The sequence below is a fragment of the Pseudomonas sp. 10B238 genome (assembly GCF_000970615.1).
Taxonomy (GTDB): domain Bacteria; phylum Pseudomonadota; class Gammaproteobacteria; order Pseudomonadales; family Pseudomonadaceae; genus Stutzerimonas.
Map to the genome: position 1 here is coordinate 1 of NZ_KQ033932.1, position 115,041 is coordinate 115,041.

A 115,041-nucleotide genomic window follows, 5' to 3' on the forward strand; every position below is an offset into this window, starting at 1 on the left:
GCGGACGCTCTGGCAGCGTACTGACGGTGAGGAGCGTGGTCAGGTATGGCGTTTCGTGCACGTGATCGGCGGTAAGCGTGGAGTGGTAGTGATCCACGCATTCGGCACAGACCGAAATACCCGTGCTGTGGGAATGCGCATGAGCACGGTCCTCGCCGTTCCACGCACCTTGGCTCACCCCAGGGCCAAGCGCGGCGCTATGTCCGGCCCATGCCATTAGCATGACGAGAGCAAGGACAAACGTTAACTGAGCGCTGACCTGTTTACTGAGCATGATGTGTCTTCGATTACAGATTCGGCTGGCCGCCCGACGACAACGACAGGTTTGCCATATCCCCCCCAGGGGGATAGGATCAGAGCGTAAGTCATCGAGGCATGGGACTCAAGGCATGAGCGATCAAGAACACGCCCATCAGCACCAAAGTCATAGCGATATCATCAAAAGGTTGAAGCGTGCCGAAGGTCATCTGCGCAGCATCGTGGGCATGATCGAGGCCGGTCGCCCCTGTGTGGACCTTGCCCAGCAGCTACACGCGGTAGAAAAAGCGGTTTGCCAGGCCAAGCGCACCTTGATCCAAGACCACATCGATCACTGTCTGGAGCATGCGCTCGCGGCCACCGAGCAGGGTGACACCACCGCGCTGAGCGACTTCAAGCAGATCACCAAGTACCTCTGAGCTTCTTTCGCCGCCCAGCGGAGCACGCCATGACCTGGATAGTGACCAAGTACCTGATCACTGCACTGATGGTGGTTCTGGTATCCGAAGCAGCCAAGCATGGCGACCGTATTGGCGGGGTAATCGCCGCCCTGCCCATAGTCACGGTGCTGACCTTGATCTGGCTGCACATCGAGCATCAGCCGGAACAAAAGATCGCCAATCATGCCTGGTACACCTTCTGGTATGTGATCCCCACGCTACCGGCGCTGTTGATGTTCCCGCTCCTAATGTCTCGCTTCGGCTTCTGGCTGGCACTGGCGGGTTACGCATTGGCCACGTGCCTATGTTTCGCCCTGTTTGCTCTAGCAATGCGCCGCTTCGGCATCGAACTGCTGTGATGGGCGACTGAGGTCAGCTGTGAAGCAGTAGCAGCACTGTTCTAGGTACGATTCTGCCAATCGCGCGCGGCTAGTTTGGGACAGTACAAAACCAACCCGACAGCTCGCGGCTCAAGCAACCTTGAACCGTCCCACCAGCTGTTGCTGTTGTTCAGCCAGGCGGGCGAGCTCCAGGCTGGTCGTGGCCGTCTGTTCTGCGCCAGCGCTCACCTGAATCGCAACATCGTTGATTTCGACGATGTTGCGGTTGATGTCTTCGGCCACTGCACTCTGCTGCTCTGCCGCCGTTGCGATTTGCAGGTTGCGATCACTGATCGCCGAAACACCTTCAGCTATCTCTGCGAGCAACTCACCCGCCCGGCCAATGTTGCTGGAGCCGCTCTGCGCTTTGACCAATGTTTCCTGCATCGAGCGAGCCGCCCGGTCAGCCCCGCCCTGGAGGTTGGCGATCATGCTTTGGATATTTCCGGTGGACTCCTGGGTCTTCTGGGCAAGCGTCCGTACCTCAGACGCGACGACCGCAAACCCACGCCCATGCTCCCCTGCTCGGGCAGCTTCGATGGCCGCGTTGAGCGCCAGCAGGTTCGTCTGGTCAGCAATCCCACGGATCACATCCAGCACAGACGAGATGGAATCGCTCTCGCGCTTCAGGTCCGCGATGATGCTAGCCGTTTGCTCAGCTTGGTCAGAAAGCTCACGAATGAGGCCGATGGTGCTTTCGACCTCGGCTCGCCCTTGAGCGGTATTGGCGTTGAGCTGCTGCGACAGTTCGGCGGCATCGTTTGTGCTTCTGGCCACATCGCGCACGGTCGCGCTCATTTCGTTGATGGCGGTCACCACCAGCTCGGTTCCCTGACGCTGCCGATCGATGCTCTCGCTCGTTTGTACGGTGACTGCGGATGACTCCTCGGCGGCGGTCGCCACCTGCGCCGTTGCGGTACTGATCTCTTGAACGACCTGCTGCAGCTCCATCGCCATGAGGTTGAGGTTGCGTGAGATTTCGCCGAACTCGTCCTTGCCCTCGTAGCGCGACTTGGCCGTCAGATCCCGCGCCGACAGTGCCAGCAGCGCCTGATTGACCTCCCGAACGGCCAGTTTGATGTTGCGAATGATCAGCAAGGACAGGCCAACCACCACCAACAGCGCGATGACCACTGCGGAGACGGTCATCCACAAGGCGCTCTGTGCCTCGTCGCGCGCTTGAGCGGCCAAGGTCCCGACGTCCTGAGCCAGTGTCTGCTCCAGCTCACCCATAAGATCGATTCGGTTGGTGGCTGTCTCGAACCACTTTTCACTGTCAACGCCCAGGCTTTGGCCAATCGGCACCTCAAAAGCCAAGCGTTGCAGCCGCGCCACTTCGAGCGCGCTCGGCTGCTGCAGTTTTTCGTCCAGCGCACGGGTAAAACCCTCCGCCGCCGCACGACGAAAGCCTTCCATATAGGCAGAGAATTCACCGAGGTTTCGGCTGAAAGAGGCAAGCAAAGGCGCGTCGAAGCGATCCTGAGCGAAGACAACACCCAGCATTGCGCGCTCGCGGCCTGCACGCTCCTTCATTTCGATGAACTGATTGAGGCCGCCTAGCGCTCGTGCGAGCGTGGCGTCCTGCACCCCGCGTTCCACCGCATGTGTGAAACCGATCAGGGATCTGATGTGTCCGGTGAAGCGCGCACCCGACTCCACATTGGTGATCGCAAACGTGTCGACCTGTGAACGTGTTGCCGGAAGTTCATCAAGGCCCTTTAGAACACTGCCTATGTGCGAGCTATCACGTGCGGCAAGTTCCCTCACGGCGCTCAACGCTTCATTGGTAGCTTGACGCATGCCTGGCAGGCGATTCGCCATGGTGCGTCCCTGGCTCCCCAGGTAGACGCCACTGGCGCCACGCTCACGCTGCAATGCGGTGATCAGACGGCTGACGGTCTGCGCGGCCACGCTGGCCTCTACAGTGTCCTCCATCTGTTTCAGCGTGCTGTAGCTGTTAGCGATGTACAGGCTGGCGAGCCAAAGGAAACCGAGTACCGGGCACGCAAGAATGAGAACGAGCTTCGCGCTCAGGGGAATATTTTTCAGCATAGGAACCTCATGCTCCGTTTTCACGGAGCGGCGCAGGCATGGGCATTTCTCGCTCCGCTGCACCGGGATGCAGTGCATCCGATGCGTGAGAGCGGTTTTTATGTCTGTTTGGGCGGTCGAAGCTTTTAGTAGATGCTCAGAAGCTTTTCGTGGATGCCCAATACAGAGGCCGACGCATGCCGAACAGGCTGCGTGGAATCCGTTTTTGACGGGGGGTATTTTTTCGGTTTGAGCCTCAGCCATCCCTGACGCAAGTCAATTTAGTAACGTCAATATCTTGCCGCTCGTCGGGACGTGCGTCACTCAGTAGACCTATCCCGATCGAGGGTGGGCGGCGGCTGCGCCGCCATGGGTTGGGCTGGCGAAATTCTTTCGATTACAACCAGATCAACGACAGCGTCGGGTCGGACGGCAGTCGTAAAAGGGAACGACGGCCGTCACGCTCCGGCCATCACCGAAATTGCCGGTACACGATAGGCATGATGCGAACCGCATCTTTGGCGTAGCGCTTTGCCAGGCGTCGCGGTTCGGTGCACATACGGTGCAACCATTCGAGCGACATGCGCTGCATCCATCTCGGCGCTCGCTTAACCTTGCCGGAGAGGAAGTCGATTGACGCCCCGACGCAAAGTCCAACCCCTCGTGCTCGACCATCTGCTCGAATCAGTCGCCCCAGAACTTCCTGACGTGGGCAACCTACGGCAAGCACCACGAGCTCGGCAGGATGACCGATGACGAAGTCCATGCACGTCTGAACGTCCTGCGGGTTGTCGTCGAACCCCATGGGCGGGTTGTGATGGAAAAAGGTCACATTCGGGTATAGCCGACGCATCGTTCGTATGTCCGATGCGTCGCTGCCAACCACCGTTACCCGCCACCTTTTCGCCTCGGCGACATACATCAGTTCCGCGGTCAGGTCGCTGCCAGGGATAACGTCCGGGACAGGGATGCGCAGCAGTGTCATCAAGCCTTTCAACACCTGGCTATCGCAAATCCTGTGACTGGCGTTTGCATAGGCGCGGCGCAGTTCGGGATCGTCTTCGAGCCGGACCACATGGTTGACGTTAGGGGTGACGATATAGCTGAACTCGCGGTTGCTCGCCTCGATGATGTGGGCGATGAGCTCAGCATTCGATCCGTCATAGAACTCGATATCGAACCCTCTTACTGTGCTTTGTCTGTTGCAACTGGACGGTCGCTCGTCTGCATGGGGCTCCTTGGGTCCCAAAAGCTTTTGCAAAACGTTGTCTCCTCGTCAGACATAGGGCATCGCATACGGGTGCGTTCAAGCTCAGCCAGCATTAAACGCCGCTGAAGCTTGCATGGTTCTTAAACTGAACCCGATCGAACGCAGAGGTTCGAGCCAAGCGGCGAGGAACCGGACGGCGAACAGCTGGCTTTGACGCGTCCGTGGCGATCAACCTGCAGCGCTGCCGTCTGACACGCATTTGCGGTCGCTTCGGCAGCTGTCGGATCACTGAGGATGGGGACAGTGCTCGGCCAGCTCGCAACGCAACGCCGTGTGGAATCGAGCACCTGGGCAATGCCCTTGGCGTGGGGGAGAGTTGGTCGCAAAGAAACAACCGCATCAGGTCGTCACGGGATCCTATGCGATGCCGCAGCGCATCAGCAGCGATGCGCGGCAGGCAAGACCCATCCATATGGCTATATAGAGAGCTGCCCAATCCGTCCCGCCGATGGTCAGGCGGTTGGGTCACAACGGGCACACCAATCGGTTCAATCGCTTACGCGATCAGCCAACGCTTCGATGCTGAAAACCATAGCGGGCTCTGCTTGGCACACGCGGTTGCGACCGCTTTCCTTAGCCTCGTACAACGCCCCGTCGGCGCGCGCTAGTGCGGACTCGATGCTCTCTTGGGTGGTATCGATCTCTGCGACACCGATACTTACGGTGACCTGAATGTTCTCGCCTATGTTGGACGTAACTTCCAGCGCCTGCACGGCGCAACGGATTCGCTCGGCAAATTGGCCAGCCTCCATGAGGTTAGCCGCTGGCAGCAGAACGACAAACTCCTCGCCGCCCAAACGAGCAACCAGGTCAATAGTGCGACTTTCTTCTTTCAGCGTTTTCGCCAAGTGCCTGATGACCTGGTCGCCACTGGCGTGGCCGTGGGAGTCGTTAATGCGTTTGAAATGATCAATATCGAGCGTCACGATCGATATCGAAGTGCGGGAGCTTCTGGCCAGATTGAGTAAGTAATCTGATTCTGGAAAGAAGTACCGTCGGTTATACAGCTTGGTCAGAGGGTCAGTGTCCGCCTGCTTTTTCAAATCCTCTTGAGAGGCACGCATATCCTCTAGCAGCTTGATCCGGTGCGAGATGATGAATGCCAGCGTCAGCGCTTCGAGCACGATACCGATGCCAACCCCATGACTGCTTACATAGGTCGGTGAAAGGATGCCTTTATAAGTAAGCACGGCAAGAATATTGAATAGCACGAAGAAGCTGTGGCCAACCAGGAAATACTTTACGAGCGGATGACCTTTGCGATACAGCGAGATGCTGACCGAAAAGGTGACCAGCATCATCAGCGCTGCCAGACTGCTTGCCGGTTTGAGCGCAGCAGAAATATCAAAAAGGGACCATATGAAGGTGACCGCCAGGAGCGCAATCAGCGCTTGCAGAAAGCGGTGCTCGGTGGGGTAGAACAACTTCGTCTCGAAGATTGACATCATGAACAGCAGCAAGAAGATGGGCATCGTAATCAGCGACATGTTCAGCTGGAAAACTGCGTCGCCATACCCATCAAACACGCTGGCAATCAGGCCGTAGGAGAGCGCGATCCAGACCAGCCCAGAGATAAGATAAAGCGAATAGTAGATGTTCTCTCTGTTACTGGTGGCGAAATACAGCAGCGCATTGTAGAACACTAGAGCGAGCAGCATGCCGACCATAAGAGCGATGTCGGTATTAACACTTACCAATGCCAGACGCGACGCTCTTTCGTTATAAATATCGATCGCGAACCATTGGTGAGAATAAGATACGCTGCGCAAGTAAAGCGTGGTGGACTGCTGCGCGGGAAGCGCCAGCGGGAAAACTAAAGTTCCGCGAAACATCAAGTCGGAATCAGCAGCTTGGTTCATATTAAGCTGTTCGCGTTGCCGCAGCTTGCCGTCCCGTTCTTCATAAATTTCAACTGAGCGTAGATGGTATGCATGCGGAAGGTGAATAAACAGCTTCTGATCCGTATCCGATGCGTTGCGCAGAATAAGCCGGTACCAGGCTACCCTTGCATCAGCGCCAAGAGAGGTCCGGTTGCCAGTTTCGTTAAATGGCTGGGCTCTGGCCTGGTCAAACGTCAGGTTGTGCGAGGCATCGACAAAATAGCCCATCCGAAAATCGGTCTGTTTGATTGGGTGCTCGCCAATTACTACCTCTGGTGCTGCCCGTGCCTGCGCCGCTGCCAGCAGCACAATAAACGCGAACAACACCTGCTTATATAGATCCATCTGCCAAAGCCTGTTTTATGTTCGCGTGTGCACGGGTCATACGTAGCGCTGCGGTTCTTTAATGGAATATACGCATAACGGACCATCACTCCCATTGTGAAATCATGAACAGAGGGAGCGCGCCTGACAGATGCTAGGGGCCAGTGGCAGGGAAGACTATTCGAGCATACTTTCCCCTCGCGGAAGGCTCGACGTAAGTCCCGTTGCGCTCGGTTGTGGAACCGTTTCCTGAAGGCTATTTAGTTCAGGATCAGTCGAACCGCGTTACCTCAAGCTGCCGCGCCACCAGCAATTAGAAACGACACACCCTATGTAGCTGAAAATCAGCAGTCCCTGCCCTCCCTACTTCATCGCCTGCTTCTACCAGGGCAACGCTTCACCGTTATAGGCGTAAAACCCTCCGCTCGCCTCAGGTCCCAACCCGTCGATAACGCGCAGCAGATCATGCGCTGCATCGGCGGCAGGCCGGCCAATCTCGGCGCCGCGGAAGGGCTGGGATAGATTCGAGCTGACCGTGCCTGGATGCAACGCCAGCAGTACGGCATTCGGCTGGCTGCGCTTGATTTCGATGGAGGCGGTCTTGATCAGCATATTCAGCGCGGCCTTGGAGGCGCGATAGCTGTACCAGCCACCGAGGCGGTTGTCGCCGATGCTGCCGACCTTGGCGGAGAGCATCGCCAGCACGCCCCGCTGACGGTCGAGCAATCCGGAGAAATACCGCAGCAGCAGCGCCGGGCCGAAGGTGTTGACCTGAAAGGTTTCGAGTAGCTGTTGATGGTCGAGGTCAGCGAGGCGTTTTTCCGGTATGAAAGCATCGCTGTGCAGCACGCCGGCGGCGTTGATGATCAGGTGGAAAGGCCCATGTCCGGCTAGCTCCGCCGCGGCCTGCTCGATGCTGACCGGATCAGACAAGTCCAGCGGCGGCGAAGTCGAGCGCCCCAGTTCCGTTACTGATGCGCAGCGTGGGTCCGTGCGCAACGCGTCTACCAGCGCAGCCCCGATGCCACCGGAGGCACCAATGACCAGCGCGCGATAGCCCTCGGGAAACGATTCCATCTGCATCATGGTTGCCTCTGGCCGAGATCCGGCCTGGTTGGGTGGGTCGGGCTCAGTTCAGATCGAGCGCTCAGCCCGGTTTGTTGGTTTGCAGGCCGGCGCGCCATTGCTCGATATGGTTTGCGAGCAGGTCAGCCACCGGCAGGCGAGCGCCGAGTCGGTAGAGGTTCCAGTAATGCCCCTCTAGCGTGCGGTTGACCAGCAGCGTACCGGACGCCGGCTGCAGACTGCCGAGCGCCGACATCAACAGCGGCGAAAGCTCGATCAGTTGCTGATGCAGCGATGCGCCGCGAAAATCCCATTGCGCACCCGGTTGCAGCAACGGGTGCAGCAGCAGATGGATGCGGCGATACAGACTATGCGGCGGCGCGCTGCCGGGCTGGCGACCGCCGAGTGCCTGGAAGCCCGGCTCCAGCGCCTCGCTGGAGGGGCCGCGCAGGGCATCGAAGATCTGCACATAAGCGCGTAGCAAACGCTCCGGCAGTGGCACGACACTGCCGAAATCGTAGACCACCAGCTCCCCCGTCTCGGTCCAGGCCAGGTTGCCCGGGTGCGGATCGGCGTGCAGCTGCCCGAGGCCGAACGCCTGCTCGGCAAGCCAATCGCACAGCGCTTCGGCCAGGCGCTGGCGAATTTCGGCGGACGCCTGTTCAACCTCGTTCATTGAGCGCCCCGGCCGCTCCTCCAGCACCAGCACACCTGGGCGGCACAGCTCCGTTGCGGCAAAGGGAATATGCACACCTGGCCAATCCGCAAAGTGCTGCCGGAAGCACTCCAGGTTTTGGCGCTCGGCGTCGTAGTCGAGTTCCTGGTCGATGCCGCGTTGCAACTCACGGTAGACGGACTCGAGGCGCGCCGAGGGCGTGCCGAACAATCGCCCCAGCGGCATCAGCCGGCGCAGCTGACGCAGGTCGGCGTCGCAGATGGCGCGGATGCCCGGGTACTGGATTTTCATGATCAACGCCCGCCCCTGCTGGTCACGCGCCCGGTGCACCTGCCCCAGGGACGCCGCCGCGGCGGGTTGCGCTTCGATGGTGTCGAACAGTTCGTACAAGCGCCCGTCATAGCGACGCTGGAGATGTGATTCGAGCGAGGCGAACGGCAGCGATGGCACCTGATTCTGCAGACGAGACAACGCCGCGCTGACCGGTGGGGGCAGGACGTCCTGCCATTGCGAGGCTTGCTGGCCGAGCTTGAGCACCGGGCCTTTCATCTGCCCCAGCGTATCCCCCAGCAAGGCCCCGATCGGCGCCCAGTCGATACGTGCCTTGCCGGGGGTGATGCGCTGCACCAGCAGGTTCCCGGCGATTCGTGCGCCGGTGCCGCCGAGATTCAGAAAGCGCCCCAGTGCAGACGCCGATGGGCGAGAGAAACGAGACATGCAGGTTACCCGCGGCAGGCAAAGCCTGATCATGGGGCAGCTGACCAGATGAACCAAGGGTCAATGGTTGCAACCTGTTGCGTCGTCATCTCGTCAGTAGCCTGTTCGACACAGCAAGCGAAACGTCTGCAAGCCCGGTCTGGCGGGCTATCAAGCCCGCAATAGAACCGGCTGAGCGCGCCTGGTAAACAGGCTGACACGGAACGGGCCAGGGGAAAACGGGTCGGATTATCTGACTGCGCCCCTCGGCTATCGTCCGCCGCACGCCTGCAACACGCTCGCTCGGTATGCCCCTGGCGATTGCTCGAGAGGGTTTTAGCCCGACCCGCCGATTAGGCACTTTACGGGCGTGTTCCGCATGGCCCTTGCCCTGAATTCATGGACTCGGCCGGCAGGAACAACAAACGCGGCTTCATTCATACAAAAGCCTGCGTAAGGAGTACGGAATGACCGATCACATTGATCCTTCCTTCAACCCGGACGAAGACTTCCCTCGTATTTCCACAGGCAGCGAAGGCCTGGACGACATCCTCGGCGGCGGCCTGGACCCGAACCGGATGTACCTCTACGAAGGCAGCCCGGGCGCCGGTAAAACCACCATCGCCATGCAATTCCTGCTGGAGGGAGTTCGTCAGGGCGAACAGGTCCTTTATGTGACCCTGTCGGAAACCAAGCAAGAACTGGAACTGGTCGCCAAGCGGCACGGCTGGTCGCTCGAAGGCATCGACGTGTTCGAGCTGGTAACCCCTGAGGCCAGCCTCGACCCTGAGCTCGAACTGACCGTCCTGCATCCGGCAGAGATGGAGCTGAGCGAAACCACTCAGCAAGTCTTCGACCGCGTGACACAAACCAACCCGACCCGGGTGATCTTCGACAGCCTCTCGGAAATGCGATTGCTGGCGCAAAGCCCGCTGCGCTATCGGCGTCAGGTTTTGGCACTCAAGCACTTCTTCACCACCCGCCGCTGCACCGTGATCCTGCTGGACGACCAGACCTCGGAACTGGGCGACCTGCAGCTTCACTCGATCTCCCACGGCGTGGTCATGCTGGAGCAGCTGGCCATCGACTACGGCGCCGAGCGCCGGCGTTTGCGCGTGGTGAAGATGCGCGGCATCCAGTTTCGCGGCGGCTATCACGACTTCGTCATCCGCAAAGGCGGGTTGCAGATCTTCCCTCGTCTGATCGCGGCCGAGCATCACTCCCGCTACATTGGCGAGGCGGCCTCATCCGGCAATGCCGCACTGGACACCATGCTCGGCGGCGGTCTGGAGCGTGGCACCAACGCGCTGTTCGTCGGGGCAGCAGGCGTTGGCAAGTCGTCCTTGGCATTGAGTTTTGCGGTCGCCGCATGCAAGCGCGGCGAGCAGGTCTCCTTCTTCGTCTTCGACGAAAACATCGGCACGCTGCTGGCGCGTGGACGGTCGCTAGGGCTTGCCATGGAGCCCTGGATCGAACAGGGCCTGCTGCATCTGCAACAGGTTGACCCGGCTGAGTTGTCGCCCGGTGAATTCACCGCAGCCGTGCGTCGCAGCGTTGAAGAGCAAGGCTCGAAGTTGGTAATCCTGGACAGCCTCAACGGCTATCTGCATGCGATGCCGGATGGCCGCTTCCTGATCCTGCAGATGCACGAGCTGCTGAGCTACCTGGGACAAAAAGGCGTCATCAGCATCATGGTGCTGGCCCAGCATGGGCTGGTGGGACCAATGGATACGCCAATCGATATCAGCTACCTCAGCGATGCGGTTATCATGCTGCGCTACTTCGAGCACGCCGGTATCGTCCGCAGGGCCTTGTCCGTGGTCAAGAAGCGCAGCGGGCGGCACGAGAACACCGTTCGCGAATACCGGCTCAGCACTACCGGCGTCGAGGTCGGGCCACCGCTGAGTCACTTCAGCGGGATTCTATCGGGCACACCGGAATACACCGGTGATGCGACTCAGCTACTGACAGACGAGCATGACGACGCCCACTAAACCAGAGCATCCGCTGATCGTCGTCTACGCCCCCATCGGCCGGGATGGCCCGGCCACAGCCGAACTGCTGCGCCGCAGCGGCATGGATGCGGTGGTCTGTCACGGCGTCGATGAAGTGCTGCGACGCGCCGAAACCGATGCCTCGGCGGTGTTCATCGCCGAAGAAGGCCTTTTTGGCCATGATCTACAGGCCTTGTCCGACTGGGTCGATCAGCAACCGCCCTGGTCGGACTTTCCGTTTGTGGTCCTCACCAGCAAGCACCAACAGCCCGCCGTTGCCGCCTGGCGTCAGCGCATGGTGGCGGCGCTGCGCAACGTCTCGTTGCTGGAGCGGCCCGTGCAGAGCATCACCCTGACCAGCGCCATTCAGGCCGCCGTACGGGGTCGTCTGCGCCAGTACGAAGTGCGCGCACTGATCGATGCGCGCGAACGGGCCTCACAAGAGCTCGAAGCACTGGTGGTAGAGCGCACCAGCGAACTGGAACGCACCAACCTCGAATTGCGCACGCAGATGGCCGAGCGTGCGCACATCGAAGAAACCCTGCGGCAAACGCAGAAGATCGAAGCCATCGGCCAGCTCACCGGTGGCATCGCCCACGACTTCAACAACCTGCTAATGGTGATCTCTGGCGGGCTCGACATGCTTGATCGCCGCGCCGATCCAGAGCGCCGCAAGCGCCTCATGGACGGCATGCGACAAGCCGCCCAGCGCGGCTCGGCACTGACCCGACAGCTGCTCGCGTTTTCCCGGAGGCAGTCATTGGCGCCGGAAGCCGTCGACCTGGCTCAGCGGATCAGCCAGATGCGCGAACTGCTCGACCGCAGCTTGCGCGGCGATGTGCACGTGAAAGAAGAATTTGCAGCAGACCTGTGGCCCGTCGAGGTGGATCCAGGCGAACTCGAGCTGGTCATCCTCAACCTCGCCGTCAATGCGCGCGATGCCATGCCTGAAGGTGGTTCGATTCTTCTGCAGGCCTGCAACGCACCCAACGAAAAAGTGCTGGGTCGCCGGGGCGATTTTGTTCGCCTGGCGGTCATCGATTCCGGCGTCGGCATCCCAGCTGACGTTCGCAATCGGGTTTTCGATCCCTTCTTCACGACCAAGGAGATCGGCAAGGGATCGGGGCTCGGCCTCGCTCAGGTGTACGGCTTCGCGCGGCAATCCGGCGGCACGGTGTGGATCGATACCGAATGCGGCCAGGGCACCAGCGTGGTGATGTTGCTGCCGCGCTCGGTCAACTTGCCGAGCCCGGCGAAAGACCAACCGCTGGTGAACGAGCCGGCCCGGCGCTCGGTTGGCAACGTATTGCTGGTTGATGACGATGACGAAGTGGCCGCACTGGTGGGCGAGATGCTCGAACACCTCGGCTATGAGGTGACCTATGCCGCCAGCGCCGCGGCAGCGCTGGGTGCGCTCGCCAATGAGCGGGAAGTCGATGTCGTGTTCTCCGACGTGATGATGCCCGGCGGCATGAACGGCCTGGAGCTGGCACGGGAAATCCGGGCACGCCAGTTTGGTGTGCCGGTTCTGCTCACCAGTGGCTACGCCGAGGCAATCAAGCAAACGGCCGAAGCCGAAGGCGTACAGGTGCTGGCCAAACCCTACCGGCTGGAAGAGTTGGCAGCGGCCCTCAAGGGCGTGGTCGAAACCATCTTGGCCCCCCACAGCCTTGCCGCTCGCGATGTGCATCGCCTTGATGGCTAGGGCCCGTCGCGCACTCCACCAGAACTAAGCGCATCCCAGGCCGTCGAAACGCCTGCCCTACGCTTGCGGTACGCCGCATCCGGCCGCCTCCCCTTGCATCGCGCTCGTCTGCGCCTCAATCACAAGGAACCGATCGATGCTCACTGCTGACAACCAGTCCCGCCGAACCTTCCTGGCCCCTCGCACCCCGATTGCTTATGCCTTCAGCGGCCTGCTGTTATCAGGCGCCGCACTGCTCGCCCATGCCGATGAACAGGCTATCGCGGCGCGCGACGCGCAGAACAAGCGCTGGAGCCAACAGATGATCGAGCAGCCCAAGCATCAGCCGCCGGCGCTCGACGCGAAGTACAACCACATCATCACCTTCGGCCAGTCGCTGGCCTCCGCTGCCGAGGGCTGGCCTGCACTGTCGAAAAAACCGGGCTACGACAACCTGATGTTGGGCGACGCGACGCGCTCGGCGACCTTCAGTGGTGATCGTTTCGTGCCGGTCGGTGGTGCCGCGTTCAAGCCGCTGCAGGCGGTGGTGCAGCTCAAGCGCGACCCCAAGGTTCTGCTCGATGCCGAGGCCGTCGCGCAGTTGGAAGCACAGGCGCAGGAAGAAGGCGAGTCGGTCGAGGTGGGCGCATTGAACATGGCCCGACGGCTCTATCTCGACAGCAAAGGCATCGAGGCCGACCCAGAGCATTTGCTCGTCGCCAGCAACGCCGCCACCTCCGGCCGTTCCATCGCACAACTATCCAAAGTCGGCGGCACCCACGAATACAAGCGCGTGCTCCAGGCTGTGGATCAGGCCCGGCAGGTCGCGCAAGCCGATGACGCCAGCTACACCCTCAGCGCGCTGTTCTGGTTGCAGGGCGAATACGACTATGCCGAAGTCCAGGGCGGCATCAACGACAAGGCCACCTACAAGAAGATGCTGCGTCAGTTACGCAACGACCTGAACGAGGACACCGCCAAGGCCATCGGCCAGAAGCGGATGCCTGCATTCATCAGCTACCAGACCGACGCCAAGACGTCGGTCGTCGATGGCAGCCTGGACATCGGCCTTGCGCAGTGGGAACTGGCGCAGGAAGAACCCAACTGGTACCTCGCCGGCCCGGTCTATCCTTACGTCGACAAAGGCACGCATCTATCCGCCAATGGCTATCGCTGGTTCGGCCAGATGCTCGGCAAGGTGTTTCATCAAGTGGTGGTCGAGCAACGTGGTTGGCAACCGCTATCACCGCTGCACGCGACGGTCGAAGGACGTGAAATCCTGATGGACTTCCACGTGCCACATCCCCCGCTGGCGTTCAGCGAGCCCTATCTCGGGCACAAGGCGCAGATGATCGAGAACTATGGTTTCGTCATCACCGATGACAAGGGCAAGGTGCCGGTGGAAAACATCGAAGCCGCTGCTGATACCGTGTTGCGGCTGGTCGTCGGCCGCGATCTGGCGGGCATCCCGACCATCCGCTACGCCAGCCATGCAACAGGCGGCGCCGGTGAGCTGCATGACAGTGACCCGACCGTCGCGGACGCCCACTACGAATACCTGCCCGACGAAGGCATGCCGGAAGAGGCAAACATCGAGGCGCTGGTCGGCAAGCCCTACCCGCTCTACAACTGGTCCATTGCCTTCGAACTCAAGCCCAGCCAAGGGCATGATTCGGCGCGCTGACTTTAGGCGACGCCAAAGAGCAGCCATCCCCACCCACCGAGGCGCGACGATCAGCGCGACATTGATGAATCCCGCATCGCGGCTTCGGTAGTAGAACGAGCCGCGCTAGCGAACCGCAGGTTCCGTTGCTGAGCCGGCACACTCGTCAGCTTGGGGGTTTACCGCATCACGCAGCGCCTCTATCGCCTGGAGGAGTTCCGCTGGTATTGCGTGTCGCTGACCTTTTCGAGCCATTCGACGTTCTGGCCTTGCTCGTCAGTCCCGGTCACGGCGATGTGTGTCATAGCGGTCTCGGGCGCAGCGCCATGCCAGTGCTTAACGCCCGGCGGGCACCAGACCACGTCGCCCGGCTTGATCACCTGAATAGGTTCGCCCCACTGCTGGACGCGACCCACGCCAGCGGTGACGATCAGGTATTGGCCCTTGGGATGGGTGTGCCAGGCCGAGCGGGCGCCAGGCTCGAAAGTGACGTAGGCGCCAGAGGCATTCATGTGTTTGGTCGCGCTGTAGAGCGGGTCAATGCGGGTGCGCCCGGTAAACCATGCATCGGGGCCGGCAATGGATGCCTGGCTGCCGGCGGCGGCAATGCGTTGGTCTTCGGCGTTGCCTTCATCGGCGAATGCCATCGGCACCAGGGTCGAGATAAACAGGGTCAACAGTAGCGTGCGCATGGGTCTCTCCGCGTTAAATGGTTGGGTCGGGCGCCGTTTCATGGCCGAATGGAATAGCGGGGCCGGCCACGGCTTGCCGGATTACTCGCTCAGGTTGTTCCTGAAGAAAGCAGCGAGCTTGTCGAAGGGGATCAGGTCGACGCGGTCATAGAGATCGACGTGCCCGGCACCTTTGATCCACAGCAGCTCCTTCGGCTCGCCCGCCTGACGGTAGGCCGCTTCGCTGAACTCCTTCGAGTGCGCCTCGTCGCCGGAAATGAACAGCATCGGGCGCGGGGAAATCGTCTCGATGTCATTGAACGGATAGAAGTTCATGAACTTCACGTTGCTGGTCAGTGTTGGGTGCGTGGTCAGATCAGGCGTTGAGCTGGCCGGCGTGAACTCGCCGCGGGCCGTACGGTAGAAGTCGAAGAACTCGCGTTGGATGGGGTGAGTGTCCTCGTCCAACTGGTGCACCGTGCCGCCGGTGTAGCGAGTCTCGCCGCCGGTGAATTCGGCGTAGCGCTGCTCCGCGGCCTCGGCGAGGATCTGCTTACGCTGCTCGAGCGTCTGCGACTTGTTCAGGGCGTCGCGGTTGGCCGCGCCCATGTCGTACATGCTAACCGTCGCGATGGCCTTCATGCGGGGGTCGATCTTGGCCGCGCTGATGACAAAGCTGCCGCTGCCGCAGATCCCCAATACGCCGATCCGCTCCCGGTCCACGAACGGCCGCGTGCCGAGGTAATCCACCGCGGCGCTGAACGCCTCTGCATAAACGTCCGGCGCCACCACATTGCGCGGCTGGCCTTCGCTCTCGCCCCAGAACGACTGGTCGATGGCGAGCGTGACGAAGCCCTGCTCGGCGAGCTTCTGTGCGTAGAGATTCGAACTCTGCTCCTTCACTGCGCCCATGGGGTGGCCCACGATGATCGCGGGGTAGCGCGTGTTCCGGTCAGCATCTTTAGGCATGAACAGGTTGCCCACGACCTCCATGTTGTATTGGTTATCGAACCGGACCTTTTCCAGGCTCAAACTATCGCTCGTGTAGAAATTATTGGCACCGTCAGACATGTCTTGTCCCATTGCGTTGAATGCGTAGGCGCTGGTTATTAGTCCTACCGCCAGAAGCAGCTTTTTCATCGGTCTATCCTTCTTCATGCAGTGATCGGGAATGGGCGGCCAGCTGGCCTGGTGGCTGTTCAGCACCCGGCGTAGTCACCACCCTTTGTCCGGTATGTGAGCGCGATGTCAGGAAAGTCAGAAATGCCGCAATTAGTAGCAGGGCCATGCCGCTGAGAAAGGTGCTGCGGTAGCCGCTGGTGTCGAACAGCAACCCGCCCAGCATCGAGCCCACGGCGATCGACAGTTGAATCACCGCCACCATTAGTCCGCCACCGGCCTCGGCGTTTTGTGGAAAGGTCCTCGGCACCCAGCTCCACCAGCCGACCGGAGCGGCAGTGGCAATGAGTCCCCAGGCCCCAAGAAGCACGACGACAACGCCCATCGCGTGACCGAATTGGGTCAGCGACAGTGCGATGACGGCCATCAGCACGGGGATGCCGATCAGCGTCGGATAGAGGCCGCGTTTGAGGACCGAACTGATCAGCAGCGTGCCGATAAAGCCCATCACCCCGATCACGAGCAGCATCAGCGAGAGCGTGGACACGTCGACCCCTGTCACCGTCTCGAGAAATGGCCGCAAGTAGGTAAACAGCGTGAACTGGCCCATGAAGAACGCCCCGACAGCCAGCATGCCCAAGGCCACCACCCGGTGTTTGAGCAGGCTGAAGACATGAAACGGTTGGGCCTTGCGAGCCTCGGTCGGCATCGAAGGCAGGCTGATCCACTGCCAAATGAGCGCGGCGAGGGCCACCGGGACCAGGCACAGGAAGGCGCCGCGCCAGCCGATGATTGAGCCCAGATAACTGCCCAGAGGAGCCGCGACGACCGTGGCCAGCGCATTGCCGCCGTTGAACACTGCCAGTGCCCGCGGGACCTGATCTTCCGGAACCAGGCGCATGGCCGTCGCCGCGGACATCGACCAGAATCCACCAACCACCACGCCGATTAGCGCGCGGCCAAGCATGTAGGTGACGTAGTTCGGCGCCAGCGCAACGACCGCGCCAGACAACCCCATGACTCCCGTCAGCAGCAGCAACAGCGCCTTGCGGTTCATGTGCCCAGCGAGCGAGGAAATGAACAGGCTGGTCACCACGGCGAAGGCGCCGGAAATCGCAATGCCCTGACCGACGCTCCCCTCGCTGATGTTGAGGTCAGCGGCGATGGGCGTGAGCAGACTGACAGGCATAAACTCGGAGGCGATCAGCGCAAATACGCACATCGACATGGCGAACACCCCGCCCCAATGGGCAGTCTCGTGGTTGTCTAATGTGGCATCGGTTGTGTAGCTGGTCATGAGTGGCGATACCCCTGAAGCGGCCTCACTGACCGCAATGCTTGGCCGGCGCGGCGAGCTGCACACCCAAGAATCGGTTGCGAGCGACAGCGCCGCGTCTTTTCGTATCGAGCATTCTCCTGGGGTATGGCTTTCCTGATTAGCTAATGAATGCTTAAAGCCGCTATAAGCGCCGCTAATCAGTTATCTATGCCAAGCTAGGCCCATGGTCAGACGCAACCTCAACGATCTCCTCTCATTCGTCACCGTCGCACGTGAAGGCAGCTTCACCCGCGCAGCGGCGCAACTGGGCGTTTCGCAATCGGCGCTAAGCCAGGCGGTCAGCGGGTTGGAGAAGCGCCTCGAAATCCGCTTGCTCACTCGGACGACACGCAGCGTCTCGCCCACCCCGGCCGGTGAAAGGCTGCTGCGCGCCATCGGACACCGCTTCGATGAAATTGAGGCCGAGCTGGACGTGCTGACGGACCTGCGCGAGAAACCGGCGGGCACGGTGCGCATCACCTGTGGCGACCACGTGCTGCGAACCCTGTTGCTGCCAAAAATCACGCCACTGCTCAAAGCCTTCCCCGACATCAACGTCGAGTTCGACGTCAACTACGGCTTTCGCGACATCGTGGCCGATCGCTTCGATGCCGGTGTGCGCCTGGGCGATACCATCGACAAAGACATGATTGCCATGCCGATCGGCCCGGCGCTGCGGATGGCCGCGGTGGCATCGCCGACATACTTTGCGCAGCACACCAAGCCGACCACACCGCAGGACCTGACCGGACACCGCTGCATCAACATGCGCTTTCCGACCCATGGTGGGCTATACGCCTGGGAGTTCGAACAAGGCGAGCAGGCTCTTAACGTGCGCGTTGAGGGCCAGGTCGTGCTGAACAGCACGCCGCATATCGTGCTTGCGGCTCTGGACGGGCTGGGCATCGCCTTCCTGCCGGAAGACGAGTTCGCCCCGCATATTGAGGAAGGCCGCTTGGTGCGGGTGCTGGACGACTGGTGCGCGCCGTTCGATGGCTACTACCTGTACTACCCGAGCCGCAAGCAACCCTCGCCCGCATTCACCCTGGTGCTCGACGCGCTGCGTCTCGCAGCGACTCAGAACCACGGCTGACGGCAGGCGACCCCACCGGCGCTATACAGGCACTGCATCGGTCCCCTGAGCGAGATCAGGCCATGCTGCGCAGGCGGGCCAGGTCCTTGACCGGGGAGGCGCCGAACAAGCGGCTGTATTCCCGGCTGAATTGCGAGGGGCTTTCATAGCCCACCCGGTAACCCGCCGCCGACACTTCCAACCCTTCGGCCACCAACAACCGGCGGGCTTCCTGCAGGCGAAGCTGCTTCTGATACTGCAACGGACTCATGGCCGTCAGTGCCTTGAATCGATGATGCAGGCTGGAGCTGCTGAGATTGACCCGTCGCGCTAACTCATCGATGCGCAGCGGCTCGACGTAGTTGCGATTGAGCCACTCGATCGCATCGTTGACCCGGTGCGACTGACTGCCTTGCAGCGCCACCGCCTGAAGGTGGTGTCCCTGCGGCCCGCAGAGCAGTCGGTAGAAAATCTCCCGCACTGCCAATGGTGCGAGGACCGGGATGTCCTTTGGGTTGTTTAGCAGGCGCACCAGCCGCAGGGTGGCGTCCAGCAGCGGCGCGTCGATACGGTCCAGATAGAGGCCACGCCCCGCGGTATCTTCCGGCGCTGGCGCCGGGTTGGCGTCGGCAACCAGCCCGGCAATCAGTGATGGGTCGATGTCCAGCCGAATGCAGATGTAAGGCTCATCGCTGGACGCCCGGATCACGCAGCCGGCAACAGGCAGCGTCACCGACACCACCAAATAATGTAGCGGGTCGTAGCGATACAGCTCATCAGCCAGGCGCACTTCTTTGCCGCCCTGAACGATGACGCACAACGCCGGCTTGTGCAGGCCATAAGTCATCTCGCCAGGCGTTGCGCAGCGGATCAGATGCAGCGGCTCGATGGCGGTCGGGTGCATGCCGTCGCCGCTGACGGCGCCTTCGACCAGCCGCGCCAGCTCGGCGCGCTGTGCGCTGGTCTCGTCACTCGATGGGGAGATGAAGGAATTCATGAGCAGCGGGTTCCGGAAAACGGATGAAACAGCTTAGCAGTTCGTTTGATTTTGCCTGAGTGATGGGACCTTTGTGTGCAGAACCGTTCGAGTGCCGGCGATTCGCGGCGAAGCACCCGCAGCCAGCCAATGTGCGCCTCGAATGCTGTCATCGCTATGACATAACGTGATGATACTTTGCCATCACTACGCATTGAGTGCCCCGCCGTGATTCGACGGTTCCTGTCCTCCCCCACGTTTCCTCAGGCGCTGTTGCTATCGCTCTGTATCGCCACGCTGGCATTCCTGTGGGGATCGTATTGGCACCACGGACAGACGTCGCGAAGGGCGGCGTTGCAAGCCAAGGCCGCCGAGCATCTCAGCCTGGCCCGTAGTGCCGTGGAGAACCTGCAACAACGCGTCGACCGGGTGCGGGTCATCGGTCACCTGATGTTGAGCGACGGCTTCAGCTCCGACGATCAAAGCCTCGCTCGCATGCTTGCCGAGGACCCTACCCTCAAACGCTTGAGCCTCTACGATCTGGACGGGCGACTGCTCAAGGCCACCACGCCTGACACTCAGCCACTGCCAGAACAATGGCTCGCGGAATTCCACGCCCATATTGCGCAACAGGGTAACAAGCCCTTCCTGCCACGACCCATGGCGTCGCTGCAGGCCGCAGAGCCTGCAAGCTGGCAGTTACCTTTTCTGATACCGCTGACCAGCCCCGACTCGATTGAGTTGAAGCGCATCCTGTTGGTTCAGCTGGACGTCAGCCCACTCACCGTTCTGCTCAATCACGCCGACCTGGGCGCTACCGGGCTGGTGCGATTGCTGGACAGGGCTGACGAGGGACGGCTCCACTTCACAAACGGTGGGATGACTGCCGCAGGCAAACGCCTCAGACCCGGTCTGCCAACGGCTGCGGATGCCGGCATGACCACCCAATACAGCACCGATCAGGAATATCAGAGCCTTTACAGCCGCGCTCGCGACAGCGGCTTCAGCGTGGTCGTCAGCCAGCAGGTTGGCGAAATCCTCGCGGCCCACCAGCGCAGTTTCAGCCGTCAGTTGTGGATGAATCTGGGCATGACGTTGCTCATCCTCGGCGGAATGATCTGGGCGATGCGGCTGTTGCAGAGGCGCCACGAGGCATTCTGCGCGCTGGAGCAGGCCCATCGGATCGACCAAGAGCGGATCAGTCGTCTGGAGGACGAACATCGGCGCAGCACCCATGCAGCCGCTACCGACCACCTGAGCGGCCTGCACAATCGCCGGCAGTTCCTGGATACCTGCGCCGAAACCCTGGCTCGCCAGCGCAACCTGCGTCGTTTGATGGCAATACTCTTCATCGACATGGATCGCTTCAAATCGATCAACGATTCGCTGGGGCACAAGGTCGGGGATTTGCTACTGCAGGCCGTGGCGGGACGGATCAGCCGCGCGCTGGAACCCGGCGATCAAGCGGCGCGCTTCGGCGGTGATGAATTCGTCGTGCTGCTTGCGGGCGACCGAAGTGAAGAGCAGATCGACACCTGGGTCCGCGATCTGGTGAACAAGCTCACCGCCGTCTATGCCCTCGATGAACATGAGGTCAACACCAGCCCGAGCATCGGTGTCAGCATCTGTCCCCGTGATGGTCAGGAGGTCGACGGTTTGATTCGCTGCGCTGACGCGGCAATGTATTCGGCCAAGCAGTCCGGTCGCGGCCAGTATCGGTTCTTCGACCCCTCCCTGAACCTCACGGATATCAATGAATTCTCGCTGGAGCAGTCGCTGGTTGCCGCGTTGAGCGAGCGGCAATTCATCCTGCACTACCAGCCACAAATCCGGTTGGATTCGATGCAGGTCTCTGGTTATGAAGCACTGGTGCGCTGGGAGCACCCGCAATTCGGCCTGCTCTACCCGGATCGCTTCATTTCGCTGGCAGAGCGCAGTGGGTTCATCGTCGCGCTCGGCTGGGAAGTGATACGTCTCGCGCTGGAGGAACTGAAAGGTTGGAGCGCTCAAGGCCGATCCTCGCGACTCGCCGTCAACGTATCGGCCATACAGCTGCGTCAAGCCGATTTCAGCGAACGTTTGCTCAGCGAGCTGGCGCAGCGCGGCATCGAAGCCTGGCAGTTCGAGCTGGAGATTACCGAAACGGTCGTACTCGATGATGAAGGCATGGCCGTCGAGCATCTCGAACGGCTGCGTGTGGCAGGGCTGAACATCAGTCTCGATGACTTCGGCAGAGGCTATGCGGGCTTCGCCCACCTGCACTCGATGCCGCTCAATACGCTGAAGATAGACCGGGCGTTGATCGCCCCACTGTCGAACAGCTATGACGACAACCCCATCGTCTCGTCCACCATCACGCTGGCGAAGCGCCTGGGTTTGACGGTGGTGGCCGAGGGCGTGGAAACGCGGGATCAGCTCGTCTACCTGAAGCTGGCGGGCTGCGACATCGCGCAGGGCTATCATTTCAGCCGCCCCATGTCAGCCGAACAGCTCTATCAATACGCTCCGTTCACCAGAACGGCGGAACCCGTCTGTGGATGACGCAGCAGCCCGCATCACGGGTCCAGCATTGACAAAAAAACGCCGGCCCTGAGGCCGGCGTTTTCGCAACATCGATCGATCAGCTACGGGCGCGCTCGGCGTCGCGCAGTGCCTTGACCTCATCATGGTTGCGCTGCACGCCCTGCAGCTGACGCTCGACTACTGAACGGACATCCATTGGCAGGTCCTTCTCGAGCGCTTTGCGGTAGCTCTTGAGGGCAACGTCTTCGCCACGCTCGCACTCGTTGAGGATGGACTCGTCATCCTTGCCGGTGACCTTGGTCTTCAGGTCGACCCAGCGACGGTGCATATCACCGGCAGTGCTGGTGGAGGTTTCCGGATCGCCACCCATGGTGCGTACTAATTGCTGCAGCTCAGCGGCTGCCGTGGCGCAATCCTGGGCACGTTGATTCATGGTGGTCTTCAGCTGCGGATTCTTCAGGTCATCAGCGCATTCGCGGAAGCCCTTCTCACCGTCTTTGCTGGTTTCGATGAGATCGTTGAGTACGGAAATGGTGTCTTTGTTATCCATTGAGAAAGTCTCCTACGGGCTTGGATGAACGGCCGGAAAGAACACGGCCAACCTGTTAAGTCGACTGTGCCGTTTCGATAAAGGTTCAGCTCGTCTGCCCGGTGGGACCGCAACGTTCAGCGAGGAAAGGACAGGCTGAAGCAGGTAACCGATGCGTCACTGGTCACCCGCACTTCACCGCCATGCAGCTGCATGATCGAGCGCACGATTGCCAGCCCCAGCCCGCCAGAGTCGCCCGGTTGGGCACGTGACGGATCGCAGCGATAGAAGCGGTCGAACAGCCGCGGCAGGTGTTCGGCTGCAATCGGCTCGCCGCTGTTTTCGACAGTGATCACCACGTTGTCAGCGGTATGCTCGCAGCCCACGCGGACCTCCGTTCCCGTCGCGCCATAGCGCAGCGCATTGGCGATGAGGTTAGCCAGCGCCCTGCGCAGCAGATCCGGATCGGCGTGCAGGCTGCCGCTCGCCTCGTTCACTACCCGCATCTGGTGCTCTTCGGCAACGCCCTCGAAATAATCACCGAGCTGTTCCACCGTTTCGGTCAGGTCGATGTCCTGCCGGTGAATTGCAGCGTCGACCTGCTCGGTGCGGGCTAAAAACAACATGTTGTTGATCATTCTGGCCAGACGCTCGTATTCCTCCTGATTGGAAGCCAGCAGGCTCTGGTAATCCTCCAGCGAACGCACCCGCCGCAAGGTTTGCTGGGTCTGGCCCATCAGGTTGCTGAGCGGAGTGCGCATCTCGTGCGCCAGGTCTTCGGAAAACCGCGACAGCTGGGCAAAACCGGCCTCCAGTCGCGCGAGCATCTGGTTCAGTGCCTCGCTCAAGGCCCGCAACTCGCTCAGCTCGGCACTGTCCTCGATGCGCAGATGCAGATGCTGGACGTCGATCGCCAGCGCACGGCGGGTCAGCTGACGAACCGGCCGCAGTCCTCGTTCGCTCACCAGCCAGCCCAGCAGAAACGCCAGTAGCGCACCGGTGGCCAGGGCCAGCCAGAGTTTCAGACGGTACGCGGCAAGCATCTGCTCACGCTCGCCCAACAATTTGCCGGCGATCAGCGTCAGGCCGCCACGTGGTCGTTCGATCTGTATCCAGGCCAACCGCGCCTGATCACCCAGATCCTCCAGCCGCGGGTTATCCGCCGGCGGCAATTGCGGGATCGCAAACTGAACGGGATTGATCTCGATCAGCGGCGCCCCACTCTCCCCCAGCACCCAAAGCAGACTGTCGCGATTGCCGAGCATGTTGGCGTAGAGCTGAGGTCGCTCGCGCAGCACCTCGATGCTGTCACTGTCATCGAGCAAGGCCGCCATGCGCTCCAGCCGCCCGAGCAGCGCCTGGTCGTCGCGCCAGGCGATCTCGCGCTCCAGTGATTGATAGAGATAGAAGCCAATCGCACCCAGCAGCGCCGTGCTGACCAGCGCAAACATCAGGGCCAGACGCAGGCTCAGCGAGCGTGGCAGCAGCTTCATTCCGGCACTTCCAACAGGTAGCCCATGCCGCGCACGGTGTGAATCAGCTTGGGCTGATACGGGTCGTCCACCTTCGCCCGCAGCCGGCGTATCGCGACGTCGACGACATTGGTGTCGCTGTCGAAATTCATCTGCCAGACCTGCGAGGCGATCTGCGCCCGCGACAGCACTTCGCCTTCACGGCTCAGCAGCAGATGCAGCAGGGCGAATTCCTTGTTGGTCAGCGTCAGCCGCTCCCCCTGACGCGTCACCCGACGGCGCAGCAGGTCCAGCTCCAGATCGGCGACCTTGAACTGCTCGACTTCGCGCGGCGGCCCGCGGCGCAGCAAGGTGCGAACCCGCGCCAGCAGCTCGGCGTAGGAAAACGGCTTGACCAGATAATCGTCAGCGCCCAGCTCAAGGCCTTTGACCCGGTCCTCCACCGCATCACGCGCGGTAAGAAAAAGCACCGGCGTCTGCGCCTTGCGCCGCACGATCTGCAGCAGCTGCCAGCCGTCGATGCCCGGCAACATAACGTCAAGGATGATCAGGTCGAACTCGCTTTCCTGAATCAGGTGCTGGCCGTCCAGGCCGTTGACCGCGACCTCCACCAGATAGCCCGACTCGCTCAACCCCTTGCGCAGGTAATCGGCCGTCTTGAATTCGTCTTCCACTACCAGTATGCGCATCTGCTTCCTCCGGGCGAGGCGCATAGGCTAGGCGCCCGCGAGCGTTTATCCCATTACAAATACGTAATGCGCAGGCAATGGGTTTGACGGGGCCACCAGCACAGGATGGCCCCACCTGCTCCACGGAGCCCATTGAGGAGATACCGATGCGCATTGTTCCCCTGTCGCTGCTCGGCCTGGCGCTTGCCGGTGCCCAGGCCATGGCCGCCACGCCGCAACCTGTCAGCCAGCAGAACGTCTCGCTGCAACTGGCCAACGCCCTGCTCGACTCGGCCATGGCTGCCTGCCATGCCGAGGGCCGTACCGCCGCGATGGCAGTGGTCGATCGCGGCGGCAACCTGATCGCACTGCAGCGTGACGACAACGTCGGCCCGCACAACACCATCGCTGCACAGCGCAAGGCCTACACCGCGTTGTCCAGCAAGACGCCGACCCGCCTGTTCGGCGAGCGCGCCCGCAGCAACCCGGACGCAGCCAACCTCAACACCCTCGATGAATTGTTGCTGCTCGGCGGCGGCGTTCCGCTACGGGTCGGCGACGAGGTAATCGGCGCCATTGGCGTGGCCGGTGCCGGCGGCGCCGAGACCGACGAGGCCTGCGCCACTCAGGCAATCGCAAAACTGCTTCCTTCCAACCGTTAACCGGAGATCAATCCATGACCAACCTGAAAACCCTTTGCGCCAGCCTTGTCTTTGCCAGCCTTTCCAGCCTTGCCATGGCCGCCGACAACCCGCTCAGCGTGCACGTGCTGAACCTCAACGATGGCCTGCCCTCGCCTGATGTGAAAGTCACCCTGGAAAAGCAGAACGGTAAGCAGTGGACTGCCTTGAACGACGGCGTGACCAACCAGCAAGGCCGCATCACCGCGCTGTATCCGCAAGACAAGGCACTGGAAAAAGGCACCTACCGCGTCACCTTCAAGACCGGCGACTGGTTCGAGGCGCACGACACGGCGAGTTTCTTCCCGGAGGTTCCGGTGATTTTCGAAGTGGACGGCACTGTGCCGCACTACCACATCCCGCTGCTACTCAGCCCATACGGCTTCTCGACCTATCGAGGCAACTGAGCCATCAGCAAGGGCCGACTGACAGGTAACCCGACGGGTTGCACCTGTCAGTCGCGGCCTCGTCTAGGTCTGCTGGCTGCCACCCAGCGGCCCAGGGCGGCCCAGCAAATAGCCCTGCGCCTTGGTCACCTGAAGCTCACGGAGGATCTCCAGTTCGGCCTCTGTCTCGACGCATTCGGCGACGATCTTGCAGTCGGTCTCCTGACCGAAGCGGATCAATGCCGACGCCAGCGCCCGGCAGTCGCGGTTGCTGTCGATGTTGCGGATCAGGCTACCGTCGAGTTTGATCACGTCTGGCTTGAGTTTGAGGATGTGGCGAAAACTCGCATAGCCGGCACCTGCATCATCCACCGCCAGCAGCAGGCCCTGCGCGCGCATGGGTTCGAGCGCTTCGGCGATCAGGTCATAGTCGCGTACTGACGCGTGCTCGGTGACCTCGAGCATCAGCCTATCCAGCGGCTGGCCGTCCAACAGGGTTCCGAGTGCCCCGGCGAGGATGGTTTCCGGCGAGACGTTCAACGACAGGTAGCGGTCCTGGCGAATGCCACTCAGGCCTTTCAGGGCTTCCTGGACGAGCGCCATTTCCAGTTCGCATTGCAGACCGACCTGCTCGGCCTCACCGAACCAGAGATCCGGGGTACGTTGTGGTTCGCCGGAGAATCGCGCCAGCGCTTCGTAGCCCACCACGTCGTTCTGCCTCACATCCACGATCGGCTGATACACGACGTTGTACGCCTGTTCACTCAGCACGCTATTGATGCGCGCGAGCCGCTCCTCCTGTTCGCGCTGCTCCTTGGCCTGGGTCTCGAGCAACCGGCCGGCGAAATCGGCGAACAACCGCAGGGTATCCAGATCACGTTCGTTCAAGGTGCCGTCAGGCTTGGAACTGAAGCAGCAGAAGGTGCCGTACAAGCGACCATCGCTGAAACGGATCGGCACGCTGATATAGGCGCCGATCGACAATATCTCGGTGATGGGCAGCGCCACCGCTTCGGGCAGTTTGCTGGTGTCGGGGATCAGCTGCGGCAGCCGGCCGTCCACCACCCGCTGGCAGTAGCTGTCTGAAAGGGGATCGGAGCCGCCCACACATATCGGCGGCGGATCGCTACAGCCGCTTACATGGCGGAACACGCGAAAGCCCTGCACCATCTCGGCGACGAACGCGACATCCATGCCCAAGTGCGAACGCACTGAGCGCAACGCTTCGCAGAGCATGTCGCCTACCGTATGGCCCGCTGTTTCCAGGTCCCGCAGCATCGCTGCCGGGTCGCCGCCTCGCTCGAAGGCCTCGGGTCCCAACCGAACGTTCTGCAGCATTCACACCTCCGGTGAAATAGCCGTTTCGTTTCGACGGCTCGGGTTGACGGTCCTTATCCAGCGGCGAGCACAAATGCGCCCAGCTGAATCGTTGGAACCTTTAGTTCAGTGTTGTTGGTTTCTGGCGACTCGCCTGAGTTTTCCGGATGATCGGTGCCCCGCTGCGTGCCTCAAACGTCGATTAGCCTGGTGCTGAACGTCCTGAACCGGTCTGGGCTGCATCCTGGCGGCTCCATCGATTGGCTGAATAGCTGTTGATCACAGGCAGCCACGCCTTAGCAGCCCGCAGCCGCCAAACTCGAAGAAACCCACAAACATAGCCAAGTTGCCGTCCCCGTTCGTTCATGTAACGGACCAGCTGCACGGCCGTCGCCGAGAGCAGCGGCACCATGCTTTGCCAAGTGTGACCAATCATTTCACGCTAATGGTTGTCCCAACGGAGTAGCCGCCGCCCCGATGCGGCGCTCCGATCAGTTGAAACCGCCCTTCGAGCCTTGCCTACGATGCCGCAATACCTCGCCCCCGTTCCTCGCTGGGAACCCGAAGAACGCCCCTCAATGCCGGGCTCGCCGGCGATCCTGCTGCATCCCATGCCGCTGCGCATCGCCTATGCCTGTGTTGCCGTACTGGTCGGCATCACCGGCGGGCTGGGCAACGCCCTGTTCATCGCCAACCTGCCGAGCATTCAGGGCGATCTGGGCCTGACGCCGTCGCAGGCGGCCTGGCTTCCGGCAGCGTATTTCATGGTCAGCGTGTCGGCCAACCTGCTGATGATCAAATTTCGCCAGCAATACGGCCTGCGCCGCTTTGCCGAAATTGGCCTGACGCTCTACGCATTGCTGAGCATCGCGCATGTTTTCGTCGAAGGCTTTGAGATGGCCGTGTTCGTCCGCGCAGCCAGTGGCCTGGCCGCTGCGACCACCTCCTCCCTGGGCCTGTTCTACATGCTGCAGGCGTTTCGCAAGGTCGATCTGCCCAAGGCGGTGATCCTCGGCTTCGGCATTTCCCAGCTGGGCACACCCCTGGCCTGGCTGATGTCCCCTGCGCTGCTGGTGATGGGCGAATGGCATCGCCTGTATGTGTTCGAAAGCGGCCTGGCGCTCTGCTCGCTGGCCGCCGTGGTGGTGCTCAAGCTACCGCTGGGCGAGCGCATCAAGGTGTTCGAACCGCTGGATTTCCTCACCTTCGCCCTGTTGGCTCCCGCGCTGGCGTTGATCGCGGCGGTGCTGGCCCAGGGTCGCATCCTCTGGTGGACGGAGGAGCCCTGGTTGGGCTACGCCCTGATTGCCGCGCTGCTGCTGTTCTGCGCTGCCTTCATGATCGAGCATCACCGGCGCAACCCGTTGCTGCACACACGCTGGCTGGGCACTGCCGAGATGCTGCGCTTCGCCTTCGGCGCGCTGGCGTTGCGGCTGCTGCTCTCCGAACAGACCTACGGCGCGGTGGGCCTGCTGCAAACCCTCGGCATGGGCACCGAACAGCTGCAGCCGTTGTACGCGGTGATCCTGCTGGGCCTGGTCATGGGCATTGCCGGCAGCGCGATGACCTTCAGCCCGACCCGGGCCTTTCCGCAGATTCTGTTGTCGATCGTGCTGATTGCCATCGCCAGCTTTCTCGACATCGATGCCACCAACATGACCCGTCCCCATGACATGTTTCTCAGCCAGGGCCTGCTGGCCTTCGCCAGTGGCATGTTCCTCGGCCCGCTGCTGATCACCGGTATCGGCCGGGCGCTGCGTAACGGGCCGAACTATCTGGTGACGTTCATCGTCTTGTTCACCATGACCCAGAGCCTCGGCGGCCTGGCCGCGCCAGCGCTGTTCGGTACCTATCAGGTGATGCGTGAGAAGTACCATTCCAGCCACCTCACCGAACAGGTGGTGGCCGGCGACCCGCGGGTTGCCGGACGTTTGCAGGCCCAGAGCCAGGCGCTGATACCGCGCCAGAACGACCCTCGACTTCGCCAGGCACTGAGCGCAGCGCAGCTGAGTCAAGCGGCCACGCGAGAAGCCAACGTGCTGGCCTTCAATGATGTATTCCGGCTGATCGGCATGCTTTCCATCGGCGTGTTCGGCTGGACGCTCTATCGCACCCTGCGCATTGCGCAGCAGAACAGGAATTCCGCCTCTCCATGAGCGAACGCACCCAACCCGAGGAACAGCAAACCCTGCAGCCAGCCCAACCCACGCAGCCCTCTGCGGCGGCCACCGACGCGGGACCGACCCCGGACGATCCGCCGAAAACCATCAAACCGAGCCGCCGTTCGGTGATCCTGATGGTGCTGGTAGCGCTCATCGGCGTCCTGGCGATCCTTTATGCCTGGCAGCTGTGGCCGTTCATCGGCCGCGTGGCGGTCACCGAGAATGCCTATGTGCGCGGGCAGATCACCGTGCTGGCCCCGCAGGTCAGCGGCTATGTCACCGAGGTGCTGGTGCAGGACTTCGAAGAGGTCGAGCAAGGCCAGCCATTGGTGCGCATCGATGATCGTCAGTATCGCCAGCTGGTTGAACAGCGCAGGGCCGAGCTTGCAGCGCGCCGCTTCGAGCTTGAGAACCTGGCGCAGACCCTGGCCTCCAACCGGGCGACGCTGGCCGCCCGCCGCGCCGAACTGGCCGCTGCCGAAGCGGAGCTGAAACGGGGCCTGGCGGATGAGAAACGTGTCAACGAGCTGGCCGAACGGGGTTCGGTCTCGATCCGCGAGCGCGATCAGATCCGTGCAACCGCACGCGCCGACTCGGCCCAGGTGCAACAGGCGCGGGCGGCTATCGACATCGCCGAACAAACGCTGAAGGCCAGCGAAGTCTCACGCGGCGGGTTGCAGGCACAGGTAGAAATCGCAGAATCGGCGCTCAAGCGCGCGCAGATCGATCTGGACAATACGGTAATCGACGCACCGCGCGACGGGCAGGTCAGCGAGGTCACGGTGCGCCAGGGCCAATACGTGACGGCCGGCTCGCAGCTGCTGTACCTGGTGCCGGAGCAGCTCTGGGTAATCGCCAACTACAAGGAGACCCAGACGTTCGCCATGCGTCCCGGCCAGCCGGTCGAGATTGAAGTCGATGCATTGGACGGCGCGCGGCTCCGCGGCCATGTCCAGCGCCTGGCCCCTGCCACCGGTTCGGAATTCAGTGTGCTACGCCCGGACAACGCCACCGGCAACTTCACCAAAGTGGTTCAGCGCGTGCCAGTACGCATCTCCATCGCCCCGGATCAGCCGCTTGCCAAGCGGCTGCGCCCCGGTCTGTCGGTGGTGACTCATGTGGATACCGGCGCCACAGCGGCAGCGGAGCGATCCACCGCGGACAGTACGCAATGAGCGGCCTGGTCCACGCCCTGCGCCGGCTGATGCCAGGTCTGCTGCTGGTTACGCTGGCCGGCTGCATGCCGCCTCGGCAGCCGCTTCCGCCTGAAGCCGCGTTCACCCTACCGGCAGACTGGCGGGAACCGGGATTGAACACGGCCGACGTGTCCGCGATCTGGTGGCAGGCGTTCGGTGATCGTCAGCTGACGGCGCTGGTCGAGGCGGCATTGGCGCATAACACCGAGGTGCTGAGCGCCGCCTCTCGCGTGGAACAGGCACGTGAACAGATCCAGCTGTCGCGGGCCGCGCTGCTGCCATCGCTCGACGCGGCGCTGGGAGCGCAACGCACCCGCGAACTCAGCGTACTGGGCATGACCCATACCACGGCCGTGCAGCCGGCGTTGCAGGTGTCCTATGAGGTCGACCTCTGGGGACGGCTACGGCGCTTGAAAGAAGCGGCGCAACTTGAATATCGCGCGACCGAAGCCGAGCGCGACGCCGTCAGGTTGGCAGTGGCAAGCACCACCGCCCGAGCGTATGTGTCGCTGCTGTCGTTGGACCGCCAGTTGTACGTCACACGTGAAACCGTCGATTCACGCCGAGAGGCGCTGCGCGTCGCTGAGGACCGCGCAGCCCTCGGCTACACCTCGCAGCTTGAGCTGACCCAGGCGCAATCGGAATACGAAGCCGCCGCCGAATTACTGCCGCAGCTGCAGCAGGCCATCCGGGAGCAGGAAAATGCCCTGCGCCTGCTCACCGGCCGCTTCCCAGGGGACGTGGAGCGCGGCGCCGGGCTGCTGGCCATCGAGCCGCCTCAGGTGCCGGGCGTGCTGGCTTCGGAGCTGCTGCGCCGCCGCCCGGACATCCAGCAGGCCGAGCTGCTGCTCGCGGCCAGCAGCCTGAATCTGCAGGCCCAGCGTGACCGATTCCTGCCGCAGGTACAGCTGTCTGCCAGTCTCGGTCGGCTATTCGTCAACTCACTCGATTACGACCCGGTGCGTGTCTGGGATCTCGGCGCCAGCGTGCTCGCCCCGATATTCGATGCTGGCCGCCTGGAGGCAGGCGTGAACATCGCGGTCGCCCAGCGCAACCAGGCGGCCTTCGCCTACCGCGCCGCGGCGCTGGACGCCTTCAGGGAAGTGGAAAACAGCCTTTCGGCGGTCAGTAATCTGCGCCAGCAGCTCGCGCGCGTCGCGGCTCGCCGCGCCGTACTCGAGCGCTCCCTGACCTACGCTGAGGACCGCTACCGCGCGGGCTATTCGTCCTACCTGGAGACCCTCGATGCCCAGCGCAACCTGTTCAATACCGAACTGGCGGCCGTACAGCTGCGCGAGAGCCGGCTCAATGCGCTGATCAGCCTGTATCAGGTGCTTGGGGGTGGGTGGCAGCGGACTGTTCCGGCTCACCCCGGCTGACGTACACGGCCATGACGCGCCCTCGCCAGCGCATCGAGCAGCGCTTCGACAATAAGGAATATCAACAGACTGGCACCCAGAACCGGCAGGCAGATGCCAAACAGCAGCGCAACCACCAGCGTTGTACCCAAGGCCCGTGGCGACAACGCGCCCAATGCCTGTAACACGCTGACTCGCCGCGCCGCTGCGCGTCGTCGCCACCACATCAGGTAACCCAAGGCCACCAGGGTCGCCAGGCCAAGCGCGGTCACTGCCAGCAGCAGCTGATTGGCCAGCCCGAACAGCGAGCCCATATGCGCATCGATGCCCCAGCGCGTCAGCTTCGCTGCAATCGGGAAGGTCGCGAAATCGGTGCGATCGGTGATGCTCAGCGTGCGCGGGTCGACGGCCACGGCATCGACCTGAGTGGGCCAGCTGCGGTCGATCTCGGTCACCGTCCAGGCACGATTCGGCCCGGCGGCGGGCATGATTTCGACCTTGCTGGCGTCTATCCCGCTCTCTCGCGCGGCGCTGAGCACCGCATCGAACATCATTGGATCAGCCGACCCGGCATGCGGCATTGCCATACCGGTGTGATGGTCATGCTCGCCTGCCGGCGCAGCCACCTCTCCATCCAGCGCAGTGGACACGCTCGGCGTCGACATGCCCAACGCCGCCCGCGCGACGCCGATGTTGTCACCGGCCCAGCGCGACCAGGTCAGGCCGGTCGCAGAGAAGAACAGCAGCCCGATCAGCAGGAACAGCCCCAGCGTGGCGTGCCAGCGCCTCAACCCCTTCGAGAGCGCCGCACCCGGCGTGCGTTGACTCCGGATGTACCACAACGCAAAGCCACCCACCGCCGCGACCCACAGCCAGGAAGCGGCCAGTTCGCTGTATATCCGTCCCGGTTCGCCGAGCAGCAGGCTGCGGTGGAATTGATCGAGCCAGGTGCGCAGCGGCAAAACACCGCTGGTGCCATAGACCAACAGATCACCGCGGACCTCGGCAGTGACCGGATCGATGAACACCGCTCGGCTCTCCGACTCGCCGGGCGCCGGTGTCCTGAACATCACACGTGTAGTGCTTCCGGGCCCTGATGCCGGGCGAACCGCCGAGAGCGTCGCCGCTTCGCCGACATGGGCCTGGGCCACCTCGATCTGCCGAGCCAGGGACTGCGGCGTGCCGGTGCTGCCGGTGTACAGCTGCTCGGCGTAGAGCCGGTCTTCCAGTTGCGGTGTCAGCGCATAAACCAGGCCGCTCAGCGCAGCAATGAAAATGAACGGGCCGACCAGTAGCCCGACGTAGAGATGCAGACGAATCAACAACGCCAGCAGCGGGTGCTGCGTGCGGGAAACCATGGGTGGCGCCTCGAGGCGGGCGCCAGCGGTACTTAAAGTCATGACTACTTACTCGATCGAAATTGCTGCAGCTTCTCTGTAGGAGCCAGCTTGCTGGCGATCAATGGTGCTGCAGTGGATCAGGATCGCGAGCAAGCTCGCTCCTACAAAGGCGGGACCGTATTTTTCGCGCTGCCGGCCGGGACGTAGGCCTGCAGCAAGGGCCAGCAATCAGCGGCGGCACGCGTACGCGACCACCGATGGCTACCGGACAGATCAGGGGGGGGGGTCGATCAGGCGAGCGGGGATGCGCGGGGATTCAGTGCAGGCCAACGGTAACGCGGCGGCAGCTGCGGCGCGGTTGCCGTGGGCAGGCTGCCGACCCGTACCAGATGAGGTTGATGGAGCACCGGCGAGCCGGTCGTAATCGCAGCTAGAGACGCCGATCCCGCCGCGCAGCAGCAGGGCATTCCCTGATGATGACTGGGCTTGGGCGTAGATTCATCGACGTGGGCGTGCTGGACGTGTCCGGCGTGATGCTGGCTGGCCTCGGCCATTGGGCAATGCCCGCCCGTACCGTCCATTTCTTGCATATGCGCGGCCATCAGCGGCATCGCGAACAGATGCAGCAGAACGGCAAAGGCCGCTATCCAGATAGGCGCACGACTAGGGCGACGCATGACGGGCAAGCTCCAGCAGAAGCGGAAAGCGCCAGGCGCGTTGAGCGCTGGCGCAGTGAGTTTACTTGGTTGTCTTGGCTTTGCTGCGTTTGGCTGGCTTTTCCGGCGCAGCCTTGCCGCTCACCTCGCCGTTTAACGTGACCCAGGTCGGCGCGTGGTCGCTGGCATGCTCCTGGTCACGCACCCAGCGATCGACCCCGGCATCGATTAGCCGTGGCGCCAGATCGGCGCTGAGTAGCAGGTGATCGATGCGCAGGCCGGAGTTCTTCTGCCAATGCTGGCGAAAGTAGTCCCAGAACGTATAGATGCGCTCGTCCGGATACTTGGCACGCAGTGCGTCGGTCCAACCCTGCGCCAGCAGCCGCTCGAAGCATTCGCGGCTTTCCGGCTGCAGCAGCGCGTCCTTCTTCCAGGAGCGCGGGTTGTAGATGTCTTCGTCAGTGGGCACGACGTTGTAGTCACCTGCCAGAACCACCGGGTGGCCGCTGGCGAACAACCCGGCGGCGTGCTCGATGAAGCGCTCGAACCAGCTCAGTTTGTATTCGAACTTCGGCCCCGGCTGCGGATTGCCGTTGGGCAAATAGAGACAGGCGACGATCACGCCATGGGCAGCAGCCTCGAGATAGCGGCTGTGGGTATCGTTCGGATCGCCCGGCAGGCCGCGGCGGATTTCCAGTGGGTCGTCGCCCTTGGACAAAATCGCCACGCCGTTCCAGGACTTCTGCCCGTGCCAGATGGCGCCGTAGCCGGCCGCACGGATGTCATCGATGGGGAAATCGGCGTCCTGCGCCTTCAGTTCCTGCAGGCAGACCACGTCCGGCTGTTCGCGCTCCAACCATTCCAGCAGGTTGGAACGGCGGGCACGGATGCCGTTGATGTTGAAGGTGGCGATTTTCAGGGAGTCCACGGGTAGCCTCGCGCCGAGAAATGACCCTTGCTGTGACTCGCGGCGGCGCGGCGTGGTTCGACGTGTTTGTCACGCGGTGGGCTGAAGCCCACCCTACGGATCGCAGCAACGCAAAAACCCCGCGCCAACCATAGCAGCCACACCAGTAGGGTGGGCTTTAGCCCACCAAAACATGCGGTGCCCCCGGTGGGCTGAAGCCCACCCTACAGACCAGAGCAACGCAAAACCCCGCGCCAACCAAAACACTTACACACTCGTAGGGTGGGCTTTAGCCCACCACAAGGCGCGTGAAGGTTTGACTCAACGCACCTCCCAGTAGCCAGGCGCGTTGTAGACCTGTTTCAAGTAGTCGATGAAGAAGCGGACCTTGGCCGGCAGGTAGCGCTGTTGCGGGTACACCGCCTGGATGTCATAGGCCGGCAGCGCGAACTCATCCAGCACGGTCACCAGCTCGCCGCGCTTGAGTTCGGCCTGGATTTCCCAGGTCGAGCGCCAACCGATGCCCAACCCCTGTTTGACCCAATCGAACAGAAGCTCGCCATCGTTGCAGTCGAGGTTGCCGGCCACTTTCACCGCCACTTGCTTGCCGTCACGCAGAAAAGTCCAGCCACGCTGTTGCCCGCCCTGCAGGTTGAACGCCAGGCAGTTGTGTCGTGAGAGGTCCTCCAGGGTACGCGGCACGCCCTGTCGCTCGAAGTAGTCCGGCGCGCCGCAGACCACGCGGCGGTTGGGAAACAGCTTGATGGCGACATAGTTGGGATCGGTCACCTCGCCAATGCGGATGCCCATGTCGTAACCGTGGCGCACCAGATCGACCACGCTGTCGGTGAAGTTGAATGACAGCTGCAGATCCGGGTAGCGCGCCTGGAAGGCCGGCGCGTGCGGGCCGATATGCCGCCGGCCGAACGCCGCTGGCGCCGAGACTACCAAGTGCCCACGTACCGAAGTGCGGTCGTGGCTGATGCTGGCATCGGCTTCGTCGAAATCCTTGAGCAACCCACGCGCACGTTCCAGGTATTGCTCGCCCAGGTCGGTGAGCGCCAGCCCGCGCGTGGAGCGGTGCATCAGCTTGACGCCCAGGTGTCGCTCCAGCGCATCGAGTCGGCGGCCCATCACCACCGGCGTCACGCCTTCCTTCAGCGCAGCGGCGGCAAAGCTGCCGTTTTCAGCGACCAGCACGAAGCTGTGCAGGGTTGTATAGCGATCCATTCGATACTCCTGATATCGACAGAACTGAAGTTTCGGCCAATTCCCTCATTTCGGCCAGCCCTTCATGCTTGGGCCACGTATAAAAACTATCGAAACAGAGCCGTTCACGATCTTGCGAGCTAGAGACCTGCAAGGCAAAAGCAGGCGAGGAAGCGGAGTTTGCTGTTGCAAATGAGCATTCCGAGCCTGGTTTTAACGCAGCAGGGCCGACGCGCAGCAGATCGTGAACAGGTTCTAAGCCAAGAGGAACGACAGATGGCCCGAATGAGAGCAATCGATGCCGCGGTTGCGGTATTGCGCAAGGAAGGCATCGACACCGCCTTCGGCATCCCCGGTGCCGCGATCAATCCGCTGTATTCAGCCCTGCGCGCCGACGGCAGCATCCGTCACATCCTCGCCCGCCACGTCGAAGGCGCCTCGCACATGGCTGAGGGTTACACCCGCACTAAGGCCGGCAACATCGGCGTGTGCATCGGCACCTCGGGCCCGGCCGGCACCGACATGATCACCGGGCTCTACTCCGCCTGGGCCGACTCGATCCCGATTCTCTGCATCACCGGCCAGGCGCCACGTGCGCGGCTGTACAAGGAAGACTTCCAGGCCGTGGACATCGAGTCCATCGCCAAGCCGGTCACCAAGTGGGCCGTGACCGTCCGTGAGCCAGCGCTGGTGCCGCGCGTGTTCCAACAAGCCTTCCACGTGATGCGCTCCGGTCGCCCGGGCCCGGTTTTGATCGACCTGCCCTTCGACGTGCAGATGGCCGAGATCGAATTCGACATCGAGACCTACGAGCCGCTTGCCGTCTACAAGCCAGCGGCCGCTCGCAAGCAGATCGAGAAAGCCATCGACATGCTCTGCGCTGCCGAGCGTCCGTTGATCGTGGCGGGCGGCGGTATCTACAACGCCGGGGCCGAAGCCTTGCTGGTGGAATTCGCCGAAACCGTTGGCGTGCCGGTGATCCCGACGCTGATGGGCTGGGGTTCGATCCCTGATGACCATCCGCTGATGGCCGGCATGTGCGGTTTGCAGACCAGCCACCGCTACGGCAATGCCAACATGCTGGCCTCGGACTTCGTGCTTGGCATCGGCAACCGCTGGGCCAACCGCCACACTGGCTCGGTCGACGTCTACACCAAGGACCGCACCTTCGTGCACGTGGATATCGAACCCACCCAGATCGGCCGGGTGTTTTCACCGGACTTCGGCATCACCTCCGACGCGGGCGCTGCGCTAGAGCTGTTCGTCGAGGTCGCCAAGGAGCGCAAGGCCGCAGGCAAGTTGCCGGACCACACGCCGTGGGCGGCAGACTGCCAAGAGCGCAAGCGCACCCTGCTGCGCAAGACGCACTTCGACTCGGTGCCGATGAAGCCGCAGCGCGTGTATCAGTGCATGAACAACGCCTTCGGCCGCGACGCCTGCTACGTCAGCACCATCGGCCTGTCGCAGATCGCCGCCGCGCAGTTCCTGCACGTCTACAAGCCGCGCCATTGGATCAACTGCGGCCAGGCTGGCCCGCTTGGCTGGACCATTCCGGCAGCGCTGGGCGTGGTCGCAGCGGACCCGACCCGCAAGGTGGTGGCGATCTCGGGCGACTACGACTTCCAGTTCATGATCGAGGAGTTGGCCGTGGGCGCGCAGTTCAAGCTGCCCTACATCCACATCCTGGTGAACAACGCCTACCTCGGATTGATCCGCCAGGCGCAACGCGGTTTCGAGATGGATTACTGCGTGCAGCTGGGCTTCGAGAACATCAATGCCGACCACAGCGGCATGGAAGGCTACGGCGTGGACCACATCGCCGTGGTCGAGGGGCTGGGCTGCAAAGCCATCCGCGTGTTCAAGCAAGAAGACCTGCGCCCGGCCATCGACCAGGCCCAGGCCTGGATGGCCGAGCACCAGGTGCCGGTGGTGATCGAGGTGATCCTCGAGCGGGTGACCAACATTGCCATGGGCACCGAGATCGATGCGATCAACGAATTCGAGCCGCTGGCCGAGGGCCGAGAAGACGCACCGACTGCGGTCGCGCTGCTGGATTGATGGTAGACCACCGCCCGTAGGAGCCAGCTTGCTGGCGATCCCGAGCGCCATTGCCTGCTGATCGCCAGCAAGCTGGCTCCTACGAAAAAAGCTGTAACCAAACCGTTTGGATGTCGCGAAGCGCATCCACAACGCATATCCCGACGGGATTGGAAGCGTCACGAGCGCAGGCGAGGCAAGGCGGAAGCGAACGAGAAAGCGGAGTTTACGCATGTAAATGAGCATTTCGAGTTCGGTTCCAACGCAGCATCGCCAAGCGCAGTAGCTTCCAGCCCGATCGGGGATGTCCCTACAGACAGAAGGAAACTCATATGCCCCGTTTCGCCGCCAACCTGTCCATGCTCTTCACCGAGCTGGACTTCCTCGACCGCTTCGCCGCCGCTGCCGAAGCCGGCTTCAGCGGTGTCGAGTACCTCTTTCCCTACGACTACCCGGCCGAAGAAATCAAGGCACGACTTGATGCCCACAACCTGAGCCAGGTGCTGTTCAACCTTCCAGCCGGCGACTGGGCCAATGGTGACCGCGGTATCGCCTGCGATCCCGAGCGGGTCGAGGAATTCCGTGTGGGCGTCGACAAGGCCATCGCCTACGCCAAGGTACTGGGCAATACCCAGATCAACTGCCTGGCCGGTATCGCACCCAAGGGCGCCGACCTCGGCAAGCTGGAGATGACCTTTATCGAGAACCTGCGCTACGCGGCGAAGAAGCTCGAAGCAGAAGGTATCCGCCTGATCATGGAGATGATCAATACCCGCGACATCCCGCGCTTCTTCCTCAACAACACCTCGCAGGCGTTGGAGATCCGCGACAAGGTCGGCAGCACCAACCTGTTCCTGCAGTACGACATCTATCACATGCAGATCATGGAAGGAGACCTGGCGCGCACCATCGAGAACAACCTGGCAGTGATCAACCACGTGCAGTTGGCGGACAACCCTGGCCGCAACGAGCCAGGCACCGGCGAGATTAACTACCGCTTCCTGTTCGAGCACCTGGACCGCATCGGTTACCAGGGCTGGGTCGGCTGCGAGTACAAGCCCGCCACCACCACCGCGGCCGGCCTCGGCTGGATGAAGGCGCATAACGCCATTTAGTAAAACACCCGCAAAGAAGGCCGAAGAAGCGGACCGGGCTCGAGTGCGAGTTTGGTCTTCCAAATGAGCATTCTGACCGAGGCGGGCGACCCAGGCCGCGCTCAACGAAGTACTGCCAACGCAGGTAGTTTTTTCAGCGACCAGAACGAATTTGAGGAGAATTATCATGGCTAAGATTGGATTTATCGGCACCGGCATCATGGGCCTGCCCATGGCTCAGAACCTGCAGAAAGCTGGCCACAGCCTTTTCGTTTCTACTCACCACGATGCGGCCCCGGCAGCCCTGCTCGAAGCGGGCGCCGTTGCCCTGGCCAACCCGAAGGAAGTGGCCCAGGAAGCCGAGTTCATCATCGTCATGGTGCCGGACACCCCGCATGTCGAAGACGTGCTGTTCCGTGAAAACGGCATCGCCGAGGGCGTCGGCCCGAACAAGCTGGTGATCGACATGAGCTCGATCTCCCCCAGCGCCACCAAGGCGTTCGCCGGGAAGATCAACGCCACCGGCGCCCAGTACCTCGACGCGCCAGTATCGGGCGGTGAAGTCGGTGCCAAGGCCGCGACGCTGTCGATCATGGTCGGCGGCAGTGAAGAGAGCTTTGCCCGCGCTCTGCCGCTGTTCCAGGCCATGGGCAAGAACATCACCCTGGTCGGTGGCAACGGCGACGGCCAGACCGCCAAGGTGGCCAACCAGATCATCGTTGCGCTGAACATTCAGGCAGTGGGCGAAGCCCTGCTGTTCGCCGCGAAGAACGGCGCCGACCCGGCCCGTGTCCGCGAAGCGCTCATGGGCGGTTTTGCCGGCTCGAAGATCCTGGAGGTACACGGCGAGCGCATGATCAAGGGTACCTTTGATCCGGGCTTCCGCATCAGCCTGCACCAGAAGGATCTGAACCTGGCCTTGGCCGGCGCCCGCGAGCTGGGCCTGAACCTGCCCAACACTGCCAACGCCCAGCAGGTGTTCAGCACCTGCGCAGCCATCGGCGGCAGCGGCTGGGACCATTCGGCGCTGATCAAGGGCCTGGAGCACATGGCCAACTTCTCGATCCGCAAGGACTAAACAGAAACCTCAGCCTTCGAGCACGTTGCGCCGAGCCAAGCGCCCCACCTTCAGGGACAGACAGACCAGGTGGTGGGAACCGCAACGCTTGGCGCAGCGATGCTCAAAGGGTCGGATTGGAGTTGCATGGGGTCGGAATCACAGCGTCCCCCACAACCTCAGCCCTGCGCATCTGCGATCCGATCGCTGCCCTCGGGCGGCACCCCTTTCGACCTGCTCGGCACGAGGAGTCACGGCCTGACTGCCGGGTGGGTCGATTCCAAACCTTAGGGCTTGCCTTTTGTACTTGCAATGCCGAGCCCTAAGGTCTGGAATCGGGCACCTGACCTACTAGATGGAGTTGTACATGAACCTCGACCCGCAAGCTTTCCTGCGCGACCTGTTCACCGCCGCCATCGATGCCGCCCATCCACGCCAGGTGCTGGCCGACCATTTACCGGCCGACCGCAGCGGCCGCGCCATCGTCATCGGCGCAGGCAAAGCGGCAGCCGCCATGGCCGAAGCCATCGAAGCGGTATGGGAAGGCGAGCTCTCCGGCCTGGTGGTGACGCGCTATGGTCATGGCGCCAATTGCCGCAAGATCGAGGTGGTCGAGGCCGCGCATCCAGTGCCGGATGATGCTGGCGAGCGCGTTGCCCGGCGCGTGTTGGAGATGGTCAGCAACCTCGAGGAAAGCGACCGAGTGATCTTTCTGCTTTCCGGCGGCGGTTCCTCACTCCTGGCACTGCCAGCCGAAGGCATCAGCCTTGCCGACAAGCAGGCGATCAACAAGGCACTGCTGCGCTCCGGCGCGCACATTGGCGAGATGAACTGCGTACGCAAGCACCTCTCGGCGATCAAGGGTGGTCGCCTGGCTAAAGCCTGCTGGCCAGCCAGCGTCTACACCTATGCCATTTCCGACGTGCCGGGCGACGAAGCAACGGTGATTGCCTCCGGCCCGACCGTGGCGGACCCAACCACCTCGGCCCAGGCGCTGGCGATTCTGGCGCGCTACAACATCGAGATCCCTGGGAACGTCCGTGCCTGGCTGGAAGATCCTCGTTCGGAAACCGTCAAAGAAGATGACCCGTGCCTGTCGCGTAGCCATTTCCAGCTGATCGCCAAGCCGCAGCAGTCTCTTGAGGCTGCGGCCGAAAAAGCCCGCGCAGCCGGCATCACGCCGCTGATCCTGGGTGATTTGGAAGGTGAGTCGCGGGAGGTGGCCAAGGTCCACGGCGGTATTGCCCGTCAGGTGGTGCTGCATGGTCAGCCGCTCACCCCGCCCTGTGTGATCCTGTCCGGAGGCGAGACCACGGTGACCGTGCGCGGCCATGGCCGCGGCGGCCGCAACGCAGAGTTCCTCCTGGGTCTGACGGAAAACCTCCAGGGGCTGCCCAACGTCTACGCACTGGCAGGCGACACCGATGGCATCGACGGCTCGGAAGACAACGCCGGCGCCCTGATGACCCCGGACAGCTATAGCCGCGCCGAAACCCTTGGCCTGAAAGCTGCCGACGAGCTGGCGGACAACAATGGCTATGGTTACTTCCAGGCGCTCGATGCGCTGCTGATGACCGGTCCGACACGGACCAACGTCAACGATTTCCGCGCCATCCTGATCCTGCCGTCGTCCCGCTAGCGGGGCACCGGCATGCACGGTCCATAACCACAACTGCCGATAGAGCCTGCCATGACACCCGACAAGAAGGTCAAGATTCTCGCCACCCTGGGCCCTGCCACGCGCAGCATCGATGATGTGCGCGAACTGGTGGAAAACGGGGTCAATCTGTTCCGCCTCAACTTCAGCCATGGCGAGCACGCCGACCATGCCGAGCGCTTCGGCTGGATTCGCGAAGTGGAACGTCAGATGAATCAGCCGATCGCCATTCTCATGGACCTGCAGGGGCCCAAGCTGCGCGTCGGTCGTTTTGCTGAGGGCAAGGTGCAGCTCAAGCGCGGTCAGGCGCTGCGCCTCGACCTCGACCCGACGCCGGGCGACAGCAGTCGGGTCAACTTGCCGCATCCTGAGATCATCGATGCGTTGCAACCCGGCATGAGCCTGCTGGTGGACGACGGCCGACTGCGCCTGACGGTAACCGCCAAGCACGCCGACGCGATCGACACGCGCGTGGTAGCCGGTGGCGAGCTGTCCGATCGCAAGGGTGTAAACGTGCCCGAAGCGGTGCTGGATCTGAGTCCCTTGACCGAGAAGGATCGCCGCGACCTGACGTTTGGTCTGGAGCTGGGCGTCGACTGGGTGGCGCTGTCCTTCGTCCAGCGCCCGCAGGATATTCACGAAGCCCGCGAGCTAATCGGCGACCGCGCCTTCCTCATGGCCAAGATCGAGAAGCCTTCAGCGGTGCAGCACCTGCGAGAAATCGCGCGGCTCTGCGACGCAATCATGGTGGCGCGTGGCGACCTGGGCGTCGAAGTGCCGGCCGAAAATGTCCCGCGTATCCAGCGCAACATCGTCCGCACCTGCCGCCAGCTGGGCCGACCGGTGGTGGTGGCGACGCAGATGCTCGAATCGATGCGTTTCTCACCGGCGCCGACTCGGGCCGAGGTCACCGACGTGGCCAATGCCGTGGCTGAAGGCGCCGACGCGGTGATGCTCTCGGCGGAAACCGCATCCGGCGAGTACCCGCTGGAAGCGGTGAGCATGATGAGCAAGATCATCCGCCAGGTGGAAAGCGGCCCGGATTACCACGCTCAGCTGGACGTCAATCGGCCAAGTGCCGAGGCCACCCTGCCCGATGCGATCAGCTGCGCCATCCGGCGCATCAGCGGCATCCTGCCGGTTGCGGTGCTGGTCAATTACACCGAATCAGGCCGCTCCAGCTTGCGCGCTTCGCGGGAGCGACCGGCCACGCCAATCCTCAGCCTGACGCCAAATCTGACGACCGCACGCAAGCTGACCGTGGCCTGGGGCGTCTATTCGGTGATCGACGCGCGCATGTACGACATGGAGCAGGTCTGCCTCAACGCGCTCGAACTGGCGCGTGCTCAGGGCATGGCGGGCACCGGAGATACCGTCGTGATCACCGCGGGCGTGCCGCTCGGCCAATCTGGCACGACCAACTCGCTGCGCATCGAAACGCTCAACTAACCCGTCCAGCGAAACTTGCGCCGGTGGAGTCACTCTCCATCGGCGCAGGCCTGCGCGCCCTTTCGACGTGCCCATGCACCTTCATCTCACTTATCTGATCCGCTCGACACTCAACGGCATCAGCCAGGTCTTTTTGCAGCGCCATCTGGGCTGCGGCCTGCTGATCCTGGTTGCGATCGGCCTGCATGATCGCGCGCTGCTGGCCGGCGTCCTGCTCGGGCTACTCAGCGGCACCTGCATGGCATGGCGGCTCGGTTATCCGCGTGACGATATCGAAAGCGGCTTGTACGGCTACAACGCCGCGCTGCTGGGGCTGTTGGTCACCCTGATGCTTGGTCTTGTGCCGCTGGCCTGTCTGCTGATGATCCTGTCTGGCGCTCTGTCGACTCCCGTGCAGCACCACCTGCTCAGACGTATGCGCGAGCGGCGTAGCCTGCCGGGCTTCACCCTGTCCTTCGTACTGTTGGGTTGGTTGGCGATGGGAGTCTGTGGTGTTCTGGATGGCGCCGTTGAGGCGCGCGTACCCGAACATCAACTGGATGGGTGGGGTGCGCTCGGCGGAATAGTGAGAGGGCTGGGTCAGGTGCTATTCCTTGCAGATCCGCTTGCGGGACTGTGCCTGTTTGCAGCGTTGCTGCTGGCTGATCGAAGCGCTGCAGCGTGGGCGCTATGCGGCTCGGCGGTTGGCATTTACGTAGCGTTGCTGGCTGGCGCCTCCGAGCCAACGGCCCTGGCCGGGCTGGCTGGCTACAACCCAGCGCTGGCAGCCTTGGCGTTGAGCCAGGTCCACCGCTCGCCACTGGTGCCAGCACTGGGCATCGGCTTGGCGATCATCTTCCGCCTGTTGTTCGATCAGCTGGGCCTGCCGCCGCTGACCATGCCCTTCATCCTCGCCTGCTGGGCGGTCGCGCTGGGCAGACGCCAGCATCGGCGCCGAGGCGAGTTGCAGCCGAGCTGAGCGTTAACCCTTGGTAGCCCGAGGGTCCTGGTCCCGCGGGTAGGTCCGTTCCTCTTCGATTTTTCCTTCGAGGGTGTGGATCTTTACCGAGGCGGTGCGCAACTTCATGTAGTCGCGGGTCTCGTTGATGATGTCTTCCTTGGTCGCCGCTTCGATCAGCGCGCGCTTGTCGCCCTCCTCGCGCAATACCCAGCGATCGTCATCGTGCGTGATGTGGTAGTTCTCCATGTTGCCCTCCGTCATTCATCGATAGTCGAAGTTATAGAACGCTGCGGTTGCTGACCGTTCGATCGGTCGCTGTTGGCACCCGAATACTGGGTTCAATTTACCCCGCCGGGTTCAATGAACCCAGATAACCGGGGTCAAAAAAACCATCACTACTGTATGGCCCTTGATTCCGGTCAATTTCAGCCTGGAACGATTATTGAAACAGCATGGATACCTGTCCCGGTTGCGTGGTCACCACGCCGCCTTATGAGAGACAGCCTTATCGATGACTGGAGCCTTCCATGCTTTGTGCCGAACACCGTGCCCTTATCACCGCCACCGTCCCGTTGCTGGAAAGCGGCGGCGAAGCCCTCACCGATCATTTCTACAAACTGATGCTGGCCGAATACCCAGAGGTCCGCCCGCTGTTTAACCAGGCGCATCAGGCCAGTGGCGACCAACCGCGTGCGCTGGCCAATGGTGTGCTGATGTACGCCAAACACATCGACCGCCTCGATCAGCTCGGCGGCCTCGTCTCGCAGGTGGTCAACAAGCACGTCGCCTTGCAGGTGCTGCCAGAGCACTACCCCATCGTCGGTTCGTGCCTACTGCGAGCAATTCGCGAGGTACTTGGCGCCGATGTCGCCACGGACCCGGTCATCGAGGCCTGGGGTGCCGCCTACGAGCAGCTCGCCGATATTCTCATCGGGACTGAAGAGGCGCTCTACAGCGCGACAGCCGAGGCGCCTGGTGGCTGGCGTGGAGCGCGTCGCTTCCGAATCGCGCGCAAGGTCACCGAGAGCAGCGAAATCACCTCGTTCTATCTGGCGCCGGAAGACGGCGGTCCGGTGGTTGAGCACAAGCCAGGGCAATACATCGGCCTGCGTCTGCTAATCGATGGGCAGGAGATCCGCCGCAACTACTCGCTATCGGCTGCGAGCAACGGCCGCGACTACCGGATCAGCGTTAAACGCGAACCCGGCGGGGTGGCTTCCACCGCACTGCACCGGATGCAGCCTGGCGAGACGCTGGAGCTGTTCGCGCCGGCTGGCGACTTCACCTTGCAGCCCAGTGACAAGCCGCTGGTGCTGATCAGCGGCGGCGTTGGTATCACCCCGACGCTAGCGATGCTCGAAGCCGCGATAGGCACCCGCAGGCCGATTCACTTCATCCACTGCGCCCGCAACGCTGAAGCGCATGCCTTCCGCGAAACCATCGACCAGCTCGCCGAGCAACACGGTCAGCTCAAGCACTTCTACTGCTACGACGAACATAGCGGCGAGGAGCAGCAACCAGACGCCATCGGGCTGCTGACCGAAGCACGACTGGACGCCTGGTTGCCGGCCGAGCGCGACCTGGACGCGTACTTCCTCGGGCCAAAACCCTTCATGGCAGCGGTGCGTCGGCAACTGCAGGCACTCGGGGTGCCGGCTCAGCAGGCGCGGCATGAGTTCTTCGGACCGGCAAGCGCACTGGAGTAAACCCGGACGGGCCAGTCCAAGGGCTGGTCCACTCCCATCACCGACACGAGGAGTTTCCCATGTTTATGCAACCACTCGACTCGCACCGTCTGCTGACTGTCGCCAACTTGTCGATGGCACTGGGGGTGCTGCTGCTTCTGTCGGGCATCGCCGGCGCTTATGTATTTGATGACCACCTGCTGCTCGGTGCGGTGGTGGCCAGCCATGCCTTGGTGATTCTAGGCCCAACCGCGCTGAAGATCGGTTACGTGATGCGTCTGCTGGCACAACGCCAACTTGCATTGGTAGCTTAGCCTGGCGCATGGGGCATCGAAATTGCTGCATGTTAAATAACGTCATTGCCCTTTACCGCTTCGTTGTAGTTGCACTTAGCCATGAACCGTCATGGAACAACCACTCGTCCGCAGTTCTTTAAAAAACGGAAACTACTGGCCTGCTCCTCCGCTCTGAAATATTGAAGGCTGATGAAGTTGTTCAGTCCCGCAGAAAGTCTTGTCCATTGAGGAGAGTAAGACATGGCAAACAAAAATCCTGGCAACTTTGCAAATGACCGCGAAAAAGCGTCTGAAGCAGGCAAGAAGGGCGGCCATAACAGCGGTGGCAACTTCGCCAATGATCGTGAAAAGGCGTCCGAAGCCGGTCGCAAAGGCGGACAGAATAGCCACGGCGGTGGTCGCAACAGCAATAGCTGATGCTATAGGTACCAAAGGGCAAAGGTTAAACCTTTGCCCTTTTTTGTTGCGCACTAATTTTGTATTCGCAACTAGCAAAAATTGGAATGGTGCTTTTTTTCACGACAATAAACCGACACCAAAACTTAGCCATTTGCTTGAATCTTCAATTAGCTTCAACAAATAAAAAACCATCAACCGAGGAACTAGCGATATGAACACTTCTAAGCATGGCACCTCATCTACCAACCCCGGCGATGAAGCAGCGCCAGGGACACCGGGCACCGGTGAAAATATCTGCCCTGCATGCAACGGAAGCGGTCGCACCGATGCAGGAGAATGTCAAAATTGCGGTGGCAGCGGTAAGGTGATCGAAGGCATCGGCGGAGCCTGATCCCGCCCGGCAACCAGGAAGCAGCCCATGCGTGTCAGCGCCTTCTCCGAACGAATCATCCAGAGCTTGCTGGATACCGATTATTACAAGCTGACCATGATGCAGGCGGTGCTGCACCACTACCCTAACGCGGAAGTGGAATGGGCCTTTCGTAGTCGATCCAAAGAAGACCTGACGCCTTACCTGGGCGCCATCCGGGAACAGCTGGAAGCATTGGCGGAGCTACGATTCGACGCGCAAGAACTGGCGTTCCTGGAAAGCATTCCCTACATGCAGCCAGACTTCATCCGCTTTCTTGGGTTGTTCCGCTTTGATCCCCGTTACGTGCGGGTCGAGCTGGAGGGCGATGAGCTAGTGGTCTACCTGCGCGGCCCCTGGCTCCATGTGATTCTCTTCGAGGTACCGCTGCTGGCCATCATCAGCGAGGTGCGCAACCGTGCCCGCTATCCGCAGGTGACGCTGGAGCAGGCCACCGACCGCCTGGAAGAGAAGCTGCAGTGGCTGCGCGACGAAGCCACGCCCGCAGAACTGGCCGGTTTCAAACTGGCCGACTTCGGCACGCGCCGCCGCTTCTCGTTCGGCGTCCAGGCTGCGGTGGTCAAACGGTTGAGCGAGACGTTTCCCGGACACTTCGTCGGCACCAGCAACGTGCATCTGGCGCGCACACTGAATCTCAAACCCATGGGCACCATGGCACATGAGTGGATCATGGCCCACCAGCAACTCGGCCCCCGACTGATCGATAGCCAGAGCGCGGCATTGGACTGCTGGGCACGTGAGTATCGCGGTGCGCTGGGCATCGCCATTACCGACTGCATCACCATGGACGCCTTCACGGCGGACTTCGATCTGTATCTGGCGAAGCTGTTCGACGGTCTGCGCCATGACTCGGGCGATCCGGTCGAATGGGCGGAAAAAGCCATCGCCCACTACCGACAGCTGGGCATCGATCCGATGACGCGGCAATTGGTGTTTTCCGACGGACTGGATTTCCCAAAGGCGCTAAGGATCTATCGCGCTCTGGTCGGGCGCAGTAACACCAGTTATGGCATCGGCACTCAGCTGACCTGTGACATACCCGGAGTCGAACCGACCAACATGGTGATCAAGATGACCAGCTGCAACGGTCAACCAGTAGCCAAGATCTCAGATTCCCCGGGCAAGACCATGTGCCGGGACGAAGCGTTCGTCAGCTACCTCAAGCATGTGTTTGGGGTGAACCGCTGACCCGCTCAAGCGGCTGATAGAGGCTCTTCGGATGGCTCGCCTGGCGTTTCGAAACATACGCGGTTGCGCCCGGACATTTTAGCCAGGTACATCCGCCTGTCTGCCACGTCCAGCAATTCTTCCGCGCTTTCGGCGAAGTCAACGCAACGCTCAGCCAAGCCAATACTGGCAGTGACGGGGCTGCCGTCAGGACGTGCGCCAAGGCCGTCCTTGACCATGCGAGCGAGCGCCAAGCGCGCCTGTTCGCGGTCGGTGTCAGGCATGATCACGACGAACTCCTCACCCCCCCAGCGCAGCAAGCTGTCGGTGCTGCGCAGACTGGCCAGCATCTGCTGGGTACATTCGCGCAGCACTTGGTCGCCGGCGTCATGGCCGAAGCTGTCATTGATCCGCTTGAAGTGATCGAGATCGATGAAGGCAACAGCAAGGCCGGTGTCGTGACGTCGTGCGGTGTCCCACTGCAGTTTCAGGATCTCCTGCCCGCTGCCGCGGGAAAAGACGCCGGTGAGCGGGTCTCGAATGGCCTGGCGCACCAGCGCGATCATGAAGGCCAGCTGGCTGAGACTCGCCAGTGACGTAACCCCGGCGATGAGTATCAGCAACCAAAATCCGCCCGCATAGGAAGGCCAGTTGAGCGTCGTCCACGACAGATAGCCCGCCAGTGCGTGCGCCAGAAGCAGGACGGACGCCATGACGAGGTTCTCTAGCAAGGTCAGCGGGAATATGGCCAGTCCGGCCATCAGCACGAAGGGCAGGAACGCATACCCAGTGGCTACCACTGCCGAGACCTGGGTGAGCTGATAACCCCCGAGCAACGTATGCGAAGCGATATAAAACACCGTGGGAATGGCGAACAGCAGCGCAACCGCCCGATACGCATCAAACAGATTGCCGCTGGGCCGATAGAACAGCAGCAGACAGGCAAAGGCGGCGCAGGCGAGCAGTCGCAAGGTTGCCAGTCCGAGCCAGAGTGGATAGGTGAAAACCATCAGATCGATGATCCCCCACACCGGCGTCAGCACCGCGAAAAGAAACGCGAAAAGCCTGACCCGGTTGACGATCAGGGTCGCGCGACGCTGGCTCATCAGCATGGAATGGCGGTGTGGAATGACCAGCTTCATGAACTCAGTGGACCTGAGCTCACTGGGCAACAGTGTAGCCAGGCGGTTCAATAGGAGATCGATCAAGGACGGCATTTTTATAGTCACCCGACTGGAGCATTGGAGCGGCCATCCACGTCCTCGTGCCAGCCGCGCCGAATAGTAGCACTTAGCCATTAAAGCGCCGCATCATCCGAAGACCTTTGCTAACCCCCGCTGTCAACCGAAGGGCTCGCTAAATGACAACTCCGCATAAAATCCTCATGTTTTATGCGGCTTTGATGGTTAGCGGCCTTTGCCGATCGCTCTATAGCAATACAGTCATAAAAATTTGTAACAAACCGTTTGGCCCCTCCTTTACGCCAGTAATCCGTTCGAGCGACAGCAAATCGCCCGCTAAATGACGCTTTAGAGCGCTTATGTCTTCCTAAATTGGCGACTAGCTTGGCTGGTGTCGGAGCTACGACTTCGGCTGCCAAACAAGAATAATAAGGAGATACCCAGTGCAAAGCGCTCTCAAGCCCCTCGCCCTCGCCATTTTGCTGGCGGGCGTATCCGTTTCAGCAAATGCGGATACCAGCCCATATAGCCAATTCGTTAACTTCGGCGACTCGCTGAGCGATGCCGGCAACTTTCCAGACGTTGGTAGCCCCCTATTGGGAGGAAACCCAACAGGGGGTTTACGCTTTACCAATCGCACTGGCCCGACCTACGCGGCCAACAACACCGAATATGCGGGACAGGTTGTTACCCAGATACTCGCTAATCGCCTCGGACTGCAGGCGTTGCCATCGACGCCGATCCTGCCGCGCCTTCTAACAGGCAATCCTGACGGTACCAACTACGCGGTAGGTGGTTACCGTACGGATCAGATTCTTGACTCGCTCATCGGTACCTCGACCGTCGACGCTGGCGGTGGACTATCACGCAGTCGTCCGGGATATCTGGTGGAAAACCCGCGGGTCGACCCGAATGGCCTGTACTACCTAAACGGTGGCGCCAACGACATTTTCCAGCTTCAAACCAACCCTGTGACCATGGCGCAGGCTGCTGGAAATATGGTTGCGGCAGTCGGCGCACTGCAGGCGGCCGGTGCACGCTATATCGTCATCTCCGACCTGCCGGATGTGGGCAACACCCCGTTAGGTAACAGCCTGCCGGGCTTTAGTAACGTATTGAACAACCTAAGCGACGCGTTCAACGCTGAACTTGCTGCTGGACTCCAGGCGCAGGGCGGCAACTACGTCCTGTTGAACAATCGGCTGTTGCTCTCGGAAGTTCGCGCCGACCTCGCTCGCTACGGATTCGATCCGACCATCAATCAAACTTCGGTCTGCTTTGATGGAGGCGATTGCCCGCTCGACCCGACTTACGGCCTGGGTAGCGCCAACGCCGACCCGAGTCGCCTGCTATTCAACGATCAGGTGCATCCAACTACCGCAGTCCACCAAATAAGCGCCGACTATGTCTATTCGATTCTTTCCGCACCGGCAGAGGTATCACTGCTGCCTGAAATGGGCCGCTCCGCGCTGCGCAACCACTTGCAGCTACTGGGCAACGAGATCGCTGCCCAGCACGGCAACTGGCAGTCGGTAGCTGAATGGCGAACCTTCGTCCAAGGCGGTTACAACCGGCCGGAGTACGATGGCTTCGGTGGCGGCGATGGCGACAGTCCGACCCTGGCAATCGGCATGACCAACCGTGTCAGCGAGCACTGGCTGGCGGGACTCAGCCTAGGCCTGGCGCAAAACTCCCTGAGCCTTGGTGAAGGAGACTCGGACTTTGACATGCGCAGCTATTTAGCGACTGCGTTCGCCAGCTATCAACAGGACCGTTTTTTTGCCGACCTCAATGCCAGCGCCGGCTATCTCGATTACGACTCACTGGACCGGAACTTCTCTTTGGGTATAGCGGAGCGCTCTGAGAAGGGCAGTACGGAAGGTGTGGTCTGGGGCGTTTCGGCCAAGACCGGCTTCAACCTGATGCAAACGGGTGATCCGGTACAGTTCGGCCCGTTCATCGGTGCCAGCTATCAGAAAATCGACGTGGACGGTTATAGCGAACAGGGCGCCAGCTCGACCGCTTTGACCTATGAGGATCAGGAGCTCGATTCACTTCGTTTGTCGGTTGGCCTGTTTGGCAATTACGCATTGACGGAGCGCACTCGACTGTTTGGCGAGGTTGCACGCGAGGTCGAGCGAGAAGATGAGAAGCGCGAGGATCTGCGCATGTCATTGAATAGCGTAGCAACCAATAGCTTCGAGCTACCGGGTGCAACCCCTACTGGCGACCAAACCCGCTTCAGTGTCGGTATCGCTCATCAGCTGACGGCCGGGGTCAGCATTCGCGCTAATTACAACTACCAGGGCAATGACAACCGCAACCAGGGAGTTGGTTTATCCCTAGCGCTGGACCTGTAAACCGCTACTCCTCGTTTGGCTGACTCGCCTGGCCGCTGCGCATATACGCAGCGGCTTTTTTCTTAAACGGCAACTAGCGCTGGTCAATCTGCTGCTGCAAGTTGGCGATCTGTCCCTGCAACGTGTTGATGCTGCGGGTCATCTGGGCCCGGAATGCGTCGAACTCGGACGTCACTACGCCTGGCGTAGCCGCAGGTCGGTTATCCACTTCACTGCGCAAGATAAGTACATCCTGCTCCAAGCGACTGATCGCCTGGCTGGCGTCGCCCCGCTGCTTCAACGCCGCGATGTCCTTGCTCAGTCCGTCGATTCGAGCAGACATGTTGCCCAGCTCGTCCACCGTGCCCTTTAGCCCCGACATCGATGAGGTCAGCGCCGCCTGTTCACCGGCGACCTTTTTCACGGACTCGGCAAGCGCGGCCGTAGCAGACTGATGGCCACGTACGTCAGTAGCGATTCGCTCGATCTGGCTGCCCTGCTCGTCCAGGCGCTTGTCCTGATTGCCCTGTTTACCGGTCAGGCTTTGCTGCTGGGTGGTGATGGCGCGCTGTTGTTCGGCCAGGTCCAATGCCTGCTTTTCCAGCTGCTTGATGCGCAGTTTAAGCGCCTCGCCTTCGGTGGTAACGCTGGATTCCGTTGCCACGATCTTCCCGGAAATATCCTGCAGCCGACCGCTCGCGTCTTCGCTGATGCGCGCAAAACTCTCCTGAGTTGCAACCAGCTGAGCCTCGAGCCTCGATACCTGCTGCATGCCCCACCAACCCAGTGCTATCAGCAAGCCGAACAACACCAGGACCAGGAACCACAACGGTGCGGTGCTGACGGTACGGCGCTTCTGGCGCGGGCGCGCATCGTCGGGTGCGCTGCTCGCAGACTGGCCGATCGGCTCGAGCTCAGGCGCAGGATACGGATCTCGATCGCGGCCGGCGGTCAGGCTGGGTATGTTGTCCAGTTCGTCGTGAGCATCGTTGCGCATGGGATACCTTTAATGGCGCGAAGCGAAAGACAGCGCGCAGTATAACGATTCAGCAGAGGCACTTCAGCGCGAACACCACCCATAAACTGCACCCGGAACAGGCGCCCCGCACCCCGGTGTATCAAGACCGTGCAAACCGACATAACGGGCAAGCAATCAGCTCGTCACTGCGCCATGTTGGGAAGACTGCATCCAAGCGGCAAGGTTAACCGCGGTGGGCTTCATCCAGCATTGCACATCGAAAGCAGTCAGCCCGAACAGGAACTGGTACGCCTGTTGCTTTGGTTTTGATGCCAGCGGATAGCGCTTTCCGACACGGATGTCGGGCCAAGAACGTCGAATGGTCGCTAGATTGGAGGATGTTTCATTATGGAGTTCAACAAGGCCGTATTGGATTGCATGCAGCACCTACGCCGCCGGCTGCGCGATGAACAACAGCTGGATATTCGCCTTAGCCAACCGGACGCGATCCAGGCCATGCTGACCGCCTGCCTCTGTTCTGGCGACGAGATGACACGGGACCTGGGCAAACAGCTGGCCACGTATAGCGACATGCCAGCTCCCGACCGAACGCCATCACCAACAGCGGGCCGCAGCGGGCCCTCGGTGCGCATCTACCGCGGCCAGCGAGTCCTGAACTAAATAGCTCAATAGATCAACCACTGCCTGACCGAGCGCGACAGCTGCCGCGTAAGCTCGGCAAGCAGCTCACCGCCGTTGCGCCAATGATGCCAGTACAACGGTACATCGATCGGATCGCCCGGATACACATCCACCAGCGCTCCGCTGGCCAGCTCCGCGCCTACCTGCAGTTCAGGCACTAACCCCCAACCCAGATCGCTCTGCAGCAGGCGAACAAACCCTTCTGACGAGGGGCACAAGTGATGGCTGAAAGCCCCCTTCAGGCCCAACGCAGCGAGATAGCGATGCTGCAGCTGGTCGTCAGGACCGAAGACAATTGCCGGAGCCTTCAGCAAAGCCTCGACTGGCGCACCCGGCTTAAGATGGCGGGCGACATAGGCGGGGCTGGCAAGAGCGCGGTAGCGCATGGCGCCGAGAAATTCGCTTCGCGCACCGGCCAAGGGCCGTTCAACCGCACACACGCAGGCCGCCACCTCCCCGGCGCGCATGCGCTTGAGCCCAACATCCTGATCCTCCAACACATGATCGAGCACCACGCCATGTCGTGTGCAGAACGGTGCAATCGCACCTGGCCACCAGGTAGCCAGGCTGTCGGAGTTCAGCGCAATACGCAGCCGCTCCGGTAGCCGACTCTCGTCCAGCTCCGGCACTTGCCCTTGAAGATCCCGCTCAAGCAGGCGCACCTGTTGCACGTGGTTGAGCAAACGCCGGCCAACCTCGGTGGGCTGCGGTGGCGAGGCGCGCAACAATACCGGCTGCCCCAACCGCGCTTCGAGCAACTTGATGCGCTGCGACACGGCCGATTGCGACAGCCCTAACGACTGCGCAGCGCGATCGAAGCCAGCTTGCTCAACCACAGCCGCCAAAGCGACCAGCAGCTTGTAATCGAACATTCGATTTCCTTATGGGGCATTACCGAATTTCGTTTTTCTTATAACGCAACAGACCTGACACTGCGAGCACCTCTCAACAAACACAGGCAGCGCATCATGTGGCAGAGCTACTTCAATGGACTATTGGTCACCGCCGGCCTGATCGTTGCTATCGGCGCGCAGAACGCGTTCGTTCTGGCGCAGAGCTTGCGCCGCGAGCACCATCTTCCCGTAGCCGCACTCTGCATTCTCTGCGACATTCTGCTGGTTAGCGTCGGCGTCTTTGGCCTCGCCGCCGTGCTGGCGGAAAACCCGTTGCTGCTGAAAATCACCCGATGGGGTGGCGTGCTGTTCTTGCTGTTCTATGGCGTCATCGCGTTGCGCCGCGCAGCGCGCCCGAAAGCCCTGCTGGAAGACACCCAACGCGGTCCGCGCTCGCTGCGGAGCGTATTGCTCGCCGCGCTGGCCGTCACCTTGCTGAACCCGCACGTTTATCTCGATACGGTACTACTGATTGGCTCACTCGGGGCGCAGCAACCCGAGCCAGGGGCCTATACGCTAGGTGCCGCAAGCGCGTCGACGCTATGGTTCCTGATCCTTGCCCTGGGCGGAGCCTGGCTTGCACCGTGGCTAGCACGGCCGCTGACCTGGCGACTGATTGACCTGGGTGTCGCGACCATGATGTTCGCAGTTGCCGCGCAGCTTGTTGTCCTCGCCTAAGGAACGCCCCCGCCGATCGGAGGTCCACGCAGAGGGCCTCGGTATCCTCGCAGCTTTCGCCAGATCTCGACTAAGAGGCTCTGGCACCGGCTTCTCCACACAGTTGATGCGTGGTTTTGCCACAGGCTGGGTGCTATGATCCTTGGTCCGCGGGCATGGAGTGGAACGCTTCAGCCCGCTATTGCGGCCGCCCGTGATCGGCCGAAGAATGCGCACGTATGTAGCGAGCGAAGGGAAAGACAGGCGTAAACGGACGAACATCAGTGCAGTAGTTTTCTCCGTTCCGCGAGGCGTTGGTCACAGCGCAGACTGCCTCCTTCCGAGCCGCATCTATTCTCGACACCTGAGCAGGAGATACACCATGGCTTTCGAATTGCCGCCGCTTCCGTTTGAAAAGAACGCCCTCGAGCCGCACATTTCCGCCGAAACTTTCGAGTATCACCATGGCAAGCATCACCAGGCCTACGTGACCAACCTGAACAATCTGGTTCCTGGCACCGAGTTCGAAGGCAAGGACCTGGAAACCATCATCAAGACCTCTTCCGGTGGCATCTTCAACAATGCCGCTCAGGTCTGGAACCACACTTTCTTCTGGAACTGCATGGCTCCGAACGCCGGCGGCCAGCCGACCGGTGCCTTGGCTGATGCCATCAACGCCGCGTTCGGTTCCTTCGACAAGTTCAAGGAAGAGTTCACCAAGACCGCTATCGGCACCTTTGGCTCCGGCTGGGCCTGGCTGGTGAAGAAGTCTGACGGTAGCGTCGGCCTGGCGAGCACCATTGGTGCCGGCAACCCGATGACCGCAGGTGACAAGCCGCTGCTGACCTGCGACGTCTGGGAACATGCTTACTACATCGACTACCGCAACGCGCGTCCGAAGTTCGTCGAAGCATTCTGGAACGTGGTCAACTGGGACTTCGTCGCGAAGAACTTCGCCTGAGTCCCGTCTGCTTGATGGGGCGCCTGTCGCCTCATCATCCAGGCACCAAAAATGCCCGCATCGTGCGGGCATTTTTTTTTATTAAAACGAAAACAGAAGCGGAACGGTGACAGCCTCGACAAGACGCCCGTCTGCCGAAGGGCCGCAGCTCACCTCGAGACGTGCTCTAGAATGCGGCTAGACCAATAGGACAGACGCCCCACTGCACCTGAATAGTTAAAGCGCAAGGCACGCGAGCGGCGGTTGCCGCCCGCTTGAGTTGGCAGCCAACTCGCTGATCGAAATCAGGCCTTCGGCAAGGTCACGCCACGCTGCCCCTGATACTTACCGCCGCGATCACGATAAGAGGTCTCGCACTCTTCATCCGATTCCAGGAACAGCATCTGCGCCACGCCTTCGTTGGCGTAGATCTTCGCTGGCAGGGTGGTGGTGTTGGAGAACTCCAGGGTCACGTGCCCTTCCCACTCTGGCTCCAACGGCGTCACGTTGACGATGATGCCGCAGCGCGCATAAGTGCTCTTCCCCAGGCAGATGGTCAGCACGTTGCGCGGAATGCGGAAGTATTCGACCGTGCGCGCCAGTGCGAAAGAGTTGGGCGGGATGATGCAGACGTCGCTCTTAATGTCGACGAAGCTCTTCTCGTCGAAATTCTTCGGATCGACGATTGCCGAATTGATGTTGGTGAAAATCTTGAATTCATCGGCGCAGCGCACGTCGTAGCCATAGCTGGACACGCCGTAAGAGATCAAGCGCTCGCTGCCCTCGCCGCGCATCTGGCGTTCGACATAGGGCTCGATCATGCCGTGCTCCTGGGCCATCCGACGAATCCATTTATCCGATTTGATGCTCATGGCGGGCGTCCTGACTGGGCTGGTGGGCGTTCATATAAGGGTGTGCATCTTACCGACCCCACGGAGCCGGTTCAAAGCCCACGAACCGGGTCCATGCGTCGCATCTCTGACGCTTTGGCCGGAAACTGAAAATAATGCTCGCATTGCGACAGAAATGGAGTATCTTTCATTGGCTGCTGCTGCATGTGTCACCGTGAATCGCTACATGTTTAGATTTCGATCCGATCATTGCTACGACTCCTAACTCCTTGCACACAGTCACCGTTCGGGGTATTTGCCCGTTCAAATCATCTCTACACCTTGTTCAAGGAGACATTTCAAATGTCCAATCGCCAAACCGGTACCGTTAAGTGGTTCAACGATGAGAAAGGCTTCGGCTTCATCACTCCGCAATCCGGTGACGACCTTTTCGTACACTTCCGCGCCATCCAAGGCGACGGTTTCAAGAGCCTGAAAGAAGGCCAGCAAGTTTCCTTCGTCGCTACTCGCGGCCAGAAGGGCATGCAAGCTGAGGAAGTTCAGGTTATCTAACCTGAAGCTTCTTTGCTGAAAAAGCCCCGCTTCGGCGGGGCTTTTTTATGCCTGCGATTTACTGGCGACCGATCAGCCACGGGCAGCGCGAAGCGCCACCCTGCTTTGAAACTAGTCGTCGGTTACAACGATGTTCGGCATCGACTGCGCAATGATCTGCCCGCTCAGTGAAATCCGTGCCCCCACACTGCGCGCCATTTGCTGATAGATCATCGCGATCTGGCTTTCAGGGTCGGCAATGGTGGTCGGCTTGCCGGCGTCGGCCTGGCTGCGAATTGCCATCGACAGCGGTAACGAGGCCAGCAGCTCTACGTTGTACTGCTCTGCCAACTTCTCGCCACCGCCTTCGCCGAACAGATGCTCGGCATGACCGCAGTTCGAGCAGATGTGAATGGCCATGTTTTCCACGACGCCCAGTACCGGAATGTTCACCTTGCGGAACATCTCCACGCCTTTCTTGGCATCCAGCAGCGCCAGATCCTGTGGCGTGGTCACGATGACCGCCCCAACCACAGGCACCTTTTGCGCCAGGGTCAGCTGGATGTCACCGGTGCCCGGCGGCATGTCCACGATGAGATAGTCCAGATCATTCCAAGCCGTCTGGGTGATCAGCTGCAGCAGCGCGCCGGATACCATCGGGCCACGCCAGACCATCGGCGTCTTGTCGTCGGCCAGGAAAGCCATCGACATAATCTGTACGCCGTGGGCTTCCAGCGGGATAAAGGCTTTGTTGTCACGAATTTCGGGGCGGGTGCCTTCGGGAATGCCGAACATGATGCCCTGGCTCGGGCCATAGATATCCGCATCCAGTACGCCAACCCGCGCGCCTTCGCGGGCCAGAGCCAGTGCCAAATTGGCGGCCGTGGTGGATTTCCCCACGCCGCCCTTGCCGGAAGCGACGGCGATGATGTTCTTCACATTGGCCATCGACTCGAGCTGGTCCTGCGCCTTGTGCGAGCGGATCACGCAGTCGACCTGCACGTCCGCCCGAGTGACGCCGTCCAACTGCTCGATGGCCATCGCCAGCATCTGCGCCCAGCCGCTGCGAAACAGTCCAGCGGCGTAACCCAGCTCAATCTGCACACTGACGTGATCGCCCTGAACATCGATGGAACGCACGCAACCGGCAGTGACCGGGTCCTGGTTCAGGTTAGGGTCGGTGTACTGACGCAGTACGGCTTCCACAGCTTCGCGTGTGACGGTCATGACTACTCCCAAGAAAACCTAGTAAAACAGACGGGCATCTTACCCCGTGGTGCCGTATGGCCTCATCAACCGCGTCAACATAGCGCGGTCCTCGGCATCTGACCGGCACCAGCCGCGCCAGTGCGGGTGAAAAAAAAACGTCGCACCTTTATAGTGACCAGCTCACTTCGCAACCCCGACTGCAGATTTCCCCCATGTCCGAAGCCCGTCAGATCCTCGTTACCAGTGCCCTGCCCTACGCCAACGGTTCTATTCACCTTGGCCATATGCTCGAGTACATCCAGACGGACATGTGGGTGCGCTTTCAGAAGCTGCGCGGCAACCAGTGCATCTATGTGTGCGCCGATGACGCCCATGGCTCGGCCATCATGCTGCGCGCCGAAAAGGAAGGCATCACGCCCGAGCAGCTGATCGCCAACGTGCAGGCCGAGCACAGTGCGGACTTCGCCGACTTTCTGGTCAACTTCGACAACTTCCACTCGACCCATTCGGAAGAGAACCGCGAGCTGTCGGAGATGATCTACACCCGGCTGCGCGACGCTGGGCACATCGCAACCCGCTCGGTGACCCAGTACTTCGATCCCGAGAAAGGCATGTTCCTCGCCGACCGCTTCATCAAGGGCACCTGCCCGAAGTGCGCGGCAGAAGACCAGTACGGCGACAACTGCGAAAAGTGCGGCGCCACGTACGAGCCCACCGAACTCAAGAACCCACGCTCGGCCATCTCTGGTGCCACACCGGTGCTGCGCGACTCCAAACACTTCTTCTTCAAGCTGCCCGATTTCGAGGCGATGCTGAAGGAGTGGACCCGCAGCGGCAGCCTGCAGGACTCAGTCGCCAACAAGATCGCCGAATGGCTCGACGGCGGCCTGCACGAGTGGGACATCTCCCGCGATGCGCCCTACTTCGGCTTCGAGATCCCCGATGAGCCAGGCAAGTACTTCTATGTCTGGCTGGACGCGCCCATCGGCTACATGGCGAGCTTCAAGAACCTCTGCGCACGCCACCCGGAACTGGACTTCGATGCGTTCTGGAAGAAGGATTCCACCACCGAGCTGTACCACTTCATCGGCAAAGACATCATCAATTTCCACACCCTGTTCTGGCCTGCCATGCTCGAAGGCGCCGGCCTGCGTAAGCCCACCGCCGTCGCCGTGCATGGCTACCTGACGGTGAACGGGCAGAAGATGTCCAAATCGCGCGGCACCTTTATCAAGGCGCGCACTTACCTCGACCATTTGAACCCCGAATACCTGCGCTACTACTACGCCGCCAAACTCGGCCGCGGCGTGGATGACCTCGACCTGAACCTCGAAGACTTCGTGCAGAAGGTCAATTCCGACCTCGTTGGCAAGGTCGTCAACATCGCCAGCCGTTGCGCCGGGTTCATCCACAAAGGCAACGGCGGCCTGATGGTCGACCGCAACGCTGCGCCGGAACTGACCGACGCTTTCCAGGCGGCCGCACCGTCCATTGCCGACGCTTACGAGAACCGCGATTTCGCCCGCGCCATGCGCGAGATCATGGCGCTGGCCGACCGCGCCAATGCCTGGATTGCCGACAAGGCGCCCTGGGCACTGAACAAGCAGGACGGCATGCAGGATGAAGTCCAGGCCATCTGCGCCACCGGCATCAACCTGTTCCGCCAACTGGTGATCTTCCTCAAGCCGGTGCTGCCGAATCTGGCCGCCGACGCCGAGCGCTTCCTGAACGTCGAGCCGCTAGGGTGGACCGACCTGCAAACGCTGCTAACCAATCATCAGCTGAACGCCTTCACCCCGCTACTGACCCGTATCGAGCCTGCCAAAATCGAAGCCATGATCGAATCATCCAAGGAAGACCTCGCCTCCACCGAAACCGCCGCCCAGCCGAGCGGGAATGGGGAGCTGACCAAAGAGCCCATCGCCGCCGAAATCGCCTTCGACGCCTTCGCTGCCGTTGACCTTCGCATCGCGCTGATCGAGAAGTGCGAGTTCGTGGAAGGCGCCGACAAGCTGCTGCGCCTGACCCTCCACATCGGCGATGCCAAGCGCAACGTGTTCTCCGGCATCAAGAGCGCCTACCCGGACCCAAGCAAGCTGGAAGGCCGCCTGACGCTGTACGTCGCCAACCTCGCCGCGCGCAAGATGAAGTTCGGCATCTCCGAAGGCATGGTGCTGGCGGCCGGCCCTGGCGGTGAAGAGATCTACCTGCTCAGCCCGGACAGCGGCGCCAAGCCCGGTCAACGCGTGAAGTAACGAAGCCATAGCACAGGCGCTCGGTGCAATGCCGAGTGCCTGATTTTGATACGAACTAACCGCTCCACTGCATCACGCGCTGCCACTGCCCGGAGGCGGTTATGACCGATACACCCGAACCTAATAGATGCCCGATTTGTGGCGAGCCCAACAGCTGTGGCCTAGCTAATCCAGCTACTGCGACACGGCCCTGCTGGTGCTTCAGCGTTGAGATAGCGCCGGAAGCCGGCGAACAGATTCCTGATGACGCGCTCAATAAAGCCTGCGTCTGCCCGCGTTGCGCGCGCGGCGAGTTGCCTGCAAAACCCTGATGCGCCTCGACCGTTTCCTCGCCAATCTGCCCCACTGCAGCCATCGCCAAGCGCGCCTGCTGCTGGCCTCGGGCCGTGCTGCGGTGAATGGGAACACGGTCTGCGACGGCACCCATGACGTTCGCATCTTCGATCGTATCGAACTGGATGGCGAGCTACTGCAGGCAGGCAAACCCGCACGCTTCTTTATGCTGAACAAACCGGTCGGCTGCGTCAGCGCCACCGCCGATCCGCAACACCTTACGGTGCTGGATCTGCTGAACGAGCCGGACAAGGACGAACTGCACATCGCCGGGCGGTTGGACTTCAACACCACCGGCCTGATGATCATCACCAACGACGGCCTCTGGTCCCGCCGCCTCACCCAACCGGCAAGCCTGCTGGGCAAAACCTATCTCGTAGACACCGAAGACCCCATCGACCCGGTTTGTGTCGACCGCTGCGCCCAAGGCATCTATTTTCGCTTCGAGAACCTCACTACCCTGCCCGCCGAACTCGAACTGCTGGGCTCTCACCAGGCCCGCCTGACCCTGCATGAAGGCCGCTACCACCAGGTCAAGCGCATGTTCGGCCACTTCAACAACAAGGTCACCGCCCTGCACCGCGAACGCATGGGCCCGCTGCTGCTCGACCCCACCCTCGCCCCCGGCCAATACCGCAGCCTGACGCCCGGAGAAATTGCGCAGGTCTGAAACATTCATCGGCCTAAACGCCGCACCCGCTTCTCCTCACCCCGTCCTTCTGGTACAAAGGCTGCCTGCGCGGGCGTCGTATAATGGCATTACCTGAGCTTCCCAAGCTCATGACGAGGGTTCGATTCCCTTCGCCCGCTCCAGATTAGAAAAGCCCTGCACTTGCAGGGCTTTTTCGTTTAGGGTTCGGCTTGTTTCGGATCGGTAGCTGGCGGGGTTGGCGAAAAAATAAATCCGTTCCCTTTTTCGCCGATTGAAGAGCGGCTTAGATCGCTTGTTCGCCACTTAGGGGCAACCAATCTCACCGAAACGACCGCTATTACTGAGCGAAAGCGGTGGCAGACAATAGCGACAAACCGAAAGGTAAAAGCTCGAATTGAGGACATGGAAGAGCTGTTGAAAGCATTCCCTCAGTACGAGCTATGGCTATGGCTATGGCTATGGCTATGGCTATGGCTATGGAAGGGTGAAGCCGACCCGTCAAAAGGACAAGTCTCTCCTGGCTACGAAGAAGCTCATTCAAACTTGCCAAGTCAAAACGCGGGATAGCAATTACAGCGGAAGTAGCGAGACGATGGTATGCCCAGCGAAATGATTTGGCTAAGCGATAACTGGATTGCGGAATTAAAAATGGTTTTCAGGCAGTGAATCAAAAAGCATCCCAGCTTCTTAAATCTAATACCTTCCTCATCAGCACACTCCCCGTATTTTCGGTGGCGTTATCGTTCATATTTGAAGCAGGATTTATTTCGTACTATGGAATTCCTTACAGCATAATCTATATAGACATAAACAAAACCCTAATCGCTCTATCAATAATATCGATTAGCGCTTTTTCAGTGTGGCAATTTTTTACCGTATTAAAAAACCTGTCCGACCGGGGCGGGAAATTAATATCATCCATTTGCATCGCCCTAATCCCATCAGCCTTCTTTGCAATACTCTTTTTGTTAATAGAGCTTTACACAGCCTTATGGTTATGTCTCGCAATGTTTTTATTTACGGCAGGGTATAGCTACTGGCTGCTTTACAAGCCGGAGCGGCTAGATGAAAAACTAAACACCGAGCAAGACAACCCCGTTTCGAAAGCAGCCAAAGAATTTTTGTTTTATTCCATTCTAATAACCATGGCCGTATATACGATAGGTCACAGGCAAGCCGCAGATAAAACATCTTATTTTCTATTAGGAAAAGAAGAAGCCCTTATCGAAATCTACGGGGACAAGGCCGTAACGATTGGCTTCAACTCAGAGACAGGCGTTCTCACCGGAAAAGTAAAGATTTTCCAAATTGATAGCTCAGGATTTACTGGCGAAACCAAGAAAATAGGCAAGCTAACAAAAGCAAAGCAGTATTGAATAATAACAAGGAAGAAGGGTAAAAAGGCACCAATGAAATCAAAGGGACAGTTTTATTAACACCCTAACTTGAACGCAAGGAGGCGACATGAGATCAGACTGGGACGATGCGCCCGAGTATGTACGCAGCAGGAAGAAGCAAGAGCCATGGCGATTCCTAGCAATACTGGGGATCGGTTCAGTGGTCATCGCGGCACTGGCATTGACGTTCGGAAAGCCGATAGTTCTGGACATGAACCAGATCAAGCAAGGCATTCGTATCGGCGGCAAGCCTTTGTTTAACCCAGAGCCAGCACAACCCATTCAGCCGGTTGGCCAGCCGTCCGTTGAAAACTACGAAGCCCTGACAGCAGTACCGTCACCAGCCCCACAGCAGCGGCAGCTGACCCAGGAAGAAATCGACTGGTTCGCAGAGCGTTCGGCGGAGGCCGCGCAGTCTCGCCAAACATCATTCAACGATGACAACTACACGCCCAAGCAGCCGGCCAGCACCTACACTCCGCCGGCAGTCCGTGAAGTTGCAGCAAAGCTCGCTAGTAGCGAGCGACGTCCGCGCACGGTAAGCCGGGAGCGCACAACCACATGGATAAAGAGCTGGAATGGCGGCACTAACTCTCTGGCAGAATGGGTGGCAGTAAACAACTACATCGACGGAACGAGCGTGTGCGGCAATCATCGCCGAGGCTCAATCGACTATAGAGAATGTCGCAAGGCTGCCAAGCAGCACTTCCATGAACAATGTCAGACATGGCGTGCCCGCTTTGACGGTGATCGCAAAGATCTAAGCGATCGGATGAAAACCCGTTATTGCGGAGCAGCAAGCAGCTTTAACCCAATGGGCTGAGGTAGCGGAAGCTTCAGCATCATCAACATTGAGGAGCGTTAGTAGACGCTCGTTGTAGATGGGCTTGTGCAGCAGAATTTCCCACAGCTTCGACCAGTACTCATCACTGAGCAGTAATCGGGGCATTACAGACTCGTATTGGTGTTGTGTGTGAGCTACAACGATACGAGCTTGTTCCTATATATAAATGATTTAGATCGAAGCTGGAACACCCTACACATTGACCACAGGTCATCCTAAACAGGGGTTTCTGGTCACACCCTACTTCGCGTCTCCCAGCATCTGTGCAAACTCGCGCATCGTCTCCGTGAACGTACTTGCATCGATGACCTCTAGACGGCGGGCTCGCAATTTGGAGATATATTGAAATTGCAAGGGATCGCTCTTGATGCCCCCCATCGACCACTTCCCAAAGATCCGATTGTTCGCCGGCGAAATATAAAGAATCTCTGCACCACTGTGTCTGGGATCATCTAGAATCTTCACATATTTCCGGAGAACATCCTGCTCCTGCCCTTCTAAAACTTGCATGAACAGTCCACCACCGTGGACCAGGATGCCAGTGATACTGCTGGCCGGATTATTTTTGCGCGAGGACAGTAGTATGTCCTGCACTTCTTCATTCGATATTGTGGGGGCGGCACGGCTGATATAGAGAAGTCGAATCATTGAGTTACCTCTGTCGGTGGGCAAAGTGTTTGGCTGGACGGAGGGCCTTCAAGGGGACGATAAAGAAAACGGATAAATCGTACGCTAAGCATGCGACCTGTCAGGTTGAAGCCATAGAGGTTGGCTGCGAGCTAACCTGACGCGGTCCAGGCGTTGAAACGTTTGTAGCCTTTGCTCAAGCATTACGAATGCCTCGGGAAAGTCTCGCCAGGGGCATCCTCCGCGCATGCGATACAGCATGCCTTCGAAGGTCATCCGTAGATTACGCTTGTTGTAGATGGCCTTGTGCAGCTGAATTTCCCTCAGCTTCGACCAGTGCTCATCACTGGGCAGTAATCGGGGCATTGCAAGCTCGTACTGGTGTTGTGTAAGAACTACAACGATACGAGCTTGTTCCTATATATCGATGATTTAGATCGAAACGGGAACACCCCTAGCAGACATGTCGAAAAAGTGTCGAAATCACTGTGACGCATTGCGACGAAACGAGCAGGCGAGATAGCTGGAAACCCCGTAACGACACGCTTTGAGACGGAACGACACACCAAGCATAAGGGTTCGATCCCTTCGCCCGCTCCAATTAAAAAGCCCTGCCGGAGCAGGGCTTTTTCGTTTTCCGCCGCTAGCGCATCAACTCTCAGGGCAAGCCGGCAACGACGTCCGATTCTGCGTGCCGTCATTACGCGTAAATTGGCAGCCGTAGGAAGGGTTTGCGACTACGCGCGGATTGACGACCTCGTCACCCGCTGGCTTGATGCCCTGCTGATCCCACTGGAGCATTGCCGCCATCGCTTCAACCTGTTCCTGATAGGTGAAATCACAGTGACTGGGTGCGCGAATGGCACGCTGCACCAGCAAGTCCCCGTTGCCGTTGGCTTCGGCGTTGCGGCGATAGATCTGCTGGTGCTTGAACGGCACGTAGAGGTCGCCGAGGGTGTGGATGCTGACCACCGGGACGTTGAACTGGCCGTTCACGACCGGAATCCAGCGCAGCCCGTCCGGGCGGATGCTGTTGGCCGGCGGATGGCCGACGACGCGGATGATCGAGTCGTTGAACTCGCGTTCTTCACGGGACATCGCTTTGTTCGTGTCGAACTGATAGCGGGTGGCGAGGTTGCCACTGAGCGAGTCGGCCAGAATGCCGTTTACCGAACCGTCTTGGCCTCCGGTGCCCAGTACGACACTTTGCAGGCTGGTGCGGAAGCCTTCAGCAAAGATCGGCCGTTCACCACCGCTGAGGTCACGAACGATGCCTTCCAGCTTCTCACCCTGCGGCGACGGGTCGGTCGGGTAGCTGTCCCACAGCGTTCCGATAATCTGCGGCAATTTGGCCTGGAAATCCGTCGCCGGGAAGGTGGTCGGGCCCTGCCCGGCCAGGTGCTGTGCGGCCAGGGTGAAGTTCATCAGGTATTCGAATTCATAGACGTCACCCGTGACGCCGCACATCGGCACCGAGCCGCTGTAGCGCACCGGATTGTTAGCGGTGGCGTAGGTCTCGGCTTCCACCGCGGCCGCCGCGACGTGGCCGCCCATGGAATGCCCGGTTATGTAGGTCTTGCTCGGCTGGGCTTTGCCGGTCAGCTCGCTGAAGGCCAGCGCCAGCGCGTTGGTGTCTTCAATGCCGGCGCGCACATCGTAGTAATTCTTGCTGTAGCTGCTGGCCGCCCAGGCGTATCCCTGCTGCAGCAGCCATGGACGGATCGGCGGCGGTCCAACGGTCAGTTCGGGTCCGGTACCGCGATAGCCGTGCGCATACATGACGAGCATGCCGTTCCAATTAGGTGGCACTTCGATCTGGTAGGACGCGCCCTCGTAAATGCCGGTCCAGCGCTCGCTGGGCAGACCGGGAAATGCTGCCAACGGCGAGACAATGGGGGCGAAGGCGCGCGAATCCTGTTCACGTGATTCGCTGTGGGAGACCGGGGGCTTGATCGGCTTGGACCGTGCCTGAACATCGGCAGCTATCCCGATAGTACCGACCAGCACCACGCCGGCGATGGCACGCGTGCAGGCTAAAGCCAACTTGCTTGGAAGCATGAGAGGTTCCTCAGATGTTTATTGTTTTTGTTTTAGCGATGCGAGCTTTGCCGGGCTTGCCAAGCGCAAGCGGTACGCGCACTCCAGACTAACCGTGGCAGAAAGCTTAGACCTGTCAAACCATTCGGCGGCTCAGGGGATGAGCGGCTATGTCGTCTCGTAAATATCAGGACTGTCGTCGTGGTTATGATGGGTGAGCACGGCGGGTAAGCGAGGCGAACAAGAAGATTCCTGGCGTCACTTGGAAGGTACTGAATGGCAGACGCCATTCAGTTGGAGGGAGGGGAGCGCCTGGGTCAGCAGTTACCCTTCTTGGCCTGGCCCGGTGGGCAGTGATTGCCGCCTTGGCCACCGCCACCGCCATCACCGATGTCGATACCGACGCCTGGCAAGCGCAGGCTGCAGCCAGTCATCAACAGAGCCGCCAGCACGACGGCTGCGGCGCGAGTCATTACGGATTGCGCTTTCATTGGAATACTCCTGAATTTCCTCTGGACGCCAAGGGCTGGCGCCTGAGGAACAGTATCCGCCGCTGCGCGCCTCGAAGACAGAGGCATCTTCTTCCGATTGAGTCGAAGTTACACGGCAACTGAGATGCGACAGGATCATCACCGGCGAAGGACGATCCTGTCGAGGCCTCGCTTAGCCCGCGTGGTACTCCGCGTCAGCCACTTCGAAGCGCTGCTGAATGGAAGCCGCCGGCTCCTTGCCCATGATGCTCACCACATAGATGGTGATGCTGGCGAGGATGAAGCCTGGGATGATTTCGTACAGTCCGAGACCGATGAACTCCTTCCACACCACCACGGTGATAGCGCCGACCAACATGCCCGCCAGCGCACCGTTGCGCGTCATGCGCTTCCACACCAGCGAGATCAACACCACTGGCCCGAATGCAGCGCCGAAGCCGGCCCAGGCGTAGGACACCAATCCCAGCACCTTGCTGTCCGGGTTTGACGCAATGCCGATGGCGATCAAGGCAATCAGCAGCACCATGCCGCGACCGACCCAGACCAGTTCGGTCTGCGACGCGCCCTTACGCAGGAAGGCTTTGTAGAAGTCCTGGGTCAGTGCGCTGGAGCTGACCAGCAGCTGCGCACTGAGAGTACTCATGACGGCAGCCAGTACGCCGGAGAGAATGATGCCGGCTACCCAGGGGTTGAACATCAGCTTGACCAGTTCCATGAACACACGCTCGCCGTTCTCAGTAACCGGACCGGCCAGCGCGGGGTTGTCGGCGAAGTAAGCGATACCGAGGAAGCCCACGGTTACAGCGCCTGCGAGCGTCAGGATCATCCAAGCCATACCGATGCGGCGAGCGTTGGGAATGGTCTTCACCGAGTCGGCCGCCATGAAGCGCACCAGGATATGAGGCTGGCCGAAGTAGCCAAGGCCCCAGCCGAGCAGCGAGATGATGGCGATGAAGGACAGCCCCTTGAACATGTCGAAATTCGACGGATCCTGCGCCGCGATCGTGTCCATGGCGGTGCCCATGTCACCCAGCGCGAGGATGACGAATACCGGGGTAATCAACAGCGCGAAGATCATCAGTGTCGCCTGAACGGTATCGGTCCAGCTCACCGCGAGGAAGCCGCCGATGAACACGTAAAGAATGGTTGCCGCTGCACCTACCCAGAGTGCCGTACCGTATTCCATCCCAAAGGTCGACTCGAACAGGCGCGCTCCAGCTACCACGCCGGAGGCGCAGTAGATGGTGAAGAACACCAGAATCACCAGCGCCGAAAAGATGCGCAGCAGGCGACTGGTGTCCTCGAAGCGATGAGAGAAATAGTCCGGCAGGGTCAGGGCGTTGTGATTGTGCTCGGTGTGCACACGCAGACGGCCAGCGACGAAGATCCAATTGAGCCAGGCGCCAGCAATCAGGCCGATGGCGATCCAGCTTTCGGACAGACCCGCAACGAAGATCGCGCCCGGCAGACCCATCAGCAACCAGCCGCTCATGTCGGACGCGCCCGCCGACAATGCGGTGACGAAACTGCCGAGGCTGCGACCGCCGAGGATGTAGTCGTCGAAGTTCTTTGTGGCGCGGTAGGCGGTGAAACCGATAAGAATCATCGCCGCGATGTAGATCACGAAGGTGATCAGAGTGGGGGTACTCACATTCATTGGTTTTGTTTTCCTTGTGCTGCGGGGACCAGGCCCCGCCTTCACTGACGAAACGCGAACGCTTGTGGCGCAGCGTTGGCAACGGATGGGTCGGGTTAGAACCAAAGCATAGCGTCTCGATGCACTCTGCGCTCGTGACCGGACAGTTTTGACTGGGAAACGTGCGAACGGAACGACCTAAGGCCGTCCTTGGCCGACCAGGCTGGCGAACCGGTCATGCAGCGGTTTGTTTGATCGTCACCGCTAGCGCTTTCAGCGGTCGATGACCTGCCCGCGCATGGGCGCCAGGCGCGCCAACAAACGGTTCTGCGCCGGCATCGAGACACCCTCATCAGTCATCGCCGCCTGCAGATCTTCGACCAGCGCATTGAAGTCGCTGGGTGTCAGCGCCAGGCCCTTATGGCTTTCCTCCATGCTGTCGCCGGTGTAAGTGCACGGGCCGCCCGCCTCGACGCAGAACCGCTCGATCAGCTTGTCGCGCACACGCTGGATGTCGACCGTTTGAAAGTATTCGACGATGCGCGGGTCCCGGGCAATGCGCAGCAGCATCCCTTCCACGATGCGGGTAATACCGGGCTCGCCACCCAGCTGCCGGTACAGGCTGTCATCCTCGATCGCTTGCTGGGTGCAGGCAGCAAGCCACAAACAGAACAGCAGGACGAGCCGATGCATCAAAAGCTCCCTTGTACGGACAGGTAAGCGCCATCCTGATGGCCCAGCGTGGCAATTTCACCGAGCCGCGCATAAGCCAGCACCACGGCAAAGCGCTTGTTGGGGAAATAGCCGAGAAACAAATCCGCCCAATCGCTTTCGCCGGCGAATGACAGGTTGTCGGGCTTCTCCCGGTATTCGACGCCGAGCACCCAGTTCGGATTGAACAACACAGCGACTGAGCCTTCCTTGAGCAGGCTGCGGCTGTCTCGACGGTCACCGCCGAAGCCGAGCAGGCCGAGTTCGTTGGCGCGGCTGTAGCGGACGCCACCGTTGAGCAGCAGGTTGTAACCAAAGGCACCGCCGAGGATAAGCCGACTCGCGGTGAGGTAGGCCTCGGTGTCTTCGTCGCGCTGAGCACCGATCAGCGACGGGATCAGGAAGTCCTTCTGACGTTTATGCTGTGCGCCTAGCGAAACCTGCGGCAACCGGTCATAGAGAAGATCGCCGAATAACCGCAGTTTGATGCCGAAGATGTCCTGGCTGAGGCTGTTTTCCGGAAGCGACAGGTCCCGCGCCAGATTGCCGAGATCGAAACGCTGTCGCGCAAAAGACAGCTCAAGGCGATTATCGACGGCAAACGCCACACCGGCGACGTCTAGCCGATAGTCGCCCGTTTCGACGCGAGTCGCGAAGACATCGCCGCCCCACTCGCCTCGCTCGCCGTACCCCGCCAGCACAGCCCACGGCGTGATCCCGCCGCCCGCAGCACCTTCGATACCCGTCGCGCCACCGGTAGCCAATAAACGCCCCGCATCGGCACTGGCGAGCATCGGCACGCAGCACGCGGCCAGCAGCAGTGTTCGCAGGACTGTCATGAAGGCTCCTTGAGCGGTCGCGCGGCCAGGTGGGGTTGCTGTTTCAACCAGGCCTCGAAGGCATCAGCAGGCAGCGGTCGGCTGAAAAAATACCCCTGCAGGGTGTCGCACCCCCAAGCGCGCAAAAGATCACGCGTTTCGCCATGTTCGACGCCTTCGGCGACGACCTTGAGGCCCAGCGCATGACTCATGTCGATGGTCGAACGGACAATCACCGCATCGCCACAGGTGTCGTCCAGCTCGCGAATGAACGACTGATCGATCTTCAACTCCTGTACCGGCATGCGCCGCAGTTGAGCGAGCGAGGAGAAGCCGGTACCGAAGTCGTCCACCGACAACCGAATACCCAACGCCCGCAACCGATGAAGCATCGTCAGCGCGCGCTCCGGGTCGCGCATCATGGCGCTTTCGGTAATCTCGAATACCAGCTGGTCCCCCGGAATCACGTAGCGTTGCAGCAACTCCGTCACCCGTTGCTCCAAGGTCAGGCTGCTGAGGTCCTCAGCGGAAATGTTCAACGACACTTCCATGTACAGGCCGCGACCGTTCCAGATATGTAGCTGCCGCAGCACCGCCTCGATCACCCAGGCGGTAAGCAGCTGGATGCTGCCCGTGCGTTCAGCCAACGGAATGAATTCGCCGGGCGACACCATGCCATAGATCGGGTGATTCCAGCGCAGCAGCGCCTCGGCTTGGTAGACCCGACCGTGTTCGAGATCAACCTTGGGCTGGAAATGCAGATGTAGACCACCCCCGTTTGCGGCATGCCGTAGGTCGCGAATCAGGCTGATCTGCCGCTGATGAGCATCGTCACGCCCATGCTGGTAGAGCTGCAGACCGTCCGGCATCTGCGCCGCGTCCTGCATGGCGATTCTGGCGCGGCGCAGCAACTCATCGACGCTGCCGGCATCGTCCGGATAACCGGCCACGCCGATGTGCGCTTCGATGCGCATTTCAAGCTCGGCGACGCGCACTGGCAGAGCCAAAGCCTGCTGCACCGCCACCGCTGCGCTGAAGGCGTTGTCAGCGGAGGTATCGCTGACGATCAGCAGGAATTCATCGGAGAGCATCCTTGCCAGGTGATCACCGGGCTGCAAGCCTGCCTGCAAGCGCTGGGTCAGTTCGCGCAGCGCCTGGTCTACGCCTTCGGAGCCGCCGCTGTCCTGCACAGCGTCGAGGTTACCGATACCAATGTGCAACACCGCCGTGATCCGGCCGGCCTCGACAGCACGGGAAAGCAATTCGGCGGCCAGGGATCGATTGGGCAGGCCCGTCACATCGTCGTGCAGCATGTTGTGTGCAATCAGCTGCTCACGTTCGGCGATGCCGCGCTGCATCTGGTTTAGTGCTTTGGCCAGACTGCCGAGTTCATCGTCGCGGTCCAGTTCGATGGGCGTGTGGTAGTCACCGCGACCGACCCGCTGGGCGGCTTGAGCCAGCGCGTTCACCGGTCCTGAAAGACTACGTGCCAACATCAGCGCTCCCAACAAGGAGGCAATGAGGCCAACGAGCGTAATCAGCAGGATCCGCATATCTAACTGGTGAAAGCCGGCCAGCGCGTCGTCCAGCGAGCTGTGGGCCAGGGCAATCACGCTATAGCCGTCACCCTGCGACAGCACCACGTCCTCGTTGAGATAGCGCTCACCATCGAGTGTCAGCTCTTCGATGCCATTGGCATGTTCATGACGACTCCAACCATCGATCAGTTCGGCATGGGCCTCGGACTTGAGTGTGGTCGCCAGCTGTTCGCTGTTGCCCTCCGCCTTGGCCAGAAAAGACACGTCCAAGCCCGTTAGTTCCTTGAGCTCGTGCGCAAGCGCTTCGTCCATGGCGAATCCCATCACCACTCGCGCAATGGGCAAAGGCGCGCGGACTTCGGCCTCGACCAGCAGGTGCGCCTGTTGATCGAGCACTACGATGAGCAGGGTCGGCCCCTGCCCTCGCGCGTCTCGCAGTTCGGCGGCGTAGCGGAAGGTATCGCCGGGTACGGCATTGGACAGGCTCGAGGCCAGCACCCGACCGTCCAGGCCGATCAGCATGGCTTCGCTGGCATTGATCCGGGCCGCCTGATTGGCCATCGCCGATTGCAAGGTCAGGGTATCGCCAGTGGCCACCGCCTCCTTGAAGCCGAAATCCGCGACCAGCACCTGTACGCCGTCACGCAGTTGACGACTGCGAATGTCGATCAAACGCTCGAATACTCGTAACCCGGAATCGAGCCGCTCGGCGGCCTGCCGGCTCACGGCCGCTTCGGTCACCAGGCGCACAGAGAAATACAGGGCGCCGATCACCACCAGCAGAAAGGCGGCGAGGATCCACGAAAGACGTGCGTGAAAACTAAGGGTGCGCGTCATGGGCGGCTTTTCTGAACGCGTCGGCAAAGGGTGTGGGTGGCGGCGCCGAGGGTTGCAGCGCAGCGGCGATAGCTATCGGCAGCTTCAGCTCGATCGGCGCTGTCCCCACTTCCAGCCGCCCCGCCTCGATAGGCGGCATATCAACCAGCGCCGGGTGCCAGAGCGTAGAGGAGTACTGGCCGGCCGGCACGTCCAACTGGATGCGACCCTGCTCGTCACTGACAGCGAACCATGGGTCATCGGTGATATAGACGTAGCCGAGCATCCAGTCATGGATGTTGCAGCCCAGCACCACCAGCCCCGGTCGATCGAAGATGACAGGCTCGCTCGGCGTGCCTTCGTAGAGGCGCAGCTCGAACCGCTTTGCCGGTGAAAACGAGTAGACCTGATGGCGAATGTCATCGCCATTGGGAAAGCTCACCGCGGTGCCGGTCGCAACGGCCAGCACGGCCGGTGAGAACTGTTTGTCGATCTGATCCATGACCGCCACGGCGACGGGTTTGGCCTGCGCCTGCCCCGCCAGGCTGAGCACAGCGCCCTCCACCGGACGCCCCTGCGCGTCGAACACAAACGCGCTGAACGGCTGGGCCTGCGCTGATGTGCTGAGGGCGCAAAGCAGCAGAAAACAACTGGACCACACAACACGATTGAACATCTGGCTGACTCCGCCACCTTGACGATTACCGTGGGACTACCGCCTTCCTTGGCAACCTGCTGGCCTGATCAGGCTAGCCTATTGCCATCAGTTGATCAGCATAATTTTCGCTTCTGCCTACGCCGTTGTCGGATTCAACTACCGCTACGCACAAACAGATCGTCCTGGCTACTGTCTCACTCTGAGTAGCTGCACCTTTCAGTGCGGCTCCATCGCACACCCGAGGAGACCCGCCATGACAGTCAACATCGATACTGCAAACGGCACCTGTTCAACCACACTCGAAAACGCCACCCAGACCTGCGCCATCAAGGACGTCCGAGTCTCGACAGATCCAGCAGCTCGGATGTCCATGGCTCATATCAGTGGCCATAGCGTTCACGTGACCGAAGACATGGCTGAGCATCTGATCGCAGCAGGCGCGAAGGACGATCGCAAGAACCTTGTTGTCGACGACTAACCACGCCACATGAGTCATCGCCGACCAGCGGTTAATGGTTGGTCGCGGATACAAAAGAAAACCCCGCTGCCGGAATGCCGGCAGCGGGGTTTTTGGTTACGTCAGCTACTCAATCAACGGCCTTGATATTCGCTCTCGGCGTCCTCGAAGCGCTTGATCATGCTCGGTGAGGCACCGGCTCCGACCTTGCTGAAGATCACGATGGCAAGGCTGGCGAGGATGAAGCCCGGAATGATCTCGTACAGACCCATGCCGATGAATTCCTTCCACACCACCACGGTGACGGCACCGACAACCATGCCGGCCAGCGCGCCGTTGCGGGTCATGTTCTTCCACAGCAGCGAAATCAGCACCACTGGACCAAAGGCAGCACCAAAGCCCGCCCAGGCGTAGGAGACCAGGCCCAGCACCTTGCTGTCCGGGTTGGAAGCGATGCCCAAGGCGATAAAGGCGATCAGCAGCACCATCGCGCGGCCGACCCAGACCAGCTCGGTCTGCGAGGCGTTCTTGCGCAGCATGGCTTTGTAGAAGTCCTGCGTCAGAGCACTGGAGCTGACCAGCAACTGGGCGCTGAGGGTACTCATCACGGCAGCCAGAACACCGGACAGGATGATGCCAGCCACCCAGGGGTTGAACAGGATTTTCACCAGCTCCATGAACACCCGCTCACCGTTCTCGCTGACCGGACCGGCCAATTCCGGATGACCTGCAAAATAGGCGATGCCGAAGAAGCCCACCGCGACGGCGCCGGCCAGCGTCAGAATCATCCAGGCCATGCCAATGCGGCGGGCGTTGGGGATGGTCTTCACCGAATCGGCGGCCATGAAGCGCACCAGAATGTGCGGCTGACCGAAGTAGCCCAGGCCCCACGCCAGCAAGGAGACGATGGCGACGAAGGACAGGCCGTTGAACATGTCGAAGGCAGCCGGGTTCTGCGTAGCAATGGTATCCATCGCAGCGCCCATGTCGCCCAGCGCAAGGATCACGAACACCGGGGTGATCAGCAGCGCGAAGATCATCAGCGTGGCTTGCACGGTGTCCGTCCAGCTGACCGCGAGGAAACCGCCGATGAACACGTAGAGGATGGTTGCAGCAGCACCGATCCACAGCGCCAGATCGTAGGGAATGCCGAAGCTGCTCTCGAACAGACGCGCGCCAGCGACCACGCCGGAGGCGCAGTAGATGGTGAAGAACACCAATACGACCAAGGCCGAAAAGATCCGCAACGTGCGGCTTTCGTCCTCGAAGCGGTGGGAGAAGTAGTCAGGCAGGGTTAGTGCGTTCTTGTTGCGCTCGGTGTGCACACGCAGGCGCCCGGCGACGAACAGCCAGTTCAGCCAGGCACCGGCAATCAGGCCGATGGCGATCCAGCTTTCAGATAGCCCCGCGACGAAGATGGCCCCTGGCAGGCCCATCAGCAGCCAGCCGCTCATATCCGAAGCGCCTGCCGACAGTGCGGTGACGAAACTTCCCAGGCTACGTCCCCCCAGGATGTAGTCATCGAAGTTCTTGGTGGCACGGTAGGCGACGAAGCCGATCAACAGCATGGCGCCGATGTAGATCACGAACGTGATCAAAGTGGGAGTACTGATGCTCATTTTGTTCCCTCGTTAGTTGTTGTTGATGGGCGCGAGGGTATTCCCGATCCCACCTGGCAGAGGGCGATGGCGGTTCGCGCCATCACCGGGACGGGCTCACCTGAGCCCATCAGAGGCGGAAGAGCGATCCGCCAACTGTTCTGGTTGTTCTATTGAACCGGCGGTCTCTGAACCGAGCCGCCGGCCGTTTCCTGCCGAGTCGACGATCAGTCGTCGCCCAGCGACAGCAAGGACGCGTTTCCGCCGACCGCGGTCGTGTTGGTGGAGGTGGTGCGTTCGTTGACGAAGCGCAGCAGGTAGCTCGGGCCACCGGCTTTCGGGCCAGTACCGGACAGGCCACAGCCACCGAACGGCTGCACGCCAACCACCGCGCCGACCTGGTTACGGTTGACGTAGAGGTTGCCGACCCGCGCCAGCGCTTCGATGCGGGCTGCGGTCTCCTCGTTGCGACTGTGGATACCGAGGGTCAGGCCGTAGCCGGTGGCGTTGATGTCAGCGACGACCTTCTCAAGATCTGCCGCATCGAAGCGCACCACGTGCAATACAGGGCCGAATTGCTCTTTTTTCAGCTCGTGAATCCCGCCGATTTCGAACGCCACAGGCGCGACGAAGTGACCGTTGAGGCTGCCCGGCAGTTTGGCTTCGGCGATCAACTTGCCTTCTGCCTTGAGCTGCTGGATGTGCGCCAACAAGCCTTCGCGGGCTTCGGCGTCGATCACCGGGCCCAGGTCATTTTCGCGCAGGTGGGTCGGGCCGATTTTTAGCTGATCCATCGCCCCCTTGATCAGCTCGATGACACGATCGGCGATGTCGCGCTGAACGTAGAGCACGCGCAGCGCCGAGCAGCGCTGACCGGCGCTGGTGAAGGCGGAACCGACCGCATCCTTGACCACCTGCTCAGGCAGCGCGGTGGAGTCAACGATCATTGCGTTCTGGCCACCGGTTTCGGCGATCAGGGTGGCGATGGCGCCCTCCTTCTCGGCCAGCTGGCGGTTGATGATGCGCGCAGTGTCGGTGGAGCCGGTGAAGCACACACCGACCACACGCGGGTCGCGGCAGAACACGCCGCCGAGGGTTGCACCGTCACCCGGCAGGAAGGCGATCGCCTCCTTCGGCAGGCCAGCTTCGAACATCAGCTCCAGCGCACGGGCGGCGATCAGGCTGGTCTGCTCGGCCGGCTTGGCGAGCACGGTATTACCGGCGACCAGCGCCGCGGTGATTTGGCCGAGGTAAATCGCCAGCGGGAAGTTCCAGGGGCTGATGCAGACGAACACGCCACGGCCTTCGTGGAACAGCTCGTTGCGCTCGCCGGTCGGACCTTTAAGTTCTTCGCGACCGAGTTTCAAGCGGGCTTGCAGCGCGTAATAACGGCAGAAATCCACGGCTTCACGGACTTCGTCAATGCCGTCCTGCAGGGTTTTGCCGGCTTCCAGCGTGCACATGGCCATCAGCTCGGCGCGGTTGGCCTCCAGCAGATCACCAAGACGCTCGAGGATCTGCGCGCGCTGTTCGATGGGCGTGGCGTTCCAACGCGGCCAGAAGGCAGACAGACCATCGATGGCCTGCTTGGCTTGCTCGGCAGTGGCGAACTGGGCGGTGCCTACTTCCTGGCTGAGCTGATACGGGCAATGCACCTTGTGCGCGCTGCCGGTAAGCGTCTGCCCACCAATCACTGGGGCGGCCTGCCACTGACGGTCGAGAAACGTTTGGTAGGCGCTGGACAGTTCGTTCCACTGAGTCTGGATGTTCATGTTGATGCCTTGCGAGTTGGTCCGGTTGCCGTACAGCGCCGGCGGAAGCGGGATGCGATGGTTGCCGAGGGTCTTGAACTGACGCAGCTGGGTGACCGGGTGGTCTATCAGGGTTTCGACCGGCACGCGCGGGTCGACCAGCTGGTGAACGAACGATGAGTTGGCGCCGTTTTCCAGCAGACGACGCACCAGATACGGCAGCAGGTCCTTGTGGGCACCGACCGGCGCGTAGATGCGTACGTTCTTGCGGTACTTTTCGATCACCGTGTCGTAGAGCGCATCGCCCATGCCGTGCAGGCGCTGGAATTCGAACTCGCGCGGAGTCTTCAACTCGCCGACCATCGACAGGATGCAGCTCACGGTGTGCGCGTTGTGGCTGGCGAACTGCGGGTAGATCACGCCGCGGGTGTGCTCGGACAACAGGTAGCGCGCGCAGGCCAGATAGGAGGTATCGGTACCTTCCTTGCGGGTGAAGACCGGATAGCCGTCCAAGCCCTGAACCTGACACTGCTTGATTTCGCTGTCCCAATAGGCGCCCTTCACCAGACGCAGCGGAATACGCGCGTTCAGCTCTTTACCCAACAGGGTCAGCCAGACCAGCACCGGCAGGCAGCGCTTGGAATACGCCTGGATCACCAGGCCGAACTCGCCCCAGCCGGCGATGGCCGGGTCGCGCATCAGTTTTTCGTACAGTTCCAGCGAGAGCTCGAGACGATCGGCCTCCTCCGCGTCGATGGTGATACCGACATCCAGGTGGCGCGCCAGTATCGCCAGCTCGCGAACGCTTTCGAACAGTTCGGTGAGCACGCGCTCACGTTGAGCCACTTCATAACGCGGGTGCAGCGCGGACAGCTTGATCGACACCGAAGGACGCGGTCCCGGACCGACCTGCGGCTCGGCGCCGACCGTTTCCACAGCCTGCCGGTAGTCAGCCATGTACTTGCGCGCATCTTCGGTGGTCAGCGCCGCTTCGCCGAGCATGTCGAACGAATAGGTGTAGCCCTTCTCGCGCTCGGGGCGGCCGTTCTTCAAGGCTTCGGAGATGGTCCGGCCAAGCACGAACTGCTTGCCCATCAGCTTCATTGCCTGATTCATCGCGGCGCGGATCACCGGCTCGCCGGAGCGTTTGACCAGCCGGCCGATAACGTTCTTCGGGCGACCGTCAGAATTGTCCGGGTCGACCACCTTGCCCGTCATCACCAGGCCCCAGGCCGCGAAATTGACCAGCACGTTGTCGCTCTGTCCGAGGTGGCGTTCCCACTCGGCGGCGTTGAGCTTGTCGCGGATCAGCGCGTCGGCCGTGGCCGAATCCGGCACACGTAGAAGCGCTTCGGCCAGACACATCAGCATCAGGCCTTCATGCGTATCCAGGCTGTACTGGCGCAGCAGTGCATCAAGGGTGTCGACGGCGTTATCTCGACCGCGCACCGCTTCGATCAGCGTACGGGCTTCACGGCGGATGGCTTCAATGCCCGCTTCGCCGGGGTCTGCGAGCTGCAGCAGCTCGCTCAGGTAGGCCGCCTCGTCAACGCTGTAGTTGGCGCTGATGGCGGGGAAGAATTCGGCGGCTTTCAGATTGGCGAAATCGCCCTGCAAGACTTGACCGGCTTTGAACATCGCGCCGCTCCTCTCGTGGAGTGTTGTTGTGTTTGGATCTGGTTCGACGGCGACGCGCGGGCAGCAATACGCGGGCAGTTCGCCAAACGGGTAGGCGAATCTAAGGCGGGGGCGTTTTCGGTTGTTGCGCAAAACTACGGAACTTTTTCAAAAACCTATGGGTTTTGATGAGCGTCAAAACCCTGTCATGAAAAGTCGCTAAAGCGGTGCAAAGCAGGGGCGGTAGAACGCGAAACGCACCGTCTCGGTGCGTTTAGGGTCGGTCACTCTTCGCTGCGTCGCAGCCGTTTCGGCGTCAGCCCGAGGTAACGACGGGTGGCGGTAGTCAAGGCGCTCTGGCTGGAGAAGCCACACTCCTCGGCGATCCGCACCAGGGGCAGCGGGCTTTCGCGCAGCAGCCTGGCGGCGCGATCGAGGCGACTCTTCAGCAGGTATTGATGCGGGGTAAGGCCGACGCTGTCTTTGAACTGCACATGGAAGTGGCTGGGGCTCAGGCACACCACCTGCGCCAGCTCGGCTACCGTGATCCGGCGCGCCAGATTGCTTTCGATATGCGCATCCAGGCGCGCGATGTCCAGTGGCCCTTTCGGCTGGTGTGCCGCTTCGCCAAACACCCGCAAGTGCAACGCACGCAACAGCACACCGCCCAGCGCCCTTGCCAGCAAGGGGTCGCTGCCATAACGGGCCAGTTCGGCGCCCGCGTAATTCAGCAGGTTGTGAAAGTCGGCATCCAGCGCCGGATAACGAGGCGTTTCGAACAACTGCGCCAGCAGGCGCGGATCGTCGGCGCTGAGGTCCTGCTCATCGAGGTCGATGATGAGCATGCGGTTATCACCCTTGCCGGCGAACTCGTGTTCGGCGTATCCCGGCACCAGGCAGGCACGCATACGGCACACCTCACCGCCCGCGCCGTCAACCTCAAACGCGGCACTGCCCGAGAGCGACAGCACCAACTGGTGGTAGTCGTGAGCATGTTCGTGGGCCTGATCATCAAGGCGCAGCAGACGGGCATTGAGCATGGAGGGGCACCTGGGGTATGAGCCGCACTCTACCGGAGGCTTGGCGGTTTTTATAGCTGTAGGCAAAAACAGCGAGGCAACGATTGGATTGAAATCATTCGCCAGATACCCATCTAAAGAGCACGTACTCGCCACAGGTGCCGCATGAACGACGACATCCATCAAGAATTCGAGCAAAACGCCTCTTCCACGGGCTTGGTGCTACCGGATCAGGACCTGCCCGACAAGCTGTACATCGTCCCGATCCACAACCGGCCTTTCTTTCCCGCACAAGTGCTGCCGATCATCGTCAACGAAGAGCCCTGGGCCGAGACTCTGGAGCTGGTCTCCAAGACGCCGCATCAGCGTCTGGCACTCTTCTATATGGACACCCCGGCACAGGATGCCGCGAGCTTCGATCCGGACAGCCTGCCCGAACACGGCACCATGGTTCGCGTGCACCACGCCTCGAAGGAAGGCGGCAGGTTGCAATTCGTCGCCCAGGGCATGGCCCGCGTTCGAATCAAAGGGTGGCTGCGCCGTAAACCGCCTTATCTGGTGGAAGTCGAATACCCGCAGAGCGATGAAGACCCCCGCGACGAGGTGAAGGCCTACGGCATGGCGCTGATCAATGCGATCAAGGAACTGCTGCCACTTAACCCACTGTACAGCGAGGAGCTGAAGAACTACCTCAACCGCTTTAGCCCGAACGCGCCGTCGCCGTTAACCGACTTCGCTGCGGCGCTGACCACGGCGCCAGGCATCGAGTTGCAAGAGGTCCTGGACACCGTACCCGTGCTCAAGCGCATGGAGAAGGTGCTGCCCCTGCTGCGCAAGGAAGTCGAAGTCGCCAAGCTGCAGAAAGAACTGACCGGCGAAGTGAACCGCAAGATCGGCGAACGTCAGCGTGAGTTCTTCCTAAAGGAGCAGCTGAAGATCATCCAGCAAGAGCTGGGGATCACCAAGGACGACCGCAGCGCCGATGCCGATGAATTCCGCTCCCGCCTGGAGGGCAAGGTCGTGCCGCCCGCCGCCCAGAAGCGGATCGACGACGAGCTGACCAAGCTCTCGGTGCTGGAAACCGGTTCGCCGGAGTATGCGGTAACCCGTAACTATCTGGACTGGGTCACGTCGATGCCCTGGGGGCTGTACAGCGAGGACAAGCTCGACCTCGAACATGCTCGCAAGGTGCTCAATGCGCATCATGCCGGGCTCGACGATATCAAGAGCCGGATCATCGAGTTTCTTGCCGTCGGCGCATTCCGCGGCGAAATCTCCGGCTCCATCGTGCTCCTTGTGGGTCCGCCAGGCGTTGGCAAGACCAGCATTGGCAAGTCCATTGCCGAATCGCTGGGCCGCCCTTTCTACCGCTTCAGCGTCGGCGGCATGCGAGACGAGGCCGAGATCAAGGGCCATCGCCGCACCTACATCGGCGCCCTGCCCGGCAAACTGGTCCAGGCGCTGAAGGAAGTCGAAGTGATGAACCCGGTGATCATGCTCGACGAGGTAGACAAGCTCGGCAATAGCCATCAGGGCGATCCGGCCTCGGCGCTGTTGGAAACGCTGGACCCGGAACAGAACGTCGGTTTCCTCGATCATTACCTTGATTTGCGCCTGGACCTGTCCAAGGTCCTGTTCGTCTGCACCGCCAACAGCCTTTATTCGATCCCGGGCCCGCTGCTCGACCGCATGGAGATCATCCGGCTGTCGGGTTACATCACCGAAGAGAAACTGGCGATCGCCAAGCGCCACCTCTGGCCGCGGCAGTTGCAGCGCGCCGGGGTGCCGAAGAACCGGTTGGCTATCAATGACAGTGCGTTGCGCAACCTCATCGAAGGCTACGCGCGCGAGGCCGGAGTTCGACAGCTCGACAAGCAGCTCGGCAAGGTGGTGCGTAAGGCCGTGGTCAAGCTGCTCGATGAACCTGAGAGCAAGATCAAGATCGGGCCGAAAGATATCGAAAGCTACCTGGGCATGGCGTATTGGCACCCTGAACAGCTGCTCACTGGAGTCGGCGTGGTCACCGGGTTGGCCTGGAACAGCATGGGCGGCGCAACGTTGCCCATCGAGGCGACACGCATCCATACGCTCAACCGAGGTTTCAAGCTCACCGGCAAGTTGGGCGATGTCATGAAGGAGTCGGCTGAAATCGCGTTCAGTTACGTCAATTCGCACTTGAAGGAATTCAAAGGCGATCCGAAGTTCTTTGATCAGGCCTTCGTGCATATGCACGTGCCGGAAGGCGCTACGCCAAAAGATGGCCCCAGCGCCGGCATCAGCATGGCCAGCGCGCTGCTTTCGTTGGCACGCAACCAGGCGCCCAAGAAAGGCGTGGCCATGACGGGCGAGCTAACCCTGACCGGGCTGGTGCTGCCGATCGGTGGGCTGCGAGAGAAGGTCATCGCAGCGCGGCGCTTGAAGCTTTACGAATTGATCATCCCGGAGCTGAATCGCGGAGATTTCGAGGAGTTGCCGGACTATCTGAAAGAAGGCCTGACGATGCACTTCGCCAAGCGCTTCAGTGACGTGGTCAAGGTCTTGTTCTAATACCGGAATCAGGGGCCGTGAACCGGCGGCACGGCCCCTTCCGCTTGCGTACAGCCGGTCGCCACTGCGAATGGCTTTACCCACCGGCCCTGGCGCCTTATGGTTTCCACCGACGCCCGAGCGTTTTCTTTCTTCCCTCTGGAGCCGGTCGCCCATGCCTCTCGCCCGTTTGCTGTCGTTCGCCCCGTTGTTCCTGCTGGCCGGTTGCGCCAGTACGCCGCCGAGCAGTATCGCGCTGAACGACGATGCGGACTGCCCGCTGACCTTGCAGCCCGGTCAGATGCTGATCGTGAGCCTGCCAAGCAACCCCACCACAGGCTATCGCTGGAACCTGCGCGAGGTTTCAGCCGAACAGTTGAAAAGCCTTGGCCCGGAAGTATTCAGCTCACCGAAGTCCGACGTCATCGGCGGCGATGGTCTGTCCACCTGGCGCTTCGAGGCAGCCGAGGCCGGCAGCGGCCGCCTTTATCTCGCCTATCAGCGCCCTTGGGAAACTGACACCGAGCCGGCCGGGCTGTTCGACTGCCGAATCGAAGTGCAATAAGACGTGCCATAAGACGTGGAATAGCCGGGCACGAGGACCGACCGTCCACTTCGCGACGGCCATCGGCATGGCTTTCCGCTACAATGCCGCCCCTGTTTTCAGCCTGCCTAGACACCGCCGTGAGCCACGAACCCGATCGCCTGTTCGCCAAGCCCCTCGCCCAACCCCAGGACTTCGTCTTCAACGAGGATGTCGTGCGGGTCTTTCCCGACATGATCAAACGCTCGGTTCCGGGCTATCCCACCATCGTCGAGAACATCGGCGTGCTGGCCGCGCAGTTCGCCCAGCCGAACACCTGCCTCTATGACCTGGGATGTTCGCTGGGCGCGGTGACGCAAGCGTTGCGCCGGCACGTGAAGGTGGATAATTGCCAGGTGATCGCCGTCGATAACTCTACTGCCATGGTCGAGCGCTGCCGTGAATACCTGCACGGGCAGGACTCGATGTTTCAAGAGTTGCTCCCGGTTGAGGTGATCGAAGCCGACGTGCTTGCCCTGCAGTTCCAGCCCGCCTCGCTGATTGCACTCAACTTCACTCTGCAGTTCATCCCCCCTGAGAAGCGGCCCGCTCTGCTAGGCGCCATCCGCCAGGCGCTGGTACCTGGGGGCGCGCTGATTCTGTCGGAAAAGCTGCGCTTCGAAGACGAGCAGGAGCATGACCTGCTGACCGACCTGCATGTCGCATTCAAGCGCGCCAACGGCTACAGCGAACTGGAAATCGCGCAGAAACGCAGCGCCATCGAGAACGTGATGAAGCCCGACAGCCTGGAAACCCACCGTCAGCGCTTGATGGAGGCCGGATTCACCAAGGTGGTGCCCTGGTTTCAATGCCTGAACTTCGCCTCGTTGATTGCGCTGCCATGAACCTTGACCTGACACCCCTCGCCTGGCGCCTGGCCGGCACCCCACTGGCCGCCTGGGCCAACGGCTTGCAGGCACAACTCGATGCCAAACTCGCCATCGGCCACGGCGACTTGCCGCGCTGGCGTCGCGCCGTCGATGCGCTGCCTGATATCAAGCCCGCCGCTGTCGAACTGCAAGCGGCTTTCCGCCTGGAAGCGGAGTGCGACGAGGACACCCGTGCGGCTACCCAAGACGCCTTGTTCGGCCTGTCGCCCTGGCGCAAGGGACCTTTCGACGTGTTTGGCGTACATGTCGACACCGAATGGCGCTCGGATTGGAAGTGGGACCGGGTATCGCCGCATTTGGATTTGAGCGGCAAGCGCATCCTCGACGTCGGTTGCGGCAACGGCTATTACATGTGGCGCATGCTCGGCGCCGGTGCCGACTCGGTCGTCGGCATCGACCCGAACTGGCTGTTCTTTTGCCAGTTTCACGCGATGAAGCGCTACCTGGAGGAACTGCCGGTCTGGCATCTGCCCATGGCGCTGGAGGAGTTGCCGCCCAAGCTCGAGGGCTTCGACACTGTCTTTTCTATGGGCGTGCTCTACCACCGACGCTCACCGGTCGATCACCTGCTGGACCTGAAGGACTGCCTGATCAAGGGCGGTCAGCTGGTCCTGGAAACATTGGTGATCGAGGGCAACGAACACACCGCCCTGGTCCCGGAAGACCGCTACGCACAGATGCGTAATGTGTGGTTCCTTCCCTCGGTGGCGGCGCTGGAATGCTGGCTGCGCCGCGCTGGCTTCGTTGACGTGCGCTGCGTGGATGTCAGCGTTACCAGCATCCAGGAGCAGCGCAGCACCGATTGGATGCGCTATCAGTCGCTGCCGGAGTTCCTAGACCCGCAGGATCACAGCAAGACCATCGAAGGCCTGCCCGCGCCGATGCGCGCCGTGTTGATCGCGCGCAAACCCTAACGCTGGACGCGCGCACTACGCTGTTCTTCAACCAGCTGACGCAGCGACGCCTGTGCTTTCTCTATCAAACGCGGGCGGCTCAAATCACGCATCCGCAATTGCCGGTCGCTGAGCGTGACTAGCCGCCGATAGAGGCGACGCTTGCGCCAGGCCGCAAACCAGTCGAGCGCCAACTCTTGCAGTCCGATGGGCCACATTGCCGGCATATAGACATCCGGCCTTGCGGGCTCTTGCCGCGGACCTTTTGGTGCATCTGCCACTCGTCTGTCTGAACACTTCATTGCGCCTCCTAACGTGCAAGGTGCGTCGGCGCACCCAGTGCCTGCCGACCGATATGGCCGGTGAAGTAAGACTGAGCGCGCTTGACGATTCAAACAAACGACTAGAATAGAACGACCAGTTAAACGAAATTGAAGGCTAGCCTATGCCCGGAATGCCCGAACAGCTTCCCCAATCTGCGATGCCGCTATTGGAAATCGATGTGCTCCGCACCTTTGTCTCGATCGCCGAAAGCGGCAGTTTCACGCGCGCGGCAGGCCAGATCTTCCGGACCACGTCGGCCGTCAGCATGCAGATCAAGCGCCTCGAAACCATGCTCGGCTGTGCTCTCTTTGTCAGAGAGGCTCGGCGCATCACCCTGACCAATGAGGGTGAGCGGCTGTTGGGCTATGCCCGTCGGCTGCTGAAACTCAACGAAGAAGCGGTGAGCGCGTTTGTAACACCGCAGCTAAACGGCCAGGTGCGTTTCGGTACGCCCGCCGATATCGGCACTCACATCTTGCCGGGCCTGCTGTCTCTGTTTGCACGGACTCATCCGGGCATCGAAGTGAACGTATCGGTTGGGCGGAGCGTCGACATGATCCAACGCATCGACGCCGGTGAGCTGGACGTAGCGCTCATCAGCGTCGGCAACCTTGGCCAGGATGATTCCCGTGGCGAGGTCATCCATAGTGAGCAGCTGGTCTGGGCCGGACGCGCCGGGGGCGTCGCGGTCGAGCGCGATCCGTTGCCCTTGGCGTTGTCTACTCCAGAATGCGCGTGGCGCCGCCAAGCGCTAGATGCGCTCGACAGAGCGGGACGGTCGTATCGGGTTGCTTACTCTAGCGAGCAGTGCGCGGGTCAGGAAGCCGCGATGATTGCCGATCTAGCGGTAGCGCCCTATCCCTTGAGCCTGGTCAAGCCACCGCTCAAACGCATGGACGAAGGCGAAAATCTACCGTCGCTGGGTGTGTACCGGATCAAGCTCTTGTGCGCCCCTGGCTGCAGTGAGCCCGTACAAGTCCTGGCACGGCACGTCGTGGCAGCTTTTGCCGCTTATCACTGACCAGAACAGGAGGCAATATGGCGAAATGGTTGATCGTCGCAGGGTTGCTCCTGCTTCTGCTCGGCGTAGTGTTTCACTACGCGCCGGGACTGTTGAGCTGGTTCGGGAAATTGCCCGGCGATATTCGTATCGAGTCGGAGCGCAGCAGAACCTTCATCCCCATCACCTCAATGATCATCCTGAGCGTGGCGCTGACGGTTCTGCTGAATATCTTCTTCCGACGCTAACCAGCGAAAGCGGTCTGTAACAAGCGCAACCGCCCAGCGCGTCAGCCGCGCGCCGCTGCGGTGAGAATGAGATGCTTCATTTCCTTAACGGCCTGTTTGAAGCCAACAAACAGCGCGTGAGCAACAATCGCGTGGCCAATGTTCAGCTCATTGACCCCGCGGATCGCCGCGATCGCCTCGGCATTATGGTAATGAAGGCCATGGCCGGCGTTGACGATCAATCCATGGCTCAGACCTGACTCGACGCCATCACGAATTCGCGCCAGCTCGCAGGCCCGCTCGGCCACCCCGTGCGCATCGGCGTAGCGCCCGGTGTGCAACTCGATGGCCGGCGCACCAACCCGCGCCGCGGCTTCGATCTGCCGCGGGTCAGCATCAATGAACAACGACACCTCAGCGCCGCAGGCCGCCAGGCGCATCACCGCATCGCGGATGCGAGACTCTTGGCCGGCCACATCCAGACCGCCTTCAGTGGTTAGCTCCTGGCGCGTCTCCGGCACCAGACAAACGTGTTCCGGGCGCAGTTGTTCGGCAAAGGCCAGCATTGCGTCGGTCAGGCCCATTTCGAAATTCATTCGAGTCTGCAGCGCGTCTTTCATCATCAGCACGTCACGCTCCTGAATGTGCCGACGATCTTCACGCAGGTGCACCGTGATGCCGTCGGCCCCCGCCTCCTCAGCATCTAACGCGGCCTTGACCGGGTCCGGGTAACGGGTGCCACGCGCCTGGCGCAGAGTGGCGACATGATCGACATTGACGCCGAGCAGGATTCGATTGGCTTCAGTCACGCGAGACCTCCTTGATGTTCATGAACAGCTCGCGGCTAACCAGTGGCCGGCCGCCCAGATGCGGCGCCAGCGCCTGACGCATAAGTCTTTTTGCGGCCGCCAAAGCCCCTGGCACATTCCAATCGGCCTCAGCCATTGCCAGGAGTTCCGCACCATTGAACAGCCCGGGCTGAAACTGACCGACCGGCTCCAGCCCGGTCTCGGGCAACAAGCGATAAAGCCCGTCGCCATGGATAGGCTGGTCAGCGATATCCCGGTCCAGCGCAAAGCCGTAGCCAAGTTCGGTCAGCAATCGCCATTCGAAAGAACGCAGGATCGGCTCCAGCGGTCGCTTGTCTGCCAGGGCGGGTAATGTCGCGGCGTAATGGTCGAACATCGCGGGATGGGCATCCTCCGCCGGTAGCAGCCGGATCAGCAACTCGTTCAGGTACAGGCCACTGAAGAGCGCATTGCCGTCGAGCCAGAAAGCCAAACCCGCGCTCTCCAGTCGCCCGACGCTCTTCAGATCACCGCGCCCGCGAAACTCGACCTCCAGCGGTACGAATGGCCGGGCCAAAGTGCCCGCCTTGCCGCGGGCACCACGCAGCACTGCCCGCAGCCGCCCCTCGGGGGTGAAGAAATCCACAAGCGCGCTACTTTCACGATAGGGCCGGCTGTGCAGCACAAAGGCAGTTTGAGCGGTCATGGGATCTAGGTCGTAGGCAGAAACGGAGCGAATGCCTTTGTCCGACCGCCAAGGCTGCGGCAGTTGGACCGGTGTCGCGGGCTTAGCGTCAGCTGTAGCCGAGCGAGTGCAGTGCGCGCTCGTCGTCGGACCAACCGCTCTTTACCTTCACCCAGAGGTTAAGCATGACCTTGGAGTCAAACAGCACTTCCATGTCCTTGCGCGCCTCCTGACCGATGCGCTTGATGCGCTCGCCCTTGTCGCCAATGATGATCTTCTTCTGTCCATCGCGCTCGACCAGGATCAGAGCATGGATATGCAGCACATGCCCCTGCTGCTTGAAGTCTTCAATTTCGACAGTGATCTGATACGGCACCTCAGCACCGAGCTGGCGCATGATCTTCTCGCGCACCAGCTCCGCCGCTAGGAAACGGCTGCTGCGGTCGGTGATCTGGTCCTCGGGAAAGAAATGCTCGCCCTCAGGCAGGTGCGAGGCAACTAGCTTCTCGAACACATCGAGATTCTGCCCGTGCTGGGCGGAGATCGGTACGATTTCAGCGTTAGGAAGCTGCTGAGCCAACCATTCGAAATGTGGCAGCAATTCGCCTTTGTCCTCGACGCGATCAGTCTTGTTGACCGCCACGATGACCGGACCTTCAACATACTGGACACGCTCGAGCACCAGCTGATCCTCATCGGTCCAGCGCGTACGATCAACAACGAAGACGACGACGTCGACGTCCTTCAAGGCTGAAGAGGCGGTGCGGTTCATATAACGGTTGAGTGCCGTCTCGCCATTCTTGTGCAGGCCAGGGGTGTCGACATAGACCGCCTGAACGGTGCCCTCGGTCTTGATCCCGAGCATATTGTGTCGTGTCGTCTGCGGCTTGCGCGAAGTGATCGCGAGCTTCTGCCCCAAGACGTGATTGAGGAGCGTTGACTTACCCACATTGGGCCGTCCCACTATGGCTACATAGCCACAGCGGCTGACGTCTTCGCCTTCAACTCGTTCATCAGTCATTACCGTTCTCCACGCCGAGCGCTATCAATGCCGAGGCAGCGGCAACCTGTTCGGCAATACGCCTGCTAGCACCCTGCCCTTGAGTCTTCTCATTGAGCAACGATACCTGGCACTCGACGAAGAACGTCCGGCAATGCGGTTCGCCCTGAATCGCAACCACTTCGTACTTCGGTAGTTCGCATGCCCGCGATTGCAGAAATTCCTGCAGGCGAGTCTTTGGATCCTTGTTCGTATCAACGAGCGTAAGCCCTTCCAGCTCGTTGGCAAGCCAAGCCAGCACGCGGTCACGCGCCGCCTCCATGCCTGCATCAAGGTATATGGCGCCAATTAAAGCTTCGAGCGTATCAGCAAGGATCGATTCACGGCGAAAGCCACCGCTTTTCAACTCGCCGGAACCAAGCCGCAGGTATTCTCCGAGCTCGAAACCGCGTGCGAGCACGGCAAGCGTTTCGCCTTTAACCAGTCGCGCGCGCAGCCGAGAGAGCTGCCCTTCCTTGGCTTGCGGAAAGTGGTTGAACAACGCCTCGCCGGCGATAAAGTTGAGGATGGCATCGCCAAGAAACTCCAGACGCTCGTTATTGCGTCCGGCATAGCTGCGATGTGTCAGAGCCAGGAGCATCAGCTCCTGGTCTTTGAATTGATATCCGAGCCTACGCTCGAGACGGGCTAACGAAGTGCTCACGGCATCCTTAGGCGATATTCTTTATCGAAGTTCGCCACCAGATCGAGATTGCGGATCAGGGGCTCGCGTTTTTCATAGTCCAAGTGAACTTTGAACTCGTTATTTTCAATCACGACCTTCATCGCCTCTTCGAGGTTCAGGTCGCGAATACCATTCACGTCCATGCCCTTGCGCACATGGCTATAGAAATCTCCCACGGTGCGGATGTCTGCCGCCTTGTCACTTTCAACCCCAGAGATGATCTTGTCCATGGACATATAGTCGAAATAATGCGGCAGCATCTTGAATGCGGTGCTGGCAAAAAACGCCACCAACGCCAGCACCATGATCCAGCTCAGCATGGACAGGCCTTTTTGCGAACGAGCGAAACTCATGTCGACCTCTATGTCGTACGTTACCCGCAGATTGGGGCTGTTCAAATATAGCGGGCCGGCTCGCCGGAACCGGGCCCTGATTCACAGACTCAGTGAATCAATCCTACCCGCGAAAAATGCGGTAGGTTGCTGAACTTCGGATCAGGCCAGCTCATCCATACGGCGAAGGCTTTGCCGACGATATTGCGGTCTGGAACCATGCCGGCTAGTTCAGCTGGAATCGCCGCATCGTGCCAGTAGCGGCTGTCGTTGGAATTGTCGCGGTTGTCGCCCATCATGAAGTAATGGCCTTGCGGAACGCGCCACTCGCGGTTGGGCTCGATCCGATAGCGTGCCATTTCCTTGCGAATGAGGTGTTCTACCTCACCGAGCTTCTCTTGGTACAGCTTCGCGCTGCCCAAGCTGCCTGGTTCCTCGCCAATCAGTATTTCGGGAACCAACTCTCCATTAATGCTCAAACGCTTGTCGCTGCTATACCGGATTACATCGCCAGGCAGGCCTATAACACGCTTGATGTAGTTAATGTTGGGATCGCTCGGATATCTAAATACCATCACATCCCCACGCTTAGGATCACTGACATCAATGATCTTGGTATCGACCACGGGTAGCCGAATACCATAGGCGAATTTGTTTACCAGTATGAAGTCGCCGACCTCGAGCGTCGGAATCATCGAACCGGATGGAATCTGGAATGGTTCGATAAGAAACGAGCGCAGCACCAGAACGATCGCAAGAACCGGGAAAAAGGACTTGCCGTACTCAATAAGAACCGGCTCTTTGTTCAACGCGTCCAACGTCGATTGATCAAGCTCCCCGGCCTGGCCCTCATAGGTGGCTATCGCAGCCCGGCGACGTGGCGCGAAGATCAGTACGTCGAGTAGTGCCAAAAATCCACATACCGCAACGGCGATGACCAGCAACAGCGGGAAATTGATCGACATGTCAGCTATCTACCTTGAGCACGGCGAGGAAGGCTTCCTGTGGAATCTCAACGTTGCCGACCTGTTTCATCCGCTTCTTACCGGCCTTCTGCTTTTCAAGCAGTTTGCGTTTCCGACTTACGTCACCGCCGTAGCATTTCGCCAGAACGTTCTTGCGCAACGCTTTCACAGTGCTTCGCGCGACAACCTGTCCACCCAGCGCAGCCTGGATGGCGACGTCGAACATCTGCCTGGGGATTAGCTCCTTCATCTTCTCGACAAGGACCCGCCCTTTGTAATGCGCACTGTCGCGGTGCACGATCAACGCTAACGCGTCGACCTTGTCGCCGTTGATCAGGATATCCAGCCGGGTGAGATTGGCGGACTGGAAGCACTCGAAGCTGTAATCCAGCGAGGCATAGCCCCGGCTGACCGATTTGAGCCGGTCGAAGAAGTCGAGCACCACTTCGCTCATGGGCAGGTCATAGCGCACCTGGACCTGCGTTCCGAGAAACTGAAGGTCACGCTGAACGCCACGCTTTTCCACACAAAGCGTAATAACGCTGCCCAAATGCTCCTGGGGAACGAGAATGTTGGCCCGCACAATGGGCTCACGCATATCCTCAATCGAGGAAAGATCGGGTAGCTTTGACGGACTATCGACATAGATAGTCTCGCCGTTTTTCAACAATAGTTCATAGACCACTGTCGGCGCCGTGGTGATCAGATCCAGGTCGTACTCGCGTTCGAGGCGCTCCTGGATGATCTCCATATGCAGCATGCCGAGGAAGCCGATGCGGAAGCCGAATCCAAGCGCATCCGAGCTTTCCGGCTCGTACTGCAGCGCAGCATCGTTGAGCGTCAACTTTTGCAACGCCTCACGGAAGTCTTCGAAATCGTCCGAGCTTACCGGAAACAGACCCGCATAGACTTGCGGCTTTACCCGCTTGAAACCAGGCAGCATTTCAACGTCAGGCGTATTCGAGAGTGTCAGGGTGTCACCAACCGGAGCACCGTGAATATCCTTGATGCCGGCAATAATAAAGCCGACTTCGCCAGCTTTAAGGTCGGCGGTGCTCGTGTGTTTCGGGTTGAACACACCCACGCTGTCGACCTGGTGTACCTTGCCAGTGGATTTGACTAGGACCTTGTCGCCCTTTTTGATCCGACCATGGCGAACTCGCACCAGCGAGACGACACCGAGGTAGTTGTCGAACCAGGAGTCGATAATCAGCGCCTGCAGGGGCGCATCGATTTCTCCCGTCGGAGCGGGGATGACAGACACCAGGCGCTCAAGCACATCGTCTACACCCATGCCGCTCTTGGCGCTACACGCCACAGCATCGGTCGCATCGATACCGATAATATGCTCGATTTCGCCCTTGACCTTATCGGGGTCGGCCTGCGGCAAATCCATCTTGTTCAGCACGGGCATCACTTCCAAGCCCTGCTCGATGGCTGTATAGCAGTTGGCTACCGATTGCGCTTCTACGCCCTGCCCAGCATCGACCACCAGCAACGCACCTTCGCAGGCGGCGAGCGAGCGACTGACCTCGTAGGTGAAATCTACGTGGCCTGGGGTGTCGATGAAGTTCAGCTGATAGGTCTTGCCGTCCTTCGCCTTGTAGTAAAGCGTGACGCTGTGCGCCTTGATGGTGATGCCTCGTTCACGCTCGAGGTCCATCGAATCCAGCACCTGGGCGTTCATTTCACGCTCGGTCAAACCGCCACACATCTGAATGAAACGGTCAGCCAGGGTCGACTTGCCATGATCGATGTGCGCGATGATAGAAAAATTGCGGATATGACTCAGGTCGCTCACAGCTCAACACTCTAATACGTCGCGAGCCGATTGCCCGCCGAAAATAGCCGCAAAGTGTACCTGATAGGTCTATTCAGTGCCACGCCGGAGCCTAGGACGTGCATGATCAGCCTTCCGCCACCGCAACGTGAACACTCCTGCTGATAGGCCGATGCGGAAAAGCGGCCGAAGAGCGCGCTTTTTCTGAAGTTAGAGAATACTGTTCGGCGAGCTTGAAGACAGCGGGACTTGCCCGCTCATTGCGCAATACGCGTGGTGAAACTGAACGGTTCTACTGAAATTGCGGGATGACCCAACCTGAGGCTGAGGCAGAACCGATCACTCGGTGAGCAAGTGGATGATGATGTCATCGAGCAGCCTGTTATCCTGGCAGCCCGCTTGCGAGACGGAATAAACCGCCCGACTACCCAGCCTTAGCAGCCAAAGCCGCACGCAACACGACCGGCTGCAACGCCGGATCGATTGAGGTCTGCTGGCTGCGCTTGCGTACCAGGAGCCAGGCGACCAGAAAGCCGCCTAGCCCAGCAAGCATAACGTACGGCTCGGGAGCCGAAAGCTGGGAAGCGATGACCGCAAAGATGAAAAGCATGATCAGCGGAAAAAGATAGACAAGCACGGCGCCGTGTAGCAACACGCTTTCACGGATACCGACCACAACGGTATCCCCTACGCTAAGCCGAAGATCACACAACGCCAGTATCAAACCACGGCGTTCGCGAATACCAAGCCGATCAACCAGGCCCTGCCCACAGCCACTCCTCACGGAACAACCTGAACAGGTGCTACTGCGCTCCGCCTCAACCCAAACAGCGCCGGGCGCCAATGCAACTACGCGACCTGTCTCCTCGATCATTGCGACGCCTGATCAGCCCCGGCGCGCATGGACAATGCAATTCGCTCCGCCGTGCCTAGAGGAATTTCCCCAATTACAGTAATCATGACATCGCCGCCAGCCGTAGAAATACGCTTCGAAACAGCCACCGTAGGCCCCATTTGGCTGCGCGCGTCTTCAACTACAGCACCGTCCAGCGGCTCGATAAATACCGATACGCGAGCAATACCATCACTATAAGACAACCAAGTGACCGACTCTTTTGAGGCGGGACTCGGACGCACATCTGAGTCGATCAGCTGAAACCCATCCGGCAACCAATCAGAGCGCCATTTCGTTGATGTAGGTTCTTTTTGCTCGACAGCAAGCGAGACTGGTTTGCAATCCGCCCCTCCTTCCACATCCGCTGGCTCCGCTGAACGTGGCGCGAAATGCGTGAACTGAAAGCGCTCAAGCAGTTGCCCGCTTTCATCAAGCAACAATGATTTAAGCGGCAGGGAAGTCTCTCTATCGAGATGCAGCTCGAAGCCATAGCGGTGCTGATCCCTAGGACGCACGGCTAGCGCAACCGTGGGTCGCCCTGCGACTCGGGATTCGCCGATCACCTGAAAGCTGTACCACTTGGAAAGTGCATCCGGCTCCAGCTGGCGCCAAGGCGTGGCTTCCCGCACTTGGGACGCCATATCTTCGGTCGCACACTGGATCTTTCGGTTGACGATCACAACCTCTGCAGCGGGACCGTCTAGCTGCAACAGTCGCTCACGCGACTGTTGACCATCTACCAACTGCCAGACAGCATGACTGGAAAAGCTTCCGTTGCGCTCATAAACGAAAGTGCCTTGATAGCTTTGCTTTTTCTCAGCAGCTGCAAGTCGCTGCATCAGGAGATCGGCTTCAGCAGCAAAGGCCGGCATCGATAGCCAGCCTCCGAGCACCACAAACAGCGGTATCACACGCATGTTGTTCCTTAACGATCTTCCATGCTGGCTGCGCGAGCGTAGGGCAGCGCACTTTCCGAACCGCTACCGAAAGCGGCCTGCTGAGCATGCTGACGAACATAAGCCGGCAACCTCTTTTCATGCCAACTTTCAGGCGAACCTTCCGCCCCCGTCACTTGGGCACCGGGAGCAACCGCGCCCTCACTATAGCCTGCCAGCACGGCTGGCCCCTGGCTAGCTTGCGGCACTGCGATGCTAGGCTGCGCAGCCTGCTGAGCAATCTGCGGCCCGGCAACTTCGCTCTGATTGTACAGGCGTACGCCAGCCAACACAGCGACCGTAACCGATGCCGCGACGGCTAGCCGGCCTACATTACGCCAAGCGAAGCGCTGTGGCTTAACCGCAGTGATTTCAGGCTCTTCAGCCAACGCCGCCGACACTGCCGACGCAATATCCAGACGAGGCTCGATCAGCTCCTTGTGCATTGCGGCACGGGCGATCTGATAACGCGACCAGGTCGATCGCATTTCACTGTCGCCCTCTGCAGCGAGCACTCGACGTAATTCCAAATCGTCCGCTTCGTTATCCATCACCGCGGACAGCGATTCATGCAGGGCTTCACGACTCATGGCGGTTCCTCTCTTGGCTATCGCCGCTGTCTCAGGATTCATGCAACAGGGGTTGCAATGCTTTATCGATGGCTTCCCGCGCCCGGAATATCCGTGAGCGGACCGTACCCACCGGACACTGCATAACATTTGCAATGTCTTCATAACTAAGACCATCAAATTCACGCAGTGTTAGAGCCGTGCGTAAATCTTCAGGAAGTTGTTGGATAGTTCTGTGAACTGTGTCCTCAATTTCATCCCTGAGAAGTGCTCGCTCCGGCGACTCAATGTCCTTGAGAGCATGATCTCCCTCATAGAACTCAGCATCCTCGGAACTGACATCGCTGTCAGGCGGCCTTCTTCCTCGAGCCACCAAATGATTCTTTGCCGTATTAATGGCAATACGGTACAGCCACGTATAAAAAGCACTGTCTCCGCGAAAATTCGCAAGCGCACGATAGGCTTTAATAAAGGCTTCTTGCGCAACATCCTGAGCTTCGTGAGAATCATGTACAAAGCGCACGATCAACCCTAGGATCTTGTGCTGATATTTCAATACCAGCAAATCGAAAGCCCGCTTATCTCCTCGCTGCACTCGCTCGACCAGTTGCTGGTCCTGCTCCTGGGTTAGCATAAACACTCCTCCATGACCCGGAAGGGGTGCTGCGCTCGCCTACGAGCTGACCTGCCAGAATAGACCCGGGCTTTACACAAAAGTTCTCCCCCTTCAAGCAAGCATTCCTGCAACACACCTGACGGCATTGGCGAGCAACGCCTCAAAACGAACCGTTCCGACGGCGCCACACTGGTATCCACAGCAAAAACCCGCCGCCCACCGAACGATGGCCAGCCGGTCTGCATCCACAACTGTCTATAGAGACAAGCCTGCAAGAAAAGTTCCAAAGCATCCCGCCAAGTCCAACAAGGCCCGCTATTTTGCCGGGGGACGCACCTATATACTAGGGCTCGCCTCAACGTGAGATTCGAAATGAGCCGACATTATCAATACGACGTTCTTGTCATAGGCAGCGGCGCAGCCGGCTTGACTCTAGCGCTCAACCTGCCGCCCTCGCTCCGGGTTGCGGTACTGAGCAAGGGCGACCTGGCCAATGGCTCGACGTATTGGGCTCAAGGCGGTGTGGCCGCAGTGCTGGACACTACGGACACAATCGAATCCCACGTCGCTGACACCCTCGTTGCCGGTGGCGGGCTATGCAAAGAAGAAGCGGTACGCTTTACAGTGGAACACAGCCGCGAAGCCATCCAGTGGCTGATCGAGCAAGGTGTCCCCTTCACCCGGGACGACGCCGAGCGCGAAGCTGACGGCTTCGAGTACCACCTGACGCGAGAAGGCGGACACAGCCACAGACGCATCATTCATGCTGCCGATGCGACCGGCGCCGCGATTTTCAACACCCTGCTTTCCCGTGCTCATGATCGGGAAAACATCGATCTACTACACCAGCGTGTAGCCGTAGACCTGATCACCGAACGCAAGCTGGGCTTGAATGGTAAGCGTTGCCTTGGCGCTTACGTGCTTGATCGAACAAACGGAGAGGTGGACACCTTCCAGGCAAAATTCACCGTACTCGCGACGGGTGGCGCCGCAAAGGTGTACCTATATACCAGCAACCCCGACGGAGCATGCGGCGACGGCATCGCGATGGCGTGGCGCGCGGGATGCAGGGTGGGCAATCTGGAGTTCAACCAATTTCATCCAACCTGCCTGTACCACCCAAAAGCCAAGAGCTTTCTCATTACCGAGGCATTGCGCGGCGAAGGCGCCGTGCTGAGACTGCCCAGCGGCGAACGCTTCATGCCACGCTTCGACCCGCGCGCGGAACTGGCGCCCCGTGACATCGTAGCCCGGGCAATCGATCATGAAATGAAGCGCCTCGGCATCGACTGCGTCTATCTGGATATCAGCGACAAGCCTACAGAATTCATCAAAGCGCATTTTCCGACCGTTTATGAGCGCTGCCTGGAATTCGGTATCGACATTACCTGCGAGCCAATCCCGGTGGTGCCAGCGGCCCATTACACCTGCGGCGGAGTGCTGGTCAATCAGACTGGCAGAACCGACATACCGGGACTGTATGCGATCGGCGAAACCAGCTTCACCGGCTTGCACGGCGCCAACCGCATGGCCAGCAATTCGCTCCTGGAGTGTTTTGTTTACGCTCGCGCCGCTGCCCAAGACATGCTTCGCGAGCTACCCGACGTCACCACTCCCATTGCCTTACCCACGTGGGACGCAACTCAAGTGACCGACTCGGACGAAGACGTGATCATTGCGCACAATTGGGACGAGCTTCGGCGGTTCATGTGGGACTACGTAGGCATCGTTCGCACCACCAAGCGACTGGTGCGCGCGCAACACCGGGTTCGCTTGCTGCTTGGAGAAATCGATGAGTTCTACAGTAATTACAAAGTCAGCCGGGACCTCATCGAGCTGCGGAATCTAGCAACGGTTGCAGAGCTGATGATCGGTTCAGCCATGCAACGCAAGGAAAGCCGAGGCCTGCATTTCACGCTGGACTACCCTGACCAGCTGCCGGAAGCGACGGACACTATCCTGGCGCCGCCCACCTACGACGACTGAACTTCAACCTGAGCCGCAGACGCCGGTGCTGCTCCGCCGTCATTACCCCTCGCGGAATGCAGAGCCCTCGGGCGAACCAGTCATCTGGCTGCTTGAATCGCAGCACTACGACGAGCGGCAGCGCGATGCTGTCAGGTAGCAACTGCACGGGCTCCCAACCCCTCTCCTGACTCCACAGCGACCACCCCTTTTGATCGTGGCGCAGACCCAGCCAGGAACAACGACGACAAAACAAGAGGCGAGACGGTATCGCCCAGGCTGCGTGCAACACGCAGAGCAGCAACCCGAACAGACGCAGCCAGAATGGTACAGGCAGTATCAATAGCGTGATTACGGCCAGCAGCAGCATCATCAGGTACATAGCTAACAGCGGGCCGGATGCCCGCCAGCGGCATTCGAATGCCTGGCTACTTTGGCTGGACACGGTCAAGAATCATACGGACCATGCAGCGTAGATCCTCGTCATCAGGCACGGCGCGCTCCATGAACCAGCCAAACATGTCCTGATCTTCACAGCTCAGCAGTTTGCGATAGCGGCGCTGGTCTTCTTCGTCGAGCTGCGGATAGACCTCCTTGACGAAAGGCACCAGCAGTACATCCAGTTCGAGCATGCCGCGGCGGCTCTGCCAGAACAGACGATTGAGTTCGGATTGTTCGACCATGCAAATGCTCCTGAGTTGAAGCTCGGCATTATAGCGACTGCCGTGAACGGGCGGCACAAGCATTAGTAGGCCCACGGAGTGGCAGCTGGTGCACACTGCATTTCGCCGATGGCCTGTTATGATGCCGATCCGGATTTCTCCACGGCGACTCGTCATGACTGACACTGCTTTTTTCTGCGTTCTGTCGCATGAAGGCATCCTGGCCGTACGCGGCGCGGATGCCAGTAAGTTTCTACAAGGGCAACTGACCTGCAACCTCAATTACCTTGATGACCAGCATTCGAGCCTCGGTGCGCGCTGCACACCCAAGGGACGAATGCAGTCCAGCTTCCGCATCGTGCCGGAGGGCGACGGCTATCTGCTGGCGATGGATCGCGAGCTGGTCCAGCCACAACTCGCCGACCTCGCAAAGTTCGCTGCCTTCTCGAAGTCCAAACTGTATGACGAGAGCGCTGAGTGGGTTCGCTTCGGGCTCAGCGGAGGCGATGGCGCTCTTGTCAGTCTCGGCCTAGATCTTCCCCAGACAGCCGACGTTACGGTCGTCGGGCATGGATTGATCGCCGTACGCCTTAACGATGGCCGTTCCGAACTCTGGACCCATGCGAAAGACGCTGGGACCACCCAACTCCGACTGGCGGCCCAGCTTCCCGAAGCCTCGCTCGATCGTTGGCAGCTCGCTCAGATTCGCGCCGGCATCGGTCAGGTAGTTGCGGCCACTCGCGAGCTGTTCATCCCGCAGATGATCAACCTTCAGGCATTAGGCGGCGTCAGTTTCAAGAAGGGCTGTTACACCGGCCAGGAAATTGTCGCGCGGATGCAATACCTCGGGAAACTGAAGCGCCGCCTGCATCGCCTTGCCGCGCAAAATCACGACGTAGACGTGCCGGCTCCGGGGCTTGAAGTCTACTCCCCGGTGCATGGTTCAAGCGTAGGTGAAGTCGTCATGGCAGCAAGCGCCGAGGGCGCTCTAGAGCTGCTAGCCGTGCTGCAGGAAGATGCCGCGACGGATGGCCGACTATTTCTCGGCTCCCCGGATGGCCCTCCACTGACTCTGCTGCAGTTGCCCTATACGCTAGACGCGGATCGGGAAATCCAGCGTTAACCATTGCCAGCCACATTCCACACCGAATTATAAGTAAGGAAAGACATGAGCACTCTTGCCGACAAGGTCCAGCAGGCACTTACACAGGCGATCGAAAACGACGAACTGGTCCTGCCGACGCTTCCGGAAGTTGCGTTGCGCGTGCGAGAAGCTGCAGAGGATCCGGACGTAAGCATTCCGACGCTGGCCAAGGTGATCGGCAATGACACTGCACTCACTGCACGCATTATTAAAGTGGTAAACAGCCCGTTGCTGCGTACCAACAGGGAAATTAACGATCTGCAGATGGCGATCAGCCGCCTCGGCATCAACTACACGTCGAACCTGGCGACCGGCCTGGCGATGGAGCAGATGTTCCAAGCGACTACGGACGTTGTGGATCGCAAGATGCGTGAGGTCTGGAACAAGAGCACAGAGATTGCAGCTATCAGCCATGTGCTTTGCCGTAACTTCACACGCCTCCCAGCCGATCAGGCAACGTTGGCAGGCCTGGTTCACCAGATCGGAGTCCTGCCGATCCTGACCTACGCAGAAGAGCACAGCGCGCTGCTCAGCGATTCGATCAGCCTCAACCATGTTATCGATCGGATTCATCCCATTATCGGGGAAAAGATTCTTCGTGCCTGGGAGTTCCCCGATCCGATCGCCACGGTCCCGGCGCAGTACCTCGATTTTTCCCGAACCTCAGCCAAGGTAGATTACGTCGACATAGTCCAGGTCGCGACGCTGCAGAGCTACATCGGCACCTCGCACCCCTTTACGCAGCTCGACTGGAACCAGATTCCCGCATTCGCCAAGCTCGGTCTTGATCCCAGCACATTGCTGCAAGAGGACGAAGATCTCTCAGCTGCGATGGACGCCGCGATGAGCATGCTTCAGTAAATAGCGCGCAGGTGCCGTCCGGCACCTGCACGTCCTGGTCTCCACTCCAATATAGCCTCACCGACCGACTGCACCAGCCGACCGTTCGCCTGACACAAGGAACCGCTACCGCGGCTCCTAGTCATTAAATAGACGGCGCTCTTGCCGCATCTTGCTTGCGCTCTGGCCTATGCCTCGGCGCTACGAGCTTGTCAGGTTTAAGGAGACTAACAATGAACCGCACGACCAAGACGTTCTTTTCCGGTACCGCAGCGCTGCTTTTCAGCGTGGCTGCAAATTTCGCCCTCGCCGCAGAGGGTGAAAACTTCGTAGACGAAGCATCGGCAAAAGGCATCGCCGAAATCGAAGCCGCCAAGCTGGCCATGAGCGAAAGCAAGTCTGAGGACATCAAGACCTTCGCCCAGAAAATGATCGATGATCACACCAAGTCGAACCAGAAACTCGCCGAGCTAGCCCGCCAGCACGAAGACCTGGAAATGTCTGACGATGCCACATTGATGGATCAGGCAAAGGCCATGATTCTTGAACTGCGCGAAGGCGAAAACTTCGATGAGGCCTATGCCAACAATCAGGTCGTAGCTCATGAGCAAACCATCGAGCTTTATCGTGAGTACGCCAAAAACGGTGAGAACCCCGAGCTCAAGAAGTACGCCGAGTCGACTTTGAACACACTGGAGCAGCACCTGAACAAGGCTCAGGAGCTGGCCTCAAAGCACGGCGAACAACAGTAACCCTATCCTGTCGGCGGCGCCTTAAGCGCCGCTCAGACTGACTCCGGCAACTTCCAATCAATTGGTTCCAAGTCCCGCTGCTTGAGAAATTGATTGGCCCGGCTGAAATGGCCGTTACCGATGAACCCCCGATGCGCCGAGAGCGGCGAGGGATGGACTGACTTCAGCAACAGATGCCGGGTCGGATCAATCAGCTTCGCTTTGCTCTGGGCATGGGCGCCCCACAGCAAGAAAACCACGTCGGACCGCTTTTCGCTTATCACTTCGATGATCCGATCGGTCAGGCGCTGCCAGCCCATCTTCGCGTGCGATCCGGCCACTCCCTGTTCCACAGTCAACGAGGTGTTGAGCATCAGCACGCCTTGATCCGCCCAATGCTGAAGGTAGCCGTGGCTGGGTATGTCCAGATTCAGATCACGCTTGAGTTCCTTGAAGATATTCTGCAATGACGGCGGCGGCGAGACGCCTGGCTGCACGGAAAAACATAACCCGTGCGCCTGACCGGCGCCGTGATAGGGGTCCTGCCCCAGAATCACAACGCGAACACGCTCCAACGGAGTGGAATTCAAAGCCTGAAAAATCATGGGGCCCGGCGGATAGATCACCTTTCCAGCCGCCTTTTCACGACGCAGAAACTCTCCCAACTGCTTCATATACGGCTGCTCGAACTCATCCTGCAGAGCCGCTTTCCAGCTGTTTTCAAGTTTGACGCGATCACCTGGATTCATGGCGTTGCCCTGATCTGCCGAGGCGCAGAACCCTAAGCAAAGGTTCCGGCAGAGTCAATGCGTCCACCGGAACCGGCTCAAACCGCAAATCAGGCCTAGAAAATGTCGGCTAGCTCACAGCTACGCGAAAGACTGGCCAGCTACGACCAATGAGTGCGTGACGTATAGCCGCAGCGCGCAGTAAAAAGCCTCTCGCCAATAAAAAATACAACAAGGAATCTGCAATGAAACGGACTACGCTCCTTGCTCTAGGGCTGGGGTTCTGTCTGGCAGTTGAAGCTGCCGATCCGATCACCCTCGGCCTCAACTACCCTCGCACCGGTAGCTACAAAGAAGAAGGGCTTTCCCAAATGCGTGGGGCCCTCCTGGCGGTCGACGAAATCAACGCCAGGGGCGGCGTACTGGGCAGGCCGCTCCAGCTAGCCACCCGCAACTCCGCATCAAGACCCGAGAAGGCCGTTGCTAACGTCGACAAGCTGGCCGATGAGGGCGCCGTCATGCTGTTCGGTGGCGCCTCTAGCGCGGTCGCTATCGCCGCAGGCAAGCGCGCCAAGGAGCGCGGATTGCTCTATTTCGGCACCCTCACTTATTCCAATGACACCACGGGCAAAGATGCCCATCGCTATATGTTTCGCGAATGCAACAACGCCTGGATGAGCGCGCAGGTGCTGGGCCAGTATCTGAACAAGCATTTGCCGAACAAACGCTACTTCTACATCACCTCCGATTACACTTGGGGCCATACCAGCGAAAGCTCGCTACGCCAGGCCACCGGCACGCAGAACAGCAGTCAGCACCCCGGCATCAAAACGGCCTTTCCCGGCGCCCGCCTCTCCGACTATCGTGAAGCCCTGACCCAGGTCGCCAATAGCGACGCCGAAGTCTTAATGCTAGTGCTGTTCGGTGAAGACCTGGTCCGTGCGATGCGGATCGCCGACGAGCTCGGCCTGAACAAGAGAATGCAGGTCGCGGTTCCTAACCTGACGCTAAGCATGGTTGAAACAGCAGGTCCTGACATCATGCGTGGCGTACTGGGTACCGAGCCCTGGACCTGGCGCGTACCAGAACTGGAAGGCTCAGTCGCGGGCAAACAGTTTGTGCAGAACTACGACGAGCGATACCAGACCCATCCGTCGAGCTCGGCTGCCTCCGCCTACAGCATCGTCTATCAGTGGGCCGACGCGGCGAAGCGTGCCCGCAGCCTCGACAGCGAGCGGATCATCGCTGCGCTCGAGGGTCATCGCTACAGCTTGCTCAAGGGCGAACAAGAGTGGCGCTCCTTCGATCACCAGAACGTGCAGACGGTATACGCGGTAAAGGTCAAGCCTCGCGAAGAGGTGCTCAAGGACCGCTTCAAGCAAGACTACTTCGAGATCGTCCACCGCCTCACCGGAGAGCAGGCTGCCCCGTCGCTTGCCGAATGGCAGGCTGAGCGCCGGGCTGGCGGGCAGGCTCTGGCCCTCCAGTAACCAGGCAAAAAGGAGCGGCTCTGGAAAGCCAGGCCGCTCCAGACCTCGTCACGCGCACCCCTCTCGCTTTGTGCCGCATCAGCGACAGCCTCCTCCCAGACCGGTGGCTGTCACGCCGCTCCAACGCCTCGCCAGATCGAAACGATTGCAACTAGACTTGGCTGAAGGGCGAGCCCTGTTGCCGATGTTTGGCCTGTAGTGCATGCCAGCCCAGGCATTAAATGCAGACGAGTCGCAGGCATTCGATACCGACGAGGATGATCATCACCATGAGCAATGCAGTCGAACCCTACAAGTCTGGATTTTTTGACCTGACCCACAAGCTAACCGTGGAAAAGCACGGGCATACCGCGCTGATCACTATCAACCATCCACCCGCCAATACCTGGGACCGTGAATCGTTGATCGGCCTCAAACAAGTCGTCGAGCATCTGAACCATGACGACGAGGTCTATGCACTGGTGATCACCGGCCAGGGCGAAAAATTCTTCAGCGCTGGCGCCGACCTCAAGCTCTTTGCCGATGGCGACCGCACCCGCGCGCGGGAGATGGCGAAGCGTTTCGGCGAAGCCTTCGAGACCCTTCGGAGCTTTCGTGGGGTATCCATAGCTGCCATCAACGGTTTCGCGCTTGGCGGGGGGCTGGAATGTGCATTGGCATGCGACATCCGCATCGTTGAACAACAGGCCCAACTGGGGTTACCGGAAGCATCGGTTGGCCTGCTGCCCTGCGCGGGTGGTACGCAGGCACTCGCATGGCTAGTGGGTGAAGGCTGGGCTAAGCGGATAATTCTCTGCGGCGAACGCGTTACGGCGGATACGGCTCAGCGGATCGGCCTGGTAGAGCAGGTAGTGGAATCCGGAGAGGCGCGTGGGCACGCACTTCTGCTCGCCTCTCGCGTGGCGCGTCAGAGCCCGGTTGCCGTTCGCGCCATTAAACCGCTGATTGACTCGATGCACAGTCGCGGCCCAGCACACTTCGCAGCCGCAGAACGTGAAGCCTTTGTCGATTTGTTCGATGCCGACGACACGCTCGAAGGGGTTAATGCCTTTCTGGAAAAACGTGATCCTCGCTGGAGAAACCGCTGACCTCGACCTTATGACACAGAGGCAGCTTGAAGGCGACTAGCCAGCAAGAATCGACCAGCGCCGCGTGTGACGGTCAAGTGCAGCGGCGCGGTACTTATTAGCGGCGGTAGTGTCGACCGTCGAAATCGCGCCGTTGATGCATCCGGTAGTCGCGCCCATCGCGGACTAGCGGTGGCCGGCCAAAGTTTCTCGAGTGATCACGCTCCCAACGCGATGGGCTATCGAATCTGGACCGCCGATCATCTTTCCACCGCTGCGGCTGGCGAATCTCGCTCCGTCGCCCATGGTCCCAGTGATGCCGATCCGACCCGCGGTGCCGATCGTAGTACTGCGGTGGGAGCTGCCCCTGATAGCGAGGCGGCAGGTTCTGGGGATATTGCCTGTGTTGAGGGTATGGACTGCGCGGGTCGTACTGGTATGCGCGACTTTCGACGCGATAACTGCCGCCATCAGGTTGATAGACCCACACGCAGCCCCGAGACTCAGCACATGCTTGGGCGCCGAAACCGAGCCCCAGCAGCAAAACCGCTATTCGCAACTTCATCGAGCACCTCCATGGACCGCCCCGCCTGGGAGTTGCGGCCTCAATTAATCAGACCACAGCAAATGTTAGGCTGGCATCCAAACGGACGGTTGATGCATTTCCATATGTGTCACCGAACCGCGGGCAGAGTCGAGCCAGATCACGTCGCGGCCTTGTACGGCCGCCGCCGCTTCCCGATAATAGCTGCCTTTTAGCCTCGGCTCATGCAGAGCGCACAGGAATCCGCGATGACCGAACTCGCTCTGATCATGGTTAGCGCCATTCTGGTCAATAACTTCGTACTGGTGCAGTTTCTCGGTCTGTGTCCGTTCATGGGCGTTTCGAAGAAAATCGAAACGGCCATTGGTCTTTCGCTGGCGACGACCTTCGTGCTGACGTTGGCAGCCATGTGCAGTTACATCGTTCAGCAGTACGTCCTGAAGCCGCTAGATCTCGAGTTCCTCCGAACCATCAGCTTCATCCTCGTGATCGCTGTGGTGGTGCAGTTCACCGAGATGGTGGTGAACAAGACCAGTCCCCTGCTGTACCGCGTGCTGGGCATCTTCCTGCCGTTGATCACTACCAACTGCATTGTGCTCGGCGTCGCGCTGCTGAATGCCAACAAATCCGAATTCACCTTTCTAACCGCTACGGCGAACGGATTTGCCGCAGGCCTGGGCTTTTCTCTGGTGCTGGTGCTGTTTGCGGCCATGCGTGAGCGCATCGCCATCGCCGACGTACCCCGTTCGTTCCAGGGCGCGGCGATTGGCATGGTCACGGCCGGCTTGATGTCGCTGGCGTTCATGGGCTTCAGTGGGTTGATCAAACTATGAGTCTGGTCGTGATCGCCGTGCTTGCCCTCCTCGCGCTGTGCCTAGTGTGCGGAGCCATTCTCGGCTTCGCCGCGGTGCGTTTTCGCGTCGAAGGCGACCCGATCGCCGAACAGATCAATGCACTGCTTCCGCAGACGCAGTGCGGCCAGTGCGGCTATCCAGGCTGCAAACCTTACGCCGAGGCGATTGCAGGCGGCGACAAGATCAACAAGTGCCCACCCGGTGGCGAATCGACTATCCAGGCATTGGCCGACCTGCTTGATGTCGAGCCCGAACCGCTGGATGCCGTGGAGGGTGAGGTGCCGCCGCGTGTCGCCTATATCCGCGAAGCCGAATGTATCGGCTGCACCAAGTGCATTCAGGCTTGCCCGGTGGATGCCATCGTCGGCGCCGCCAAGCAGATGCATACCGTCATCGTCTCCGAGTGCACCGGCTGCGACCTCTGTGTGGAGCCATGCCCGGTGGATTGCATAGACATGATTGAACTGGGCAGCAACCTGCAGAGCTGGAAGTGGGACCAACCCTTGATGCCAGGCCAATTGATCGCCAGTGATCGGGAGCAGGCCGCATGACCTCGCTGAACGTCTGGGATATCCATGGCGGCATACACCCGCCGGAGTGTAAGGATCTATCCAACCGCACGCCGATCCAGCTGCCGCCGCTCCCTGCTCGGCTGGTTGTTCCGCTGGCCCAACATATCGGTGCGCCTGCCGAGCCATGCGTTGTGCTGGGTGAGCGTGTGCTCAAGGGGCAGATGATCGCCGAGCCCGCAGGCTTCGTCAGTGCGCCGGTACACGCCCCGACGTCTGGCACAGTGAGTTTCATCGGTCCCCAGCCCTACCCTCACGTGTCGGGAATGCTCAGCGCTGCCATTGCGATTGACAGCGATGGTCATGACGAATGGATCGAACTGCAGCCGCAACCGGACTACCGGACAATGCAGCCCGACCAGCTGCTGGAACAAATCCGTCAGGCAGGCATAAGTGGCCTTGGGGGCGCTGGCTTCCCTACGGCCGTTAAGCTGAACGGCCCGCCCCCCGGAAAAATTCGTGCTCTGATCATCAATGGAACCGAATGCGAGCCTTACATCACTGCCGACGACATGTTGATGCGGGAGAAAGCCCATGAGCTTGTCACGGGGATCGAGATACTCGTTCATCTGATCCAGCCAGAGCAGGTCCTAATCGGCATCGAGAACAACAAACCAGAGGCGATCGAAGCCGTCCGCACGGCAGTGGGCGACCGTGGATTCCTGGTCAAGGTATTCCCTACCAAGTACCCCTCGGGTGGCGAAAAGCAGCTTATCCAGATTCTCACCGGCGAAGAGGTACCCAGCGGCGGCTTGCCGGCCGACATCGGCATGCTCTGCCAGAACGTCGGCACCTGCGTGGCCATTCATGATGCCGTGCTGTTAGGCAAGCCACTCATCTCGCGCGTCACCACCCTTACCGGCGAAGCGCTGGCACGCCCCATGAACGTCGAGGCGTTGATCGGTACGCCAGTGGCAAACCTTCTCACCTTTGCCGGTCTCGACCAGAACCGGCTCAACCGGCTGATCATGGGCGGACCGATGATGGGCTTCACCCTGCCGTCGGTGGACGTGCCAGTGATCAAGACCACCAACTGCTTACTCGCCAGCACGCTTGCGGAGCTGCCTCCGCCACCACCAGCGCTGCCATGCATTCGCTGCGGCGAGTGTGCAGAGGTCTGCCCGGCGAGTCTGTTACCGCAACAGCTGCACTTCTTCGCGCTGGGCCAGGAGCACGAGCAGCTCAAGGCCTACAACCTGTTCGACTGCATCGAGTGTGGCGCCTGTGCCTACGTCTGCCCGTCGAGTATCCCGCTGGTGCAGTACTACCGCGCCGCCAAAGGCGAAATCCGCGAACTGGAGCAGAAGCAACAGAAAGCGGAGCACTCAAAGCAGCGCTTCGAGCTGCGCCAGGAGCGTCTGCGCCGTGCCGAAGAGCAGAAGGAGGCGGACCGTAAGGCCCGCGCCGAACGCGCCGCAAAGGCCAAGGCAGCGCAGGCCGAGGCCAGCTCCGCACCGAATCAGGACGACCCGGTCGCCCGCGTCCAGGCGCAAAAGGCGGGCCTGTCTGAACAGCAGAAGAAGCTTAAGATTGAAGCCAGCATGGCCCAGGTCGCGCTGAAAAAAGCTGAAAAGCAGCTCGCCATCCATGCGACACCCGAACTGGAAGCGCAGGTTGCTGAGTTACGCACCGCGGCTGCCAGCGCACAGAAGGCACTGAACGAAGCCGCCAGTGCTACGGACAGTCCCACCGCAGCATCGCCAGTCAACGACGAGGCTGCCAAAAAAGCCAAAATCGAAGCCGCAATGCTGCGAGCACAGGTCCGCAAGCTGGAGAAGCTCGACTCCCGCGATGCCGAGCAGGACACCGAGCTGAGCCGCCTCAAGGCCCAGCTGACCGAAGCGGAGAAAACACTAGCTGCGGTGCAGGTCGCCACGCCTGCGACTCCAGCCAAACCCGCCAACGACGACACCGCAAAGAAGGCCAAGATCGAAGCCGCGATGTTGCATGCACAGATCCGCAAGCTGGAAAAGCTCGAAACGCGCGATACCGACCAGGACGCCGAACTGAGCCGTCTGCGGGACCAACTTATCGACGCGGAGAACGCTTTGGCGGCGGTTCAGGATTCCACGCCTGCGCCTTCAGCCAAACCCACCAGCGACGACGCCGCGAAAAAGGCCAAGATCGAGGCTGCCATGCTGCGGGCGCAGGTTCGAAAGCTGGAGAAGATTGAAACCAGAGATACCGAGCAGGAGGCAGAGCTGAGCCGCTTGCGGTCGCAGCTGGCCGAGGCCGAAGCTGCGCTTGAACCCGCAACGCAAAACACGTCGGCCGCCAAAACCAAAACGCCTGGCGAAGAGGCGCTCAAGAAAGCCAAGATCGAGTTGGCGATGAAACGCGCCGAGCTCAAAAAAGCCGAACAAGCCGGCGCCGAAGAGGCGCAGCTGAGCAAGCTGCGCGATGGGCTGGCCAGCGCGGAACAAGCACTTCATGAGGCGGAAGCGCAGTCCGGCAAGCCAGCACCAGAATTGGTACGCACAGACAAGCAACCCATAGATGACCAGACTCGCGCCTTCAAGACAGAAGTTGCGTTTGCGCGGGCCGATTTGCGCAAGCTTGAGCGCGACGACAACAGCGAAGCCGAGGCCGTCGAACGCGCCCGAGCACGTTTGAGCGAAGCCGAGCAAAAACTACAGGAACACACCCAATCGTAAGGAACAACGCCGTCGGCGCTGTTTTCGGGATCGCAACGATCAGCTCTTGATCAGGATTCCTTTCGAACATCAACGGAGAGCCAATGGCCCTGCCCCGAATGACCTCGCCGCACACCAAGGGGAGCAACCGCACTCAGCGCGTCATGTTGCTAGTCCTGGCGGCAACCCTGCCCGGCGTGATCGCCCTGACTTGGCTGTATGGCGCCGGAACGCTGATTAACCTGATTTGGGCCAGTGCTGTCGCGCTCGGCAGTGAAGCACTGATACTTCGGCTGAGGCAACGTCCGGTGCAGTTCTTCCTGCGCGACGGCAGCGCATTGGTTACGGCAGTCCTGCTAGCGCTGGCATTGCCGCCGTACTCGCCGTGGTGGCTGACGTTGATCGCCACCGGCAGCGCCATCGTACTTGGCAAGCAGCTCTACGGCGGCCTTGGCCAGAACCCCTTCAACCCGGCGATGATCGGCTATGTGGTGGTGCTGGTCTCCTTTCCTGTGGAAATGACGACTTGGCCTGTGCCACATACGGTCGGCCTGAGCGCCGGCCTGCAACACATCCTCGGCATCGCCTCGCTGCCGGACGGCTGGACACAAGCCACCGCGCTCGATGTGCTCAAGGTTAACAAGAGTCTCACTGTCGATGAGCTCTGGGCCAACCCCGCGTTCGGCCACTTCGGCGGCATTGGCTCGGAAGTGGTCAATCTCGCATTTCTTGCCGGCGGGCTGTTCCTCTTGCATAAACGCTTATTCACCTGGCATGCACCTATCGGCATGCTTGCCGCATTGGCAATCATGAGCCTCCTGTTCTGGAACGGGTCAGGTTCCGATAGCCATGGTTCACCGCTGTTCCACCTGCTCAGCGGCGCCACCATGCTCGGTGCCTTTTTCATCGTCACCGATCCGGTGAGCAGTGCCACCAGCAACCAGGGACGGCTGATTTTCGGTGCTGGCGTCGGCATTCTCGTTTATGTCATTCGCGCCTGGGGCGGCTATCCGGACGCAGTGGCCTTCGCCGTGCTGCTGATGAACCTGTCGGCTCCCACCATCGATTACTACACCCGTCCGCGAACCTATGGCCACCGCAAGGCCGAGCGCGGCTTCAAGCTGGGCGAATGACATGATCATCCCTGAACTCAGTCGCTCGATGCTTAAGAACAGCCTGGTGCTGGGGCTGTTCGCCATTTTCACCGTTGGCGGCGTGACGCTGTTGCAGCAGTTCACGGCAGAACGGATTCAAGCCTCGGAGCGTGCCGCGCAATTACGCGCCCTCAACGAGATCCTCCCAAAAGACAGCTATGACAATCAGCTGCTCGACAGCAGCGTTCTGGTGCAGGATCCGCTGCTCGGCACGCGGCAAGCCATGCCGGCCTATGTCGCGATGAAGAACGGCCAGCCAAGCGCGGTGATCCTGCAAGCCATTGCACCCGACGGATACAGCGGTGCGATTCACCTGCTCATAGGCGTGCAGGCCGACGGGCGGATTGCCGGCGTGCGCGTGGTCGCGCATCGGGAAACACCCGGGCTGGGCGACAAGATAGAACTGGCCAAGAGTCCCTGGATACGCAGTTTCGAAAACCGTTCGCTGAATAATCCGGAGGCCTCAGGCTGGGCCGTCAAGAAGGATCGTGGCGAGTTCGATCAGTTCGCTGGGGCCACCATCACCCCGCGTGCCGTAGTCGGCGCGGTCCATCGGGCCCTGCAGTATTTCGAGGCTCACAAGCAGGAGCTGCTCGCCACCGATACGGCTCCGATAGCAGCCGAGGCAGCGCTTGAAAACGAGGTCGAGCCCGACGAGGTCACCACACATTCACGGGCCGGCGCCGCCGCGACCCGCGATACATTGCAGATCAACGATCCGCAAACCGAGCAGGACCGAGGCCAATGAGCAATCCAAGCTACCGCGAACTGAGCATCAATGGCCTGTGGAAGAACAACCCTGCGCTCGTCCAACTCCTAGGGCTGTGCCCGCTGCTCGGCGTGAGCAACTCTGCGGTCAATGCGCTCGGGCTCGGGCTCGCCACTGCCCTGGTATTGATCTGCTCGAACGTTGGCGTATCGCTGGTACGTGGCGTAGTCAACACCGCGGTGCGGCTGCCCGCCTTCGTGATGATCATCGCGGCATTGACGACCTGTATCGAGCTGCTCATGCAGGCCTATACCTACGAGCTTTATCAAATACTGGGCATCTTCATCCCGCTGATCACGACAAACTGCGTCATTCTCGGCCGCGCCGACGGTTTCGCCGCCAAGCACAACCCACTGATTGCAGGCTTTGACGGGTTACTGATGGGGCTCGGGTTTGCACTGGTGCTTGTGGCGCTGGGCGGCCTGCGCGAGCTGGTAGGCACCGGCGCGGTGTTTGCCAACATGCAGCTATTGTTCGGCCCGATTGCGGCCGACTGGCAATTGACGCTGGTCAGTGACTACAAGGGCTTCCTATTGGCCATTCTGCCCCCCGGCGCCTTCATCGTGCTCGGCCTGCTGATCGCCCTGAAGAACCGTATCGACGAGCATTTAACCGAGCGCGCCAGGGCGACGCAGCCAGATGCGCCTGTCCAGAGCCGGCGTGTGCGTGTCACTGGGGTGATCGAATGATGCTGGATGGGTTGCTGTAATGAATGCTGCCAAACGCCTGGAGATCTTTCGCCGGTTTCATGAAGACAATCCGGAGCCAAAGACCGAGCTCGCCTACAGCACGCCGTTCGAGCTGTTGATAGCTGTGATTCTTTCGGCGCAGGCCACTGATGTCGGCGTTAACAAAGCAACAGCGAAGCTCTACCCGGTCGCCAACACCCCCGAAGCTATCTATGCGCTTGGCTATGAAGGTCTGTGCAGCTATATCAAGACCATCGGTCTATACCCGAGCAAGGCGAAGAACGTACTCGAGACCTGCCGCATCCTCATTGAGCAGCACGACAGCCAGGTTCCGGACAATCGCGAGGCCCTCGAGGCGCTACCGGGTGTCGGGCGCAAGACGGCCAATGTGGTGCTCAATACTGCGTTTCGCCAGTTCACTATGGCGGTCGACACCCACATTTTTCGCGTCGCCAACCGCACAAATATTGCCCCTGGCAAAAACGTGCTGGAGGTCGAGCGCAAGCTGGTGAAATTCGTGCCGAAGGATTATCTGCTCGACGCCCATCACTGGCTGATCCTGCACGGACGCTACGTCTGCAAGGCGCGCAAGCCACAATGTGGCAGCTGCCGGATCGAGGATCTCTGCGAGTTCAAGCACAAGACGTCGGACGATTGAGCGGCCAATGGGAAAACCTATCGCACGATTGAAAAAATCTTTTTTACGGCCTCCTCTTTTGTCGCTATAAGGTGCGCCAACAGCGCGCTTAAGCCGTGGAGTGATACAAGTGTCCGAGAAAGAAGAGATCCAGATCGAAGATGACTTCGTCGCGGATGATGAAGACGATGGTGCAGAGGCGCCAGTCGAAGTCGCCAAGACCAACCTGACCAAGCGTCGGATCATCGATAACCTGCTCGAAGAGCGCCGGCTGCAGAAGCAACTCAACGAGTTCGACTTCGATCTTTAAACAAAAAAGCCCCGTGATTGGGGCTTTTTTGAGGCGCGTCGTTGCTAGTCCCGACGCGACGGAGAGAGTAGCTCGACCTTGTAGCCGTCCGGATCTTCGATAAACGCAAGAATGCTGGTGCCATGCTTCATTGGCCCCGGCTCGCGGGTGATCTTGCCGCCTCGGCTGCGAATATCCTCGCAGGCCTTGTACACGTCTTCAACCTCCAGCGCGATATGGCCGTAACCGTCGCCCAGGTCATATTTTTCAACGTCCCAGTTGTGGGTCAGCTCCAGCACGCTGTTATGCGCTTCGTCGCCATAGCCGACGAACGCCAGGGTGAACTTGCCTTCCGGATAATCCTTGCGTCGTAGCAGGGTCATGCCCAGCACTTCGGTGTAGAAGGCGATGGATCGCTCCATATCGCCGACTCGCAGCATGGTATGCAGCAGTCTCATGATGTCTCTCCTGATCAGCGGTGCAAAAAGCATAACCCCGGCTCGTGGCCGGGGTCATGGTCGGGCTGTGTAGCAGTTTCTGTTAGAACTGCGTCCGGCCCTTGTTCGCGGCGATGCGCATGCGCAGCGCGTTGAGCTTGATGAAACCACCCGCGTCGGCCTGATCGTACGCGCCCGCATCGTCTTCGAAAGTGGCGATGTTGGCGTCGAACAGCGAGTCGTCCGACTTGCGGCCGGTGACGATGACGTTGCCCTTATAGAGCTTCAGACGCACTACACCGTTCACATTGGCCTGCGACGCGTCGATCATCTGCTGCAGCATGCTGCGCTCAGGGCTCCACCAGTAGCCGTTGTAGATCAGGCTCGCATACTTAGGCATCAGCTCGTCTTTCAGGTGAGCCACTTCACGGTCGAGGGTGATCGACTCGATGGCACGATGCCCCTTGAGCATGATGGTGCCGCCCGGGGTCTCGTAGCAGCCGCGCGATTTCATACCGACATAGCGGTTCTCGACGATGTCCAGACGCCCGATGCCGTTCTCGCCGCCGATCTTGTTCAGATAGGTCAGCACTTCCGCCGGGGTCATGTCCTTGCCGTCGATGGCAACGATGTCGCCCTTACGGTAGGTCAGTTCAATGTAGGTCGGTGTATCCGGTGCGGTCTCAGGCGAACGCGTCCAGCGCCACATGTCCTCTTCGTGCTCGGTCCAGGTGTCTTCCAGCACGCCACCTTCGTAGGAGATGTGCAGCAGGTTGGCGTCCATGGAGTACGGCGATTTCTTTTTGCCATGGCGCTCGATCGGAATCTCGTGCTTGGCCGCGTAGTCCATCAGCTTCTCGCGCGAGAGCAGGTCCCATTCACGCCAGGGGGCGATAACCTTGACGCCCGGCTTCAGCGCATAGGCGCCCAGCTCGAAACGGACCTGGTCGTTACCCTTGCCGGTGGCGCCATGGGAGATGGCATCAGCACCGGTCTCGTTGGCGATCTCGATCAGGCGTTTAGCGATCAGCGGACGGGCGATGGATGTACCCAACAGGTACTCGCCTTCGTAAACGGTGTTGGCGCGAAACATGGGGAAGACGAAGTCGCGGACGAACTCTTCACGCAAATCGTCGATGTAGATTTCCTTAACGCCCATGGCCTTGGCCTTGGCACGGGCTGGCTCGACTTCCTCGCCCTGACCGAGGTCGGCGGTAAAGGTCACCACTTCGCAGTTATAGGTGTCTTGCAGCCACTTGAGGATCACCGAGGTGTCCAGGCCACCGGAATACGCCAGGACTACCTTCTTTACGTCGGCCATTGCCATCCACTCCCGGGATTGTAAGGAAAGCGGGGATTCTACTGGTCGCGACGTTTGTTTTACAGGGGCGCATGCGACCCCTCGGCATCAGGTCGACGGTGTACCGCCCTCTGCTGCGGCAGTGGTGGTTGCCGGCTCGCGCTCCAAACGCAGGGTTACCCGCCGATTCTTGGCCCGGTTGGCCTCGCTGCTGTTGGGCACGACGGGATAGCGTTCGCCGTGAAAGCGCAGCGTGATTTGCTCCTTCGGCACCCCGTTGGCAGTCAGATACGCCTCGACCGCAAGCGCGCGACGACGCGACAGGTCACGATTGGTCAGTCTATTGCCGCTATTGTCGGAGTGACCATCAAGCTGGATGCGGTTGACGCTGGGATCAGCCTTGAGAAATTGCAGGATGATATCGAGCTTGGCCTGGCCCAACGCATCGAGTACGACGTCACCGGCTGGAAACCCAACCTGCGACGTACGAATCTGCTCGAAGTTGACTGGCAGCAATTTGGCCGTGCAGCTGCGAAAATCTTCATAGGCTTTGCCAAATCGTACAGGCAATAGCCGCACCTCCAACGCTTCGCCACCAAGCCGCGTGCGGTGGCGCACCACCGGGCTGCGACCTTCGAGGAGGCCACTAAGCAGGCGATCGGCCTGCAGGTAGGTAGTGTTGAATGGAATCTCGCCACCGGCTACGGACACTACGCCCAGATTGATATCACCGCGACTAGGCTGCCAGGGCGCAGCTGCCGCAAGCAGTGTGGCCGAACCATTGCCCAGCCAGCGATCAGGTGACTGCAAGCGAAAAGTAGGCTGCTCGCCCGCACGCCGTACGAATTCACCTGCACCAAAGCCTGCGACCGGCTGGATCAACCGACACTCGAACTGATCGCCTTCCACCTGCCACTGCGCTCGCTCCAGACGAGTCTGAAACGTGAGGGCATTGGCTGGGGAAGCCAACAAGCAGGCAAGGACAAGGAGGCGCAAGCGCACGTGTGGCTCCAGGGTAAACAACATTCAATTGAGGTATCGGTGCGCACCTTGAAAACTTGAACGCTGCGATACCTAGCTGCGCCAGCAGCCCTCGCTACTCGTTTCGGCCGGAAGACCCGCCTGCGGCGATTTTTTCACGCGTTTCCGGTAGCATTCCC

General features: G+C 60.4%; 106 protein-coding genes, 1 tRNA gene and 2 pseudogenes. 56 read left to right on the forward strand and 53 right to left on the reverse strand.

The window, feature by feature from the left end:
• The 3 genes from RT21_RS23920 to RT21_RS10110 all read left to right on the forward strand — a co-directional run.
• Positions 1–220: hypothetical protein (locus RT21_RS23920; protein ID WP_218186911.1), on the forward strand; the 220-nt coding region annotated here is incomplete at its 5' end.
• A 169-nt stretch (positions 221–389) separates the two neighbouring features.
• Positions 390–677, forward strand: coding sequence for a metal-sensing transcriptional repressor (locus RT21_RS10105; protein WP_021209947.1), 288 nt, complete (start codon positions 390–392; stop codon positions 675–677).
• Between the two features lie 29 nt (positions 678–706).
• Positions 707–1,057, forward strand: a complete 351-nt coding sequence (locus RT21_RS10110; RefSeq protein ID WP_046162662.1) for a DUF3147 family protein — start codon at positions 707–709, stop codon at positions 1,055–1,057.
• A 111-nt stretch (positions 1,058–1,168) separates the two neighbouring features.
• On the opposite strand, the gene RT21_RS10115 is transcribed toward RT21_RS10110, so the two are convergent.
• The 5 genes from RT21_RS10115 to RT21_RS10135 form a co-directional block, all read right to left on the reverse strand.
• Positions 1,169–3,130, reverse strand: coding sequence for a methyl-accepting chemotaxis protein (locus RT21_RS10115; RefSeq protein ID WP_046162663.1), 1,962 nt, complete (start codon positions 3,128–3,130; stop codon positions 1,169–1,171).
• A 451-nt stretch (positions 3,131–3,581) separates the two neighbouring features.
• Positions 3,582–4,370: a WecB/TagA/CpsF family glycosyltransferase gene (locus tag RT21_RS10120; RefSeq protein WP_234463553.1), complete on the reverse strand. Its 789-nt coding sequence runs from the start codon at positions 4,368–4,370 to the stop codon at positions 3,582–3,584.
• A 497-nt stretch (positions 4,371–4,867) separates the two neighbouring features.
• Complete coding sequence (locus tag RT21_RS10125) at positions 4,868–6,604, reverse strand: sensor domain-containing diguanylate cyclase (protein WP_046162664.1); 1,737 nt, start codon at positions 6,602–6,604, stop codon at positions 4,868–4,870.
• Positions 6,605–6,964: 360 nt separating this feature from the next.
• Positions 6,965–7,666 carry an SDR family NAD(P)-dependent oxidoreductase gene (locus RT21_RS10130; RefSeq protein WP_046162846.1) on the reverse strand — a complete coding sequence of 234 codons (702 nt, stop codon included), beginning with the start codon at positions 7,664–7,666 and terminating at the stop codon, positions 6,965–6,967.
• 64 nt (positions 7,667–7,730) lie between these two features.
• Entirely contained in the window at positions 7,731–9,041 is a 1,311-nt protein-coding gene (locus RT21_RS10135) for an ABC1 kinase family protein (RefSeq protein ID WP_046162665.1), read from the reverse strand.
• 446 nt (positions 9,042–9,487) lie between these two features.
• Here RT21_RS10135 and RT21_RS10140 point away from each other — a divergent pair, with 446 nt between their 5' ends.
• From RT21_RS10140 to RT21_RS10150, 3 genes are all read left to right on the forward strand, one after another.
• Positions 9,488–11,014, forward strand: coding sequence for an ATPase domain-containing protein (locus RT21_RS10140; protein WP_046162666.1), 1,527 nt, complete (start codon positions 9,488–9,490; stop codon positions 11,012–11,014).
• Complete coding sequence (locus RT21_RS10145) at positions 10,998–12,719, forward strand: response regulator (RefSeq protein ID WP_046162667.1); 1,722 nt, start codon at positions 10,998–11,000, stop codon at positions 12,717–12,719. Before RT21_RS10140 ends, RT21_RS10145 begins: the two co-directional genes overlap by 17 nt.
• Positions 12,720–12,855: 136 nt before the next feature.
• Positions 12,856–14,382, forward strand: a complete 1,527-nt coding sequence (locus RT21_RS10150) for a sialate O-acetylesterase (RefSeq protein WP_052724742.1) — start codon at positions 12,856–12,858, stop codon at positions 14,380–14,382.
• Between the two features lie 179 nt (positions 14,383–14,561).
• Here RT21_RS10150 and RT21_RS10155 read toward each other — a convergent pair whose 3' ends face one another.
• From RT21_RS10155 to RT21_RS10165, 3 genes are all read right to left on the reverse strand, one after another.
• The gene (locus RT21_RS10155) at positions 14,562–15,053 is read right to left on the reverse strand and encodes a (R)-mandelonitrile lyase (RefSeq protein ID WP_052724743.1); all 492 of its coding nucleotides are present in this window, start codon (positions 15,051–15,053) and stop codon (positions 14,562–14,564) included.
• 81 nt (positions 15,054–15,134) lie between these two features.
• Positions 15,135–16,172 (reverse strand): alpha/beta hydrolase, encoded by a 1,038-nt coding sequence (locus tag RT21_RS10160; protein ID WP_046162668.1) that lies wholly within the window; start codon positions 16,170–16,172, stop codon positions 15,135–15,137.
• Positions 16,173–16,176: 4 nt separating this feature from the next.
• Positions 16,177–17,448 (reverse strand): MFS transporter, encoded by a 1,272-nt coding sequence (locus RT21_RS10165; protein WP_200598855.1) that lies wholly within the window; start codon positions 17,446–17,448, stop codon positions 16,177–16,179.
• A 205-nt stretch (positions 17,449–17,653) separates the two neighbouring features.
• Between RT21_RS10165 and RT21_RS10170 the strand changes: the two genes are divergently transcribed.
• On the forward strand, positions 17,654–18,562 hold the full coding sequence (locus RT21_RS10170; protein WP_046162669.1) for a LysR family transcriptional regulator: 909 nt from the start codon (positions 17,654–17,656) through the stop codon (positions 18,560–18,562).
• A gap of 55 nt (positions 18,563–18,617) precedes the next feature.
• Here the strand turns inward: RT21_RS10170 and RT21_RS10175 are convergent, their stop codons facing one another.
• Positions 18,618–19,538 (reverse strand): AraC family transcriptional regulator, encoded by a 921-nt coding sequence (locus RT21_RS10175; RefSeq protein ID WP_046162670.1) that lies wholly within the window; start codon positions 19,536–19,538, stop codon positions 18,618–18,620.
• 207 nt (positions 19,539–19,745) lie between these two features.
• Between RT21_RS10175 and RT21_RS10180 the strand changes: the two genes are divergently transcribed.
• On the forward strand, positions 19,746–22,058 hold the full coding sequence (locus tag RT21_RS10180; RefSeq protein WP_046162671.1) for a putative bifunctional diguanylate cyclase/phosphodiesterase: 2,313 nt from the start codon (positions 19,746–19,748) through the stop codon (positions 22,056–22,058).
• Between the two features lie 79 nt (positions 22,059–22,137).
• On the opposite strand, the gene RT21_RS10185 is transcribed toward RT21_RS10180, so the two are convergent.
• From RT21_RS10185 to RT21_RS10195, 3 genes are all read right to left on the reverse strand, one after another.
• Positions 22,138–22,590, reverse strand: coding sequence for a PA2169 family four-helix-bundle protein (locus RT21_RS10185; RefSeq protein ID WP_046162672.1), 453 nt, complete (start codon positions 22,588–22,590; stop codon positions 22,138–22,140).
• 116 nt (positions 22,591–22,706) lie between these two features.
• On the reverse strand, positions 22,707–24,062 hold the full coding sequence (locus RT21_RS10190; RefSeq protein WP_046162673.1) for a heavy metal sensor histidine kinase: 1,356 nt from the start codon (positions 24,060–24,062) through the stop codon (positions 22,707–22,709).
• The gene (locus tag RT21_RS10195) at positions 24,059–24,730 is read right to left on the reverse strand and encodes a heavy metal response regulator transcription factor (RefSeq protein ID WP_046162674.1); all 672 of its coding nucleotides are present in this window, start codon (positions 24,728–24,730) and stop codon (positions 24,059–24,061) included. The genes RT21_RS10190 and RT21_RS10195 overlap by 4 nt, the downstream gene beginning before the upstream one ends.
• Before the next feature lie 146 nt (positions 24,731–24,876).
• Here RT21_RS10195 and RT21_RS10200 point away from each other — a divergent pair, with 146 nt between their 5' ends.
• Positions 24,877–25,371, forward strand: coding sequence for a GlcG/HbpS family heme-binding protein (locus tag RT21_RS10200; RefSeq protein WP_046162675.1), 495 nt, complete (start codon positions 24,877–24,879; stop codon positions 25,369–25,371).
• Between the two features lie 14 nt (positions 25,372–25,385).
• Positions 25,386–25,796, forward strand: coding sequence for a hydroxyisourate hydrolase (uraH, locus tag RT21_RS10205; RefSeq protein ID WP_046162676.1), 411 nt, complete (start codon positions 25,386–25,388; stop codon positions 25,794–25,796).
• 63 nt (positions 25,797–25,859) lie between these two features.
• Here uraH and RT21_RS10210 read toward each other — a convergent pair whose 3' ends face one another.
• Positions 25,860–27,113, reverse strand: a complete 1,254-nt coding sequence (locus tag RT21_RS10210) for a sensor domain-containing phosphodiesterase (protein ID WP_046162677.1) — start codon at positions 27,111–27,113, stop codon at positions 25,860–25,862.
• 557 nt (positions 27,114–27,670) lie between these two features.
• Between RT21_RS10210 and RT21_RS10215 the strand changes: the two genes are divergently transcribed.
• The 3 genes from RT21_RS10215 to RT21_RS10225 are packed head-to-tail and all read left to right on the forward strand — an operon-like array spanning position 27,671 to position 31,829.
• The gene (locus tag RT21_RS10215; RefSeq protein WP_046162678.1) at positions 27,671–29,248 is read left to right on the forward strand and encodes an MFS transporter; all 1,578 of its coding nucleotides are present in this window, start codon (positions 27,671–27,673) and stop codon (positions 29,246–29,248) included.
• Positions 29,245–30,429: an HlyD family secretion protein gene (locus RT21_RS10220; RefSeq protein WP_046162679.1), complete on the forward strand. Its 1,185-nt coding sequence runs from the start codon at positions 29,245–29,247 to the stop codon at positions 30,427–30,429. Before RT21_RS10215 ends, RT21_RS10220 begins: the two co-directional genes overlap by 4 nt.
• Positions 30,426–31,829, forward strand: coding sequence for an efflux transporter outer membrane subunit (locus tag RT21_RS10225; RefSeq protein ID WP_177327080.1), 1,404 nt, complete (start codon positions 30,426–30,428; stop codon positions 31,827–31,829). The genes RT21_RS10220 and RT21_RS10225 overlap by 4 nt, the downstream gene beginning before the upstream one ends.
• On the opposite strand, the gene RT21_RS10230 is transcribed toward RT21_RS10225, so the two are convergent.
• The 4 genes from RT21_RS10230 to RT21_RS10245 form a co-directional block, all read right to left on the reverse strand.
• Positions 31,817–33,208, reverse strand: a complete 1,392-nt coding sequence (locus tag RT21_RS10230; protein WP_336511876.1) for a PepSY-associated TM helix domain-containing protein — start codon at positions 33,206–33,208, stop codon at positions 31,817–31,819. The two genes, RT21_RS10225 and RT21_RS10230, sit on opposite strands and share 13 nt — an antisense overlap.
• 230 nt (positions 33,209–33,438) lie before the next feature.
• The gene (locus RT21_RS10235) at positions 33,439–33,825 is read right to left on the reverse strand and encodes a DUF2946 domain-containing protein (protein WP_046162681.1); all 387 of its coding nucleotides are present in this window, start codon (positions 33,823–33,825) and stop codon (positions 33,439–33,441) included.
• Between the two features lie 61 nt (positions 33,826–33,886).
• Complete coding sequence (gene xth / locus RT21_RS10240; protein WP_046162682.1) at positions 33,887–34,732, reverse strand: exodeoxyribonuclease III; 846 nt, start codon at positions 34,730–34,732, stop codon at positions 33,887–33,889.
• Between the two features lie 300 nt (positions 34,733–35,032).
• Positions 35,033–35,941, reverse strand: coding sequence for a LysR family transcriptional regulator (locus RT21_RS10245; RefSeq protein ID WP_045429228.1), 909 nt, complete (start codon positions 35,939–35,941; stop codon positions 35,033–35,035).
• 255 nt (positions 35,942–36,196) lie between these two features.
• On the opposite strand from RT21_RS10245, the gene gcl reads away from it, so the two are divergent.
• From gcl to RT21_RS10275, 6 genes are all read left to right on the forward strand, one after another.
• Positions 36,197–37,978, forward strand: coding sequence for a glyoxylate carboligase (gene gcl, locus RT21_RS10250; RefSeq protein WP_046162851.1), 1,782 nt, complete (start codon positions 36,197–36,199; stop codon positions 37,976–37,978).
• A gap of 311 nt (positions 37,979–38,289) precedes the next feature.
• Positions 38,290–39,072 (forward strand): hydroxypyruvate isomerase, encoded by a 783-nt coding sequence (gene hyi / locus RT21_RS10255; RefSeq protein WP_046162683.1) that lies wholly within the window; start codon positions 38,290–38,292, stop codon positions 39,070–39,072.
• 166 nt (positions 39,073–39,238) lie between these two features.
• On the forward strand, positions 39,239–40,129 hold the full coding sequence (locus tag RT21_RS10260) for a 2-hydroxy-3-oxopropionate reductase (RefSeq protein WP_046162684.1): 891 nt from the start codon (positions 39,239–39,241) through the stop codon (positions 40,127–40,129).
• 346 nt (positions 40,130–40,475) lie between these two features.
• Positions 40,476–41,747 carry a glycerate kinase type-2 family protein gene (locus RT21_RS10265; protein ID WP_046162685.1) on the forward strand — a complete coding sequence of 424 codons (1,272 nt, stop codon included), beginning with the start codon at positions 40,476–40,478 and terminating at the stop codon, positions 41,745–41,747.
• A gap of 51 nt (positions 41,748–41,798) precedes the next feature.
• Positions 41,799–43,214, forward strand: a complete 1,416-nt coding sequence (gene pyk / locus RT21_RS10270) for a pyruvate kinase (protein ID WP_046162686.1) — start codon at positions 41,799–41,801, stop codon at positions 43,212–43,214.
• 73 nt (positions 43,215–43,287) lie between these two features.
• Positions 43,288–44,172, forward strand: a complete 885-nt coding sequence (locus RT21_RS10275) for an urea transporter (RefSeq protein WP_046162687.1) — start codon at positions 43,288–43,290, stop codon at positions 44,170–44,172.
• A gap of 3 nt (positions 44,173–44,175) precedes the next feature.
• Here the strand turns inward: RT21_RS10275 and RT21_RS10280 are convergent, their stop codons facing one another.
• On the reverse strand, positions 44,176–44,400 hold the full coding sequence (locus tag RT21_RS10280; protein ID WP_045429248.1) for a DUF2188 domain-containing protein: 225 nt from the start codon (positions 44,398–44,400) through the stop codon (positions 44,176–44,178).
• Positions 44,401–44,681: 281 nt separating this feature from the next.
• On the opposite strand from RT21_RS10280, the gene hmpA reads away from it, so the two are divergent.
• The 5 genes and pseudogenes from hmpA (at position 44,682) to pncB (ending at position 48,152) form a co-directional block, all read left to right on the forward strand.
• The gene (gene hmpA / locus RT21_RS10285; RefSeq protein WP_046162688.1) at positions 44,682–45,860 is read left to right on the forward strand and encodes an NO-inducible flavohemoprotein; all 1,179 of its coding nucleotides are present in this window, start codon (positions 44,682–44,684) and stop codon (positions 45,858–45,860) included.
• 59 nt (positions 45,861–45,919) lie between these two features.
• Positions 45,920–46,153 (forward strand): hypothetical protein, encoded by a 234-nt coding sequence (locus RT21_RS10290; protein WP_046162689.1) that lies wholly within the window; start codon positions 45,920–45,922, stop codon positions 46,151–46,153.
• A 240-nt stretch (positions 46,154–46,393) separates the two neighbouring features.
• A pseudogene (locus RT21_RS10295) lies at positions 46,394–46,552 on the forward strand (general stress protein); the annotation flags it as partial.
• A gap of 193 nt (positions 46,553–46,745) precedes the next feature.
• Positions 46,746–46,925 carry a hypothetical protein gene (locus tag RT21_RS23245; RefSeq protein WP_046162690.1) on the forward strand — a complete coding sequence of 60 codons (180 nt, stop codon included), beginning with the start codon at positions 46,746–46,748 and terminating at the stop codon, positions 46,923–46,925.
• Between the two features lie 27 nt (positions 46,926–46,952).
• Positions 46,953–48,152, forward strand: a complete 1,200-nt coding sequence (pncB, locus tag RT21_RS10305) for a nicotinate phosphoribosyltransferase (RefSeq protein WP_046162691.1) — start codon at positions 46,953–46,955, stop codon at positions 48,150–48,152.
• Positions 48,153–48,157: 5 nt separating this feature from the next.
• Here pncB and RT21_RS10310 read toward each other — a convergent pair whose 3' ends face one another.
• Positions 48,158–49,348 (reverse strand): GGDEF domain-containing protein, encoded by a 1,191-nt coding sequence (locus RT21_RS10310; protein WP_046162692.1) that lies wholly within the window; start codon positions 49,346–49,348, stop codon positions 48,158–48,160.
• Positions 49,349–49,755: 407 nt separating this feature from the next.
• Between RT21_RS10310 and RT21_RS10315 the strand changes: the two genes are divergently transcribed.
• Positions 49,756–51,672, forward strand: a complete 1,917-nt coding sequence (locus RT21_RS10315; RefSeq protein ID WP_046162693.1) for an autotransporter domain-containing esterase — start codon at positions 49,756–49,758, stop codon at positions 51,670–51,672.
• Positions 51,673–51,745: 73 nt separating this feature from the next.
• Here the strand turns inward: RT21_RS10315 and RT21_RS10320 are convergent, their stop codons facing one another.
• Complete coding sequence (locus RT21_RS10320) at positions 51,746–52,648, reverse strand: hypothetical protein (RefSeq protein WP_046162694.1); 903 nt, start codon at positions 52,646–52,648, stop codon at positions 51,746–51,748.
• A 369-nt stretch (positions 52,649–53,017) separates the two neighbouring features.
• Between RT21_RS10320 and RT21_RS10325 the strand changes: the two genes are divergently transcribed.
• Positions 53,018–53,290, forward strand: a complete 273-nt coding sequence (locus tag RT21_RS10325; protein ID WP_046162695.1) for a hypothetical protein — start codon at positions 53,018–53,020, stop codon at positions 53,288–53,290.
• A gap of 5 nt (positions 53,291–53,295) precedes the next feature.
• Here the strand turns inward: RT21_RS10325 and RT21_RS10330 are convergent, their stop codons facing one another.
• A complete protein-coding gene (locus RT21_RS10330) occupies positions 53,296–54,183 on the reverse strand; it encodes a LysR family transcriptional regulator ArgP (RefSeq protein ID WP_046162696.1) in 888 nt (295 codons plus the stop codon).
• Between the two features lie 96 nt (positions 54,184–54,279).
• Between RT21_RS10330 and RT21_RS10335 the strand changes: the two genes are divergently transcribed.
• Together RT21_RS10335 and RT21_RS10340 are read left to right on the forward strand one after the other, a co-directional pair.
• Entirely contained in the window at positions 54,280–54,882 is a 603-nt protein-coding gene (locus RT21_RS10335; protein ID WP_045429267.1) for a LysE/ArgO family amino acid transporter, read from the forward strand.
• Between the two features lie 361 nt (positions 54,883–55,243).
• Positions 55,244–55,822, forward strand: a complete 579-nt coding sequence (locus tag RT21_RS10340; protein ID WP_045429270.1) for a superoxide dismutase — start codon at positions 55,244–55,246, stop codon at positions 55,820–55,822.
• A 284-nt stretch (positions 55,823–56,106) separates the two neighbouring features.
• On the opposite strand, the gene dcd is transcribed toward RT21_RS10340, so the two are convergent.
• A complete protein-coding gene (gene dcd, locus RT21_RS10345; RefSeq protein ID WP_045161043.1) occupies positions 56,107–56,673 on the reverse strand; it encodes a dCTP deaminase in 567 nt (188 codons plus the stop codon).
• Between the two features lie 321 nt (positions 56,674–56,994).
• On the opposite strand from dcd, the gene RT21_RS10350 reads away from it, so the two are divergent.
• Positions 56,995–57,204: a cold-shock protein gene (locus RT21_RS10350; protein ID WP_003282211.1), complete on the forward strand. Its 210-nt coding sequence runs from the start codon at positions 56,995–56,997 to the stop codon at positions 57,202–57,204.
• 111 nt (positions 57,205–57,315) lie between these two features.
• Here RT21_RS10350 and apbC read toward each other — a convergent pair whose 3' ends face one another.
• Positions 57,316–58,410 (reverse strand): iron-sulfur cluster carrier protein ApbC, encoded by a 1,095-nt coding sequence (gene apbC / locus RT21_RS10355; RefSeq protein ID WP_046162697.1) that lies wholly within the window; start codon positions 58,408–58,410, stop codon positions 57,316–57,318.
• A gap of 194 nt (positions 58,411–58,604) precedes the next feature.
• Here apbC and metG point away from each other — a divergent pair, with 194 nt between their 5' ends.
• The 6 genes from metG (at position 58,605) to RT21_RS10380 (ending at position 63,852) form a co-directional block, all read left to right on the forward strand.
• Positions 58,605–60,647 (forward strand): methionine--tRNA ligase, encoded by a 2,043-nt coding sequence (gene metG, locus RT21_RS10360; protein ID WP_046162698.1) that lies wholly within the window; start codon positions 58,605–58,607, stop codon positions 60,645–60,647.
• Positions 60,648–60,748: 101 nt separating this feature from the next.
• Positions 60,749–60,958, forward strand: a complete 210-nt coding sequence (locus RT21_RS23250) for a cysteine-rich CWC family protein (protein WP_082082149.1) — start codon at positions 60,749–60,751, stop codon at positions 60,956–60,958.
• Positions 60,958–61,650, forward strand: a complete 693-nt coding sequence (locus tag RT21_RS10365; RefSeq protein ID WP_046162699.1) for a pseudouridine synthase — start codon at positions 60,958–60,960, stop codon at positions 61,648–61,650. The genes RT21_RS23250 and RT21_RS10365 overlap by 1 nt, the downstream gene beginning before the upstream one ends.
• Positions 61,651–61,719: 69 nt before the next feature.
• Positions 61,720–61,793: transfer RNA gene (locus tag RT21_RS10370), tRNA-Gly, on the forward strand.
• Positions 61,794–62,294: 501 nt separating this feature from the next.
• Complete coding sequence (locus RT21_RS10375; RefSeq protein ID WP_046162700.1) at positions 62,295–63,008, forward strand: hypothetical protein; 714 nt, start codon at positions 62,295–62,297, stop codon at positions 63,006–63,008.
• 88 nt (positions 63,009–63,096) lie between these two features.
• Positions 63,097–63,852, forward strand: a complete 756-nt coding sequence (locus RT21_RS10380; protein ID WP_046162701.1) for a hypothetical protein — start codon at positions 63,097–63,099, stop codon at positions 63,850–63,852.
• Positions 63,853–64,113: 261 nt separating this feature from the next.
• Here RT21_RS10380 and RT21_RS10385 read toward each other — a convergent pair whose 3' ends face one another.
• From RT21_RS10385 to RT21_RS10420, 9 genes and pseudogenes are all read right to left on the reverse strand, one after another.
• Entirely contained in the window at positions 64,114–64,521 is a 408-nt protein-coding gene (locus RT21_RS10385; protein WP_046162702.1) for a BLUF domain-containing protein, read from the reverse strand.
• 134 nt (positions 64,522–64,655) lie between these two features.
• Positions 64,656–64,866: pseudogene (locus RT21_RS10390) on the reverse strand (transposase); the annotation flags it as partial.
• A 285-nt stretch (positions 64,867–65,151) separates the two neighbouring features.
• Complete coding sequence (locus RT21_RS10395) at positions 65,152–66,558, reverse strand: alpha/beta hydrolase family protein (protein WP_046162703.1); 1,407 nt, start codon at positions 66,556–66,558, stop codon at positions 65,152–65,154.
• Positions 66,559–66,854: 296 nt separating this feature from the next.
• The gene (locus RT21_RS23815) at positions 66,855–67,028 is read right to left on the reverse strand and encodes a hypothetical protein (RefSeq protein WP_164863187.1); all 174 of its coding nucleotides are present in this window, start codon (positions 67,026–67,028) and stop codon (positions 66,855–66,857) included.
• A gap of 172 nt (positions 67,029–67,200) precedes the next feature.
• A complete protein-coding gene (putP, locus tag RT21_RS10400; protein WP_045429288.1) occupies positions 67,201–68,685 on the reverse strand; it encodes a sodium/proline symporter PutP in 1,485 nt (494 codons plus the stop codon).
• A gap of 252 nt (positions 68,686–68,937) precedes the next feature.
• Positions 68,938–69,357 carry a group I truncated hemoglobin gene (locus RT21_RS10405; protein WP_046162704.1) on the reverse strand — a complete coding sequence of 140 codons (420 nt, stop codon included), beginning with the start codon at positions 69,355–69,357 and terminating at the stop codon, positions 68,938–68,940.
• On the reverse strand, positions 69,357–70,214 hold the full coding sequence (locus RT21_RS10410; protein ID WP_046162705.1) for a DUF3034 family protein: 858 nt from the start codon (positions 70,212–70,214) through the stop codon (positions 69,357–69,359). The genes RT21_RS10405 and RT21_RS10410 overlap by 1 nt, the downstream gene beginning before the upstream one ends.
• Positions 70,211–72,568, reverse strand: a complete 2,358-nt coding sequence (locus RT21_RS10415) for a putative bifunctional diguanylate cyclase/phosphodiesterase (protein ID WP_046162706.1) — start codon at positions 72,566–72,568, stop codon at positions 70,211–70,213. Before RT21_RS10415 ends, RT21_RS10410 begins: the two co-directional genes overlap by 4 nt.
• The gene (locus tag RT21_RS10420) at positions 72,552–73,223 is read right to left on the reverse strand and encodes a methylamine utilization protein (RefSeq protein WP_046162707.1); all 672 of its coding nucleotides are present in this window, start codon (positions 73,221–73,223) and stop codon (positions 72,552–72,554) included. The genes RT21_RS10415 and RT21_RS10420 overlap by 17 nt, the downstream gene beginning before the upstream one ends.
• Before the next feature lie 235 nt (positions 73,224–73,458).
• On the opposite strand from RT21_RS10420, the gene RT21_RS10425 reads away from it, so the two are divergent.
• A complete protein-coding gene (locus RT21_RS10425; RefSeq protein ID WP_045429298.1) occupies positions 73,459–73,683 on the forward strand; it encodes a DUF3203 family protein in 225 nt (74 codons plus the stop codon).
• A 113-nt stretch (positions 73,684–73,796) separates the two neighbouring features.
• Here the strand turns inward: RT21_RS10425 and putP (RT21_RS10430) are convergent, their stop codons facing one another.
• The 3 genes from putP (RT21_RS10430) to RT21_RS10440 all read right to left on the reverse strand — a co-directional run bounded on the left by putP (RT21_RS10430) (position 73,797) and on the right by RT21_RS10440 (position 79,668).
• Entirely contained in the window at positions 73,797–75,281 is a 1,485-nt protein-coding gene (putP, locus tag RT21_RS10430) for a sodium/proline symporter PutP (RefSeq protein ID WP_046162708.1), read from the reverse strand.
• A 206-nt stretch (positions 75,282–75,487) separates the two neighbouring features.
• Positions 75,488–78,649 (reverse strand): bifunctional proline dehydrogenase/L-glutamate gamma-semialdehyde dehydrogenase PutA, encoded by a 3,162-nt coding sequence (putA, locus tag RT21_RS10435; RefSeq protein ID WP_046162709.1) that lies wholly within the window; start codon positions 78,647–78,649, stop codon positions 75,488–75,490.
• Between the two features lie 263 nt (positions 78,650–78,912).
• Positions 78,913–79,668 carry an AraC family transcriptional regulator gene (locus RT21_RS10440; RefSeq protein ID WP_046162710.1) on the reverse strand — a complete coding sequence of 252 codons (756 nt, stop codon included), beginning with the start codon at positions 79,666–79,668 and terminating at the stop codon, positions 78,913–78,915.
• A 144-nt stretch (positions 79,669–79,812) separates the two neighbouring features.
• Between RT21_RS10440 and lon the strand changes: the two genes are divergently transcribed.
• The 4 genes from lon to cmoB all read left to right on the forward strand — a co-directional run bounded on the left by lon (position 79,813) and on the right by cmoB (position 84,560).
• The gene (gene lon / locus RT21_RS10445; RefSeq protein WP_046162711.1) at positions 79,813–82,194 is read left to right on the forward strand and encodes an endopeptidase La; all 2,382 of its coding nucleotides are present in this window, start codon (positions 79,813–79,815) and stop codon (positions 82,192–82,194) included.
• Between the two features lie 154 nt (positions 82,195–82,348).
• The gene (locus RT21_RS10450; RefSeq protein WP_046162712.1) at positions 82,349–82,738 is read left to right on the forward strand and encodes a protease inhibitor I42 family protein; all 390 of its coding nucleotides are present in this window, start codon (positions 82,349–82,351) and stop codon (positions 82,736–82,738) included.
• Between the two features lie 83 nt (positions 82,739–82,821).
• A complete protein-coding gene (gene cmoA, locus RT21_RS10455) occupies positions 82,822–83,601 on the forward strand; it encodes a carboxy-S-adenosyl-L-methionine synthase CmoA (RefSeq protein ID WP_177327081.1) in 780 nt (259 codons plus the stop codon).
• Positions 83,598–84,560: a tRNA 5-methoxyuridine(34)/uridine 5-oxyacetic acid(34) synthase CmoB gene (cmoB, locus tag RT21_RS10460; RefSeq protein WP_046162713.1), complete on the forward strand. Its 963-nt coding sequence runs from the start codon at positions 83,598–83,600 to the stop codon at positions 84,558–84,560. Before cmoA ends, cmoB begins: the two co-directional genes overlap by 4 nt.
• Here the strand turns inward: cmoB and RT21_RS10465 are convergent.
• Complete coding sequence (locus tag RT21_RS10465; RefSeq protein WP_046162714.1) at positions 84,557–84,766, reverse strand: hypothetical protein; 210 nt, start codon at positions 84,764–84,766, stop codon at positions 84,557–84,559. The two genes, cmoB and RT21_RS10465, sit on opposite strands and share 4 nt — an antisense overlap.
• Before the next feature lie 227 nt (positions 84,767–84,993).
• Between RT21_RS10465 and RT21_RS10470 the strand changes: the two genes are divergently transcribed.
• Together RT21_RS10470 and RT21_RS10475 are read left to right on the forward strand one after the other, a co-directional pair.
• Positions 84,994–85,884 (forward strand): LysR substrate-binding domain-containing protein, encoded by an 891-nt coding sequence (locus RT21_RS10470; protein WP_045429314.1) that lies wholly within the window; start codon positions 84,994–84,996, stop codon positions 85,882–85,884.
• Entirely contained in the window at positions 85,881–86,111 is a 231-nt protein-coding gene (locus tag RT21_RS10475) for a DUF2905 domain-containing protein (protein WP_256203888.1), read from the forward strand. Before RT21_RS10470 ends, RT21_RS10475 begins: the two co-directional genes overlap by 4 nt.
• Positions 86,112–86,152: 41 nt before the next feature.
• On the opposite strand, the gene pdxJ is transcribed toward RT21_RS10475, so the two are convergent.
• From pdxJ to rpoE, 11 genes are all read right to left on the reverse strand, one after another.
• On the reverse strand, positions 86,153–86,899 hold the full coding sequence (gene pdxJ, locus RT21_RS10480) for a pyridoxine 5'-phosphate synthase (RefSeq protein ID WP_046162716.1): 747 nt from the start codon (positions 86,897–86,899) through the stop codon (positions 86,153–86,155).
• A complete protein-coding gene (recO, locus tag RT21_RS10485; protein WP_046162717.1) occupies positions 86,892–87,584 on the reverse strand; it encodes a DNA repair protein RecO in 693 nt (230 codons plus the stop codon). Before recO ends, pdxJ begins: the two co-directional genes overlap by 8 nt.
• A gap of 88 nt (positions 87,585–87,672) precedes the next feature.
• Positions 87,673–88,584 carry a GTPase Era gene (gene era / locus RT21_RS10490; RefSeq protein ID WP_045429322.1) on the reverse strand — a complete coding sequence of 304 codons (912 nt, stop codon included), beginning with the start codon at positions 88,582–88,584 and terminating at the stop codon, positions 87,673–87,675.
• Entirely contained in the window at positions 88,577–89,266 is a 690-nt protein-coding gene (gene rnc / locus RT21_RS10495) for a ribonuclease III (protein WP_046162718.1), read from the reverse strand. The genes era and rnc overlap by 8 nt, the downstream gene beginning before the upstream one ends.
• On the reverse strand, positions 89,263–89,640 hold the full coding sequence (locus RT21_RS10500; RefSeq protein WP_046162719.1) for a DUF4845 domain-containing protein: 378 nt from the start codon (positions 89,638–89,640) through the stop codon (positions 89,263–89,265). The genes rnc and RT21_RS10500 overlap by 4 nt, the downstream gene beginning before the upstream one ends.
• 89 nt (positions 89,641–89,729) lie before the next feature.
• Positions 89,730–90,584 (reverse strand): signal peptidase I, encoded by an 855-nt coding sequence (gene lepB / locus RT21_RS10505; protein WP_046162720.1) that lies wholly within the window; start codon positions 90,582–90,584, stop codon positions 89,730–89,732.
• Between the two features lies 1 nt (position 90,585).
• Positions 90,586–92,385 (reverse strand): translation elongation factor 4, encoded by a 1,800-nt coding sequence (gene lepA, locus RT21_RS10510; RefSeq protein ID WP_046162721.1) that lies wholly within the window; start codon positions 92,383–92,385, stop codon positions 90,586–90,588.
• Positions 92,386–92,788: 403 nt separating this feature from the next.
• Positions 92,789–93,238 carry a SoxR reducing system RseC family protein gene (locus RT21_RS10515; RefSeq protein ID WP_046162722.1) on the reverse strand — a complete coding sequence of 150 codons (450 nt, stop codon included), beginning with the start codon at positions 93,236–93,238 and terminating at the stop codon, positions 92,789–92,791.
• Positions 93,235–94,176: a MucB/RseB C-terminal domain-containing protein gene (locus RT21_RS10520; protein WP_046162723.1), complete on the reverse strand. Its 942-nt coding sequence runs from the start codon at positions 94,174–94,176 to the stop codon at positions 93,235–93,237. Before RT21_RS10520 ends, RT21_RS10515 begins: the two co-directional genes overlap by 4 nt.
• A gap of 8 nt (positions 94,177–94,184) precedes the next feature.
• Complete coding sequence (locus tag RT21_RS10525; protein ID WP_046162724.1) at positions 94,185–94,784, reverse strand: sigma-E factor negative regulatory protein; 600 nt, start codon at positions 94,782–94,784, stop codon at positions 94,185–94,187.
• Between the two features lie 31 nt (positions 94,785–94,815).
• Positions 94,816–95,397: an RNA polymerase sigma factor RpoE/AlgU gene (gene rpoE / locus RT21_RS10530; RefSeq protein ID WP_019342233.1), complete on the reverse strand. Its 582-nt coding sequence runs from the start codon at positions 95,395–95,397 to the stop codon at positions 94,816–94,818.
• 354 nt (positions 95,398–95,751) lie between these two features.
• Here rpoE and nadB point away from each other — a divergent pair, with 354 nt between their 5' ends.
• A complete protein-coding gene (gene nadB, locus RT21_RS10535; protein WP_046162725.1) occupies positions 95,752–97,365 on the forward strand; it encodes an L-aspartate oxidase in 1,614 nt (537 codons plus the stop codon).
• On the opposite strand, the gene RT21_RS24145 is transcribed toward nadB, so the two are convergent.
• A complete protein-coding gene (locus RT21_RS24145) occupies positions 97,334–97,789 on the reverse strand; it encodes a protein YgfX (RefSeq protein ID WP_336511874.1) in 456 nt (151 codons plus the stop codon). The genes nadB and RT21_RS24145 overlap by 32 nt on opposite strands.
• Positions 97,773–98,027, reverse strand: coding sequence for an FAD assembly factor SdhE (locus RT21_RS10545; protein ID WP_045429345.1), 255 nt, complete (start codon positions 98,025–98,027; stop codon positions 97,773–97,775). The genes RT21_RS24145 and RT21_RS10545 overlap by 17 nt, the downstream gene beginning before the upstream one ends.
• 154 nt (positions 98,028–98,181) lie before the next feature.
• Here RT21_RS10545 and RT21_RS10550 point away from each other — a divergent pair, with 154 nt between their 5' ends.
• From RT21_RS10550 to RT21_RS10560, 3 genes are all read left to right on the forward strand, one after another.
• Complete coding sequence (locus RT21_RS10550; RefSeq protein ID WP_046162727.1) at positions 98,182–99,129, forward strand: CAF17-like 4Fe-4S cluster assembly/insertion protein YgfZ; 948 nt, start codon at positions 98,182–98,184, stop codon at positions 99,127–99,129.
• 45 nt (positions 99,130–99,174) lie between these two features.
• A complete protein-coding gene (locus RT21_RS10555) occupies positions 99,175–100,011 on the forward strand; it encodes an HDOD domain-containing protein (protein WP_045429349.1) in 837 nt (278 codons plus the stop codon).
• Positions 100,012–100,223: 212 nt separating this feature from the next.
• Entirely contained in the window at positions 100,224–100,742 is a 519-nt protein-coding gene (locus tag RT21_RS10560; RefSeq protein ID WP_045429350.1) for a DUF4142 domain-containing protein, read from the forward strand.
• Positions 100,743–100,774: 32 nt separating this feature from the next.
• On the opposite strand, the gene ung is transcribed toward RT21_RS10560, so the two are convergent.
• A complete protein-coding gene (gene ung, locus RT21_RS10565; protein WP_046162728.1) occupies positions 100,775–101,470 on the reverse strand; it encodes a uracil-DNA glycosylase in 696 nt (231 codons plus the stop codon).
• A 224-nt stretch (positions 101,471–101,694) separates the two neighbouring features.
• On the opposite strand from ung, the gene RT21_RS10570 reads away from it, so the two are divergent.
• The 10 genes from RT21_RS10570 to RT21_RS10615 all read left to right on the forward strand — a co-directional run bounded on the left by RT21_RS10570 (position 101,695) and on the right by RT21_RS10615 (position 112,165).
• Positions 101,695–102,939, forward strand: a complete 1,245-nt coding sequence (locus tag RT21_RS10570; RefSeq protein WP_046162729.1) for an ABC transporter substrate-binding protein — start codon at positions 101,695–101,697, stop codon at positions 102,937–102,939.
• 269 nt (positions 102,940–103,208) lie between these two features.
• Positions 103,209–104,027, forward strand: a complete 819-nt coding sequence (locus RT21_RS10575; RefSeq protein ID WP_046162853.1) for an enoyl-CoA hydratase — start codon at positions 103,209–103,211, stop codon at positions 104,025–104,027.
• A 771-nt stretch (positions 104,028–104,798) separates the two neighbouring features.
• Complete coding sequence (gene rsxA / locus RT21_RS10580; RefSeq protein WP_019342223.1) at positions 104,799–105,383, forward strand: electron transport complex subunit RsxA; 585 nt, start codon at positions 104,799–104,801, stop codon at positions 105,381–105,383.
• A complete protein-coding gene (rsxB, locus tag RT21_RS10585) occupies positions 105,380–105,955 on the forward strand; it encodes an electron transport complex subunit RsxB (RefSeq protein WP_045429358.1) in 576 nt (191 codons plus the stop codon). The genes rsxA and rsxB overlap by 4 nt, the downstream gene beginning before the upstream one ends.
• Positions 105,952–108,627: an electron transport complex subunit RsxC gene (rsxC, locus tag RT21_RS10590; protein ID WP_046162730.1), complete on the forward strand. Its 2,676-nt coding sequence runs from the start codon at positions 105,952–105,954 to the stop codon at positions 108,625–108,627. The genes rsxB and rsxC overlap by 4 nt, the downstream gene beginning before the upstream one ends.
• Before the next feature lie 83 nt (positions 108,628–108,710).
• The gene (locus tag RT21_RS10595) at positions 108,711–109,739 is read left to right on the forward strand and encodes an RnfABCDGE type electron transport complex subunit D (protein WP_046162731.1); all 1,029 of its coding nucleotides are present in this window, start codon (positions 108,711–108,713) and stop codon (positions 109,737–109,739) included.
• Position 109,740: 1 nt separating this feature from the next.
• On the forward strand, positions 109,741–110,508 hold the full coding sequence (rsxG, locus tag RT21_RS10600; RefSeq protein ID WP_046162732.1) for an electron transport complex subunit RsxG: 768 nt from the start codon (positions 109,741–109,743) through the stop codon (positions 110,506–110,508).
• On the forward strand, positions 110,505–111,218 hold the full coding sequence (locus tag RT21_RS10605) for an electron transport complex subunit E (protein ID WP_046162733.1): 714 nt from the start codon (positions 110,505–110,507) through the stop codon (positions 111,216–111,218). The genes rsxG and RT21_RS10605 overlap by 4 nt, the downstream gene beginning before the upstream one ends.
• A gap of 19 nt (positions 111,219–111,237) precedes the next feature.
• Positions 111,238–111,876, forward strand: a complete 639-nt coding sequence (gene nth, locus RT21_RS10610; protein WP_046162734.1) for an endonuclease III — start codon at positions 111,238–111,240, stop codon at positions 111,874–111,876.
• A gap of 109 nt (positions 111,877–111,985) precedes the next feature.
• Positions 111,986–112,165, forward strand: a complete 180-nt coding sequence (locus RT21_RS10615) for a PA3496 family putative envelope integrity protein (protein WP_046162735.1) — start codon at positions 111,986–111,988, stop codon at positions 112,163–112,165.
• A 44-nt stretch (positions 112,166–112,209) separates the two neighbouring features.
• On the opposite strand, the gene gloA is transcribed toward RT21_RS10615, so the two are convergent.
• The 3 genes from gloA to RT21_RS10630 all read right to left on the reverse strand — a co-directional run bounded on the left by gloA (position 112,210) and on the right by RT21_RS10630 (position 114,883).
• A complete protein-coding gene (gene gloA, locus RT21_RS10620; protein ID WP_045429378.1) occupies positions 112,210–112,602 on the reverse strand; it encodes a lactoylglutathione lyase in 393 nt (130 codons plus the stop codon).
• An 82-nt stretch (positions 112,603–112,684) separates the two neighbouring features.
• A complete protein-coding gene (locus tag RT21_RS10625) occupies positions 112,685–113,902 on the reverse strand; it encodes an argininosuccinate synthase (RefSeq protein WP_045429381.1) in 1,218 nt (405 codons plus the stop codon).
• An 87-nt stretch (positions 113,903–113,989) separates the two neighbouring features.
• Positions 113,990–114,883, reverse strand: a complete 894-nt coding sequence (locus tag RT21_RS10630; RefSeq protein ID WP_046162854.1) for a flagellar protein MotY — start codon at positions 114,881–114,883, stop codon at positions 113,990–113,992.
• Positions 114,884–115,041: the final 158 nt, after the last annotated feature.

Bases quoted from the DNA above. Each gene is read 5' to 3' on its own strand.
- RT21_RS10105 (WP_021209947.1), top strand. From the start codon at position 390: ATGAGCGATCAAGAACACGCCCATCAGCACCAAAGTCATAGCGATATC.
- RT21_RS10110 (WP_046162662.1), top strand. From the start codon at position 707: ATGACCTGGATAGTGACCAAGTACCTGATCACTGCACTGATGGTGGTT.
- RT21_RS10115 (WP_046162663.1), bottom strand. From the start codon at position 3,130: ATGCTGAAAAATATTCCCCTGAGCGCGAAGCTCGTTCTCATTCTTGCG.
- RT21_RS10125 (WP_046162664.1), bottom strand. From the start codon at position 6,604: ATGGATCTATATAAGCAGGTGTTGTTCGCGTTTATTGTGCTGCTGGCA.
- RT21_RS10130 (WP_046162846.1), bottom strand. From the start codon at position 7,666: ATGCAGATGGAATCGTTTCCCGAGGGCTATCGCGCGCTGGTCATTGGT.
- RT21_RS10135 (WP_046162665.1), bottom strand. From the start codon at position 9,041: ATGTCTCGTTTCTCTCGCCCATCGGCGTCTGCACTGGGGCGCTTTCTG.
- RT21_RS10140 (WP_046162666.1), top strand. From the start codon at position 9,488: ATGACCGATCACATTGATCCTTCCTTCAACCCGGACGAAGACTTCCCT.
- RT21_RS10145 (WP_046162667.1), top strand. From the start codon at position 10,998: ATGACGACGCCCACTAAACCAGAGCATCCGCTGATCGTCGTCTACGCC.
- RT21_RS10150 (WP_052724742.1), top strand. From the start codon at position 12,856: ATGCTCACTGCTGACAACCAGTCCCGCCGAACCTTCCTGGCCCCTCGC.
- RT21_RS10155 (WP_052724743.1), bottom strand. From the start codon at position 15,053: ATGCGCACGCTACTGTTGACCCTGTTTATCTCGACCCTGGTGCCGATG.
- RT21_RS10160 (WP_046162668.1), bottom strand. From the start codon at position 16,172: ATGAAAAAGCTGCTTCTGGCGGTAGGACTAATAACCAGCGCCTACGCA.
- RT21_RS10165 (WP_200598855.1), bottom strand. From the start codon at position 17,448: ATGACCAGCTACACAACCGATGCCACATTAGACAACCACGAGACTGCC.
- RT21_RS10170 (WP_046162669.1), top strand. From the start codon at position 17,654: ATGGTCAGACGCAACCTCAACGATCTCCTCTCATTCGTCACCGTCGCA.
- RT21_RS10175 (WP_046162670.1), bottom strand. From the start codon at position 19,538: ATGAATTCCTTCATCTCCCCATCGAGTGACGAGACCAGCGCACAGCGC.
- RT21_RS10185 (WP_046162672.1), bottom strand. From the start codon at position 22,590: ATGGATAACAAAGACACCATTTCCGTACTCAACGATCTCATCGAAACC.
- RT21_RS10190 (WP_046162673.1), bottom strand. From the start codon at position 24,062: ATGAAGCTGCTGCCACGCTCGCTGAGCCTGCGTCTGGCCCTGATGTTT.
- RT21_RS10195 (WP_046162674.1), bottom strand. From the start codon at position 24,730: ATGCGCATACTGGTAGTGGAAGACGAATTCAAGACGGCCGATTACCTG.
- RT21_RS10200 (WP_046162675.1), top strand. From the start codon at position 24,877: ATGCGCATTGTTCCCCTGTCGCTGCTCGGCCTGGCGCTTGCCGGTGCC.
- uraH (WP_046162676.1), top strand. From the start codon at position 25,386: ATGACCAACCTGAAAACCCTTTGCGCCAGCCTTGTCTTTGCCAGCCTT.
- RT21_RS10210 (WP_046162677.1), bottom strand. From the start codon at position 27,113: ATGCTGCAGAACGTTCGGTTGGGACCCGAGGCCTTCGAGCGAGGCGGC.
- RT21_RS10215 (WP_046162678.1), top strand. From the start codon at position 27,671: ATGCCGGGCTCGCCGGCGATCCTGCTGCATCCCATGCCGCTGCGCATC.
- RT21_RS10220 (WP_046162679.1), top strand. From the start codon at position 29,245: ATGAGCGAACGCACCCAACCCGAGGAACAGCAAACCCTGCAGCCAGCC.
- RT21_RS10225 (WP_177327080.1), top strand. From the start codon at position 30,426: ATGAGCGGCCTGGTCCACGCCCTGCGCCGGCTGATGCCAGGTCTGCTG.
- RT21_RS10230 (WP_336511876.1), bottom strand. From the start codon at position 33,208: ATGACTTTAAGTACCGCTGGCGCCCGCCTCGAGGCGCCACCCATGGTT.
- RT21_RS10235 (WP_046162681.1), bottom strand. From the start codon at position 33,825: ATGCGTCGCCCTAGTCGTGCGCCTATCTGGATAGCGGCCTTTGCCGTT.
- RT21_RS10245 (WP_045429228.1), bottom strand. From the start codon at position 35,941: ATGGATCGCTATACAACCCTGCACAGCTTCGTGCTGGTCGCTGAAAAC.
- gcl (WP_046162851.1), top strand. From the start codon at position 36,197: ATGGCCCGAATGAGAGCAATCGATGCCGCGGTTGCGGTATTGCGCAAG.
- hyi (WP_046162683.1), top strand. From the start codon at position 38,290: ATGCCCCGTTTCGCCGCCAACCTGTCCATGCTCTTCACCGAGCTGGAC.
- RT21_RS10260 (WP_046162684.1), top strand. From the start codon at position 39,239: ATGGCTAAGATTGGATTTATCGGCACCGGCATCATGGGCCTGCCCATG.
- RT21_RS10265 (WP_046162685.1), top strand. From the start codon at position 40,476: ATGAACCTCGACCCGCAAGCTTTCCTGCGCGACCTGTTCACCGCCGCC.
- pyk (WP_046162686.1), top strand. From the start codon at position 41,799: ATGACACCCGACAAGAAGGTCAAGATTCTCGCCACCCTGGGCCCTGCC.
- RT21_RS10275 (WP_046162687.1), top strand. From the start codon at position 43,288: ATGCACCTTCATCTCACTTATCTGATCCGCTCGACACTCAACGGCATC.
- RT21_RS10280 (WP_045429248.1), bottom strand. From the start codon at position 44,400: ATGGAGAACTACCACATCACGCACGATGACGATCGCTGGGTATTGCGC.
- hmpA (WP_046162688.1), top strand. From the start codon at position 44,682: ATGCTTTGTGCCGAACACCGTGCCCTTATCACCGCCACCGTCCCGTTG.
- RT21_RS10290 (WP_046162689.1), top strand. From the start codon at position 45,920: ATGTTTATGCAACCACTCGACTCGCACCGTCTGCTGACTGTCGCCAAC.
- RT21_RS23245 (WP_046162690.1), top strand. From the start codon at position 46,746: ATGAACACTTCTAAGCATGGCACCTCATCTACCAACCCCGGCGATGAA.
- pncB (WP_046162691.1), top strand. From the start codon at position 46,953: ATGCGTGTCAGCGCCTTCTCCGAACGAATCATCCAGAGCTTGCTGGAT.
- RT21_RS10310 (WP_046162692.1), bottom strand. From the start codon at position 49,348: ATGCCGTCCTTGATCGATCTCCTATTGAACCGCCTGGCTACACTGTTG.
- RT21_RS10320 (WP_046162694.1), bottom strand. From the start codon at position 52,648: ATGCGCAACGATGCTCACGACGAACTGGACAACATACCCAGCCTGACC.
- RT21_RS10325 (WP_046162695.1), top strand. From the start codon at position 53,018: ATGGAGTTCAACAAGGCCGTATTGGATTGCATGCAGCACCTACGCCGC.
- RT21_RS10330 (WP_046162696.1), bottom strand. From the start codon at position 54,183: ATGTTCGATTACAAGCTGCTGGTCGCTTTGGCGGCTGTGGTTGAGCAA.
- RT21_RS10335 (WP_045429267.1), top strand. From the start codon at position 54,280: ATGTGGCAGAGCTACTTCAATGGACTATTGGTCACCGCCGGCCTGATC.
- RT21_RS10340 (WP_045429270.1), top strand. From the start codon at position 55,244: ATGGCTTTCGAATTGCCGCCGCTTCCGTTTGAAAAGAACGCCCTCGAG.
- dcd (WP_045161043.1), bottom strand. From the start codon at position 56,673: ATGAGCATCAAATCGGATAAATGGATTCGTCGGATGGCCCAGGAGCAC.
- RT21_RS10350 (WP_003282211.1), top strand. From the start codon at position 56,995: ATGTCCAATCGCCAAACCGGTACCGTTAAGTGGTTCAACGATGAGAAA.
- apbC (WP_046162697.1), bottom strand. From the start codon at position 58,410: ATGACCGTCACACGCGAAGCTGTGGAAGCCGTACTGCGTCAGTACACC.
- metG (WP_046162698.1), top strand. From the start codon at position 58,605: ATGTCCGAAGCCCGTCAGATCCTCGTTACCAGTGCCCTGCCCTACGCC.
- RT21_RS23250 (WP_082082149.1), top strand. From the start codon at position 60,749: ATGACCGATACACCCGAACCTAATAGATGCCCGATTTGTGGCGAGCCC.
- RT21_RS10365 (WP_046162699.1), top strand. From the start codon at position 60,958: ATGCGCCTCGACCGTTTCCTCGCCAATCTGCCCCACTGCAGCCATCGC.
- RT21_RS10380 (WP_046162701.1), top strand. From the start codon at position 63,097: ATGAGATCAGACTGGGACGATGCGCCCGAGTATGTACGCAGCAGGAAG.
- RT21_RS10385 (WP_046162702.1), bottom strand. From the start codon at position 64,521: ATGATTCGACTTCTCTATATCAGCCGTGCCGCCCCCACAATATCGAAT.
- RT21_RS10395 (WP_046162703.1), bottom strand. From the start codon at position 66,558: ATGCTTCCAAGCAAGTTGGCTTTAGCCTGCACGCGTGCCATCGCCGGC.
- RT21_RS23815 (WP_164863187.1), bottom strand. From the start codon at position 67,028: ATGAAAGCGCAATCCGTAATGACTCGCGCCGCAGCCGTCGTGCTGGCG.
- putP (WP_045429288.1), bottom strand. From the start codon at position 68,685: ATGAATGTGAGTACCCCCACTCTGATCACCTTCGTGATCTACATCGCG.
- RT21_RS10405 (WP_046162704.1), bottom strand. From the start codon at position 69,357: ATGCATCGGCTCGTCCTGCTGTTCTGTTTGTGGCTTGCTGCCTGCACC.
- RT21_RS10410 (WP_046162705.1), bottom strand. From the start codon at position 70,214: ATGACAGTCCTGCGAACACTGCTGCTGGCCGCGTGCTGCGTGCCGATG.
- RT21_RS10415 (WP_046162706.1), bottom strand. From the start codon at position 72,568: ATGACGCGCACCCTTAGTTTTCACGCACGTCTTTCGTGGATCCTCGCC.
- RT21_RS10420 (WP_046162707.1), bottom strand. From the start codon at position 73,223: ATGTTCAATCGTGTTGTGTGGTCCAGTTGTTTTCTGCTGCTTTGCGCC.
- RT21_RS10425 (WP_045429298.1), top strand. From the start codon at position 73,459: ATGACAGTCAACATCGATACTGCAAACGGCACCTGTTCAACCACACTC.
- putP (WP_046162708.1), bottom strand. From the start codon at position 75,281: ATGAGCATCAGTACTCCCACTTTGATCACGTTCGTGATCTACATCGGC.
- putA (WP_046162709.1), bottom strand. From the start codon at position 78,649: ATGTTCAAAGCCGGTCAAGTCTTGCAGGGCGATTTCGCCAATCTGAAA.
- RT21_RS10440 (WP_046162710.1), bottom strand. From the start codon at position 79,668: ATGCTCAATGCCCGTCTGCTGCGCCTTGATGATCAGGCCCACGAACAT.
- lon (WP_046162711.1), top strand. From the start codon at position 79,813: ATGAACGACGACATCCATCAAGAATTCGAGCAAAACGCCTCTTCCACG.
- RT21_RS10450 (WP_046162712.1), top strand. From the start codon at position 82,349: ATGCCTCTCGCCCGTTTGCTGTCGTTCGCCCCGTTGTTCCTGCTGGCC.
- cmoA (WP_177327081.1), top strand. From the start codon at position 82,822: ATGCCGCCCCTGTTTTCAGCCTGCCTAGACACCGCCGTGAGCCACGAA.
- cmoB (WP_046162713.1), top strand. From the start codon at position 83,598: ATGAACCTTGACCTGACACCCCTCGCCTGGCGCCTGGCCGGCACCCCA.
- RT21_RS10465 (WP_046162714.1), bottom strand. From the start codon at position 84,766: ATGCCGGCAATGTGGCCCATCGGACTGCAAGAGTTGGCGCTCGACTGG.
- RT21_RS10470 (WP_045429314.1), top strand. From the start codon at position 84,994: ATGCCCGAACAGCTTCCCCAATCTGCGATGCCGCTATTGGAAATCGAT.
- recO (WP_046162717.1), bottom strand. From the start codon at position 87,584: ATGACCGCTCAAACTGCCTTTGTGCTGCACAGCCGGCCCTATCGTGAA.
- era (WP_045429322.1), bottom strand. From the start codon at position 88,584: ATGACTGATGAACGAGTTGAAGGCGAAGACGTCAGCCGCTGTGGCTAT.
- RT21_RS10500 (WP_046162719.1), bottom strand. From the start codon at position 89,640: ATGAGTTTCGCTCGTTCGCAAAAAGGCCTGTCCATGCTGAGCTGGATC.
- lepB (WP_046162720.1), bottom strand. From the start codon at position 90,584: ATGTCGATCAATTTCCCGCTGTTGCTGGTCATCGCCGTTGCGGTATGT.
- RT21_RS10515 (WP_046162722.1), bottom strand. From the start codon at position 93,238: ATGATCGAGGAGACAGGTCGCGTAGTTGCATTGGCGCCCGGCGCTGTT.
- RT21_RS10520 (WP_046162723.1), bottom strand. From the start codon at position 94,176: ATGCGTGTGATACCGCTGTTTGTGGTGCTCGGAGGCTGGCTATCGATG.
- RT21_RS10525 (WP_046162724.1), bottom strand. From the start codon at position 94,784: ATGAGTCGTGAAGCCCTGCATGAATCGCTGTCCGCGGTGATGGATAAC.
- rpoE (WP_019342233.1), bottom strand. From the start codon at position 95,397: ATGCTAACCCAGGAGCAGGACCAGCAACTGGTCGAGCGAGTGCAGCGA.
- nadB (WP_046162725.1), top strand. From the start codon at position 95,752: ATGAGCCGACATTATCAATACGACGTTCTTGTCATAGGCAGCGGCGCA.
- RT21_RS10545 (WP_045429345.1), bottom strand. From the start codon at position 98,027: ATGGTCGAACAATCCGAACTCAATCGTCTGTTCTGGCAGAGCCGCCGC.
- RT21_RS10550 (WP_046162727.1), top strand. From the start codon at position 98,182: ATGACTGACACTGCTTTTTTCTGCGTTCTGTCGCATGAAGGCATCCTG.
- RT21_RS10555 (WP_045429349.1), top strand. From the start codon at position 99,175: ATGAGCACTCTTGCCGACAAGGTCCAGCAGGCACTTACACAGGCGATC.
- RT21_RS10560 (WP_045429350.1), top strand. From the start codon at position 100,224: ATGAACCGCACGACCAAGACGTTCTTTTCCGGTACCGCAGCGCTGCTT.
- ung (WP_046162728.1), bottom strand. From the start codon at position 101,470: ATGAATCCAGGTGATCGCGTCAAACTTGAAAACAGCTGGAAAGCGGCT.
- RT21_RS10570 (WP_046162729.1), top strand. From the start codon at position 101,695: ATGAAACGGACTACGCTCCTTGCTCTAGGGCTGGGGTTCTGTCTGGCA.
- RT21_RS10575 (WP_046162853.1), top strand. From the start codon at position 103,209: ATGAGCAATGCAGTCGAACCCTACAAGTCTGGATTTTTTGACCTGACC.
- rsxA (WP_019342223.1), top strand. From the start codon at position 104,799: ATGACCGAACTCGCTCTGATCATGGTTAGCGCCATTCTGGTCAATAAC.
- rsxB (WP_045429358.1), top strand. From the start codon at position 105,380: ATGAGTCTGGTCGTGATCGCCGTGCTTGCCCTCCTCGCGCTGTGCCTA.
- rsxC (WP_046162730.1), top strand. From the start codon at position 105,952: ATGACCTCGCTGAACGTCTGGGATATCCATGGCGGCATACACCCGCCG.
- RT21_RS10595 (WP_046162731.1), top strand. From the start codon at position 108,711: ATGGCCCTGCCCCGAATGACCTCGCCGCACACCAAGGGGAGCAACCGC.
- rsxG (WP_046162732.1), top strand. From the start codon at position 109,741: ATGATCATCCCTGAACTCAGTCGCTCGATGCTTAAGAACAGCCTGGTG.
- RT21_RS10605 (WP_046162733.1), top strand. From the start codon at position 110,505: ATGAGCAATCCAAGCTACCGCGAACTGAGCATCAATGGCCTGTGGAAG.
- nth (WP_046162734.1), top strand. From the start codon at position 111,238: ATGAATGCTGCCAAACGCCTGGAGATCTTTCGCCGGTTTCATGAAGAC.
- gloA (WP_045429378.1), bottom strand. From the start codon at position 112,602: ATGAGACTGCTGCATACCATGCTGCGAGTCGGCGATATGGAGCGATCC.
- RT21_RS10625 (WP_045429381.1), bottom strand. From the start codon at position 113,902: ATGGCCGACGTAAAGAAGGTAGTCCTGGCGTATTCCGGTGGCCTGGAC.